The organism is Chloroflexota bacterium (assembly GCA_009840355.1).
GTDB lineage: Bacteria > Chloroflexota > Dehalococcoidia > Lucifugimonadales > JADFKI01 > Bin90.
The window spans coordinates 115,344-214,481 of record VXNZ01000025.1; the positions used below are offsets into that span (position 1 = coordinate 115,344).

Consider the following 99,138-nt stretch of genomic DNA (forward strand, 5'->3'; position numbering starts at 1 on the left):
TTCCCACTCGAAGCCGACGTTATTCGGCGCGGAATCGTGCACCTGCGCCGCGCCGTCCTTCGTGGCGAGCTCGGCGTTGACGGCTGCCGGCAGCACATCGTAGCCGACTTCGACCAGTTCGGCGGCATCGGCTGCTGCGGACGCGCTATCTGCTATGACGGCGACAACGGCATCGCCAACGCAGCGCACCTTGCCGATTGCCAGCGGCGGATGTGGCACTTCGATGGTATCCGGCACGACCCAGCCGCACGGCAACCCGATTTCCTCGCCGATGTCTTCGCCGGTGAGGACCGCGACCACGCCGTCAGCGGCGCTTGCTGCTGTCGTGTCTATGCCGGTAATGTTGGCGTGGGCATACGGACTGCGAACGAGCGCCATGTGCAGCATTCCCACGAGCTTGATGTCATCTACATAAGTGCCTCTGCCAGTAATCAGGCGTGGGTCCTCGCGTCGCTTGATGCTGGCGCCAAAGGCGGCGGATGGAGTAGCGGTAGTCATACACAATTCTCCTTGCGGTAGTTAATGTCCTCCCAAAAGAACAACTTTCGCTCTTCCTCAATAGTAGCGCGACACCCAGTCGCCTACTTGAGGCGTACTCTACATTAACAAGCGCCTTAAGGCAATACCGCGTGGTGGGGATATGGACTACGGAATGGTCACTTATACAAATCTACAGGCAATAGCGAGACATGGCGTCCATCATCCTCTCGTAACTCCGGATATAGGGACACGGCAAAATCCCTGTCATTTCGCTGCGCTGCGGTTCGGAATAACAGAGCGCGAGGATATTCGAATGGGTGCTACAACGATGCAGGATCAGCGCTATTCCTCTTTCCCATCCCGCCTAGATCTTGGATGCGCCGCCATGTACACCTGCTTCGCCTGGGCATTGGTTACATGGGTATAGATTTGCGTGGTGGCGGGGGTAGCGTGACCCATTAGCTCTTGGACTACGCGCAGGTCTGCGCCGCCTTCCAGGAGGTGCGTGGCGTAGGAATGGCGCAGCGTGTGCGTATGCACGCCTTCCGGCAGCGCCGCCTTCATGCTGTATCGCCGCACCTTTTCTTGGATGCTGCGCTGGCTTAGTCTGCCACCGAATCGGTTTAGGAACAGAGTGAAGTCGCTGCCTTTGCCTGCTAGTTTGGGACGGCCGTCTCGCAGATATAGCGACAGCGCGTTCTTCGCGGTCTGCCCTATAAGCACCACGCGCTCTTTGGAACCCTTGCCGCGCACGCGAATCTCGCGCGTGGACAGGTTGAGGTCGGTTACGCGCAGGTTGCTCGCCTCGCTGACGCGCAACCCCGCACCGTAGATTACTTCGAGCAGCGCTTGGTCGCGCAGACCGGTCGGCTTGGCGGTGTCCGGCGTGTCCATCAGCCTGTCTGCCTGTTCCTGGGACAGGAAGCGGGGCAGCCGCTTTGGCACACGCATCATGCCGCGCTTGGGCAGCGGGTCGCCTTCAATGATGCCTTTGCGCGACAGCCACTTCAAGAATGTGCGCAGCGTGCTGAGCTTGCGCGATACGCTATGCCGGACATAGCCTAATTCGGTAAGCCACGCAAGATAGCCGCGCAGTGTGATTCGGTCGAGCTCGTGCATTTCGTCGATGCCCCTCGCGCACATGAACTCGTGCAGCGGCTGCAAGTCCGCCTTATAGTTGCGGATAGTCAAGCCCGCCAAGTCTTTTTCTGCTCGCAGGTGCGTCTCGAAGTCCGCGATGAGTGTTTGCCATCTATTGTCGTCCATATCCATAACCTCATCTTAAATGCCGCTCGAATTGTCCATTCCTTCTTGTGGGAGAAGGTAGAATGAGGGAGTGTTATGATGGGAGCAAATCCATTCACATCTGTCGCCATCTGATGAACATACAAAGGCTATCGGGCGCTATCCCTCACTTTCAAGCGGCGTTGTAGTCTATGATGGGGCTTTTTGGCATGCGGCGGCATACTGCGACGCGCTCTGCTAACATTGATAGGTCATGCTGGCAAAGCGCTGGGCGCGTCTTGCCAGTGAAGTGCCGCTAGTTTATTGGGCTATTGGGCGCATTCGGGAGATTCATATATGGTCAATCGGGCACAGTTGGGCGGCGGACGCTTGCGGCGAAGGTTGCTGATTATTCTTGCTTGCGTCGCCATCGTCGCGGTCGTGGGCTACGGCGCGCTGAGCCGGTTCACGGGATTGCCACCGTTCGGCGCCGCAGACGGCGAGGCGGGGTTGGCGGAGAACGAACGGCTGATACCTGCGCGCGATGGAACCTTGCAGACGCAAATCTCCATCAACGGAAGCATCACATTCACCAACACGGAAGATTTGGTCTTTGGCGCTATCGGCTTCGTGGACGAAATCCTAGTCAACGAAGGCGAAGTGGTAACCGCTGGACAGCCGCTCGCACGCCTAGACACCGAGAGCACGGCAGACCTGGGACTCGCAATCGCCCAAGCGCGTATGGAGCACGCTGACGCGCTGCTGGCGCTTGAAGACGCGAAGCAGCCCAAGACGCAAATTGCCGATGCGGAGAAGGCTATAGTTGACGCCGCGCTCGCGCTGCACGACGAGCAAGAAGCCCTACACGAGCTCCTCAACCCCAAGCGGGAACTCATAGCGCAGGCGGAATCGGAAATCGCGGACGCCGAACTGCAAGCGCAGACTGCGCAAGAGACGCTAGATGAACTGCTGACGCCCAAGCCCGAAGTCATCGCCGCGGCAGAAGATGCCGTTGCGCAGGCTAGGGTCGTACTGCGAGACGCGGAACTCGCGCTTGACGGCGACCTCGCCGATGCGATGAACGCGCTTGAGATTGCCGAGCGCGACCTTGCCGTAGCGGAGCAGAACGCGATGGCGCTCAGCGACAACGCCCTGACCACCGCGCAGAACACATACGACGAACGGCTGCACGACTACGCCAATGTAATATACAAGTGGACGGGTATAACCGCCACCGATGAGGACTTGGACATGACGCCGCAGGACTTCTTCGCGTCCGTAGCGTTCGACCCGGAGCAGGTGTTCACGCGCGACTACGACTACTTGTTTCCCAACGCGCGGCTCGAAGACAACCCGGACACGCGCTGGAACGAGTTGAAGATATTCGGCTGGATGGCGCTCTACCCCACCAGCAACCAGATTCAGACGCGCTGCGACCATTACACATACGGACCCATCCGTCAGTCCGACACTGCCAGCACGAATGGCGATTTCTGCGTTGAGCGCGATATGCGCAACGCACACGACAGCCTCGCCGCCGCGCGCAACGACCTCGAAGAGCGACAGGCGCAGCACAACGCAAGCGTGTCGTCGGCGCAGTCCGCACTGACACAGGCAGAACAGGCGCGAGACGAAGCACAAGAGGCGCTGGACAGGCTGACTGACGGCAATATTGAAGCGACTCAATTGCAGACGCACTACGACAAGGCGCTGGCAGACTACAACGCGGCGCAAGAGCATTTGGACGAATTGAACAACCCCGACTCTGTCGAAGTGGAGCGCGCGCGCAAGCAGGTCGAACTTGAGCAAGCGAACCGCGACGCTGCCGAAGACGCGCTCGACACGCTGTACAGTCCGGACGCACAAGAGGTCGCGGCGCTGCGCGGCAATGTGGAACACGCGCAAGTCAAGCTCGATGACGCCAATACCGCATTGCAGGAACTGATGGACCGGCGCGAGTTGGACGTCGAACTGCGCGTGGGCGAAGTGGCAGCGGCGCAAGCGCGCATCAGCGCGGCGACGCGGCGCTTCGAAGACACCACGTTAAAAGCACCATGGGACGGTTACATCGCGTCCATCCCCGTCGAGGCAGGACAGGACATTGAACGGTACGAAGTGATAATGACCGTCATCAACTCAGGCATCGTGAACATAGAAGGCGCGGTGGACGAGATTGATGTGCTGTCGTTGCAGCGCGAGGCGTCGGCAATCGTTACCATAGACGCCTTGCCCGACCAAGAATTCGAGGGCGTCATCGCGGACATAAGCTCAACCGCGACGAACGAACAGGGCGTCGTAACCTTCGATGTCATCATACGCGTGGATGTGCCGGAAGGCGTGGTGCTGCAAGAAGGGCTGAGCGCGGTTGCACAAGTCGGCACATCGGAAGTCAGCGGCATCGTGATACCGCTGCAAGCGGTGCAGTACGGTGAAGACGGCGCTTACGTGCGCGTGGAAGACTCGGACGGCGCAATCGTTGAGCGCACGGTGAGGTTGGGCGAGAGCGACGGCTTCTACACCATAGTGAACAACGGTCTGTCCGCAGGCGAGCGCATTGTGATGCAGGCGCTTGACGAAAGAGATCTCGAAGATGGCGAATTCAGGCCACGAAGATTTGGCGGCGGAGGCGGAGGTCCACGCCCTCGTAGGCCATAAGTTACTTGCCGGAGGCTTGAGCTTCGCTTCCATCCTGCTTTTCCCTTCGAATGGACGGCTGGGCGATGGCAATAGGATTTACGATGATAGAAGTTGTCGACGTGCAGAAGATATACACGATGGGCACTGTGGAAGTGCCTGCGCTGGCGGGCGTCAGCCTGTCCATTGCACGCGGCGAGATGGTCGCCATTATGGGCGCGAGCGGCTCCGGCAAGTCCACACTGATGAACATTCTAGGCTGCCTTGATGTGCCTACCGCCGGCGAGTACATCCTTGACGGCGAGTACATCGGCGCGACATCGGACGGACGCCTCGCCGAGATTCGAAACAGTAAAATCGGCTTCGTGTTCCAGACATACAACCTATTGCCAAGACTAAGCGCACTCAGCAATGTGGAATTGGCGCTAATGTACGGCAGGCGACCGCATAGACGCACGTCCGCAATCGACGCGTTGGAGCGCGTTGGCCTGGGCGACCGCATCCGGCACAAGCCTACTGAACTTTCTGGCGGTCAGCAGCAGCGCGTTGGCATAGCGCGGGCTATCGTGAAATCACCGGCGCTCCTGCTTGCCGACGAGCCGACCGGCAACCTCGACTCGCGCTCCGGCGACGAGATTATGGACATACTTGGCGGGCTGCACGCGGAGGGGATTACTGTGATAATCGTTACGCATGAGCCGGAAATAGCCGAGCGCGCCAACCGCGTCATCACGATGCGCGACGGAATAATAATGTCCGATACGAGCGTGAATGGGCAGCATAGCAGTTCGTCAAGCGGACAGGCGATGCGATGAACGCACTAGACATCATCAGAACGGCGCTCGTATCGCTCGGCGGCAGCAAGCTACGGTCGGGTTTGACGCTGCTGGGCATCATCATCGGCATCACGGCGGTAACGGTGCTGATGTCCATCGGACGCGGCGTGCAGGACAACATCACTTCGCAAATTCAGGCGCAGGGGACAAACCTGCTGTTCGTCAGCTCGAACAGCAATTCTCTGACGCTAGAAGACGCCGAGGCGCTGACAGACCCGGTGCTCGCGCCATCAGTGAAGGCGGTCGCGCCGCAAATTAGCTTCAATGGGCAGATAGTCGCCGGTCGTGAGAACACGAACGCGCAGCTCATTGGCGTAACGCCGGAATACGCCGGCGTGCGGAATGTGAGCGTGGGCGAAGGACAGTTCGTCAACCCCGCGCATATCAACAACATCCTCGATGTCGCCGTGCTGAGCGCGTCCGTCAGCGAGACGCTATTCGGCGCCGGTGCTGAGGCGGACGCCGTCGGCGAGCGCATTCGCATCAACGGGCGGCAGTTCACAGTCATCGGCGTGCTTGAGGACACGGGCGCGACATTCTTCGGCTTCGGCGATCAGGCGTACATCCCGATTTCGACCGCGCACTACCGCATGTCGCGAGAGCGCACCACGAGCGGCGAAATCGTGGTCAGCACCATAGACGCGCAGGCGACAACGCAAGAGTCGATTGCCGACGCCGAGCTGGAGATTGCGTCCATCCTGCGTCTGCGCCACCGCATAACCGGCGACAACGATTTCGATGTAGATACGCTGCAAGACCTCATCGACACGGTTACGCAGATTACGACCATCCTGGTGCTGTTCCTAGGCACGGTCGCGGGAATATCGCTGCTGGTGGGCGGCATAGGCGTGATGAACATCATGCTGGTATCCGTAACGGAACGCACGCGTGAGATTGGCATTCGCAAGGCGATGGGCGCGAAACGGCGCGACATTCTGTTGCAGTTCGTAACAGAGGCGATATTCCTAACCACGAGCGGCGGCATCATAGGCTTGCTATTGAGTTTCACGATGTCTCCCCTCACCAACTTGATAGTAAACGCAGTAGGCAGAGGCGAAGGCAGCCCACTGGGCACGATTGTGTTCCACGCAGATGTGGCGCTGCTCGCGCTCGCCGTGTCCGCAATTGTCGGGCTGGTGTCCGGCATATATCCGGCGCTACGGGCGGCGCGCATGCACCCGATTGACGCGCTGCGGTATGAATAGCGTTGTCTGCCTAGCGTTATTCGCCGGCGTCCGCTCCGGCTAGGCGGCGCAGCGATAGGTTGCCTGCCCATAGGAATACTTGACCTAGCAGTATCATCGGCAGCAGCAGGGCGAAGTGGCTTATGGCGGCGAAGGCGGCGGCGGACGCCCTGTCCACCATTGCCAGCGGCAGCAGGACTAGCGTCTCGCGGGCTATCAGCTCGAATAGGCCGATGCCACCGGGCGATGACGGTATCGAGCTGCCTATGTTTGCGAGCGCAGTTACGAGCACCATCGCGGCGGCGAGATGCCACAGATTGTCGTAGATGTGGTGAAAGCCGAATGAGTAGCCGATAAGGTAGAACAACCCCGTCTCGAACGCCCACACCGGCACGGACAGGGCGAACAGCCACAGTATCTTGCGCAGGCTTGTCAGCGGCGCGAATCCGGCTAGAAAATAGTCCACGATATGCATCGCGCGGTCGCGTGGGAAGCGGCGCGGCAGTGGCTTCATAAGCGCGATGGCTAGATTGCGCGTGCGTTTCGGCCAGCGCGACAGCATCAGCATCACGCCGAACGCCGCCACGAACGGCAGCACAAGCGCAGCGGCAAGCAGCGGTGGCGCAATACCCGACAATTCGCCGAAGCCTGCCGTCAGTCCGCCAAGCGGCACGAATATCGCCACCGCCGCGACGAACAACAGCAGTGTAAGCGCGTCGAACACACGCTCAATGAATATCGTGGCGAGCGCGGAACTCTTGCTGACCTGCTCTCGTTCGCCGAGATAGTAGCTACGCACGACTTCGCCTAGCCGCATCGGGAGCAGGTTGTTTGCCATATAGCCAATGACGACGACCGGGAACAGGCGGCGATTGCTGATGGGCTTGATATGCAGTAGCAGCGCCTGCCAGCGCATCGTGCGAAAGACCACACCCACCAAGTACAGTGCGACCGCCGGCGCGACATATAGATAGTTCGCGTCGGCGAGCGCGTCCACCATGTGGGCGAAGTCCACCGTGACGAAGAACAGGGCAATTAGCATTACGCTGAGCGCCAGTCCAATCCAGAACTTGCCGGCTGTGAACAACATTCTTTCCTTTAGGCGGGGAAATAGGCGGGAAGAGCCGCGCAATCAAGGATATTCCCTGTAGCGCGGCTGCGGCAAGACAATTGTCGTAACTATAAGCCTGAATAGTCTCAAACAGGAGTACGCCGCCTATTGCAATGTCCCCGGCGGGTAATGTTCCAACCACCACTTGGCAATCTCGTCGCGGCGAGCGAACCAGACGCCGGGATGGCTGCGCGCGTACTGAATAAATCGGTCAAGCGCACGGGAACGAGCCGGTCTTCCGGCTATGCGGCAGTGCAAGCCAATAGACATCATCTTGGGATGCGTGCGCCCTTCTTCGTACAGCACGTCGAATGTGTCCTTCAGGTACTCATAGAAGTCGCCCACGCTGTTGAGTCCGCCTCGCCAGAAACGCGCGTCGTTTGTCTCGAAGCTATATGGCAGCACGAGCCACGGCTTGCCGAGCACGGGTGTGTAGTACGGTAGGTCGTCGTTCAGCACGCCGCTGTCGTAGATGAACCCGCCCTCGCCGGCGACCAGTTCGCGCGTGTTGACGCTTGGTCCGTATCGCGTGAACCAACCGACCGGACGCTCGCCCGTCGTCTGCTGCAACGATTCGACGGTCTTCTTGATGGCAGCAGCCTCTTCGTCGCGCGGCATGCTGTGGTACTCTTCCCATCGGTAGCCGTGTCCGCAGACTTCGTGTCCGCGCTCGACCACCGCTAGGGCGACCTCAGGGTTGCGCTCGAACGCCAGCGCGCAGCAGAAGAACGTGCTCTTTATGCCGTACTTGTCGAACATGTTCATAAGGCGCCAAACACCTACGCGGCTGCCATACTCGAAGAACGATTCGTTGTACAGGTCGCGCTGGTCGAGCGGCACCGGCGACGGCACTTCGTTGTTAGTTTCGTGCGCAGGGTCGCCGTCCAGCAGCGATTTCTCGCTGCCCTCTTCGTAGTTCACGACGACCGAGATGGCAATGCGCGCGTTTCCGGGCCACTCGATAACGGGCGGGTTCGCGCCGTAGCCGATGAAGTCTCGTTGTGGGTTGGGCATGGTTGAGTCCTCCCTAGTGTTGGCGCTGTTTATGGACGCTTGTTTATGGGTGCCAATGTTGAAGGTTGATTGCCGAGAGCCAGAGTATGATTGGCGATTTCGTTATAGCGGGATATTGACGATTCTATATCCTTCGCTGCGTTAAGGGACACAAAGGGCGGCGACCGTGTGCAGCGCCGACAGTGCAATATGGATTGCAAGGAAGCCCTGAAAACTGCGATAATACCACAATAAGCGCTCGGTTCCTGGGCTGCGCAGTGTTGCGCGCTCGATTTCCAGCGCGGTTCTCTAGCATACCTGACGATATGAGAGTAAGCGAATGACGACTAGTACATCGACTATGGACCTTGTTGACCGCAAGATTCTGAATGTCATACAGACACGCTTTCCGCTCGTGGAAAAGCCGTTCGAGGCGGTGGGCGGCGAGATTGGCATTCCGGAGAGCGAAGTAATCGAGCGCGTCGCCGAAATGAAGAGCAAGAATGTGGTGCGGCAAATCAGCGCCATCTTCGACACGCGGCGGCTGGGCTACAAGACCACGCTGGTGGCGATGCGCCTGCCCGCAGACGAACTCGACGCGGCGGCGCAGGTCATCAACGAACACCCGGGCGTTAGCCACAACTACGCGCGCAACGGGCACTTCAACCTGTGGTTCACACTCGCCGTACCGCCCTATGAAGACCTCGCCGAAAGCGTCGAAGCAATGGCGCAGCGGACGAACGCCGAGTCGTACCGTCTGATGCCGACCATCAAGTTCTTCAAGATTGGCGTGAACTTCGACATGGTGAAGGAAGAAGGCGCGGCGAAGAAATACTACAGCCCGGACGGCTACGACCGCTCCGGAGCCGTTGCCGAGGACTGGAACAGGGCGATGCCCGTGTCCGACTTCGAGATAGAAGTCATCCGCGAGCTGCAAGAGGATGTACCGCTAGTATCTCGACCGTTCAGCCCAATGTCTGAACGGCTGGGCATTTCGCTGCAAGAGATGTTCGACATCGCCGATTCGTTCCAAGAGCGCGGGCTGATGCGCAGATTCTCCGCGGTGCTGCACCATCGCAGGGCAGGCTTCCGCTCGAACGCGATGGCGGTGTGGAAGGTGCCGTCCGAGCGCGCCATAGAAGTGGGCAACATCATGGCGCAGTCTCGCTGGGTTACGCACTGCTACGAACGGCCGACATTCCCCGACTGGCCCTACACGCATTTCACGATGATTCACGCCACTTCGCAAGACACTTGCGAAGATGTGGCGGCAGAACTGTCCGAAGCGACCGGCATCGACGATTATATGCTGCTGTACAGCACGCGCGAGTATAAGAAGACGCGGGTGCGTTATTTCGTGGAGTCGTAACGCGCCAGCCGCTTCGTAGGGAAGGGCACTTCGTATGGGCGCTTCGCTTGGGGATGGCGCGATTTTCCTCCATCCTATCCCTCCTACATCGGGAGATGGGACTTGAGAACAGAATGAGTAGGAAAGGACCTTAATGCCTGCGTACTATCCGGTATTCATAGATGTCAAGAACAGGTGCTGCGTCGTCATTGGCGGCGGCAACATCGGCGAAGAAAAGGTCGTCAAGCTGCTGGACTGCTACGCGGATGTGGTCGTCATCAGCCCGGAAGTCAACGAAGGCGTGCAAAGCCTCGCGGATGGCGGCGAAATCGTCTGGCACCAGCGCGAGTACGAAGTTGGTGATCTGAAGGGCGCATTCATCGCCATCGCAGCGACCGACGACAACGCAGTGAACCGTGCCATCGCCAAGGAAGCCAACGAGCACAACGTGCTGCTGAATGTAGTTGATGTAACGCACCTTTGCACATTCATCGCGCCGTCGGTGGCGACTCGCGGCAATGTTACCGTTGCGGCATCGACGGGCGGCGCGAGTCCGGCTCTCGCGCGCAAGTTCCGCGAGTTGCTCAACGGCAGCCCCATGGATTCGAGCTACCCGCTCATGGACTATGCTGAACTTGCTCCTCTGCTTGCCGATGTGCGCGCTGAGATTCGCCGCAAGGGCATCACTATCGCCAGTGATCACTGGCAGGCGTGCATCACCGACGGATTGCTCAACGCCGTGCTAGACGGCAGATACGACGAAGCGCGCGCAATGCTGATGTCAGACATCATGAGGGGCGTCGGCTGCGACTGCGAGCCGGGCGTCTGCAAGATTTACGAAGAGAAGAAAGCCCTAGCCTACGACAAGGCAAGGGCAAGTTCGTAGCGGACAAGTGGCTGTCGAAAGACGGGTCGTCATCGGCTCGCGGTCGAGTTCCCTCTCCTTGGCGCAGACCAACGAAGTCGTGCGCCTGCTGCTACAAGCCCACCCATCGCTGCAAATCGATCTCGTGCCGCAGTCCACACGCGGCGACAGGAACAAAACCGCGCCGCTGCTTAGCATGGAGCGCGGAATGTTCGTCAAAGAAATCGAGTTCGCGCTGCTCAACGGCGAAATTGACATTGCCGTGCATAGCGCAAAAGACATGCCCGCGACCACGCCATCCGGACTCGCGATTGCCGCGTTCACCGAGCGCGAAGACGCCCGCGATGTGCTGGTGAACCGCTGGAACGCGCCACTTGACGAATTACCGGCAGGCGCGAGACTTGGAACGAGCAGCCCACGACGAACCGCGCAGATTAAGGCGGCGCGGCCGGACTTGGAAGTGCTGCCAATCAGGGGCAATGTGGACACGCGCCTCAGCAAGGCGAACAGCGCGGACTACGACGGCGCGATTCTCGCCGCGGCGGGCATCGCGAGGCTAGGTCGGCAGTCTGAAATCAGCGCATACCTGCTTCCTGGTGTGTGCGTGCCGGATGTGGGGCAGGGCGCGCTCGCGGTGCAAGTGCGCGAGTCTGACGGCGAGCTGTTAGACTGCGTGCAAGCGATAGACCATGCGCCGACGAGCGCGGCGGTTCGCGCGGAGCGTGCGTTCCTCAAGACGATGGGCGGCGGCTGCACACTGCCCACAGCCGCATACGCTAGAATCGACGACGATGGCAGTTTACATATCTTGGCGATGGTCGCCAAGCCCGACGGCAGCGAAATCGTGCGAATATCGGAATCACACTCGATTAACGACCCTATCGCAGCAGGACAATCGGTCGCAGAGACACTGCTCGAAGGCGGCGCGGCGCGGATTTTGGAGACGCTATGAAAGATGCTATGACTGACGGCACGGTTTCGCTTGTTGGCGCGGGACCCGGCGATCCGGAGCTTATCAGCGTCAAGGGCTTGCGGCTCATAGAATCCGCCGATGCTGTTGTCTATGACCGGCTGGTGGACAAGCGCCTGTTGGATCACGCCCGTGCGAATGCCGAGATGTACGATGTGGGCAAGATACCCGGCAAGCGCATAAATCGGCAGGAAGACATCAACAAGCTGCTCGTGGAACTGGGAAGCGCAGGCAAGCGTGTTGTGCGCTTGAAGGGCGGAGACCCGTTTGTCTTTGGGCGCGGCGGCGAAGAGGCGGAGGCGCTCGCCAACGCAGGTTTGCCATTTGAAATAGTGCCCGGCATCACATCGGCAATCGCGGCGCCGGCGTATGCGGGCATTCCGATAACGCAACGCAGGGTCGCTTCGTCGTTCACGGTCGTAACCGGCAGCGAAGACCCGACCAAATCGGACACATCCGTTGATTGGGAAACACTTGCGAAGAGCAGCGATACTATCGCGGTGCTGATGGGACAGAGCAACCTGCGCATAATCGCGGCTGCGCTGGTTGACTACGGACGGTCGCCCGAGACGCCCGTCGCGCTGGTGCAATGGGGAACGGAGCCGTATCAGCGCACGCTTGTCGGCACACTGGCGAACATCGCAGACGAAGCGGCAGCCGCAGGAATCGGCGCGCCCGCCGTAACGGTCATCGGCGATGTCGTGAAACTGCGCGAGGCGATACGCTGGTTCGACAATCGCCCACTGTTCGGCAAGCGCGTGCTGATTACGCGCACACGAACGCAATCGAGCGCTCTGTCCGCATTGCTCACGCAGCGGGGCGCAATACCCGTCGAACTGCCAACCATCGAGATTCAACCCATGGAAGACTACGCTGAACTCGACGACGTGCTGGCGAGCGCGCAGCAATACGACTGGGTGGTTTTCAGCAGCGCGAACGCTGTGGATACTGTCTTCGACAGACTGCCTGCGCTCGGAATCGACGCGAGAGCGCTGCATGGCATCAGCATCGCCGCAATAGGTCCTGCGACTCGAAGACGCCTACGCGAACGGGGAATCGTCGCCGACTTTATGCCGTCGTCGTTTGTCGCGGACGTCGCCGTGGACGAACTTGGCGCTCTGGGAGTTGAGGGCAAACGCGTGCTGCTGCCGCAAGCGCAAATCGCGCGAGACACGCTGCGGGTCGGTCTCGCAGAACACGGCGCGGATGTTCAATCCATCGCGGTGTATCGCACCGTTACGCCACAGAACACAGCCGAGCGGCTGCAAGACATACTCGCAGACGGCATCGACATCGCCACATTCACAAGCTCGTCCACCGCGACCAATCTCGTGGAGCTGATGGACGGCAACACAGACGCGCTGAAAAATGCTACGATTGCGTGTATAGGCCCGATAACGGCGGAGCGAGCCGCAGAGTTGGGCTTTGCGATTGACATTGTGTCTGCGGAGCACACCATCGCGGGGCTGGTTTCTGCGGTGGAGTCGCACTTTACGGAGGAGGCAGGGCAAAATGAGTAGATTCCCACAGGTCAGGATGCGGCGGATGAGGGATACGCCGATGCTGCGAAATCTTGCGCAGGAGTCGCGGATTGCCATCGACGACTTCATATACCCGATATTCGTAACGCACGGACGCGGCGTTCGCAATCCCATCGACCCGATGCCCGGCATGTACCAACTCTCGCTCGACAATCTGATTGCAGAGATCGAAGAGGTCGTATCGCTCGGCATCGGCGCTGTGCTGCTTTTCGGGCTGCCCGCGAACAAAGACCCGGAAGGCACGGAAGCCTACGAGCCGAACGGGATTATTCAGGAAGCCATCCGCGTCATCAAGCAGACCGCGCCGAACGTCTTGGTATTCACCGATGTCTGCGTGTGCGAGTTCACCGATCACGGGCATTGCGGAATCATCCGAAACGGCAGAGTGGACAACGACGCCACGCTGGAACTGCTGGCGAAAATGGCGATAGTGCAGGCTGAGGCGGGCGCGGATGTTGTCGCGCCGTCCGCGATGATGGACGGGCAGGTCGCGGCGATACGCAGCGGCTTGGACAGCAAGGGCTTCGAGCATCTGCCCATAATGGCATACTCCGCGAAGTATGCGTCGTCGTTCTATGGGCCATTCCGCGTGGCGGCGGACTCCGCGCCGCAGTTCGGCGACAGGCATAGCTACCAGATGGATGTGGCGAATTCGCGCGAGGCGATGCGCGAGATACAGCTGGACATCGAAGAAGGCGCAGACATGATAATGGTCAAGCCAGCGCTGTCATATCTCGATGTCATAGCACGCGCGCGGCAAGAGTTCGGCTACCCGATGGCGGCGTACAATGTCAGCGGCGAATACGCGATGGTCAAAGCCGCGACCGAGAACGAGTGGATAGACGGGCAGCGCATCACCCTAGAAATCCTGACATCCATAAAACGCGCCGGTGCCGACATGATAATCAGCTACCACGCCAAGGAAGCGGCGCGGTGGCTATTGTAGCGCGATACGGCTATCAGACATAAGACGATTTCACAAATGTAATTCATACCTGGCATTTCGAGCGACGCGAGAAATCTAAAGTCGGAAACAGGTTTACATTCAACGCTTTCAGATTCCTCACTGCGTTCGGAATGACCACATTAAGGATTTGTGAAATCGTCTCTAGGCAAGTCAGAGTCTCGCGCAAATCTGCCTGTGCTTCTATAGCCTGCCCCACCTAGATGGCGGGAATACGCGGCATACGGCTCTAGCCTCTATCTGCTGGGCGCGCACCGGTCCGTAAGCGCGGCTGTCGGAGCTGTGCACGCGGTTGTCGCCCATCACGAAATACTCGTCAGCACCGAGCTGCCATGACGATTCGTCCAAGCCGAGATACGGCGTCAGACCGTGCAGGTACGCTTCTGCAAGCCGCGTGCCATTGATGAGCAGCGTGCCGTCGGTCAAGGCAATATGCTCGCGTGGCATCCCGATGATTCGCTTCGCCTGACTGCGCTCCGGTGTGCCCGCGCTTACGACAACGATCTCGCCCCTTAGCGGCGGGCTAGTGTTGGCGTATAAGCGACGCGTCAACAGGTAGTCACCACCTTGCAGCATCGGGGTCATACTTGCGCCCTGCACGCGGTATATTAGCAATCCGGCGGGGAGTGGCATATCGTGCTAAATCGCTTTCATATTGGTGGATATGTGGGTTCGGCTCAATGCAAACCTTCTCCCTGAACAGGAAGGGAATTTGTCGGATATCGTTCGTCCTATTGGGACATATTTCTTGGCGGAATTAGTTTGCGGGGTTAGATTCGTCAGGCGCGCCGGAAGTGCCAAACACTTGCGCAGGAAGGACGATTATTGTATCTTCTAAATAAGTTTCAGACTACCGAAAGGAAGGTTCTAATGAGCGTTAAGTCAACTATCGAGCGGCTACTGTCGGTGCGAACCGCGAGTGCGCACTGCGACATTCCCTGCGGCATTTACGACCCCATCTCCGCGAAGATTGCGGCGCAGACCGTGCAGAAGATGGTTCTCCGCATCGAGGCGCTGGAGGAAGGTTCCGATCACGTATCGTATGCAAACACGATGGCACGCTACATCACTGTGAAGGAAGAGCACGCCGAGACTTGCAAGCACGAACTGCGCATCCTCTGGGCAGACTACACATGGCCCGGCACGGACGCCAACGAGATTGCGGCGAAGTTCAACGCCGCGCTGAAGCTCGCCGGTCAGTGCAAGCAGACCGTGAGCATGGAGAACGCCGAGGCGCTGGTCGCCGCCGTGGACGACATTGCCGCAGTCTTCTGGGGAACCAAGGGCGTCGAGTACAGCGACCCGAACGCTGCCGCTCGCTACGGCACCTAAACCGCCAACACATTACCAGCGACGGCAATCAACAGCCGCAGGAGAGCAGACTAGCGCTCCTGCGGCTGTGCATTTGGATAACGCTGGTAAGTGATGGATGCTGCCGTTTCAGGTTTGCATTCAGATTACAGTCAGCTTTTGTAGTCTTCGCGGGGCGGGCTGAAGATGTCAAGTGCCATCGACCAGCCGTCCGAGCCTACTACACCGTGTTCCACGCCGCCGGGGATGACATAGGCGTCGCCCTGCCGGAGCGTCTTCACTTCGCCGCCAATCGTGAACTCGAACTCGCCTTGCAGCACAATGCCCGCCTGTTCGTGCGGGTGCGAGTGCATCGGCACGATGGCGTTCGGCGCAATCTCGACCATGCTCATCATGATTTTGTCGCCCCACATTGTCCGCAGCGTTACGCCCGGCGCCAGTTCCCTGCGCTGCACTTGCGAGGGGTCAATGAAGTAGTCCATCTATCTTCCACGCTCCATGTGTTCGTCCCAGACCTTCGCGCCTTGCCAGTCCGGTTTGTGTTCGTTGGGATGGGGTAAAGCGAATTGCTTGCTATCCTAACCTTCCCCCAGAGTGAGAAGGGATTTCCCCTATGCGCGCGCCCTGTTGTTGGCGATGGTTAGGCAGTCGGATATGAAGCCGTTGGCGGGTGTTGGCACGCCTGCCGATTCGCCGATGCGCGCTACTGCGCCGTTGAGTAGCGAGACTTCGAGCGGATTGCCTGCCATCAGGTCAGTCTGCATGGAGGATACGAACCCGCCTGCTTTTTCCGCTTGAAAGCCAGCCATTACCGCATCGACCAAGCCATCTTCGAGCGGAACGCCGCTCGCCCGTCCCACATCGAACGCTTCGGTCATCACTTGCATTGTCATTTCGTAGGTTTCGGGCGTATCCAGGACTTCGGCGAATGGCGCGCGCGTGATGCAACTCATTCCGCTTAGCGCGCAGATATAGACGAGCTTAGTCCACAGCGCGGTCAGAACATTAGGCGAAACTTCAGTCTCGATGTTCGCCATTCGCAGCACGTCCGCGATTGCCTGCGCCCTGACCGTCAACTCGCCGCTCTCCTCGCCCAGCACGATTCTGGGCGGGTTGCCGGTTTGCACGAACACGCCCGGCTCTGTGCGTTCCGCGTCGATGTACGCCGCGCCGAGCAGCGCCTTGTCAGCGCCGAAACGCCGTGCCAGCTGCTCGCCGCTGCCGATGCCGTTCTGCAATGTCAGGATGGTCGTGTTTTCGCCGACTGCGGGCTCCACATCGGACATTGCTTGTTCATTGTGATAGCCCTTCACACAGAACAGGATGAGGTCTGCCGTCCAGCTGCCGTCGAAGTTGTCCGTCGCATCCGGATGCACGGTGAAATCGCCGAATGTCACGGATTCAACACGCAAGCCGTTGTCGCGGATTGCGCGCAGGTTGTCGCTGCGCGCCGCGAATACCACATCTTCGCCGCTGCGCGCCAGCAAGCCGCCGTAGCAGCCGCCGATGGCGCCCGTTCCCATTATCAGAATCTTCATGACTTCAACTCGATTAGTACATTCTTGTAGCGCACATCCCTATTATTCACCACGCGATGAATCTTGTGCTCGCCGTGGAATCGCCAAGTGCCGACTTCGGACGGGCTGTCCTGCTCGGTGCCGTCTTCGTACTGCACCATCAAACCCTCGCCTTCGACGACGACCGTAACATAGTCGTTGCCGTGCATGTGCCAGTCGCTCGCCTGGCCCGGCTCCACGACCAGATTCCAGACTCTCACCTTGTCGTTCTCGAACAGCACTTCGCTCGCGATTTCGCCCAGCGGTTCGTTGGATCTCGTCATTCGTTGCCTCCTTTGCCATCAATTGCTATCAGTGATAGTTCTACCGAGAATGTTCTTGATTCTGTCAACCCGCATCCTTACCTTCTACCGTCAAGGAGCAAGGCGAGCTGCAAGTGTCAGTCCTTCATCTCAATGATGGCGTTGCTGTAAAGGGCGTCGCCGATGTTAGTTACGCGATGCACGGCGTTCTTGATGCCCTTGACAACCTGCCCTAGCTGCAAGTCGGATGTGGTCACGCTACCGTCCGCGTGCTCAGTTTGGAGTGTGCCGGCGCGCGTTACGACGAACATGTAGCGGTTCGTGTGATGATGCCAATCGCTGGACTGGCCAGGCTCTAGCACCAGATCCCACACCTTCACATGCTCGTCTTCGTACTTAAACTCTGTGCCCACATCTCCGAGTTGTTCCATATCTGGCATAGCGCCCTCCTATTGTCTTTCCGCTTATCTTTCCGCGACCATTCCAACTTCGGGGATGGCATCCGTCGAACCGCCGCCGAATCCTAGCCCTCTCTCTTTCAGGCTGACGAACCGTTGATTGCCAATGACCACATGGTCGAGCAGTTCGATGTCCATCATCTCGGCGCAGGTGCGAATTTGCCGCGTAACCAGGATGTCTTCCGGGCTTGGCGTAGGGTCGCCGGACGGGTGGTTGTGCGCGATGATTATGTTCGGACAGTTTTCTCTGATGGCGGGACGCAGCACCTCGGCAACGCGAATCACAGCGGAGTTCACACTGCCCTTGTATATCTCGTGCGTTGCCAGCACTTCGTTCTTAGTGTTCAGCAACAAGACCTTCAGATGTTCCTGCACCAGAAACGCCATCTCCGCGCTGAGCAGGTTGAACACATCCAGCGGCGAGCGTATCACTACCCGGTCGTCGGGCTGCAACGATGACAGGCGCCTGCCCAGCTCAAGCGCGGCGAGTAGTTGGCACGCCTTCGCGTCGCTGATGCCGCGCATATCGCACAGTTCGCCGTAAGACACTCGCGCGACTCCGCCTAGTCCGCCATAGGTGGCAAGCACGCGCGTGGACAAGTTCAGCACGCTTTCGCCGGTGGAACCCACGCGCAGCAGAATCGCGATGAGCTCGGCGTTGCTCAGGTTATTCGCGCCGTACCGCTGCAGGCGCTCACGCGGACGCTCGTCCTGCGGCAGATCGCGTATCATCGTGCTGTAGAGTTGCTGGCTTGGCTCGTTCGCACCGTCAGCGTTCATTTGCATATCCCTTCGCGTTTGTGTCGCGTGTAGTGTACCCTCTGGCGGCGATAAGTTCCAATATTGAGCCGCCCTTGACGCCGCGCAGGCGCAGATTCCGCTTTCATTTCGCCCTCGCAGTGATGTGGTGAGTTAATGACAAGGGCGAACGAATCTCGTAACCTGTACTTGAACGCGCTGGGCGCAGCAAATACAATACGCCTCACAATTGCAGTATAATGGGCGGTTAGTCTGGCAGGCGTCAGGCTGACCTATTGCCCGCAGGCGACGAACATTAATCAGCAGGAGAACCGTATAAACAATGATTAATCAAGACCGACTCGTAAAGACTTTCACCGAAATTATTCAGATTGACAGCCCGTCGGGTGAAGAGGAAATGATGGCGCAGGATTTGATGCGCCGCCTCAAAGCGCTCGGGCTGAACGTAATGCGCGACGAATACGGCAATCTCGTGGCGAACGACGGCAGGCCCGACCCGATTCTGCTGTCGGCGCATATGGACACGGTCGAACCGGGACGCGGCATTAAGCCGAGCATCGACGGCAACCGCATCGTTTCGGACGGCACGACGATTCTCGGCGGCGATTGTAAGTGCGGCGTGGCGGCAATCCTTGAGGCGCTGGAATCGGTGTATGAAGACGGCGTGCCGCATTCGGCGGTGGAGGTGGCATTCACGCGCGAAGAGGAAATCGGTCTCGTCGGCGCGCGCAATCTCGACTTTTCGATGTTGTCGGCGAAGGAAGCGATAATTTTCGACAGCGAAGGCACGGCAGCGGAGATTATTTCAGCAAGCCCCACATACGTCGGCTTCGAGATCGAAGTTACCGGGCGTGCCGCTCACGCCGGCATTGAGCCAGAGAAAGGCTTGTCAGCCATTCGTATTGCGGCGGAGGTGATAACGCGCCTCCCGCAAGGCAGACTGGACGACGAAACGACCTTCAATGTGGGCATAATCGAAGGCGGGTCCGTGCGAAATGCGGTCGCGGAGAAGACCCTCATCCAAGGCGAGTTCAGAGGTCGCAATAACGAGACGCTGGACAACATCCGAATGCAGATTGACGAGGCGCTGGACGAAGTACGCGGTCTCTTCCCGGAAGCGGATTTGGACGCCCAACTGCACACCGAGTTCGAGACATACACGCTGACAGAGGACGACCCCGCGACACAACGAGTCATGAGGGCGCAGAGAAGCATCGGACTCGACACCGTATTCAAGACTTCGGGCGGAGGCACGGACGGAAATGTGTTCCGGCAAAAGGGAATGAGCGCGGTCGTGGTGGGAATGGCAGTGTACGGGATGCATACCGTGCGCGAGTATGCGGTGATACCCGAGCTGGTGGACACGGCGCACCTAATCGAGAAGCTGCTGCGCGGGGAGGCATAGCCGATGCGCGTCAGACTAGCATACGGGCGGGACGGCTTGGATGTCGAGCTGCCCGACAAGCGCACAACCGTCATCGAGCCGACATTCGTGCCGGGCTTGCCGGACGCCGAAGGCGCCATCCGCACAGCATTACGAAATCCCCTCGGCACGCCGCCGCTGAGACAGGTCGTCAAGGCACATCAGAGCGTGGCAATCTCGGTGTGCGACATCACCCGCGCGATGCCGAGCAAGACGCTGCTGCCGATAATGCTCGGCGAACTACGCCATGTGCCGCCGGAGAACATCACCATCCTGATTGCGACCGGCACACATCGCGCAAATACGAACGAAGAGCTGAAGCAGATGCTCGGCGCGGACATACTCAAGGGCTATACGATAGTCAACCACGACAGCTTTGACAACGGCTCGCTCGAGACGATTGGCAGCACGCAGTCGGGCATTGAAGTTCGTCTGAACCGGCGCTGGGTGGAAAGCGACATCCGTATAACGACCGGGTTCGTAGAGCCGCATCTTTTCGCCGGGTTTAGCGGCGGACCCAAGATGGTCGCGCCTGGCCTTGCGGGTTTCCCGACGATTATGCGCCTGCACGATGCGAAGATGATTGGCAGTCCTAACGCGCGCTTTGCCATCACCGAGGGCAACCCGATTCACGATGCGATACGCGAGATTGCGCGTATGTCCGGTGTGGACTTTTCGGTTGATGTAACAACCAACCGCGACCAGCGCATCACGAGCGTGTATGCGGGCGAGCTGTTCGCGGTGCACCGGGCGGCGTGCGCGGTCGCCGAGCGGCTCGCCATGCAGCCAGTGGACGCGGCGTTCGATGTGGTGCTGACGACCAACAGCGGCTATCCGCTCGACCAGAATCTGTATCAGGCTGTCAAAGGGATGTCCGCGGCGGCGCAAGTCGTGCGCGACGGCGGTCGTATAATCTGCGCGGCGGAATGTTTGGAGGGCATCCCGGAGCACGGGCAGTATCGCCACATACTCGCGGAGTGCGACAGTCCGGCAGATGTGCTGCGTATGGTGCAGCAGCCCGGATACGCGCGGCACGACCAGTGGCAGGCGCAAGTCCAAGCGCAAATCCAGCAGAAGGCGGCGGTATATCTGAAGTCCCGCTACCTCACTCCGCAGCAAGTCAAGCAGGCGCATATCACCGCCATCGACGACATTGAAGGCACAATCGCAGACTTTGGCAGGGACGCGAGCATCTGCGTACTGCCTGAGGGACCGCAGACGATACCGTTTGTTGCGGGTGGCGGATAGGCGCAACATGAAACAGAGCGTCTTCCTATAATCCCGTCTCCCGCACTACTTTGCCCCTATCTTCACCTTCCCCGTCAAAAGGGAAAGTATGAGTGGGGTAAACTGCGTAATCCATTGCCAAAACACAATCTGCCCCACACTCTCTCAGTTTATTCCGAGAATTGCGTGGGGCAGTGTTTTGCCGATATTGTCAGCGAGACGCAAAGGCAATTAGGCGACCGTTACGACGGCTCCTGCGCCTTCGAGCTTTTCCTTGATCTCATCGGCTTCGTCCTTGGCGATGGATTCCTTCACCTTGACCGGCGCGCTCTCGACGAGCTCCTTCGCCTCTTTCAGCCCGAGCGTGGTCAGCTCGCGCACAGCCTTGATGACCTGAATCTTCTGTGGGCCGATTTCGGTGATGGACACATCGAACTCTGTCTTCTCTTCCTCGGCGGCGGCTTCGGCAGTGGCGGCGACGCCGGCGACCGTTGCCATCTGAAGCGGCGCGGCGGCGCTCACGCCGAATTCGTCCTCGAGCGACTTCACCAGATCAGCAAGCTCCAGCACGGACAGTCCCTTGATTGCATCCAGTATCTCTTCCTTGGTCGTCATGGAATTACCTCCTCCATTAGTTGGCACGATGATTGGCACGATGCCCGCGGTTGTTGATGTATGACGGTTTTCCGTTGTTCGCTATGTGTGTCGGCATGTGTATTGACGATGTAGGCGATGCGCCCTACTCTGCCGGCTGCTCTTCCATTTGGTCGATGCGGCCCTGTAGCACGCGCGCCAGCCCAGCTATCGGTCCGTTTAGCACATTGACCAGACCGGCAATCGGCGACTGCATGCGCGACAGCAGCTGAGAGACCAATTCGTCCTTGCCCGGAAGGCTGGCGAGCTGCTCGACCTGCGCCGAGTCCAGCACTCTGCCGTCCAGCACCGCGCCGCGAATCTCAATCGGCAAGCGAGTCTCGCGGATGAACTGCGACAGCGCCTTCGCCGGGTCGGTCGGCTCACCATAGCCCAACGCGATGGCACTGGGACCCTGGATGATTTCCTTCAATTCGGGTTTGCCGGCGTTCTCCGCGGCGATGTACGCCAGATTGTTCTTCACAACCTTGAGGCTGACTTCCTGCTCGCGCAGTGCACGCCTGAGCGCGGTCATATCGGTTACCGGCAGTCCGGAGTAATCGGCCGATATAACAATCGTCGCTTCGTTCAGCCACTCGGTCATGTCCGCAACGGCTTGTATCTTCTTTTCAGTCGGCATTGTTTCCTCAATCTTCAAATTGCGTTAAGTTGCACTAGCGCTGCCGTGAAAAGCGGCAACAAGAATGCCCTGAGACACGGCAGACTCAGGGCAAAGATTCCTTGCGAATCAGACATGACAGACGCAACTACGGCTGTCAAGAATGCCTCGGCGGGCTGGTGTATTATCTCCGGTGGAGACCCGCAATCTGCAGCATCTACGCTGTTATTCTACTCTAAGAGCGGTCGTTGTGGCAACATCCATCTTGACGCTGGGGCCCATAGTCGTCGTCAGGTAAGCGGTCTTGATGTACTGACCCTTCACGCCACTGGGACGCGCTCTGACGATGTTGTCCATCAAGGAAGTCAGGTTTTCCATCAGCTGATCAACCTCGAAACTCGCCTTGCCTATCGGCACATGAATCAGCGAGGTGCGATCAACGCGATACTCAACCCTGCCAAGCTTGGCTTCGCGGATTGCTCGCGGCAGCTCTTCCGGCGCGATGACGGTGCCGGTGCGCGGGTTCGGCATCAGCCCTCGCCGCCCTAGGTAGCGGCCCAGCCTGCCAATCCTGCCCATCATATCTGGCGTGGCGATGGACACATCGAAGTCCACCCAGCCATCTTCGACCCACTTGATTATCTCGTCCGAACCGACAAAATCGGCGCCTGCTTCTTCCGCGATGGCGACCGCTTCGCCTTGCGTAAATACGGTAACACGCACGACCTTGCCAACGCCGTGCGGCAGCAGCGCAACGCCGCGAACCATCTGGTCAGCGTGGCGCGGGTCTGCGCCGGTGCGTAGGTGCAATTCAACCGTCTCGTCGAACTTGGCTGTAGCGCCCTTCTTGGCGAGCGCGACTGCTTCTTCCGGCAGGTACTCGAAATCCTTTTCGATTGTGGCTGCGGCGCTAGAGTGCCGCTTTCCGCGTTTAGGCATAGCAGTGTGTCCTATCTGGGAGTCGTCTGAATGAATGTCAGCAATCGCATTAGTCGTGCTGGGCTATACACCCCGCCGGGCTAATTTCGTACTTCGATTCCCATACTTCGCGCCGTGCCTTCGATGATGCGCATCGCGCCCTCGATGTCGGCGGCGTTTAGGTCGTCCATCTTCACTTCGGCGATCTCCCGAATCCTGTCTCTAGGAATGCGCGCGACCTTTTCAGCGAGCGGATTGCCGCTGCCCTTCTCGATGTTAGCGGCTTTCCGCAGCAGATCGGAAGCTGGCGGGCTCTTCGTTATGAATGTGAATGAGCGATCCTCGAAGACCGTAATCTCCACAGGAACGATGTTGCCGGCTTGCGACGAAGTGCGCTCATTGTAGTCCTTCACGAAGCCCATGATATTGACGCCGTGCTGACCGAGCGCAGGTCCAACAGGCGGCGCAGGCGTGGCTTTGCCCGCCTCTATCTGGAGCTTGATGACCGTCATTACTTTCTTAGCCAACTAATTTGTCCTTTTCCCCATAGCCGCCATGCCAATAGAAGTTAGGCGCGTTCAACCTGAAGGAAGTCCAACTCCACAGGCGTTTCGCGCCCGAAGAACGAGACTAGCACCTTCAACTTGGTTCTGTCTGCGTGCACATCATCGACCACGCCCATAAAGTCCAGGAATGGGCCGTCAGTGATTCGCACCGCCTGTCCCTTCGTGAAGCCAACGCGGACACGCGGCTGATCGGTGTCCTTAAAGCCGAGAATGGTCTGCTCTTCGTGCGAGTCCAGCGGTACGGGCCGCTGCCGCGCCTCGCTGTCATCTTCCGCAGATACGAAGCCGGTAACGCCGGGAGTGTCACGGACTATATGCCAACTTTCGTCATCCATTCGCATATGTACGAAGATGTATCCGGGGAAGACACGCTGCGGAATCGTCTTGCGTTGGCCGCCTTGAATCTCGATCTCTTCTTCCTGCGGGACGAACACTTCTAGAATCTTGTGCCCCATGTCAAAGTTAGACACACGCTGTTCGAGGTTCTGCTTTACGCGGCCCTCGTGCCCGGAATACGCGTGCAACACGTACCAGCGAGGCTGTTCGGTTCCTTCGGTCATGTTCATACTATCTAGGACCCCAGAATTATGTCGAACAGACTGGAAAAGCCCAAGTCAACCGCGCCGAGAAATGCACCGACAGCGATTGAGACCGCAATGACCATCACGGACAGCCGGAATGTCTCTTCGTAGGAGGGCCATGTTACACGGCGGAGCTCCGAGACGATTTCGGTGATGCCGGACAGCCCGAACGTCCTGCGAGCCGAGCGATTCCCAAGCCTTCGTGGCGTGCTTGGATTGGTAGCCATCGTTGCCTACCTGACCTCTCTGTGCAACTTGTGAGTCCTGCACCGTGGGTGTGGGCAGAACTTTTTCAGCTCGATACGCTGCGGGTCGTTGCGCCGATTCTTAGTGGAATGGTATGTCCTTTCACGGCAATCGACGCAGCTCAGATTGATGATGATGCGATTCCCCACCCTACGCGCCATATCTGTTTCGCCTCTCTCACGCCAAAAACGCAGGGCTGTGATGAGCACCACAGCCCTGCGTAAATTGATCGTGCGCTATTGGTTGATTTTGGTGATGACACCAGAGCCGACGGTGCGGCCGCCCTCGCGCACTGCGAAGCGAAGCTGCTCGTCTGCCGCGACAGGGGTGATAAGCTTGACATTCATCTCGATGTTGTCTCCGGGCATAACCATTTCTGTGCCGTCGGGCAAGTTAATCTCGCCGGTCACGTCGGTGGTTCGGATGAAGAACTGCGGCTTGTAGCCGTTGAAGAACGGGGTGTGCCGTCCGCCTTCTTCCTTGCTCAGCACATACACCTGCGCTTCGTAGTCGGTGTGCGGCTGAATGCTGCCGGGCGCTGCGAGCACCTGCCCGCGCTCAACCTCGTCGCGGTCAACTCCGCGCAACAGCACGCCGACCGCATCGCCGGGCTCTGCCTCGTCCATCAGCTTGTGGAACATCTCGACGCCCGTAACGGTGGTTGTGGTCGTGTCCTTGATGCCCACGATCTCAACCTGGTCGCCGACCTTGACGATGCCTTTTTCGACTCGACCCGTAACAACGGTGCCACGACCCTTGATGCTGAACACGTCCTCGATCGGCATCAGGAACGGCTGGTCGCTCGGGCGCTCGGGCATGGGGATGTTCTCATCAACGGCGTCCATCAGCTCCCAGATACCCTTGCCCCATTCGGAGTCGCGGTCGGTCTCTTCGGCTTCCAAGGCGTTAAGCGCACTGACGCGGACGATGGGTACATTCTCGAAACCGTACTCGGAGAGGAGCTCATCGAGTTCCAGCTCCACGAGTTCCAGCAGCTCTTCGTCGTCCATCATATCAACTTTGTTGAGTGCGACGACCATAGCGGGAACTTCCACCTGACGGGCGAGCAGGATGTGCTCGCGGGTCTGCGGCATTGCGCCGTCCGGTGCGCTGACGACGAGGATAGCGCCGTCCATCTGCGCCGCGCCGGTGATCATGTTCTTGATGTAGTCGGCGTGGCCCGGGCAGTCAACGTGGGCGTAGTGCCGACTATCGGTCTCGTACTCCACATGCTGAATGGCGATCGTAACGCCGCGCTCACGCTCTTCGGGAGCATTGTCGATGCTCTCGAAAGCCCTGAAGTCGGCAAGCCCGGCCTGGCTCAGCACTCTGGTTATAGCGGCCGTAAGGGTGGTTTTACCGTGGTCAACGTGTCCGATCGTGCCGACATTGATATGCGGCTTCGTCCTCTCAAACCTTTGCTTAGCCATTCTCGCTATCTTCCTCCAATTGTGGAGCCCACAAGCAGACTTGAACTGCTGACCTCGTTCTTACCAAGAACGCGCTCTACCGACTGAGCTATGTGGGCCCGAGATTTGATTTATAATATCTAGGATACCGATAATTGATTGAAATGAGTGGTGGAGGGAGCAGGATTCGAACCTGCGTAGCCCGTCGGGCGCCAGATTTACAGTCTGGTGGATTTAGCCACTCTCCCATCCCTCCGAGTGGTCGCCGGGTAACTGGAATTAGTCTATCACAGGCAATTGCCTAATCCAACAAAAAACGCCGTCTTGAGCAGGCGCAGTCGCACCTTTCGATGCGCTATCGGACAGAGAAAAGCCCCAGAGGGGACTCGAACCCACTAACCTGCCGATTACAAGTCGGCTGCGCTTCCGGTTGCGCCACTGGGGCACCGCGACAGGCGCTCTCAGCCCTGACAACAAATCAGGCTAGCGGTCTGACGCCAGGCGCTAACCCAAATGCATACTACATTGTACCCAACAATGCGCGACGCGGTCAACAATATCGCGCTAGTCCATTCCGGCTCTGGGGTAAGGTTAGGAAAGATTGAACGGATACCACTCTTCTTCATAAGTCCATTGGCAATTGATACTCAGCGAGATCCACCCAGTCGCTACTTTCGTCTGGCCAGTCGCTACTTTCACCCTTGTATTGATTACATTCCCAGCAAGTCGCTTGAAGGTTTTCAATGGAATTACCTCCACCGTCAGCAACGGAAATTATGTGGTCAATGTTCGCTTCTACTATCCGCAAATCTGCATCACAATAAACGCAGCGATAGTTGTCGCGCTCCAAGACTTGCAGCTTCTTGGCAAGTGAAACCCGTCGCCTTCTATTCGTATCTGTCCGCCTACACGACCGGCACATACCGCTACTGCCGTCAGCAGGGATACTCATACACACTGTACAAAAGTCAGGTTTTGCCACAGGGCGATTGCAGGCATAACAATACTCTCTTGATGGCAGCGCCGAAACGCCACAATGCCAGCATTTGTCCGTGTTCCACGTGGATATATGCAAGAGGTTCGCACTCATATCCCCAACTGGCTTTCCGCCTCGCGCTGTATCCGGCTAAACACTTCTTGCAAAGGCAAGTCAAGTTGCAACGCGCAGACTCGCGCATCTTCATACTCCGGAGCGACACTGACGATGGCGCCATTCAAACGCTTGATTTTCACCGCGACGTTCCCGAGCGAAGTGTCAATGCTTACGACTTCGCGCTCCGCCTCAATGCGTTCGAGCGGTCGCACTCGCACGCCCAGCGTCGAGGTCTGCCGCATAAGCACTTCGACCGCCTCGGCCTCCTTGTCGGCAGACACTATGACGCTCAACATCGTCGCCGGGCGGTTCTTCTTCATCTGAATCGGCGTGAACCAGACATCGCGCGCGCCCATTTCAAAGAGCCGCTCTTGCACATATCCCAGCATCTCGCCGCTCATGTCGTCGATGTTAGTTTCGATAATCTTAACGCCGGTGCTATATTTCGCAGTCTGTTCGCTTCCAAGCCAGAGCGCAAGTGCGTTCGGGTACTGCTGCGAGTCGCGTGTGCCTAGTCCATACCCAATACGACTGACATTCAATCGCGGATGTTCGAATGTAGCGATGGTCGTGAGTATTGCCGCACCTGTTGGAGTTACCATTTCGCCGGTGTTGTGCGCATTGTTCGGCGGCGCGGCAACAGGCGCATTCGCAATCTGGAATATCGCAGCAGTCGCAGGCGCGGGAACCGGCAGCAAGCCGTGCGCAGACCTGACGACACCGGAGCCGCTAGGAAATGCGGAGCAATATACCTTATCGACGCCCAGCATTTCCAAGCCGGCGACACTGCCGACCACATCGACCAACGTATCAAGCGTGCCTAGTTCATGCAGATGCGCCTCGCCCGGCTGTGAGCCGTGAACACGCGCTTCGGCTTCACCAATCCGCAGGAATATATCACGCGATTGCCTCACAACGCTGTCGGATAGCCCTGACGTTTCCACGATGTTCACGAAATCGCCGATAGTGTGCGACTTGCGCCCGAGTTCTTCTAGTTCAACTACCAGATGCGTGCCTTCCAAGCCGCCGCGTTGCGCTCGCTGGGATTTGAGCGCGTAGCCCGAAGTGTTAAGTTTCGCCAGTGCGCCGCGCAGGTCATCTATCGACAGTCCCGCATCCAGCAGCGCGCCCAGAATCATGTCACCGCTCGCGCCTCCGATACACTGGAAATATGCGCTGCTCAATATGTACCTCCCCAAGCGGCAATTATGCTGCCGCGCCCGAGATGTGCCGTGTTGTCGGCAAGCACATATTAATCGCTTGTGCGAGAGTGTCAACTCTCTGGTAGTACAGGGCCTCTTCACCGCAAGCTTTGTCGTCCGTGTTTCCGGGCACGAGGCACTTGCGGAATCCCAGTCGCGCCGCCTCTTTCACACGCCGCTCGGTCTGCGGCGCGCGGCGAATCTCGCCGCTCAGCCCGACTTCGCCAACGGACGCCACATCGCCCGGCATGGGCACGCCTCTAAAGCTCGACGCGATTGCCAACGCGACGCCCAAGTCTGCCGCAGGCTCAGCTATCTTAAGCCCGCCGGTTACATTCACTATTATGTCGTAGTCGGACAGCGGTATGCCACAGGTGCGCATTGCAACCGAGCACACCAGCAGCAGGCGGTGCGAATCATATCCGGTCGCGACACGTCGCGGCGTGGGAATCGTGGACGGTGCGGTGAGCGCTTGTATTTCCACAAGCAGCGCTCGGTTGCCTTCCAGAATCGGCACTACGACCGAACCCATCGCGCCCTTTGGTCTGTCGAGCAAGAAACTCTCGGATGGGTCTTCAACATCTCGCAGCCCCATGCCGGTCATTTCTAGCACGCCGACTTCGTTGGTCGAGCCGAAGCGGTTCTTCACGGCGCGCAGCAGACGCCACGAACTTACGGCGTCGCCCTCCATATACAGCGCGGCGTCAACCATGTGCTCTAGCACGCGCGGTCCGGCGATGTCGCCGCCCTTGGTTACATGCCCAGTCAGGATAATCGGCACATTGTTCGCTTTACCCCATTCCAACAGCCGTCGGGCACACTCGCGTATCTGCGACACATTGCCCGGATGCGAGGACAGCGCGGGGTCGTACATCGTCTGGATCGAGTCGATTACGGCGAGCGCCGGCAGGCGTTCGTCCAGTCTGGCAAGCACTTCTTCAACATTCGTCTGCGTCAAGATGTACAGGCTTTGCCCATCGATGCCTAGCCGGTCGGCGCGCATCTTCACCTGCGACACGGACTCTTCGCCCGTTACGTAGAACACCGATGAGTAGCGCCGTGCAACTTCCTCCGCGACCTGAAGCAGCATTGTCGATTTGCCGATGCCGGGATCGCCGGCGAGCAGCACCAGCGAACCGGGCACAATGCCTCCGCCCAGCACACGGTTGACCTCGCTAGATGACAGGCTCATTCGCGGCAAATCTTCCACCGATGCGTCCGCCAGATGCACCGCGTCCTGTGCGTCGCTACGCAGCCAAGTGAATCGCCCAGCGTCTCGGCGCTCAATGATGGTGTTCCAGGCACTGCAACTGCGACACTGCCCTTCCCACTTGACAGTTACATTCTCGCAAGCCGTACACACGAACTCGGTCCTGGTCTTTGTCTTGGGCATCGATAATCTCCCCTCGTCTTGCGCCCTGCATGTCTTTGTGCGTTAGGCATGTTGCCGCGCATGGCTACAAATGTTCGATATGTGAGGAAGAATATAGCGATTTAGAACATTTGTCAAGTGCTATTGGTACGGAATTGAACATTGTTCAAGATTGGAGGGAACTGCGGTAGGCAGCCTCGACTGCCCGCGAAGTCATTCGGGGCAGCGCGAAGCAAATGAAATCTTCGCTGCAAGCCGCTTGGGGACTTTAGAATTCTCTCTCTTTGCTGGCTGCGTCCGAGACTTGGTAAAACAAGAAAGACCCGCCTGCAAACCACAGGCGGGTCAATCTATTTGGGATTAGTTGATACTCGCGCTATGCCACTGGCACAGGCTCTTTGGCATGCACAACTAGGCCGTCTTCGTCTTCGTTAATGTCAACGATAGCGGTGTCGCCGGGGCTGAGTTCGCCGGCGATGATGGCGTCTGAGAGTTTATCTTCGAGATGGTCTTGGATTAGGCGACGCATCGGCCGGGCGCCGAATGTCGGGTCGTAGCCGTTCTCGGAGAGCCAGTCGCGGGCGGCGTCTGACACTTCCATAGTGATGCCCTGTTCGATGAGCTCGCCGTTGACATCCTGCAATTGCAGCTTGACGATTTCGCGCATGTGCTCGCGGCTTAGCGGGTGGAACACCACCTGCCCGTCGATCCTGTTCAGGAACTCTGGGCGGAAGAAGCGCTTCACTTCGTCTAGCACGTTGTTCTTCATACGCAGGTACGCCTGCTCGTCGGTTCCGCCGGATTCGCCGCGCGCGAAGAAGCCCATTGAGCGGTCTTGGCGGATGAGATCGGAGCCGATGTTGCTGGTCATTACAATGACCGTGTTGCGGAAATCGACGCGCCGGCCCTTGGCGTCGGTCAGGTGTCCGTCGTCGAATATCTGGAGCAGGATGTTGAACACTTCCGGATGCGCCTTCTCGATTTCGTCGAGTAGAATGACGCTGTACGAGCGCCGCCGCACCGCCTCGGTGAGCTGCCCGCCCTCGTCGTAGCCGACATAGCCCGGAGGTGCGCCAACGAGCCTCGCGACCGTGTGCCTGTCCATGAATTCGGACATATCAATGCGGATCATCGATTCTTCGCTGCCGAACATGAACTCGGCGAGCTTTTGCACCAGGTATGTCTTGCCAACGCCGGTCGGCCCGAGGAACAGGAACACGCCGGTCGGGCGCTTCGGGTTCTTCAAGCCCGCCCTTGCGCGGCGCACGGCTTTGGAGATGATGGTGATCGCCTCGTCCTGGCCGGACACTTGGTTGCGCAGCGAGTCTTCCATGTTGACCAGGCGCTCAGATTCCGTTGACGCCAGACGCGCCACCGGGATGCCCGTCCACATATTCACCACTTCGGCTATGTCGTCTTCGGTAACGACGGGCGCGTTGCTACTGCGCTCGGTCTCCCAATCGGATTGCAGCGATTCCATCTTTAGCTGCAGGCTCATCTCGCGCTCGCGGAGCTCTGCCGCCTGCTCGTACTGGCGCGTGGAAATCGCCTCGTCCTTTTCGCGGCGCACGCGGTCGAGCATATTGGAAACTTCGGTGAGGGAAAGCGGCTGCTCGGAATTATTGATGCGCACTCGCGATGCCGCTTCGTCGATGAGGTCAATCGCCTTATCGGGCAGCGCTCTATCGGAGATGAAGCGCGCCGCCATGCTTGCCGCCGCCTTCAGCGCGTCGAAAGAAATCTGCAGGTCGTGATGCTTCTCGTACTCGCCCTTGATGCCCTTCAGGATTTCAACGGATTCGTCAACGGAAGGTTCTTCAACGCGGACAGGCTGGAAGCGGCGCTCTAGGGCGCTGTCACGCTCGAGGTATTTGCGGTATTCGTCAGGTGTGGTGGCGCCGATTGTTTGCAGTTCGCCCCGTGCGAGCGATGGCTTGAGGATGTTCGCGGCATCGACTGCGCCTTCTGCCGCACCTGCGCCAACCATGGTATGCACTTCGTCAATGAACAGGATGCACTTGCCGGACTCGGTGATTTCCTTGACAACCTTCTTGAGGCGCTCTTCAAATTCGCCGCGGTACTTCGTACCTGCCACAAGCGAACCCATGTCGAGCGTAACGAGACGCTTGCCTTGCAAGGTCGTCGGGACCTTGTTCTCAGCGATGAGGTGCGCGAGCCCTTCGACGATTGCAGTCTTGCCCACGCCAGGCTCGCCGACTAGCACGGGGTTATTCTTTGTGCGGCGGCTGAGTATCTGCGTTACGCGCTGGATTTCGTTGCTTCTGCCAACCGTCGGATCGAGCTTGCCTTCGCGGGCTTGCTTCGTGAGGTCAACGCCCAGCTCGTCGAGCATCGGTGTCTGGCTCTTGTTCCGGCTGCGCCTGCCACTGCCCTGTGGGCTCTGCGACGACTGGGACAGTAGTCGGCTGGTTTCGCCGCGAATCTTGTCCAAGTTGATGCCAAGGCTTTCGAGTACGCCGGCTGCGACACCTTCTCCTTCGCGCATCAGCCCGATGAGCAAGTGCTCCGTGCCGATATAGTGGTGGTTGAGTCGCCGGGCTTCGTCCACGGCAAGCTCTATGACCTTCTTCGCGCGCGGGGTCAAACCGATTTCGCCCGGTGTGGAGCGCTCGCCGCGCCCGATGATGAACTCGACGGCGGAGCGCACCTTATGCAACTCCACATCGAGGTTTGAGAGCACTCGCGCCGCTACACCGTCCGTCTCGCGGACAAGACCGAGCAGAATATGCTCCGTGCCGATGTAGTTGTGATTGAAACGCTGAGCCTCTTCCTGCGCCAGCGATAAGACTCTGCGCGCCCTCTCCGTAAACTTCTCGAATCTGCTTGCCATTGCATCTCTCCCGAGAGGAGTTCAGTGTAGCTCGATATTCTAATTATAGTTCAAAAACGGGTTGTCCATGGTCTGCTTCAGGCTCAAGCCCAGCCTGCGCCGTTCCGGCTCAATTCGCAGCACCTTCAACTTCACGTCTTCGCCTTCCTGCACGACCTCGCGCGGATGCCCGATAACGCGGTCGGAAAGCTCGGAAATGTGAATCAGCCCTTCGATGTTGCCCTCGACGCGAGCAAATGCGCCAAAGTTCGTAAGCTTGGTTATCTGCGCGTCCACGATGTCGTCCACATGCAGGCGCTCGTGAATCGTCTCCCAAGGTTCCGGCTCAAGCCTTCGCAGGCTGAGCGCGATTTTCTTGTTTTCAATATCAACTCTGAGGACAAACACATCCAGTTCGTCGCCAATGGACACGACATCCTCCGGCTTGGCGACAGGCCCCCAGGACATCTCGGATATGTGCACGAGACCGTCCGCGCCACCCAGATCAACGAACGCGCCAAAGCTGCTGATGCCGGTAACGACGCCCTTGCGCGTCTCGCCGACTTGCAACTCTTCCACAAGGCGCGCCTTCTGCGCGTCTCGCCATTCCTGCACGGCTTGGCGCTCGGAGAAGATTGCGCGGTTGCGGCTGCGGTTAATCTCCAAAATCTTCAACTGAAGCGTCTTGCCGGTTTCTTCCGCCTGACGTTCCATGCGCCGATTTTCCGCTTCAGCGTCTTCTTCGGTCTCCGACCTATCGCGGAAGATGTCACGCGGTACACTAACCAGCTGCGACATCGGGACGAATCCCTGCACCTTGCGAACATCGACGATTGCGCCGCCCTTGTTGAAGCCAAGGATGCTGCCTTCGACAGTCTCGTTGTCTTCAAGGCACTTCTCAAGCTCGCGCCAGCCTGTCTCGCCCAGCGCGCGGTCTATAGACAGAATGGCGGCGTTGTCCGCAGACTCCGGTCGCAGCACGTAGGTGATGATTTTGTCGCCTATGCCTAGGTTGTTGTACTCTTCCTCGCTGAGGCTACGCATTTCGCGCTGCTGCACCACGCCTTCGGACTTGTGCCCGATGTTCACGAGGATGCCGCCGTCTTCGGAAAAGCCCATAACCTCGCCATCGACGACTTCACCGCGGCGAAGGGGCTTGATAGGCTCCATGGAGTCTAATAACTGCCCCATGTCCTGGACATCTGATTCCTCATCCTCCTCGAAGTCGAAAGCGTCGTCGTCATCGACGTCCGCGTACGCGAGCGCCGAAACCTCCGCTTCGGTTACTGGTGGTGGTGGTGTCTCTTCCGGGGCTTGGGGCGCGGCTGCGGTAGCCTCTGCGACTGGTGCCTCAGCAGGCTCTGCCTGTGAAGCCACCGCTTCCTGTTCCTCGGCGGGATTTTGCATGATGGCGGAGTCGTCTGACGAAGATTCTGATGTCACTGAACTATGGGCCTTTCGTAGAGTTTAACTATCTGACCATTATATTCTTATGGCGCAGATGTGTAAAGGCGGGCTTTGGGCGCGAAATCGGCGCATCTGCCTGTGCAAAGCCAGGCAAATCGGACGCAAATCAGCATTTCCTAGAGTATCTGAGACAGGAATAGCCTGGTTCGCTCGCTCTTGGGGTTGTCGAAGAAGTCGTTCGCGGTGTTTTCTTCCACGATGCGCCCTTCGTCCATCATGATGATTCTGTCCGCGACTTCCCGCGCGAAGCCGATCTCGTGTGTGACGATAATCATCGTCATGCCAGAGTACGCCAGTTCGCGCATCGCATCCAGCACTTCGTTAATCATCTCCGGGTCGAGCGCGGATGTCGGCTCGTCAAAAAGCATTACCTTCGGCTGCATCGCCAGCGCGCGGGCAATGGCAACGCGCTGCTGCTGACCACCGGACAGCTCGCTCGGGAATTTACGTGCCTGATCCGGTATGCCGACTCGCGTCAGCAGCTCCATCCCGACTTCTTCCGCTTCGTCGCGCGACCGGTGGCGAACCTTCATCGGAGCCAAGGTAATGTTGTCCATGACGGTCAGATGCGGGAACAGGTTGAACTGCTGGAACACCATGCCAACTTCGCTGCGAATGGCATCGATGTTACGCACATCCTTCGACAGCTCAATGCCGTCAACGATGATGTCGCCGCTCTGATGTTCTTCGAGCCGGTTGATTGTGCGAATAAATGTCGATTTGCCAGACCCGGACGGGCCCACCACCACGACCTTCTCGCCGCGCTTGACAGTCGTGGTCACTTCCTTCAGCGCCTGAAAGTTACCGAACCACTTGTTCACATTGCGGCAGACGATTATGTCTTCAACTTCGTCCGAACCGCCGTCTGCCATACTGCCGTTAGTTGCGCCATTCGTTGCCATGGAATACCTCCGTTGCTGCCGACACTCCACAGACTGTTTTCGATGATTGTTCGCCAAAATCGCTTAGCAAGTGTCGTGAAATTGCAAGCCGCCGCGGACAACCATCATCACTGACATGCCATCACTGATAATTATCGCCTGCCCACGCCTAGGCGATCTTCTATTCGCCCGCTCACATACGACATGCTGTAGGTGAAAATCCAGAATACTATCGACAGGAAGATGAACAGCTCACGCGCGTTGCCCAAGTATTCAGGGTTGCCCTGAATGAACGCCCTGCCGATTTCTACTACATCGAGCATGCCGATGATATAGACGAGGCTGGTGTCCTTGAACAGCGCGATGAACTGTCCGACGATTGCGGGTATCACATTTCGCACTGCTTGCGGCAATTCGATGAGCAGCGTCGTCTGCCAGCCGGCGAGACCCAGAGCGCGCGCCGCTTCTACCTGACCGCGAGACAGCGCCTGCAAGCCGCCGCGTATGTTCTCCGCCATGTACGCCGAGCTGAACAGCGTGATGATTATCGCCGCGCGGAACACCGAATTCTGCGGAAAGTCCTCAGGAAACGCAAGCGGCACAAGCACCTGCGACATGAACAGCAGCGTTATCAGCGGCACGCCGCGGAATATCTCGATGAACACAACGCAGAGCAGCTTCACGATGGGAAGGTTACTGCGCCGCCCTAGCGCAAGTGCGATGCCGATCGGCAGGCTTAGCACGATACCCGCGACCGCAAGCAGCAGGTTGAGCATGAGGCCGCCCCAGTTCACCACGGACACGGGCTGCAAACCGGGTACTCCGGGGATGCCGCGCAGCAGGACGAGAATCAGCAGGAATACGATGACGCCGAATATCACGACGCGTTGCACGGTGATCAGAGATGTGTACCGCACCAGCGCCCAACCGACGAACACCGCGGGCAGGTTGGCGAGCAGCAAGATCCGCACGTCCATACCCATACGCTCGAAGCTATACGGCAGGAATGCGAGCGCCGCCGACACTATCGCGACCGACAGCGCAATCTTCTTGCCTACCGCGCCGGACAATCCCCATGCCATGCCTAGCAGCACGGTCACGAGTATCAGCCCGGCCTGTGGTCGCCAGAAGCAGTTCTGCCCCGGGCATGCGAGTTCGGTGTTGTATTGTCCGATGAAGAAACCGCCGCCTACGGTCGCTATCACAGTCCAGTCCGCGCCGCCAAGCAGCGCCCAGCTGAGGGAGAACCATGCGGCGATGAGTATCAGTATGCCCGAGACGACTGTGAGGACGCCGCTAGAGAACGACGAGAATAGATTCTCGCGAATCCAAGCGGATGCGCCTCCATCGTATCGAGGAGGTGGGAGTTGGTCCGGAGGAGGCGCGCTGCTAACTACCATCGACTACCCTCAGGCGAACCTAGTGTATCGGTTATACAGGTTGCCGATTAGCGAATACGAAAGGCTCAAAAATAGGTACGCGAGCATTATCAGGATGAATATGGAAACTGCTGGTGCCGTCTGTGTCATCGTTTTTGCCACATTCGTCAAGTCTGAATATCCTATTGCGCCGGCGAGGCTGCTGTTCTTCGTCAGGTTCAGGTATTGGCTGATGAGCGGCGGGATGATGACGCGGAGCGCCTGCGGGAATGTTACATTGCGCAGTGTCACCATCGGCGACAAGCCCAGAGCGCGCGCCGCTTCGGTCTGCCCTCTGTTGACGGACTGAATGCCCGCGCGCACAATCTCCGCGATGAACGACGATGTGTATATGACCAGACCGATCAACAGCGCAAGCAGCCCGGCCGATGCCGTGAATCCGCCTGCGATGCGTCCGAATGCACCTTGCGGTTCGGGGACGGAGATTACGAACGGCATCGCGCCCATCGCCGCCATCACGACAACCCAGCCAACTGCGGCGCCGAGTATCGCAGTAACAAAGCCGAATACGACCGGATACGACGACGCGCCCGTTAGCTCTTCATGGCGCGTTCTGAAGCGATGCACCACGAAGCCAGCGAAGATAGAGGCAGCGAACAGTGCCAGCCATATCAGCGTCGCATCGCCTCTTACCGGCACGGGGAACGGCGTGGAGACTCCCGCGTTGTTGATGTACAGGTTGCCGAGCACCACATAGCCTTCGCGCACGGGAGGCAAGGCGAGCATGATGTAGAACCAAAAGAATAGCTGAACCAGCAACGGCACATTGCGGAAGAATTCTACGTACGCCGTGGCAATCTTGGCGACAAGCCAGTTGCTGGACAGCCGCATCACGCCCACGACAATGCCCAGCGCAGTGGCAAGTATCACGCCGACTATCGACACAAACACAGTGTTGGTGAACGCAACGAAGAAGGCATACAAGAATGTGTCGGACGACTCGTACGAAAGGAAGTGCTGCCCGATGGGTGTCTGGTATGCGCGGTCAAGGAAGCTGAAGCCGTATGGGATTTCCCTATCGTCTATCGCGTTGCCGATGTTGATAAAGAACCACGACACCAACACTACAACCAGAATGCCCGACACTATCTGAGACGCCCACTGAATCACTTGGGCGTGTCTCCATACGGGGATTCCTTGATATGTCAGATTTCGCATCATCTAAGCAGATTCTCCGCGCCTATATTGCTTGCGCCGTAATCCTACCACATGTTTCAACGATTTTTATAATCCCACACGGGGTAATTGGCATTTCGTTATAGGGCGAATGCAAGATTTCTCACCCCGCTGCGCTGCGTTCGAAATGGCAGTCCGATTCCTTGCCATCCAATTCTGCCTATCCTGTGCATCGACGTTAATTTCACGCACACAAAGAAAGAGCGGCTGGTTGGTCACCAGCCGCTCTTATTTTCACTTAATCAGCCGTAGCCGATATTTGCGCGTATCGCCAGCGCGGGGTTAGCGCGGGGGCGCGGCGTATATCTGTCCACCCTTCGGGCAGTCAGCGCATGGAGCGTCAGCCCATAGAGCGTTGCGGCCGCCCTCGCGCGGCAGGTTGATGCCGTCCGGACCTAGGTTACGGTCATAAATCTCACCGTAGTTGCCCACAGCGCCAAGTACATCACGCGCTACTGTCTGGCTTAGTCCCAAACTTTCCTGTCCGAAACTACCTTCGTCTCCTAGCAGACGCTTGGCGGCAGTGTTGTCGCCAGGATTCATGTCGCCTGAAGTCAGACCGTATGCCTCGCCGTAGATAAGAATCGCCATTACGGTCTTCACAACGTCAAACCACTGGTCGTCGCCATGCGGCACTACCGGGCCCAGAGGCTCTTCAGATATAGTCTCCGGCAGGATTACATGGTCGTCCTTGTTGGCGAAAGCGGAACTGATAGCCGCAAGCTGAGAGCGGTCGTTAGTGAAGGCGTCGCACTGCTCGCTTTGATAAGCGGCGACTACGGCGTCCGTGTCTTCAAACGTAAGCGGGGTGATGTTCAGATTGTTCTGGTTGGAGAAGTCTTGCAGGTTCAACTCGGTCGTCGTGCCCTGCGTCACGCACACGGTAGCGTCCTTAAGTTCGAGCGCGCTGGATACTCCGAGCCCCTTGTTGACCAGGAAGCCCTGCCCGTCGTAAAACATCGTCTGCGCATAGTTGCCCCACTGCGCGTCGCGGCTAGTAGTCCAGGTAACCGTGCGAACCAGCATATCGACTTCGCCGGACTGAATCGTGGGACCGCGCTCTGCCGCGCTGATTAGCCGAATCTCAATGGCGTTCGGGTCGCCCAGCACCGCTGCCGCAAGGGCGCGGCACAGGTCAATGTCAAAGCCGACATTGTTGTTGTTGTTGTCCAAGGATCCGTAGCCGGGGACGTCGTTGCGGCTGGCGCAGATGACTCTGCCGCGCTCTTTGACTGCGGCGAGCCTGTCGCCGGATTCCATCATCATCATTGCGTCGCCGCCGGATGCTTGCGCGTCGGCGAGCTCTTGCTCAAGTCCTGTAATCCTAGTCTCTGCTGCCACTAACGCGGCTTGTGCGTCCGCGAGTTCGGCGCTGCTATCTGCTTGCTGCTGGCACGCGACAAGCGCCAGAACGCCAGCGACTATCAGCATTACCAATAGACTATTGCGAATGGTCATACAATTTCCTTTCTTGTTTATTCTTATTCCCATTCCATTGCCGATACATTATACAATACCGCAATTCGCGTGGAATCTCTACGGATTAGTTGTTCGAGATAGACTCACTGGGGGTCTGCAAAACCCGCCATTTCGTCGGTAAAGAAGGTAAGCCCTCTGGCAGTGACCTATTTTCCCACATCCTTGCGGGTGCAGTATCGTCGGCGCTGAGACGTTTCACTTCCGTGTTCGGGATGGGAACGGGTGGGGCCATCTAGCTAGAACCACCAAAGGACTTAATCGCAGTCAATGTTACAAGAGATTCTAATCGGTGTCAACGAATTTCCAGCGATTCCGATGCGGGTTATATGCGACATTCCTATTACCCCATTCCTAGCATTCAGCCGTTAATGCCGCCGCTAAAGGGAAAGGGACATGCCAAGAATGCTATCATTGCATGAGGAACAGAATGCTTGCGCGAGATAGCGGCCAATCCACAATTATGAGGATGCCCAAGACATGTACATCCTGCTAAAGCACAGACGCGACATGGCACGCGGTTCGGGTTCGCGAACGCCCGTCTTTCTAACGACCGAATGGCGGCATCTGGCGATGCTGAACTACGAAATCGTGCCAGAAGCGCTTGAGCCGTACTTGCCCGCCGGCACGGTGCTCGATACTTGGCGCGGCAAGCACTACATCAGCGTCGTCGGGCTGTTGTTTCGCGATACACGACTGTACGGCGTGCCAGTGCCGTTTCATCGCGACTTCGAGGAAATCAACCTGCGCTTCTATGTGCGCCGTGAGGTCGCGGGTGAAGTGCGACGCGGCGTGGTCTTCATCAAGGAAATCGTGCCCAAGCGCGCCGTTACTTTCGTCGCGCGTGCGCTGTACAACGAGAACTACACGACCTTGCCCACAAGCCACAGCGTAGAGCGGCAAGGCGCGGGCTTGGCGGTTTCATACGAATGGCGGCAGACGGATTTCACCCACAGCCTTCGCGTTCAAGCGGCGGACGCGCCGCACCTAATCCGCGACGGCAGCGAGGAAGAGTTCATCGCGGAGCATTACTGGGGATACGCCGCGCAGCGAGACGGCGGCACGCTTGAGTACGAAGTCGAGCACCCACGCTGGCACATCCGGCGCATCGACAACGCCACGCTGCACTGCGATGTCGAGCGGCTGTACGGCGGCGAGTTCGCGGACCACATCGGTAATACACCGGACTCTGCTCTGCTTGCGGACGGTTCGCCGGTCATCGTGCGCAAGGGCGTTCGGATATAGGGAAGATTACGAATAGTCTTGAGTAGCTGAGTTTCTATCGTCCCATCCTGACCTTCTCGCAGATTGGGAAGGGACTCACGTTAAGGCGCCTGCAGAAATCGGATTTAGACACCCTTACCTTACGCCGCTTCGACTATCGCGTTCACCTCTGCCACTTCGTCGGCGGTAAGCTGCCACGACGCCGCTCTTGCGTTGGCGATGATTTGCTCTACGCGGGTCGCGCCGGCGATTACGGAGCTTACGGCGTCGTTGGCGAGCAGCCAGGCGAACGCCAGCTCCAGCACCGTATGCCCGCGCGCCTCGCAGAACGCCTCTAGCTTGTCCAGCAGGTCGAAGTTGGCGTCGGTGAACATGCCGCGGTCGTTCTCCGCTAGGCGCGTTCCCGTCGGCACTGCTTCTCCACGACGGTACTTGCCCGTCAGGAAGCCGTTCGCCAGCGGATAGTACGGCAGTATTCCCACGCCGTACGCATCGCAGAACGGCACAAGCTCGGTCTCGATTTCCCTGTCCATCAGGCTGTAGCGCGGCTGCACGCTCGCGAACGATGCGACGCCCAGAGACCGCGATGTCCACGCCGCCTCGCAAACTTGCCAAGCCGTGAAGTTGGAGCAGCCGATATAGCGAACCTTGCCCTGCCGCACGAGGTCGTCCAGCGCGCGCAGTGTCTCTTCGATTGGCACATTGGGGTCGTGCCAGTGTATCTGGTACAGGTCGATGTAGTCGGTCTGCAGGCGACACAGGCTGTCTTCCACCGCCGCCATGATGTGCTGCCGAGAGTTGCCGCCGTCATTGGGGCCGTCGCCCACTGTGCTCGACACTTTAGTAGCGATGACTGCCTTGTCGCGCTTGCCCTTCAGCGCGCGTCCGATGTAGTCCTCGGAGTAACCATCGCCGTAGCTATTGGATGTGTCGATCATAGTAACGCCCATATCCAAGGCGTGGTTAATGACGAGCGCCGTAGCGTCCGCGTCTAGTCTGCGACCGAAGTTGTTCGTGCCCAAACCAATAGCCGAGACCTTCAAACCCGACTTGCCCAGATAACGATATTCCAATTTCCCTATTCCTTTCAGTTCAGTTCCCCAAAATTCCTACTCCCAAAAGGGGAAAGGTTAGGATGGAGCATAGCAAGTCTAAAGGCAATCTTGCTTTTGTCGTTCAGCCTAAATCGTTCAGTCCAAGTCCCACCGTCGCGCAACTAGCAGCCCATCCTCTCGTTCCACTTTGATAGCAAAGTCCACGCTGTCGATTTGCAGCGCGATGTCGCGGTCTTCCGGGTGATACTGCGGCTGCGACGGGTCGTCGAACTTCTGCGATTCTTCACCGGCGAGCACCAGCGCGCGAACGGCGTCGCGGTCAGGCTGCCGTCCCTGCAATAGATTGCGCATATAGAACGCGCACTGCTCGTCTTCGTCCGCACTGATACGTGCTTCCCAACCCATCGCCACGATGGTTACGAGGTCGGGGTCGTCTCGTAGTATGGCATTCGCGGTCGCCTTGGCGATGACCAGTGAGCCGGCATATATCTGCGAGGCGTTCGCTGCTGCGCTCATGCCGACCGTTCCGGCGCGCGTGGACTGTATTAGCGTCTTGCCACCCACATTGGAGTCTAGCATTTCGTAGGGCGAGTTGCCCATATCGAACCCATCCGGGCGGATGCCATTCACCTCGCCGATGCACATCTCGCCAACGCCGTTCTCTCGCAGCTGCAGCGCCTCGTCCACTTCCGCAACCAGCACAATTTTCTCCGCGCCGTTCCTGAAAGCGACCGCCGCCGTGGTAAACGCGCGAAACACATCAACTATCACCACCGTACCGCGCGCTTCCTGCGCTCCCCTGAGCAAGCTACCTATTCGTATCTCCAACCTATTACCTCTGTCGTTTTAACTTATTATGTATGGGCGTATCGCACATGGATTAGCTGCTATTGCTTTGACCACAATTGCCTTGTTGATTCGCGCATGGCTCGCACGCCAACTTGCCAATCCGGCGCGCGCAGACTAATCGCGCATTTCCGGGGGCAGCACAAAGGATATATCTTCCATGCCCATGCCCACTTCGATTATTTCTTCAGGCTGCAGACGATTGATGATGTTCTGCACCAAGTATTCCGGAGTCGATGCACCTGATGTTATTCCGACATGTTCCACGCCTTCGAGCCATTCGTCGCGCAGACCGCCTGCGTCGTCTATAAGATATGCGGGCACGCCGGCAGATTCCGCGACTTCGCGCAGGCGATTGCAGTTCGAGCTATTGTCCGCGCCAATGACAAGCACCAAGTCAACCTGTGCAGTCATATCCTTGACCGCCGACTGGCGGTTCGTCGTCGCATAGCACAGGTCGTTGCGGACAATAGTATCCGGAAACTTGCTTTGGATATTGTCGATGGAACGCTGCGTGTCGTCCACTGATAGTGTAGTCTGCGTTAGCACGGCGATGGGCGTGGTGTCGTCCCAGTCCGGCAGGTCAAGCTCTTCGCGGTCGTCGATGAGGTGCATGTCCGTCTGCCCCATCGTGCCCTTGACTTCCTGATGCCCGCGATGCCCGACGAGGATGATGCGCCGGTCTTCATTGTCGTATCGAATCGCCTCGTTGTGCACCTTCGTGACAAGCGGGCATGTCGCATCGACCACTCGCAGACTGCGCGCCTTTGCTTTGGCAAAGTCTTCAGGCGGCGAGCCGTGCGCAGAGAACACCACGCGGGCGCCTTCAGGTATGTCGTCAACATCTTCCACCGTAACCGCGCCCTTCGCCTCAAGCGCACCGACGACATACTGGTTGTGCACAATCTGGTGCTTTACATATATGGGCGCGCCGTACCGCTCAAGCGCAATCTCCACGATGTCAATCGCTCGGACAACACCGGCGCAAAATCCCCTTGGCGCGCCTATGTAAACCTTCATTCGTCCCTCCCTTTTTGATCATCGGGTCTGGGCTGTAAAGTAGTTCAATGTTATCACACGACATAACACCCTTCCCAACTTTAGCCCTTGACGGAGACGGCAAAAGCCGATGCGAGTTCATTCACCGCACCGTTTAACAGTTTCATATACGATATAACCTGTCTATAATATGTCAGAGCGTTGTCGATTGTAGCATCTGAATGCGCCGGGCTGGGGGAACGCAAATGAAGCTTGCCGAGCGAATGAGCCGACTGGGAACCGAAACCGCCTTCGAGGTCTTGGCGAAGGCGCGTCGTCTGGAAGCCGAAGGAATGGATGTTATACATCTGGAAATCGGCGAGCCGGACTTCGACACGCCGGAGAACATCGTCGAAGCGGGCGTTACTGCACTCCGGCGCGGCGAAACGCACTACGGTCCATCGCCCGGATTCCCTGATGTTCGCGCATCTATCGCGCAGGAAATAGCCGACACGCGCGGCATCTCCGTAACCGGCGACAATGTGGTCATCACGCCCGGCGGCAAGCCGATTATGTTCTTCATAATGCTCGCCCTCGTGGACTACGGCGACGAAGTCCTGTACCCCAACCCGGGCTTCCCGATCTACGAATCTATGATTAGCTTCGCCGGCGGCGTACCGGTGCCGATGCGCCTGCACGAATCGCTGGACTTCAACATCGATATGGACGAGGTCGCCGGGCAAATTACGGACAAAACGAAGCTGATGATTGTCAACTCGCCGAACAATCCTTGCGGCAGTGTGATCGAGCGAAAGCAGCTCGAGGCGCTGGCTAATCTGGCGAAAGAGCACGACATTATCGTGCTGTCAGACGAAATATACATTCGCTTCCTATTTGAAGGCACGCACCACAGCATCTCAGCATTCCCCGATATGCGCGACCGCACGATTATTCTCGATGGCTTTTCCAAGACATACGCGATGACTGGCTGGCGCGCGGGCTACGGCGTGATGCCGACGGAACTGGTCGAGCCGATTTCTCGACTGGTTACGAACAGCGTTTCTTGCACGGCGAGCTTTACGCAATATGCCGCGCTCGAAGCGATTGTCGGTCCACAGGACGCGCCGAACAGCATGGTCGAAGAGTTCGCGCGGCGGCGGCACATCATCGTTGACGGGCTGAACGCGATAGATGGCATTCGCTGCGCCACGCCAAAGGGCGCATTCTACGCCTTCCCCAATATCGAAGGCACCGGGCTGAGCAGCAGAGACTTCGCCGACCGCGCGCTGCAAGAAGCGGGCGTCGCGTGTCTGGCAGGCGAGTCGTTCGGGCAATACGGCAACGGCTTCGTGCGTTTCTCGTTCGCCAACTCGGTGGAAAACATCGAAGAGGCGCTCCGCCGGCTCGACCGCTTCGTTCAATCCCTTTAACGACGCCCTTCACCACACCGTCGGGCAATCGCAATGCGCACATTCAGACTGGCACTGGCACAGATGAACGCCACCGTCGGAGACTTCGACGGCAACACCGAACGCATAGTCGAGGGCATCCACGAAGCCCGCGACCTCGGAGCGGATCTTGTTGCGTTCCCCGAGCTTGCGCTGCCCGGCTATCCGCCTGAAGACCTGCTGCTCAAGCCGCAGTTCATCCGCGAAAACCATGACCGCCTCGCCGCGATTGCCGCCGAGTGTCGTGGCATCGCCGCCATCGTGGGCTACATCGACTCCGATTTGGACATCTACAACGCCGCCGCTTTCATCCACGACGGGCGGATTGTCGGCACATACCGCAAGATGTACCTGCCGAACTACGGCGTGTTCGACGAAGACCGCTACTTCGCCGCGGGCAGCGAATGTCCCGTTTACACGCTCAACGGCACGCCCGTCGGCGTCAACATCTGCGAAGACATCTGGTATGCGACAGGACCGGCCGTCGTGCAACGCGCAGCCGGCGCGGAAATAATCGTGAACATCAACGGCTCTCCTTTCCATGCAGGCAAGCGCGCCTTCCGCGAGAAGATGCTCGCCACGCGCGCCGCTGACAATGGGCTGTTCGTGGCATATGTGAATCTTGTCGGCGGGCAGGACGAGCTTGTCTTCGATGGTGGAAGCCTCATCTTCGCGCCGGACGGCAACATTATCGCAGAGGCGGCACAGTTCGAGGAGCGTTTGCTAGTCGCGGACCTCGATGTGGAAGCAGTATTCCGTTCGCGCCTGAGAGACCCGCGCACCCGCAAGGAACGCGGCGCAGACCTTGCGCACATCGGCACACCTGTCAAAGTCGCGGTGTCGGACTACGCGGATGGGGAAGGCAAGCCTACACTGCCCACGGCGAACAAGTGCCTGCCTGCCGATAGGAAGACATACGACGATGTTGCGGAAGTCTATGCCGCGCTGACGACCGGCACGCGCGACTATGTGCGCAAGTGCGGCTTCGGCAAGGTGCTCGTCGCCCTTTCCGGCGGCATAGATTCCACGCTGGTCGCAGCGATCGCCGCAGACGCGCTCGGCAGCGAGAATGTCGTCGGCATCGCAATGCCGTCTCGGTATTCGTCAGAGGGCAGCGTTATGGACGCAATGGCGCTGTGCGACAATCTCGGCGTCGAATTATGGACGCTGCCGATAGAGGACGCGTTCAGCGCATATCTGGACACGCTCGCGCCGAAGTTCGCAGGCACTGAGATCGGCGTTGCGGAGGAAAACATGCAGTCGCGCATTCGCGGCAACCTGATTATGGCGGCGTCAAACAAGTTCAACTGGCTGGTGCTGACCACCGGCAATAAATCTGAGATGGCGACCGGCTACGCGACCATCTACGGCGACATGGCGGGCGGCTACGCCGTAATCAAAGATGTGCCAAAGCAACTCGTGTATGCGCTTTGCCGCTACCGAAACACCGTGGGAGACGCGCCCGTCATCCCGCAAAGCGTCATAGACAAGCCGCCAAGCGCCGAACTGCGCCCCGACCAGAAGGACGAAGACTCGCTGCCGCCGTACAGCGTGCTAGATCCGATACTCAAGGCGTATGTGGAAGACGATTACGCCTTCGACGACATTGTAGCGATGGGCTACGACGCTGACATCGTGAAGCAAATCGTAACGCTCGTTGACCGCAACGAATACAAGCGCCGTCAAGCGCCGCCCGGCATCAAAATCACACCGCGCAACTTCGGCCGCGACCGCCGCATGCCGATAGCAAATCGGTATAGGCCGTTCTAACCGGCAGTTTTAGCCCGCGTACAACTTCGTCCCAGCTATATCGACGATTTGGTAAGGCAAGCCGCTTGCTTTGGCGGAGCGCTGGCCGGCTCGCGTTACTAGCAGGTTCCCGCCGGTGCCGACGACTTGGCCGTCCACCATTATCGGCTTGCCCGCGACGAAGCTCATCGTCGGCTCGTTCGTCTGCGGGTCAATTACGGTGACATCCGCATCCGCGCCTTCGCTGAAGTGCCCCTTGTTTGGCAAGCCAAGCATCAGCGCGGGTGTGAGCGATAGTTTGGTCGCCATTTCAAGCGGCGATAACGCCCCGAACTTTACGAGCGCCATGCTGGTCTGTATCGCCACATTGCGCGGGTGGCAGCCGCCGTCCGTTGCAACCGCGTCCACGATGAACTCGCCGGAGTCATTCTTCGCCGTGGTCAGCTTGAACGCGCTAGACGGCAGATTGACAGGGAAGCTCACGCCGACATGCGTGTTCTCGCGCTCGTACATCGCCAGCGCTTCTTTAGATTTCAGATATACCACATGCCCGCCGCGCTGCGCGATGACAGAGGCGTATCCGTCCGCGATCGCCTGATTCATGCCTTCACGCGTAGGTGAGTATCCGCGCTGCGCGAGGCAGTTGCGCGACACATTCGCCATCACGAATCCCTCGCCGTCGCAGCTGCCGCTTGTACCGTTTTGCACCGCGTGATACGCCTCCGTATTTAGCTGACCGCGCATATTCTCCAGTATGTCCAGCGTCTCCTCGCACTCCGCGTCCGCGTCTTCAATGACGCCGCGGCAGTACGAATTGACATGCGCCACATGCAGCCGTCCCTTGCCCACGATTTCGGGAATCTCACGCATGCCGCCCAGGTGACTGCCTGATTCGCGAGTGCCAATGTGAAATGCAACATACGCGAGTTGGTCGTTGCTCGCGCGCACCACATCGCCGGTCGTATTTGGGCTGAACGGATAGTAGCCGCCCAGAATTTTGACGCCAAAACAGCCCTGTTTTAGCGCGCCGGAGACGATGTCCCTCGCCACTGAGGACGACGGCTCGCCCACCGGCATTGTAACCCCTGGTATAAGTGCGTACAGGCATGCGACATTCAACCCCGCGCCTTTGCGCTTGATGCCGTCAATGAGCGTGGGCCCCGTCCCCGCCATGTCAAGCACCGTCGTAGTGCCCGCGCGCGCCAGCATCGCGTATCCCAGCGCCGGGTCCCAGTTGCGCGAGAGTCCGGCGACATGTGCGTGGGTGTCAATCTGCCCGGGCATCACCCAACGCCCGGTCATATCCACAATCTCTTCGCCGTCAAACGGGTCGAGGTCTGGCGCGACCCGCGAAATCAGTCCATCCTTGACGCCCACATCCGCAATGCCCTCGAAATCATTCGCAGGGTCGAGCACCGTGCCGCCGCTCAATATCAGATCGTACTTTGCCATATCCCCATCCATCCTATTCTTCCCTGTTCATCCTATCCACTGCCGTTATGTTACACTGACACTCGCCAAGTGCAAACCGACATACCCTGCGGAGGCTGCAATGACCAAGATAGGCGCGATTTTCCCACAGACGGAGATAGGCAACGACACCGGCGCAATACGCGAATACGCTCAGACGACCGAATCGCTCGGATTCGATTTCCTGCTGGCGTTCGACCATGTGCTGGGCGCGAACTCCGCCTCGCATCCTGAATTGACCGGACCATATCGGCACACGGACGCATTCCATGAGCCGTTCGTGTTGTTCGGCTATCTGGCGGCAGTCACCGACAGCATCGAACTCGCCACCGGCATCATCATACTGCCGCAGCGCCAGACCGCGCTCGTCGCCAAGCAGGCGGCGGCGGTGGATGTGCTCAGCAACGGCAGGCTGCGGCTGGGCATCGGCGTTGGCTGGAACTATGTGGAATACGAGGCGCTCAACGAAAACTGGCGCAACCGCGGCGCGCGCTCCGAAGAGCAGATCGATGTGATGCGTCAACTGTGGACGAACGAACTCATCACCTACGAAGGCAAGTGGCACAAGATAACGGACGCCGGCATATTGCCGTTGCCGGTGCAGCGTCCCATACCCGTGTGGCTAGGCGGCGCGTCCGACCGCACAATCCGCCGCATCGTCAACATCGGCGACGGATGGATACTCACAGGACGACCGGACGACCGCGCGAAGGGGCTTATCGAAACGCTGCACACCTACGCCAACGAAGCGGGGCGCGACATCGCAAGCATAGGTCTCGAAGGCTGGGTATCGGCAAGCATCGGTGGCCCCGACGACTGGGCGAAGGAAGCCGAAGACTGGAAGGCGCTTGGCGCGACGCATGTGTCCCTGAACACGATGCGCGCCGGTTTCGACACACCCGCAGCGCACATTGACGCCATAACCCGCTTCAAGGAAGCGACATCGGGCCTGTAAGACTAATACAAAAATCCCTTCCCCCTTGACGGGGGAAGGTTAGGATGGGGGTGAACGATAGCGGACAGTCATCGACTTGACCGCCCGCTATTCCACTTACTCATCCAGCACCAACCGTTTCTCCAGTGGAATTACCTCTCGAATTTCTTGCGGCAAGTCGTCGTATGTGTCAAGCAGTCTTTCTACCAACTGACTCCCGTCCCAGAGCCTTATCTCAAAGAACGATCGCCTATTCTCGTCAAGAACCGGCTTTGTGAATCCGCTCAAGCTAACCAATAATCCGTAATCAGCTCCGAACCCATGCACATTACCTTGAAGCCTGTTGTAGTCAGGTATTCGTACGGGGGATGCTCCCGATTTCACCTGAACGCACAACTTAGGGCTATCGAAACCTAACGCCCCACTGCCTGCAAGTATATCCGCGCCACCATCCGGTCCTCGCTTTGTTTCCAATACCGTGTATCCTCGCTTCCAGAATACGCGCTACCAGATATTCCAAGTGATGTTCCCTGAACCTATCTCGGACGCGGTCTAGGATGCGGTCGTTATTGGCCTCTACTAGGTTCACTCTAACCTCGTCGTCGTCCAAGTCATCAGAACTTGAAGACGGCGTAGGCGGCTCCACTACATGCTCGGCGCCAAGATAGACATTAGCGACCTGCTGAATTCGCGCTTCGGCGTTGTCTTTCCTAACCTGCGACACGGTGAGTTGAGAAGTGAATGAATTCTTCAAGTCTTGGTCAAATATCGCTCGCGGCACATCCTCAACAAGCCACTCTACCTCACGAGTGTGCGGCAAAGGCGCTTGCGATTTGTCAGGGTTATACACATAGTCCCCTGCTATCTTTCCACACATAGTCCCCTGCTATCTTTCCAATGGCAACTACCTTCAGACGCTTGCGCGGCAAGACTATCATTTCGCCTATCTGCATGTCGTTAGCGAAATGCCAAAGTTGAGACGCTTGAGACGCTACCTGCTGCAAACTCAAGCCCTCACTTTGCCTATGAAGGTAATCGCGAAAAGCTTCGTAATCTGGGAAGTCTGCTACGCTATGCTTATGAACGAAACCAATCCCATACACGCCCTCATTAAGAGCGAACTCTTCATTCTCGCCCATCCTGCCAGCCCTGATTATCCAAACTGCCATTTTCAACTCACTTATCGTTTACAAATTTCACACCATCGCCCCTGAATTATACGCTATAATATCCACGGTAAAAATCACATCAATCTTGCATATCCTGAGTAGCCATGACAGACAACAACGAACTCCGGCAGACTTCCCTATACGATACGCATGTATCGCTTGGCGCGCGCATCGTGCCGTTTGGTGGATGGGCTATGCCCATTCAGTACGACAGCATCTTGCGGGAAGCACGAGCGGTGCGTTCCAATGTCGGCTTGTTCGATGTGTCGCACATGGGCAGACTGAAGATTCAGGGCAGCGGCGCGGCGCGGCTGCTCAGTCGCGTGCTCAGCGTCGGCGCGATTTCGATGCGGCCAACGCGCGCGCGGTACTGCCTTATCTGCAACGAAGAGGGCGGTATCATTGACGACTGCATCGTGTATCGCAACGGTGAGGAGGACTTTCTGCTCGTGCCTAATGCGGCGAATACCGCCACGGTCATAGACTGGCTGAATCGATGGAATACGCAGCCGGATACGGTCAGCATCACGAACATCACCACAGAGACGGCGATGATTGCGGTGCAAGGTCCGCAGGCGATCCCGATGCTGAACGGCATCACTGCGGACGACATCTCAGACGTGCTGCCGTTCCGCACGGCGACGACGCAGATAGACGGCGTGGAAACAATGCTGGCGCACACCGGCTACACGGGCGAAGACGGCTTCGAGCTCATCGTTCCCGCCGAAGACGCGCCGCGTATATGGTTGCGCCTAGTCGAGAGCGGCGCGGCGTCTTGCGGGCTTGGCGCGCGCGATGTGCTGCGGCTCGAAGCGGGCTTGCTGCTGCACGGCAACGACATGAGCGTGGATGTCAACCCATACGAGGCAGGTCTGGCGCGCTTCGTCAACCCGGACAGGCGCGGCTATGTCGCACGCGAAGCGTTGCTGCGGGCGCGCGACGAAGGCGTAGATAAGTCCCTTGTCGGCTTCTTCATGACAGGTCGCGGTATCGCGCGGCACGGGCACAGCATATACCACGAAGGCGAGTGCATAGGCGAGGTTACGAGCGGCAGCCCTTCGCCGCTGCTTGACAGAAACATAGGCTTGGGATATGTTGCTGCTGACTTCTCGGAGGTTGGCACGCGCCTGCAAATTGACATCCGCGGCCGCCTAGTTGACGCTGAAGTTACCAGCCTTCCATTCTACATACGGAGCATATAGCGATGACGCCTGAAAATCTCAAGTACTCGCAAGAGCACGAATGGGTTCGCATGGAGTCTGACGGCGTTGCAGTCGTCGGCATTACGGAGTTCGCAGCCGAAAGCCTGGGCGATGTTGTGTTCGTTGAGCTGCCCGCGCTTGGCGACGCGCTCGAGCAGTTCGAAAAAATGGGAGAGATCGAATCGGTCAAAGCGGTGTCGGACTTGTATTCGCCCGTATCGGGCACGGTATCGCAGCGTAACGACGAATTGCTGGATGCGCCCGAGTTGGTCAACGACAGCCCATACGACTCGGGCTGGATGCTGCATGTCGAACTCTCCGACAACGGCGAGCTAGACATGCTAATGAGCCACGCCGAGTACCAGGCAATGCTTGAAGCGCAGAACTAGACCCTGCACCTTCCCAAATCGCCGAACCCAATTTATCCTGACCCTGCACATTCATTGACTTTGGCGGCTTGCGCCCATGACAGATTCCACTCGCTACACATCACCATATTCGCCGAACACCGATGCCGACCGGCGGGCAATGCTCGACGCCATCGGAGTGGATTCGGTTGACGAACTCTTCGCGGATATACCGGAGCAACATCGGAACCCCGCACTCGACCTTCCGCCGCCGATGTCCGAGTTCGAACTCAAGCGATATTTCGGCGAACTCGCGGCAATGAACAAGACTCCGGGCGAGTACGCCTGCTTCCTCGGCGCCGGATCGTACCGGCATCACATACCGGCAATCGTGCGCCAACTCACAAGCCGCAGCGAGTTCATGACCGCGTACACGCCGTACCAGCCTGAGATTTCGCAGGGCACGCTGCAGACCGAGTTCGAATTTCAGACATTGTGCGCTCAGCTCACCGGCATGGATGTCGCTAATGCGGGCATGTACGATGGCTCCACATCACTCGCCGAAGCGGTGCTGATGGCATCGCGCGTAACGCGGCGCACCCGTGTCGCCGTTCTCGATTCTGTCTCGCCCGCGTACATCAGCGTGCTGCGCACATACGCAGAGCCACCCGGTATCACCATCGATGTCGTCAGCGCGGATAATCCGGACCTCAATGAAGATACTGCATGCCTCGTTGCGCAGCAGCCCAACTTCTTGGGCTACATCCAGGATATGCAGGCAATCGCAGACCGGGCGCACGACGCCGGCGCGCTGTTCGTCGTCTATGCGGACGCGCTGTCCATGGCGATGTTCACGCCGCCGGGCGACTATGGCGCGGACATCGTTGCATCCGAGGGACAGGCGCTCGGCGTGCCGCCCACATTCGGCGGTCCGTATGTCGGCGTTTTCGCCTGCAAGCAGAGCTACATCCGGCAGATGCCCGGCCGCATCGTCGGCAGGACGGTCGATTCGCAAGGGCGCACCGCGTATGTGCTCACACTGCAGACGCGAGAGCAGCACATACGCCGCGAACGCGCCACATCCAACATCTGCACATCGGTAGCGCTCATCGCCCTTATGAGTACGGTATATATGGCGGCAAACGGCAGACACGGCATGCGCCACGCCGCCGAGCTGACATACCAGAAGGCACACTACCTAGCGTCTCTGATAGACGGTATTCCGGGATATTCGGTCGTGGATGGCGGCGCATTCTTCCAAGAGTTCGCGGTGCGATGCCCCCTACCGCCGTCAACCCTCAACGAGCGGCTGCTCGACTACAAGATTATCGGTGGCTTGGACATCAGCGAACAGTTGCCGAACGGCATGCTCGTCTGCGCGACTGAGGTCAACACGCGCGAGGAGATTGACGCCTTCGCAGCCGCGCTTGCGGAGATAGGCACGATAGTATGACGACACTAATAGAAAGGCTGTCCCAAGACCGTCGCCAATTGCTAATGGATCGCAGTGTGTCCGGCAGAGTCGGCGCGACACTGCCGCAGAGCGATGTGCCGCACCAACCCCTGCCCGACAAGGGCTTGCTGCGCGACACACTGGACTTCCCAGAGGTCAGCGAAAACGAACTCGTCCGCTATCTGTCGCAGCTCAGCCAGCTGAATTTCTCCATCGACCACAACTTCTACCCGCTTGGCAGCTGCACGATGAAGTACAACCCTAAAGTCGATGACGAGATCGCGTCTATTCCCGGCTTCGCGGAGATTCACCCGCTGCAGCCGGACGCCACCGTGCAAGGCGCGCTCCGCCTGATGTGGGAACTGCAGCAGCGGCTCATCGAAATCACAGGAATGCAGGGCTGCTCGCTCGCGCCGATGGCAGGCGCGGACGGTGAGTTCGCGGGCATTCTGATGGCGCGCGCGTATCACCAAGACAGGGGCGACACGCAGCGCAACAAGGTGCTCATCCCCGACAGCGCGCACGGTACGAACCCTGCGACGGCGAACATGTGCGGTTTTGAAGTCGTAACTCTGCCATCGGACGCCAACGGCAACACTGACCTTGAAGCGCTGCGATTCTCAGTCGGCGACGGCCTCGCCGGTCTGATGATAACGCTGCCAAGCACACTGGGCTTGTTCGACTCCAACATCCTCGAAGTCGTGCGCATGGTGCGCGAGGCTGGCGGTATCGTGTACGGCGACGGCGCAAACCTGAACGCCCTGCTCGGTCGCGTGAAACTCGGCGATCTCGGCTTCGATGTGATGCATTCCAACTTGCACAAGACATTCACGCAGCCGCACGGCGGTGGCGGACCCGGCGCCGGACCCGTAATCGTGGGCGAGCGCCTGCTGCCGTACATGCCCACGCCCGTCGTGAACCGCAGCAACGACAACGACGGCAACGCAGTCTATACGCTTGAAGCGCCGCCGCAGACTGTCGGCAGAATGGGAGCGTTCCACGGCAACTTCGGCGCGCTGGTGCGGGCATACGCTTACATGAGCACGCTGGGCGACCAAGGAATCGGCAACATCAGCCATGATGCGGTGATTAACGCGAACTACATCCTCAGCCAGCTCAAGGACTACTACGACCTGCCATACGACCGTTCCTGCATGCACGAGGTCGTATTCTCGGCGCGCAACCTCAAGCGCGAGCACGGCATAAGCGCGCTCGATGTCGCCAAGCGGCTCATCGACTACGGCATTCACCCACCCACGATGTACTTCCCGCTGATTGTCGATGAGGCGCTGATGGTAGAGCCGACCGAGACCGAGAGCAAAGAGACGCTCGACGGTTTCATCGAGGTAATGCGCGCAATAGCGCAGGAAGCGCAGGACGACCCTGACCTGTTGCACAACGCGCCACACGACACGCCCAACACCCGCTTGGACGAAGCCCGCGCCGCCCGCCGCCCATACCTGCGCTGGCAGCCTGAAGGTTGACATAGCCCTTCGCGCAGCATTCCGAAAGTCCCATCCCCTTTGATAGGGGACATCAAGATAGGGGTGGGGGGACTTGGCGCGGGTTGAATTATCCCGGCCTATCCGGTCAGTTTCGCAGCGCGTGAACCCAGCGATGCGCGTGGTACAATAGAATCGCTCATCCCAAGGCGTTATCTAGCATCGAACCAGAAAGACAGCGAGTGTATGGCTTAGCAAACGGCGACAATATCAGCTTTGACATCGGTTTTGCATTGATCAAACTCATGGGTGAGATGGTAGCTTCCACAATCGCGTTCGGCGATGAAAATTCGGAACCGTTGCTTGGCATAACAGCGCTGCAATCAGCAAGTATAGAAGTCAATCCGCACGATGAGGAACTTGCCAAGCTCCCTTTGCACGACTCGAATGACTTTTAGGAAAATAAGACGCGAAGATTGATATAGAGGTGAAAACATGGTTGATGTAGGACAGCAGGCGCCGGAATTTACGCTGCCGGACCAGGAAATGAAAAGCGTATCCCTGAGCGATTTCAGGGGCGAGAAGGCGGTGGTGCTCTCGTTCCACATATTCTCGTTCACAGGCGGCTGAACGGACCAAGTTACCTCGTTCCGCAGCTACAATGCGGACTTCGAGGCGAAGAATGCCCAGGTTCTGGGCATCAGTTGCGACGCTCGTCCATCCCAGACCGCCTATTCCACCTCGCTGGGCAACATACCCTACCCGCTGCTGTCGGACTTCTACCCTCACGGCGCGATGACGCAATCGTATGGCATATTCAACGAAGAGCGTGGCGCTCCTAACCGAGCCATCTTCATTGTCGATGCCGAAGGCGTGATACGCTTCAAGCGTGTGTATGAAAGCGCGCGCGACCTCGACCCACAGGACATCCTCGCGGAAATCGACAAGCTGTAGGCGTCAAGCGATATGAACGAAAACGCCCCTGCGCGGCACGTCTTCCACGAGGGCGACCATGCCCTTGTCATTGACCGGCGGGGGCGGCGCTACCTTGCGCAACTGCGACCCGGCGCAAAGTTCGAGTCGCATCTCGGCGCGTTCTCACACGACGATTTAATCGGCACGGACTCCGGCTCGTGGATGACCACAAACCGCGGGCATGTGCTGCTCGTAGTCAAGCCCACGATGGCGGATTTCGCGGTGGACATGCCTCGCATCGCCACTGTCGGCTACCCGAAGGACCTCGGCACAATTCTCGTTTACGGCGACATATTCCCCGGCGCGCGGGTCCTCGAAGCGGGCTGCGGCAGCGGTGCGGTAACGATGGCGCTACTGCGCGCAATTGGTGAAAGCGGCTCGCTATTCTCGTACGATGTGCGGCAGGACATGATCGACCGCACCCGCGAGAATGTCAACGCGATGCTGCCGGACACATCCAACCTCACGCTGAAAATCGGCGATGTCTATAATGGCTTTGACGAACGCGACCTAGATCGCATCGTGCTCGACCTCCCCGAGCCTTGGCAAGTCGTGCCGCACGCATCGGAAGGTTTGCTGCCGGGCGGTATATTCGTCAGCTTCTCGCCTACCGTGCTGCAAGTCCACGAACTTACGGCAGCGCTGCGCGGCATCCACACATTCGAGATGATCGAAACAATGGAAGTGCTGCAGCGCCCATGGGTAGTAGGCAGCCGCAGCGTCCGCCCAGAGCACCGCATGGTCGGGCACACCGGCTTCATCACCATAGCCCGAAGGTGCTCACCGCGCCCGGCGTCCAGCGTGTCAACGGGACGGGATTGACATATATGCAAATTGGCGCACTTGCGAAAGGTGCCGATCACAGCAACTGATAAGCCTGAGATTCGTCCCATAGCGACGGCATTTCCCAGCTCGTTTGCGGATAACGCCCTTCCATCAACGGCATGTGTCGGAACGACAGCAGCGGCGCAAGCAGTCCCCTGCGTGCCGACTCATCGGGCAAGATTTGCTCTATTGACGATACGCCGGATTGCTTTTCCTGCACCAGCACGCGGAATCTGCCCAGTCCGTCGGGTTGAACCAATTGGCGCATTGCCATTAGGTTTGCGCTGCGCTCGTGGTGGCTTAACGGCGCGGATCGCAGTTGCCGCATCATCTCTCGAATGCCTAGCGCGTGCAGAAATTCGGATTGCGTGGTGTAGGCGAGTGTGTTTAGGCCAGCGGCGTGTCCCTCGCATTGCAGCAGCGTGAAATCCACCTGTGCGCTGAGGTCTTGCCTGCCGATGCGACGGTACGGGCTGCTGCCGTCCGTGTGCCGGTAGTATGTTTGCAATGTGCCGTACTTGCGCTCCGGCGCGTACAACTCAACCGCTTCATAGCCGTAGTCTATGGTGATAACGAAACCTGTGCCCAGTGCGGCGGCGATTTCGCCGATCCACGACTTGATGTGCGGGTTGACTTCGCCGCGCTGTCCATTCTCAAGCGGGAAGCCTAGCGCATCAAGACGTTGCGCGATGATTGGCGTAGATGGTGTGTCCAGCAGTTCCACGAAGTCGCCGGAGTCGTCTAGCGCGACGAAGATTTCACGCGGCTCTCCGTCCACAATCTCAAAGCGATGCACCGGGAAGGCGTCCACCAGTTCGTTTGATATGAAACAGCCCACCACGCCTTCTAGTGGCAGTTTGTCCGCAGTCACCCGCTCAATGTGAATCGCGCCTTCGCCGGTTGATTGCCAAGTGTCCGCCGCCGCATATCGGTCAATGCAGATGTAGCGCAGACTGTCCGCGAAGTCTGCGCTCAAATCGCCCGCATAGGCGCAGATGTCGTTGGCGAGCATGCCATTGCCAGCGCCCATCTCCACGACAGTGAAGTCTGTTGGCATTCCCATACCACGCCACATGCCGAAGAGTTGCACAGCAAGCAGTGCGCCGAACGCCGGATGCGCCGCCGGGCTGGTGTAATAGTCGCCGTCCGCGCCGAAGGGTCGATCGCTCGTGTAGTATCCGTCGATCGGGTGGTATAGGGCAATCTGCATGAATTCGGCGAAGGTGATTTTGCCGTGCCGGTAGATGCGCTGCCTTATGGTCTGTTCGGCTATTGTTTGTTCGGCTGATGTAAGTTCGCTCATGGTTTTGCCGGTCATTAATAGGCTGGTTTCTTTGCCCCAATCCTAAGCTCCCCCCAGAAGGGTCGATAGGGGTAGGTATTTGATTAACGGAGCTTTGACAGTTTTTCCTTGTCATTCCGAACGGAGTGAGGAATCTAACATCCTTAACTACGAACGGGGTTGTCTTATGGCAGATATTTTAGATTCTTCACTCCGCTGCGCTGCGTTCAGAATGACAGAAAGAGTAAGTTTTTGCATTGAATTCACCATTTTACCTACCCTTGTCAGCCACCGATGGGGAGAGGACTTTTGCAAAAGAAGAGGGACATCGGCTAATGCTGATGTCCCTTCGCTGTGTGATGATATTGGCGGAAGAAAGGAGTCGCGCTAGGAGCTGGACTTTGCCTGCCGCAGGCGTCTGTTATGCGAGCCTTGCCTGTCCCAGCCGGAGCCTTGAATGGAGTTGTTGAACTCTCGGATCTCGCCGCAGCGCTTGCACCTGCCGATGCTCACGGGGCCGTTTGGACTTTCTATCTGCCAGTGGTGCGTACACTGGATAGTTTCAACTGCCTCTTGCGTCATCGTTCTTCCTTTCGTCCTTTACGCCCCGCAGCAAGTTTCCAATATGCGCGCTTACCTCTGGTCTATCGGCACATATTCCACATCCATATCGCCGACATATAGCAGGCGCGGACGCAGCAGGATGTTGTTGTCGAACTGCTCCATCACTTGCACCGTCCAGCCGGGGATGCGTCCCATCGCGAAAATGGAGATGAACAGGTCTTCGGGAATGTCCAGCAGGTAGTATATCGCGCCGGAGAAGAAGTCCACATTCTGGCAGATTCCGCGCCGTGCATACGGCTCCATCACCTTGGCGACCGCTTCCAATATGGAGTACCAGCCCGGCTGCCCCTTGCGAACGCCCAGATCTCGGGCGTCGTCCATCAGGTGGATCGAGCGCGGGTCAACCGCCTTATAGACACGGTGGCCGAAGCCCATGACCCTGCCGCCTTGCTTGCGCAGGTTCGCCACATATTCGGCGGCATTGGATTCGTCGCCGATTTCGAGCGCCATCTTCATCACTTCTTCTGCCGCGCCGCCGTGCGACGGTCCCTTGAGCACTCCCACGCCGGTGGTGACGGCGCAGTGCAGATCCGCCTGCGTCGAAGCCGTAACGCGCGCGCCGAACGACGAGGCATTGATGCCATGCTCGGCGTGCAGTATGAAGTCTTTGTCCATCAGCTTAGCGTCGCGTGGGTCCGGCTCTTCGCCGAACAGCATATACAGGAAGTTGCCCGCGTGGTCGAGTGTGGTGCTCGGCGCGATGGGCTGCTTGCCATCGCGTATTCGCGCATGCGCCGCGACTATCGTGGACGCCTGCGATGTCAGGCGGATGCCCTTTCGCAGCGTTGCTTCCATTGAGTTGTCTTCGGTCTCGGGGTCGAACGCCGCCAGCGCGGAAATCGCCGTTCGCAGCACATCCATCGGGTGCGCCTTCTGCGTTAGGCTGATGACATCTAGCACCTCTTCGGGCAGCGCGCGATTGGCTCTTAGCTGGGCGCCGAAGTCGTCCAACTGCGCCTGTGTGGGCAATCCGCCGTACAGCAGGAGAAAGATAGTCTCTTCGAAGGTGGACTTGTTGGCGAGATCGTCGATGTTGTAGCCCCTATACAATAGCTTGCCAACATCGCCGTCGATGAAACTGGACCTGGTCCGATCAATAAGCACATCCCGAAGGCCTCGATGGATTTGGACCTTCTGCTCACTCGTCATGCGACAATCCTCCCAGGTCTGATTTGCGGCGAATAGAACCCGCAATTTTGCTGTTCAATAGGCTTAGCAAAGCCACCATTCCGGCTCGCCAAGATGTGCCAATTTTAGCATTCAACAAATTATAGTGTCAAATGGACATTATCAATTAAAGGCAGGCATGAGTGCTGTTTCGCCCGTGCGCGCCACCTTTGGGCGATGGTTATAACGAGGATAATCGCTCATTATACAACATACAGCCTTTTCTGTAATTCAGAATTTGTTGCGGGTACACGCCGCTAATCTAATCACGGCCATTCGCGTTCCGCCGCGCCCTTTAACACCTTCATGACACACGGAGCGCCTTATCCACAGCGATTGCAGATTTTTGCGAACGGGGAACATCGATTACATCCGCAAATCGCCAGATTATCAAAGCAATTTTCGTACCGTAAAGTTGTCGTCTGCGATGGTCTGCGCTATGCTATACGGGCTTTGAAGTCGCAAGCTTCAGCGGCATTTCCAACTCTACCGACCAATGGCAGACAGTCGGACATTTCCACGGTCAGCCAATCACATGGAAAGTAACAGACGGCGAAATCATTCAATGCAATTATTCGGCAAAAGCATTCAAGCGAAAGAGCGGGGCGAATCACAATGAGCAATGAGCAAGTGCAGGAATACAAGGGCGTAATGGTACTGCCGGGCGAGCAGGACGAGCGAGGCGTAACGCTGTCGTTGGACGCGGCGGCGCCGTCGGTGAGCATCAGCTTCGACGAGCCAATCGAAGGCGAGACAGAGTGGCAGGCGGTCAACCTGACCCTCGCCAACCGCCTGAAGTACAACGAGGCGGTATTCACCACGATAGGCTTGCCGAAGGCGGAAATCGGCGTAACTTGGAAGTTCAACAGCAGCCTAATCGACGACTCGCTCGCCGGCGTGGTAATCGCGCAGCCCAACGACCAGCGCATCACCGGCGAAAAGGGTTTTGTGCTGACTCGGACGGACTAGATTTCATCCGTTCCAGATTTTCTTAGACCATCGGACAGGGCGAAGCGGCATCAGCCTGTCATCCCTCTTGTGGAAACAGCAGCGTCGCTATCGTCTCGTACGCTTGGTCGTTGGCTAGGCCCATTACAACACCGGCGCGCGCGTCTCGGAAGTAGCGCTCGAAGGGCAGCTGCCGCGCGAATGCCGTGCCGCCAAACATCGTCATCAGATCTTGCGTAACTTGCACGGCGAGTTCTGAACACACGACCTTCGCCTGAATGAACGGAAGCAACGAGTTCGCCCTGCCCTCGTCCATCATCGAGGCGGCGACATGTAGAAACGAACGCGCCGATTCGAGCCGTGCGCTCATCTCCGCGATGCGCCGCTGATTGATCGGATTGTCCAGCCGCCTGCCGCCGCTCGCGTAGCGCCTATCGCCTTCGATGCACGCCAGCTCGAACGCGCCTGAAGCAATGCCCAGATACGCCGCGCCGTAGGTGAGTATCAGCACCGGCATCATGTACTTCTGCATCACCGGCTCTTTCTCGCCTTCGAGTTCGATACCGAGCAGGTTCTCGTACGGCACTTCGCCGTTGAACAGCATCGGCGCGCTGCAGTTGCCGCGCATCCCCAGCCCGTCCCACTCGCCGAGTGTCTCCCATTGCACCTTGTCGGCTTCAAACATCAGCAGGTCCGGCGGTCCCTCCATCCGTCCTCCCTCCACACGGCAGAACATGATGTAATGCGAAGCATGCCCCGCCGATGTAACATAAGACTTGCGAATGTTATCCAGCCGCAAGTTCCCATCCACAAGAGGCAGCGGCACATCCGGCGCGGACACCGGCCTCCAGTCCTTGCCCGTCTGCCCGCGCGATTCGCCGCCTGCCGCCGCCGCGAACACTTCGCCACGCGCGAGCGGCAGGACGAATCGCTCTCGCTGCAGCGCGGTCGGTATGCGGCTGACCGCCTCCACCGATTCGAGGTGCATTTTGTAGCACATTGCGGTGGACGGGCATTTCTTGGCGATTTCCTCGACAATGACGCAGGTCGTTACCATATCGCCGCCGAGACCGCCGTCTTCCTTGTCCACGCGCAGTGCCCACAGCCCAAGTTCGCCCAGCGCGGCGAGTGATTCCCTTGGGAACTGCGCCTTCGTGTCATACTCCGCGGCGCGCGGCGCAATGACCCGCTCCGCAACATCGACGACCCGTTCCTTCCACTCAAATTGCTCGTCGGTCAATGGGAAATAATTCATTTGCATCCTCTGAAATCACTCTCATCCAAGTGCCATTAGCAGACTAAATCCAAGCGCTGCGCATGTCAATCGCGCGCGGCCCTTTATCCTACCCATCTATCCTACTTAAATGATGTAGTATGAAGATAGAAGTTCGCTAAACAGTTTGTGCATTACCCTACTCGAGAAAGGTCTAAATGGGGCAAGCCGCTTCTTGAACATCCGTAACGGTTCACAAGAATTCTTGACGCATTGACAGGACACCGCATTGAAGACACTCGGATTAATCGTCAATCCAATCGCCGGCATGGGCGGCAGTGTCGGTCTAAAAGGCACTGACGGCGAAGACACGCCACAACGCGCGCTGTCGCTCGGCGCCGAACCGCAGGCGAGCAAGCGGACACACGAAGCGCTGTCTATCATCGGCAAGGCAATGCCTGAACTGTCACTCGTAACCTGCGCCGGCAAGATGGGCGAAGACACCGCACGATCCAGCGGACTGACCGCGCACACAATTGAGGGCGTCCCGCAGGACGGCGCATCCACATCGTCCGCCGACACGCGCCGCGCCGCGCTTGAATTGCAGCGACTCGGCGTTGACTTGCTGCTGTTCGCGGGCGGTGACGGCACGGCGCGGGATATTTGCGATGCGCTGCGAACAGGCGGCTTTGCCTCAGCCGATTTACCTGTGCTGGGCATACCCGCCGGCGTCAAGATGCACTCCGGCGTGTTCGCGCTGACGCCGCGCAAGGCAGGCGAAACGGCGCTGCACTTTCTCAACGACCACGCAGCCGAACTCGCTGATGTGGAAGTGATGGACATTGACGAAGACGCGTTCCGCGAAGGCAGGGTCTCCGCGACCTTGCACGGCTACTTGAAGACGCCAATGGGCGGGGACGGCGTGCAGGCGACGAAATCCGGCACTGCGCCGTCGGACAGCCAAGCCGCAGAAGACATCGCGCGGCAGGTCGCAGCAGACATGACTGACGACACGCTGTACATCATCGGACCCGGCACGACCACGGACGCAATCGCGCGCGAGCTGGGCGTGGCGAATACGCTGCTAGGCGTGGATGTCGTGGAGAATGGCAAACTGCTGGCAACAGACGCCACTGAACGCGATCTGCTGCGATTGACGGACGGGCGCAGCGCGAAAATCATCGTAACCGTAATCGGCGGGCAGGGCTACATTTTCGGGCGCGGCAACCAGCAGATTAGCCCGCGCGTCATCCGGCGTATCGGCAGGGAGAACATCGTCGTGGTGGCGACGGCCGGCAAGCTACGCGCGCTAGACGGCCGCCCCTTGCTTGTCGATACCGGCGACGCCGCGCTGGACGACGAGTTGAGCGGATACATCCGCGTCGTCACCGGCTACCGCGAGTCTCACATCTACCGAGTCTCGTGCTGACATTCGAGGCTGAATAACTGAATTGCAGTACATCAATCATCAACCACGCATCAACCGCGCATCAACCGCGCCGTATGCTGACACCCAAGCCATAGCCTTGAATGCGCTCTTTGTACAACTCCGCCTGCTCCAGCACACACACAACCACCACGGCGCTGCCCGTGTTGTGCGCCTCGAACATGATGCCGATCGCCTCTTCGACGATAAGGTCCGGCACGCTCTTCACCAGCGCCTCCACGACATAATCCATCGAATGGTAGTCGTCGTTATGCAGTATCACCGCATAGCGCGGCAGCCGCGCATTCAACGTTCGCCGCAACGATTCGACATCGACATCCGGCAGGGTCATCGCCATTGGATTGTGCATCGTTTTCGACTCTCGCAAGCAGCGCAGCTCATCGCGCATATTATCAATGACATTCCGGACGGCACTCCGGACACAGCACTCACCGCAACGCAATTCCGAATGCAGTGAAACACTTATTCCCTGATTTAAGTGGCAGCTTCATGGGGCAGGCAACGGCATTTGACATACTCATCCCGATGATTATATTTGTTGGCAGATAAAGGCACAAACGGCAAAGGCTTGCTCCAAAGCAACATACTCAGCCGCCCGAAGATTCTTTGCCCCAATCCTAATCATCCCCGAAAGGACGGAAAATGCAAATAGGAGTGTCGCTGACTTCGAGCTATTCTATCGACCGCGATCCGAAAGCCGTGATGGACGGCTTGACGGAGCAGGTGAAGGCGATGGCGGATTTGGGGTTCGCGTCGCTGTCGCTTGGCGACCACCATGTAACGCGCAACAATTACTTTCAGGTAATGCCCACGATGTCGCACCTGTCCGCGTTCACGGGCGATATGCGGCTGATTCCACTGTTCTTGCTGCCGTTCTACAATCCGATACTGCTCGCGGAACAACTGTCGATGCTGGATGTCATCAGCGGCGGCAAGACGGCGGTCATCAGCGCGCTTGGACACCAGCCCGAAGCGCACGATGCGTTCGAGACACCGCAGCGATTGCGCGTGTCCCGCTTCGAGGAGACCTTCGATATTATGCGTCGGCTATGGGCAGACGACGATGTGTCATTCAGCGGCAAGCACTACAACTTCAGCGGCGTGTCGGTCAATCCCAAGCCGCTGCAACGGTCTATGCCGATGTGGATTGGCGCAAACGCCGACCCCGCCGTGCGCCGCGCCGCGCGAATCGCGGACGCATGGGTTATCAGCCCCGGCTGGACGCCCGACTACATCGACGAACGTCTGCAATTCTACCGCGCCGCGCTCGACGAATTCGGCCGCAGCGGACAAGTACAGGAATTGGTTGTGCGCCGCGACTTGCACCTCGCGCCGACACGAGACGCGGCGCTGCGAGATGCGGAAGTCCTGTTTGAACGCGGCTATCGCGGCTTCGGAGACCGTGAAATGCAAGAATCGCTAATCGTGGGGGATGCGGATACCTGCATCACCGCGCTGGAACGCCTGCAAAGCATGGGCGCGACGCACATCCTATTCCGCTGCGCGTTGGACGAAACGGAGCAGGCGATGCAGACTATCAGAATCCTTGGGGAGCAGGTGATTCCGCACTTTTCAGGCTAACCGTCCTGCCTATGCCTATCCTGTGTATGTATCCCGTTAGTCTATTCAAGCGTGCCGCGCAGCCTGGGGTCCAGCGCGTCGCGCAAGCCGTCTCCAAACAGATTGAAGGCGAGCACGGTTATCGTGATGAACACTCCGGGGAAGAAAACGTGCCACCACAACGGGTACAGCAGCGCCGATGCCTCGCCGAGCATACCGCCCCATGTGGGTGTGGGCGGGCTTACTCCAAGTCCGAGGAAGCTCAGGGAAGCTTCGATGACAATGACCGTTCCCAGGTGAACGGTGAAGAGGATGAGGAATGGTGCAACACACTGCGGCGCAACGTGTCTCGCCATTATTCTCATCTGAGAAGCGCCGATTCCTCGCGCAGCCTCCACATACGCCGTTTCCTTAACTGTCAACGCCACAGAGCGAATAATCCTGGCGCCGAACGGAACGCGAGTTACGGCAATGGCGAGGATAATCGTCCACATTCCGGCGCCCAGAACAAGCACAAGAGCGAATGCGAGTATCAGGCCCGGGAGCGCCATGATAATTTCCACGAAGCGCTGGCTTATCATGTCAGTCAAGCCGCCGAGATAGCCGCTGACAAGCCCCCACACGCCGCCAATAGTCGTGCCGATGAGCACTGACGCCAAAGCGACGAACAGAGATATTCTCGCGCCATAGAGAATCCTGCTTAGGAGGTCTCTGCCAATCTGGTCGGTGCCAAAATAACTTTCGCTGTCGGGAGGCGCGCTAATTTTCGTGAAGTTGGCTTTCAGGGGGTCTTGGGGCGATATTAGGGGAGCGCCTAAAGCCATCAGAATCAGTATCAGCCCTATCAGGCCCCATACGGCCGCAAATGGACTGCGTCGAACGAAGCCGCGCAGGTTTACTCCATACCTGCGAACATTGGAACTGACGCTTCTGCGCGCAGCTACTGAATCCATTGCCATTGCGTCACCTTCTAAAAATGAGTATGGCGCTAATTGAGCCTTATTCTTGGGTCTAGCCACCCATACAACATGTCAATCAGGAGATTGACCAGTACGAAGATGACTGCATAAAAGAGAACGATATTCTGGACTACATTGAAGTCTCGGTCAATGGCGGCGACTACCAGCGCCTTGCCCAAGCCCGGCACGGTGAACGCCTGCTCAACCGCGACCGAGCCGCCCATCACGAAGCCGAGCAGCACCCCGCTCAATGTCAGCACCGGCAACAGGGCATTCGGCATGGCGTGTCGCGCTATGACCAGCCGCTCAATCAAGCCTTTGGCGCGTGAAGTCCTGACATAATCCTCGCGCAGCACCTCGAACAGCGACGAGCGAGCCATTCGCGCGATAAACGCAGCCTGACCTAAGCCCAGCACAATCGCAGGTCCCACTATTATCTGAAAGTTAGTCCAGGGGTCTTCCCAGAATTGAACGGAGACGATAGGCGCTTTGTACTGAAACCATGAAATGCTGGCGACCACTACGAGCAGTCCAAGCCAGAATCCGGGTATCGCAAGAAAGAGCACCGTGAAGAAACTGGTGGACATGTCCCAGACGGAGTTGGGACGCACGGCGCTGATTATGCCAACCGGCAGTCCGATAATCCAGGAAATGACGACTGAAATAATCCCAATCTGGGCGCTAATGGGGCCCCTCTGAGCCATAATCTCGATGATAGGGTCGCCCCGAAAGAAAGACTCGCCAAGCTTGCCGGATGCGATGTCCTTCACCCACACCGCGTATTGCACGGCTATCGGCTTGTCCAGTCCGAGGTCTCTGAGTATCGCCGCCTTCTGCTCGGGCGTCCATTGGATGATGGTTTCTATCCCGTAATAGGCGCCCAGAGGGTCGCCCGGCAATATCCGCATGATGCCGAATATCAAGACCGTGATACCGAAAATGGTGGGGATTGCATAGAGAATGCGCTTTATGATGTAGGTTCGCAATCATCCCCTCCGTCAAGAAGAGAGGCAGCGGCAAGACACCCTGCCTCTCCATCGATTTACCAAATGTAAGACTAAACGCCAAGTATGCCTGCGCCGATGCGTGACATTCGGCGCAGGTTTGACTCGCGGCTATCTATCCAGCCACACATAGTCCCACTTGTGCAGTTCGTAGTTCGAGTAGAAGTCGCTGTTCGCAGGCATCAAGCCCTTGACATGGTCCCAGTAGCCCCAGTAGGTAATCTCGGTTGTGTCGAGGGGCACCCAAGGCATTTCCTGGTCGAGGAAGGCTGCCAAGTCCTTGGACATTTCAATCTTCTTCGCCTGGTCCAGCTCTATTTCCAATGCCCTGAGCATCTTGTCGAGCTCGGGGTTGTCGTAGAACGCGGTGTTGCCATCGCAAAGCCTGTCGCCGCAGCGTCCGAACAGGTCCTTGATGTAGAAGGACGGGTCCGGGATGAACGCCCAAGTGCCACCCTCGACGGACATGTCGTAGTTTCCTGCCTTAATTTCTTCGCCATGCGCCGACACATCAACCACGCGGATCTCGGTGTCAATGTTCAGCCCTTCCTTCAGCATTGCCTGTATTGCCGGCGCTCGCTGGCGCTGGTTGATTGTTTCGCGTGTTACGAGATCAAGCTTCGGAATGCCCTGTCCATCGGGGTAGCCCGCCTCGGCAAGCAACTGACGCGCCTCGGCGATATCTTCCTCGGTCGGATTGCGGAAATACTTTCTTTGCTTCAGCTCTTCCAAGGGCAATCCGTAAGGCGTGCCGTCCGTGAACCAGCCGCCGCCGAACAGCGTAGCCTTTATATCGGCTGTAATATCCAGAAGCACTTGCTGATCGAGAACCAAGGCGACTGCCTGTCGCACGCGCTTGTCGTCGAAAGGCTTTCGCAAGTTATTCATCGGGATGCCATGCCAGATAAGCAGGTGCTGGCGTATGCCGTTCAGCCCGGGCCTGTTGCCGATGTCTCTGCCGTCTTTAGGCGCCATCCACATCGTCCAATCCGTTTGGCCTCCCAGAAGAGCAGCGGTGTTCTCAGGCGTCCACGCCTTCAGCCAAATATGCTCTATCCTGTCAACGTATGGCGCATCGGGGCTCCAGTAGTCAACATTCTTTTCCATAATCCACTGGTCATCGTTCCTGGACACATACTTGAAGGGTCCTGTGCCGGGGTGGTTGTCAACGCCTCGGAGATTTCCGTTGTGCTCTTCGAGGGTTTCCTTCTTGCTTACGAGGTTCCACTCTGTGGAGAAGGCGACCATCATGTTGGCGAGCGCGCGCGGTTCGCTAAGCTCGAACTCAACAGTGTAGTCGTCGGGCGTGTTGACGGCGGATACGTTGGGGAACAATGGCCTACGCAAGCTGACAAGTTCCTCGCTTGGGAAGATTATCCTGTCGTAAGTAGCCTTGATGTCCTCAGCAGTCAAGTCGCTGCCATCGTGGAACTTGACGCCCTCTCTGATGCTGAATGTGTATGTCAGCTGGTCGTCGGAAATGTCCCACCTGTACGCCAAGTCCGGCACTACAGGCACATCCGATGTGCGCGGGTCGCGGCGCAGCAGGGCATCGTACATCGGCGACTGCACGCCGTGGTTGGCGATTGTGCCGGATGCGTACCAGTCGAAGTGCGCGGGTGGTCCGTGCGCGCCGGCGCGGAATGTGCCTCCGGACTTCGGGAACGGGTCCAGCGGGCGCACATAGAAGACCTCATCGGTCGGGCTTGGTGTGGCTATCACCACGCGCTCTATGGGGACTTCCTTGATTACCTCTTTGGTAATTTCCTTTACGACCTCAACCTCAACCTCTTTCACCACCTCAACTTCTTTGGGCACTTCCCTGACGACCTCAATCTCGACCTCTTTCACCACCTCAACTTCTTTCGCCACTTCGACTTCCTTCACCACCTCTTCCGTCACGACCACAGTCTCAACGACCGTAACCACTTGCGGCTCGGCGGCGCCGCAAGCCGTCACTGCCAGCATAGCCGCCATAGCGCCGAATAGAAGCCATATTGCCGATTTCGTTTTCCGCAAACCTCGCATTACATTGCCTCCCAATTAGGCATTTCGCCCGCTTAATTCGCTTATGACAGCCAATACCGATATAGGGTTGTGATGTATAGGGTTGTGATGATTGCTTGGATACCGACAATTGTTTAAATGATAGTTTTTTGACATAATCCCCTAAGTTCGCCGCCATTTAATCATCACTTGCGATGATAGTCAAGATTGGATGTGATAATGCAGATGCGATGGCGAGACATCCCATCGCCCATCGAGACGGGCGGGGGCACAATTGCACATCCATAGATATGCTCTTATACTGACGCAATCCGAATGTAGGGGAATGTAGGGAACGCACCGGACGGAGGCGCGATATGGGTGAATTAGACGAACGCTATGAACAAGGGCAGGAAACGCGGCGGATGTTCGGCGGCGGGCAAATCACCGGCGGGTCATCGCCCGGAGCATGGGAGATTGCCCCTGACCTGGAGAGGATACTCGGCGAATTTCTCTTCGGCACCATCTGGAAACGCCCGGCGCTCACTCCGGTACAACGCGAGATGATAACCTTGTCCTGTCTCATAGTCATGAACCGAGAAGTTCAGCTGAAGCGGCATCTGGGCAACGCGCTGAATGTTGGATTGACCCCGGAACAGATAGTCGAGTTAATCATCCACGACACTTGGTACGGTGGAGCGCCGGCAGGCATACAGGCGCTCACGCTGTGTAAGGAAGTCTTTGAGGAGCGAGGGATAGATTTCACGCCGTCCCGCGTCCATGACAGCGGCGAAGACCCCGACAGCCTTTTCCGGCGGGGCATGCAGTTCCGGCGCGGCTACATGGGGGACATCCCAAGAACGCCTACGCCCGAACACACCGAGGCGGAAAGGGAATTTAACAGAATCACAGGAGAATACTATTGGGGCGCGACATGGACACGCCCGGGACTCGACACCACTAGCCGCAGTATCTGCTCCATGACTTGCCTTGCGGTAGCGGGTGGCGATGAGCGACTACGGAGCCATATAATTGGTGCGCTGAACATAGGACTGACGCAGGACCAGATTATTGAAGTGTTCGGTCACATGACGCTATACGCCGGAATACAACTCGCGCGGGATGCGATGGAAGTTGCCAACGACATATTCACCGGTGCGTGACGCCGTCCTGCCGCGAAATCAGAACGCAGCCGTGTCGTTCAACAATGTTGCAGGCACACAGTATCACCATGTCTATATCCGCTAGCGCCCATATTCGCGCCGTGCTTGGGATTGATGCCGGCACAACCTCCGTGAAGGCGATGCTTGTCGGCGGCGATGGCGCTGTCATCGATGAGTCTGAAGTCGGGCATCCTATCAGTGTGCCGCGTCCCGGCTGGGCAGAGCAGCATCCTGATATATGGTGGCGCAGCACAACGATCGCCGTTCGCAAGGCGATGCAATTGGCGGACAAGAACAACAGCAGAATTGAGGTCGCCGCAGTCGGGCTTGGCGGGCAGATGCATAGCTCCGTCTTCCTCGACGGCGATGGCGAAGTCATTCGCCCTGCCCTGCTATGGAACGATGTTCGCACAACGCCGCAGTGCCGGCAGATAATGGACACGGCAGGAATGGATGGGCTTCGCAGCACGGTTGGCAACCTCCCGCTCGAAGGATTCACCGCGCCAAAGCTGCTCTGGCTGCGGCAGCACGAGCCTCAGAATTATGCCCGATTGCAAACGCTGCTGCTGCCGAAGGACTACATCCGCTATCGGATGAGCGGCGATTTTTCGACAGAGCCGTCGGACGCTGCCGGCACACTGCTGTTCGATGTGCGGCGGCGTATCTGGTCCGAGCAGATACTGCATGCACTGGAAATCGACGAGGGGATTCTGCCGCCTGTGCTGAAATCGCACGAGATTGCGGGCGTCGTCAGCTGTGCGGCGGCAGGCGAACTCGGTATTCCTGTCGGCACGCCTATAGTCGGCGGCGGCGCGGACAATGCGGCGAGCGCAGTGGGCTGCGGCATAACGACCGGCGGCGTGATGCAGGTCAGCATTGGCACATCAGGCACTGTGTTGCTGCCGTCCTCAGAGCCGCGCATCGCAGAGGACATGAACCTGCATACCTTCTGCCACGCCGCGCCGGACATGTGGTATCTGATGGGCGTAGCGCTTTCGGCGGGCAGTGCGCTGCGATGGCTGCGAGACACAGTCGCTGTGGGCCAATCCTATGACTCACTGACGGCGGGCGCGGCGAAGACGCCCATCGGCGGTAATGGTTTGCTATTCCTGCCATACCTGACCGGCGAGCGCACGCCGCACAACGACGCCGACGCGCGCGGGGTGTTCTTCGGACTGAGCTTTTCGCACAGCCTAGCTCACCTGACCCGAGCGGTAATCGAAGGCGTGTGCTTCGCACTGCGAGATTCGCTGGAACTTATGCGGCAACAAGGCGTATCTCCAAGCGAGATGCGGGCTATCGGTGGCGGTTCTCGCAGCCGGATGTGGCTGCAGACGATTGCCGATGTGTTCGGGCTTCCTATCGCAACTGTGCAGATTTCGGGCGGCGCTGCATACGGTGCGGCGCTGCTCGCGGCTATCGGCTGCGGCATGTTCGCAAGCATCGAAGAGGCGGTGCAGGCATGCGTCGCCACAGACAAAGTGGTCGAACCGGATGCGAAGGCGATTGCACAATACGACGACCTTTACGGCGCATACAGACGCCTATACCCGGCGCTGAAAGGCGAATTCGCCGCGCTCGCCAACTTGACGGCAGGGCAGCAATGATTGGCGTCTGCGGCGAGGCGCTCATCGACTTCACGCCCATCGCTGTAGATGGCGCAATCGCGTATGCACCGCGTCCGGGCGGCTCGCCATGCAATGTTGCCATAGGTCTGGCGCGCTTGGGGAAGAGGACGGCGTTCATCAACAAGATTTCCGGCGATGCATTCGGCGATTTACTGCGTGCGCATCTCACCGAGAACGACGTTGACCTGCGTTGGCTGGCGCGTGGCAGTGAGCCTAGCGCGCTTGCCTTCGTTATACCGTCGGCGAACGGCGGGCACGACTTCGCATTCTACGGCGTTGACACGGCAGAGCAGCGACTGATGCTTACCGATGTGCCTGATTCGTTCCCTGACGAATTGACCGCGCTGCATTTCGGCTCATATTCGCTGATGCTGGGCGACAGCGCACGCACATACGAAGCCCTTATGCGCCGCGAACATGGCAATCGAGTTATATCGCTCGACCCGAACGTGCGCCCGTCGCTGTTCCCGGACCGCGACAAGTACCGAGCGCGAATCGAAGGCTTGCTGCCATTCGCCACAATCGTCAAGGCGAGCGAAGACGACCTAGCGTGGCTGTACCCGGACGACCGCCCTGCCGATGTCGCGGCGCGTTGGTTGAGCGCTGGACCTGCGCTCGTCGTCGTTACGCTCGGAGCGAAAGGCGCATTCGCCAAGAGCGCGACCGATGTGATGCAATCAGCCGCGCCAAAAGTCAATGTCGCGGATACGGTCGGCGCGGGCGATGCATTCATGTCCGCGCTGCTCGCCCATCTGGACGACCGCGACCTGCTGCACCGCGGTGCGCTCGCCATGCTGTCCGACGATGCGATCATAGACGTCCTAGAGTACGCCAATCGTGCGGCAGCAATCGCTTGCACGCGAATCGGCGCCGACCCGCCGAAAGCAGATGTCGTGTCAGGTTTGACAGGCTAGCCTGCGGAGCGTCAATCTATCACCACAGCATATACAGACTCTTCTTGGGTTCCCGGTAGATACTCAATAGCCCCTCGTCAGCCTGATGACGGCTCCACTACCCAACGCCGCGTCTGTACACTAAACCCTTCCGTTCGCTGTGCTTTCGGTGCGCCCTCACTATCTCAAACTCCCAACCCTGCACATCTTTAGCCACTCCACAAGTCCGCGAAACGCATAGTGTAAGACGACTTCACAAATGCAATTTATATCTGTCATTTCGAGCGAAGCGAAAAATCTAAAGTCGGAAACAGGTTCACATGCAAAGATTTCGGATTCCTCACTTCGTTCGGAATGACAACATTAAGGACTCATGAAATCGTCTCATAGTGCGGCAATAACTTTCGTACAAGTGTGCCTTCTGATATAATTGCGAATGCTGTGCGCCTTCGGGAACATCATCGTCCGGTTTCGGGCTGGTGCGCGGTCGGTCTGAGGGAGATCGGCCGGGCATGTTTCTGACGCTCGGTTCACGCGTGCGGCACATCCCGACTTGATATACAGGAGATAGGGCATGCCTGCCTATGCCGTTTTGGGCGCTCAATGGGGCGACGAAGGAAAAGGAAAGATTATCGATGTGCTGGCGCGCGACGCTGACATCGTGGCGAGGTTCTCCGGCGGCAATAACGCCGGCCATACCGTCGTCAACGAAGACGGCGAGTTCAGCTTCCACATCATCCCTTGCGGCGTGTTCTGGCCCCAAACGATGAATGTCATCGGAAATGGCGTGGTCGTCGATCCCGATGTGCTGCTGGACGAAATAGACAGCCTCGCCAATCGGGGCATAGACATCAAGGACAGGCTGGTCGTTAGCGACCGCGCGCACATCATAATGCCCTACCATGTCGCGCTGGACATTCTCGCCGAGAATGCGCGCGGCAACAGCGCCATCGGCACAACCGGCAAAGGCATCGGTCCCACTTATGCGGACAAGGCAGCCCGCACCGGCATCCGCGCCGCCGACTTGCTGGATGTTGAATCGCTGCTGCCGCGTTTGGAGCAGATTCTGAAGCACACGAACGCCGTTATCACCAATGTATATGGCGGCGAGCCTGTGTCCACGCAGGAAGTGTTCGACAAGTGCCGGCAGTGGTCGGAGCGCCTGGCTCCGTTCATCGCGCCGGTGGAGAGGATTGTCCACAACGCGCTCAAGGCGAAGAAGAACATCCTGCTAGAAGGCGCTCAGGGCGCGCTGCTCGACCTTGACCACGGCACATACCCGTTCGTAACTTCGTCCAACCCGACTGTGGGTGGCGCGTGCATCGGGCTTGGCATGTCGCCGATACACATCGCGGGCATAACGGGCGTGTTCAAGGCGTATTCTACGCGCGTTGGCGGAGGCCCCCTGCCGACGGAGCTGCGAGACGACACAGGCGAGACGATACGCAATCTGGCGCAAGAGTTTGGCGTTACGACGGGCAGGCCGCGCCGCGTTGGCTGGTTCGACGGCGTGGCGGCGCGATACAGCGTTGAGGTGAACGGCTATACATCGGCAATACTGACGCGCCTGGATGTGCTGGATCGCTTCGATTCGGTGCAGCTTTGCACTCACTACGAGCTCGACGGCAATGTGATCGACGAGTTCCCCGGCGGCGTGGCGGCGCTGGAACGCTGCAAACCCATCTACGAAGAGATTCCCGGCTGGGACAGCCCCACCGCCAGCATCACGGAGTTCGAGCAGCTGCCGCAAGAGGCGCGCAATTATGTCGAGCGCCTGCAAGAGGTGATAGGCTGCCGGATAGACCTGATTTCCACGGGCCCCCATCGCGACGAAGCGGTGGAAGTGCGGCAAATTATTGAGGTGGCGTCGGCGTAGATGACTGGCAGCAGGCGGTTGGCTTAAGGTAAATTTGCTCCCCAATAACCTCCCCTTAAGAGGGAAGGGACATTTCCTGTTCACCCTGTCCATACACGAAATCCTCGCAAAGCGTCAGGTACGACTACTAAACAACGCCCGCCCATCTTGTATGGAGTATCGCCATGCAAGATGGGCGGGTTGTAGTTGCGATAGGCTCGCCGTCTATTGTGGCGCGCTTTAGTCGTCGCCTCCAACGGGGACGGGGAGTTGCAGGTCGATGGTGTAACGCGACACTACCGCGTCTATCGCTGCTGCGGAGTCCTCATCCGGCGGGATTAAGGGAAGGCGCGGCTGCCCGACATTGAAGCCTGCTTTGCCCACGCAGTATTTCACCGGGATGGGGTTGGTGACGACGAACAGTATCTTGAACAGCTCGAACAGGCGCAGATGCTCGGCGGCGGCGCTTTCGATGTCGCCTTCGAGAATCATGCCCATCATCGCCTTGATCTGGTTGCCGACGATGTGTGACGCCACGCTGACTATGCCGTAGCCGCCCGCGCACATAATCGGGAACGTCTCGTCGTCGTTGCCGCTCCACACCTTGAAATCGTCGTCGGTGTCGCGGATTATCTTCGTAATCTGCACGGGGTCGCTGCTCGCCTCTTTCGTGCCGACGATGTTGTCGATCTGGCTGAGACGCACGGTGGTCGCATCGGTCATGTTCAGGGCGGTGCGGCTCGGCACATTGTAGAGAACGCACGGCAGGCTGACGCTTTCGGCAATCGTCTTGAAGTGCTGGTACAACCCTTCTTGCGGCGGCTTGTTGTACGACGGCACGGTCATAAGGATACCGTCAACGCCGAGCGCCTCGGCTTCCTTGCTCAGAGCGACGCCCTCTGCCGTGTTATAGCCGGTCGTGCCGGCGATAATCGCCGCGCGGTCACCAACGGCGCGCTTGGTAGCTTCATACATGCCAATCTTCTCGTCGAAGGAAAGCGTGGGCGTCTCGCCGGTCGTGCCAGTTACGACAAGGCCGTCGCTGCCGGACTCCACCAGCGCCGACGCAAGGCGTCCCGCCTCGTCATAATCGACCGCGCCGTTCTCGTCGAAGGGCGTAATCATCGCGGTTATGAGTCTGCCTAGTTCTGCCATAATGGGACCTCCTACAATAGTGAATACACGGCGCTTGTGTTGCTCTTGTATCGCTTTCCAGACGCGCCTAACGGCTTGCGGCCGCTTGCCGAGTCAGCAGATTGCGCTCTAGCACTTCTTCGGCGATCTGCAGCGCGTTGGTCGCGGCGCCCTTGCGCAGGTTGTCGGTTACAACCCACATCGCGATGCCGTTGGGATGCGACACATCCTGCCGCACACGCCCGACGAATACCTCATCGCGCCCCGCCGCCTCGATGGGCATAGGATACACATTCGCGCGCGGGTCGTCCACCACTTTCATTCCGGGGAAATCCGCGAGGATTTCGCGCACTTCGCCGGGACTCATCGGGTTCTCGAACTCGATGTGCAGCGCCTCGCTGTGGCTGAGCATCACCGGCACGCGCACGCAAGTCGCGGACACGGCGATGTCCGGCGCGTGCAGAATCTTGCGCGTCTCGTTCACCATCTTCATCTCTTCGTTGGTGTAGCCGTTATCGAGGAACGGCTCGATGTGCGGCAGCGCGTTGAACGCGATAGGGTGCGGATAGGCATCGGGCGTGAGGTCATTGTGCGTCAGGGCGTCACCGTTGGTCAGCTGCTTGGACTGCACGCGAAGCTCTTCGACGGCGGCGGCGCCTGTGCCGGATACGGACTGATATGTGTCCGCGATAACGCGCTTGACCGGGTTGACCGCCATCAGCGGCTTGAGCACCATCACGAGCGGCGTAGTCGAGCAATTAGGGATGGAAATGATGCCCTTGTGGTCGGCAACATCCGCGCCGTTGACCTCCGGCACGACGAGCGGCACATCGGCATTCATACGGAATGCTGAACTGTCGTCGATGACAACTGCGCCTTGTTCTGCCGCAACCGGCGCTAGCGCGCGGCTGACATCGCCGCTCGCCGAGATAAACGCGAAATCGACCTCGCCAAACAACTGTGGCGACGCGAGTTCGACGGCGATTTCCTGTCCCATGCACTTGAGCTTCCTGCCGACCGAGCGCTCCGAGGCGCACAGCCGAATATCCGAAACAGAAAAATCGCGCTCCTCAAGCACATCCAAAAAGACGCGCCCAACAGCGCCCGTAGCGCCAACCACCGCAATGCTGCAAGAGTCCACTTTGACTTCTACCTCCGATTAGTGAGTCAGTATTTCAGTCTGTCTGTCATCGTTTCGCAATGCTAACAGAACTGATTTATGCAAGAACCTAATGATAATGGTTTTTGGGGTGCAGGGCTAGATTTATCGACTGACTCGGGAAATTGCATTAGTCCACCTATTTCTCCGCATCCTCCCCAAGACAACTCCATACCTTCGGGTTTCAGGAGATTTCCAACAACGCCTGCTGGTTACCTCGTGCTTTCCTAAACCCAAAGGTAGGATAGAGTGGTTGGTAGGCGTATTCTTCCAAGGCTTGCCTCATCTTCTTGTTCGCCCTATAGCTCCAGTAATGTTCTTGCTTCTTCCATCTGGATGACTCAAACCAATTAAGCGAATACTGCTGAGCAAGTTCAAGCAGACGATTATGTCGGACAAGGTACCATCTATCGGTTCGGTCGAGTGGGAAGCACATAAAAAAGGTCGTTAAAAGGGATATAGATATACCTCTTAGCAATGATCAGTGAACTCTTCAGCTGAACCGTCAACGTCTTACCCGTCCCTCTGTAATGAGCTAGACAGTCCGCTCCATTCCAGTGGTCTGCCAATCTGATGCACTCGAAGCCATACTCAACCAGCACTGCCGCGGCTTTGTGAAAATTATAGGTCTCAATCGGCTTTGAGTTCTTCCCTGTCCCTTCCTCCTAACCAATGTGCACAAAGCGCATGGCTGCCACCAGTTTCATACTTCTTTCTGAAACACACGCCCACTCAAAGAGATTTTATGATAGACCGATCACAACCCCATAATCTTGTCCAACCCCACCGTCAACCCCTTCCTCTTCACCACCTCGTTTATCGCGAGCGTAACGCCCGGCATGAAGCTCTCGCGGTTAACCGAATCATGCCGTATCGTCAGTGTCTGCCCCAGCGCGCCGAAGACTAGCTCGTGGTGCGCCACTCTGCCCGGCATTCGCGCGCTGTGGACGCTTACGCCCTGGTGTGTCGCTCCGCGCGCGCCTACTAACAGCTCCTTTTCGGACACAGGCGCGATGAAGCCCTCAGGCTTGCCTTCCAAGGCGGCGTTCGCTATGGCGAGCGCAGTGCCGGATGGCGAGTCTATCTTCGCCTCGTGGTGCATCTCGGTCAGGTCAGCGTAGTCGAAGAAGCGCGAAGCCTGCTTCGCAAGGTGTATCATCAGCACCGCGCCCATCGCAAAGTTTGGCGCGATAATGATGCCGACATCGTGCTCGCCGGCGAGACTTTCGGCTTCTTGATATGTTGCGTCCGTGATGCCGGTCGAGCCGATGACGATGTTCACGCCGGCCGGCGCCGCAGTTCGCAGCACCGATGCCGCGCCGTCCGCATTCGTGAAGTCCACGACCACATCCGCTCCGTCCAGCACATCCGCCAGCGAGTCGGAAATCGGCACTTCGCCCAATCCGTCAGGCAGGGCAATCGTCCCCTGACTCGCCGAGATGTCCGCCGCGCCGACGGGCTGCATCCCTAGAGTGTGAGTTACGGTGTCGAGCACCTGCTGCCCCATCTTGCCCATAACGCCGTGTACGACAACATTGATAGCCATTGCGCGAACTCCAATTCTTAAGGTTGCTTTGGTAAGATTGCTCTAATGCAATTGCCTCAATCTATCATATCCCGCCGAACATCATCAATCGTCCTCATCAATCCCCTAGGGTCTTTCGATTATTCATAACACGATTTCACAAATGCAATTTTTTACCTGTCATTTCGAGCGAAGCGAGAAATCTAAACACGTTGACCGCGGACGAGCTTGTTTCCACACAGCGACTTTAGACCCTTCACTTCGTTCAGGGTGACAACCGAAAGGCAGTGATCAAAGCGCCATCTGCCTTTGACCCGAATGTCCTGTCCATCCCGTACATCCATGTAATCACCAATGTATGACGCAATATATGACGCAATAGTAGTAGGTTCAGGCCCCAACGGACTTGCGGCGGCGATAACGATCGCGCGGACAGGATTCCGCGTGCTTGTGCTGGAAGCGGCGGACACGCCGGGCGGCGGCGCGCGCACTATGGAACTGACGCTCCCCGGCTTTCGGCACGATGTATGCTCCGCGCTGCATCCGCTTGCGGTCGGCTCACCGTTCCTCAGCACGCTGCCGCTCGACGAACACGGATTAGAGTGGATACACCCGCGCTATCCGGTGGCGCACCCGCTTGACGGCGGCGGCGCTGCCCTGCTCTACCGAGACGTCGATGCGACCGCGAATGCGCTCGACAATGACGCGCGGGCATATCGCAGGTTAATGTCGCCGTTGGTGCGAGACTGGGACAAGATTGCGCGTGGTGCGCTAGGACCGGCTCGCCTGCCGCGCAATCCTGTCGCGATGGTGAGGTTCGGCTTGAAGGCGATACAGTCGGCGCGTGGATTGGCGGATGCGTGGCTGCGGACCGATAAGGCACGCGCGCTGTTCGCGGGCATTGCGGCGCATTCGGTTACGCCGTTGGAGTTCAGGGGGTCGGCGGCTGCCGGGCTTGTGCTGCAAATCGCCGGACACGCGGTCGGCTGGCCGATGCCACGCGGCGGCGCGCAGACCATCACGAACGCGATGGTGTCATACCTGCAAGCGCTCGGCGGCGAGGTGGTTACGGGTGAGAGAGTGCGGTCATTGGACGAACTGCCGCGATCGAGAGTCGTGCTATTGGACATTGGCGCGCGCCAACTAGCGCAGATTGGCAGCGATAGACTGCCGCAGCGTTACAGGCGCAGACTTGACGCATTTCAATATGGGCCGGGCGTGTTCAAGATGGACTGGGCACTAGACGCACCGATACCGTGGACGGCAGCCGAGTGTGCCGGCGCGGGAACGGTGCATTTGGGTGGTACGCTTGAGGAAATCGCGGACGCCGAATCTGCGATATGGCGCGGCGAGCATCCGGAGCGGCCATTCGTGCTTCTCGCGCAGCCCACGATGTTCGACAACGGGCGCGCGCCGGACGGCAAGCATATCGCCTGGGCGTACTGCCATGTGCCGAACGGCTCAGACTTCGATATGTCCGAGCGCATCGAGGCGCAAATTGAACGCTTTGCGCCCGGCTTTAAGCGGCGGATTCTCGCCCGCAGCGTTATGTCGCCATCGGACGTCCAAGCGTACAACGCCAACTATGTCGGCGGAGACATCGGCGGCGGCGCAAACACGCTGCGGCAACTCTTCGCGCGTCCGGCGTCGGCGTTCGCACCGTACCGAACGCCTATCGACGGCGTATATCTATGCTCCGCATCGACGCCACCGGGCGCAGGTGTGCACGGGATGTGCGGGTATTGGGCAGCGCGCGAGGCATTGAAGAGAATGGGGCGCTGAGAACCCTTCATTGGTGGTACAATTGTGCATGGTGCCCCTGTAGCTCAATGGATAGAGCAGCGCCCTCGCAAGGTGTGGGTTCAAGTCCCACCAGGGGTGCCACGCTCGCTTTACAAAAATCACATATCCTGTTATGGTATCGGTGTAAGGGCGCTGTTCAAGTTCCGTGTGAGCTGAACGCTTCAAGGGGACTGTCCAAATGGACAGTCCCTTTCTCTTTGGTCACTAGCTTTTTAGAATTGTCCCCTACGGCAATTCCAAGCCGTGCTCTTCTAGCAGAACTTCGTCTGCGAGGATTTCCTGCGTGGGAGCGTCTGCTACGACTTTGCCGCCGTCCATAACCACGGCGCGCGGGAATATGTCCTTTACCATGTGCATGTCGTGCGTGGTGACGAGGATTGTCTGCTCCAATCGGTCTAGCAGGCGGATTAGGCCGCGCCGCGCTCGCGGGTCTAGCCCGGCGGACGGCTCGTCGAGCGCAAGTATCGCAGGCCGCATCGACAGCACGGATGCTATCGCCGCGCGCTTTTTCTCGCCGCCGCTCAGGTGGAACGGCATACGGCCTTCGTAGCCGCCCATGCCGACTTGCGACAACGCCTCACCGACGCGCGCATCAACCTCATTGGCGGGCAAGCCCATGTAAATCGGGCCGAATGCAACATCGTCGCGCACACTCGGCGAGAAGAGCTGGTCGTCCGGATCTTGGAATACAACGCCAACTAGCGCGCGAATCTCCTGCAACCCGCGCTTGTCGCCTTCATGTACGTCGCGGCCAAGGATAGATACAGCACCCTGTCGCCCGTGCAGCAGCCCGTTGAGATGCAGCAGCAAGGTCGATTTCCCCGCGCCGTTGGGACCGAGGATCGCCACCTTCTCGCCGGGCTGAATGTGCAGATCAACGCCCCTCAACGCCGGTCGCCCGTCCGGATACGAGAACTCTAGGCTATCTACGGCTATGGCGGGTTTCCGCCCGTTATTGCTATTCACTTACAACACCGTCCTTGCGGCTATCGCGACTGCTGCAAATACACACAGCACAACGCCGAGCGCACCTATCGCGCCGCGCTTTAGCGGAACATCGCTCGCTTGGCGGAGCGCGCCGTCGTAGCCTCTGGCTACCATCGCCATGTAGATGCGCTCGCTACGGTCTAGCGTGCGTATGAATAGCGAGCCTGCCATTCCGCCTGCGGACTTGGCGCGCCATACCAGCGAACCGCCGGACTTGCTGCCAATCGCGGCGCTGCGGGCGGCGCGTGCGCGCATCAATCTCTGCGCCTCTTCGACCAGCACGAACAGGTAGCGGTACATCAGCATCACTATCGCCACTAGCACCGCGGGCACGCGAAGCGAACGCAAGGCGTCGAGCAGGCGCAATGGCGGTGTCGTGCCGGTCAGCACTACGGCTGCTGTCACTGACGACCACGATTTCAGCAGCACGCTGAAGAAGAAGTCCAGCCCTTCCTGTGTGCCTGTCAGCGCGAATAGGGCGAGGTCAAGCTCGAATATGGGCGCGCCGGGCTTGGTGAACACGGTGGGCAGCGCAATCAGGATGAACGGTATCGCCACCAGCGAGCGCAGGAACACACGCACCAGCCCTATGCGAGACACGCCTGCCGCACACCACACCAGCGCGAACATTGCCGCGAATGCGTACCACTTGCCCGGCGGTATCGAGGTGGTGGCGAAGATAAAGCCCAGCGCCATCACCAACTTGACGCGCGCGTCCGCCCTGTGAAACCAGCTTCCGCCTTCGAGATAGCGGTCGAGAAATCCGGTGGCAGTCGTCATGGGCGCGGCTATTCGTGCGCCAGCCTGCCCGTGCGCCGGCGGTAGAGCGCGTACAGCCCGTAAACTCCGCCCGCGACGAGTGCGTATATTATCGTTACGCCGATGATGCCGGCGAGAATCGTAGCGACGCCTTCGTTCTGGATGCCCGGCACAACATAGTCGGCGATGATAGCGTATGGCGCATCCTGCGCGCGCTCGATAAAGCCTGCGTCCTCTGCCACGCGCTCAAGTCCGTCCGGCGAACCGGACGCGAACGGCGCGAGCAACGTAACCGCCACCGCAATAATGTAGCCGACGACCCACCAGCGCACGCCCATGCCGCCGGTAGCCTGTGCGGCCTGCGGGACCGGCGAATCAGGCGCCGGCGTCTTGGCGGGCGCTTCCAGCAGAGCTGGACGCGCAGCGCGGATGAACGACAGCGCGAACACAGTTATCAGCGCCTCGCCGATGCCGATAATCATGTGGACGCCAATCATCGCGATGAGCGCAAAGGTCAAGGGCGTCGTACCGCTCACCCCAAGCATTGCCGCGGTGGACGCGGCGGAAACGACCACAGAAATCCACGCTGCGACGAACCCACCGACCATCATGAACTTGAACGACCTGCCAACTTTGCGAGACACCCAGTACGCGCCGTAGCCTGCTAGTACGCTTACGATGGACATGTTCAGCAGGTTGACGCCAAGCACCACCAGTCCGCCGTCTTGGAACAGCAGCGCCTGCAAGCCCACGACCGCAGTCATCACCAGAATCGCAGCCCATGGTCCGAGGATGATCGCCGCGAGCGCGCCACCGACTAGATGCCCGGATGTGCCGCCAGCCACAGGAAAGTTAATCATCTGCGCGGCGAAAATGAACGCCGCCATCACACCCATCATCGGCACGATGCGCTCGTTGAGGTTCTTGTTCGTCTGCCTGATTGCGATGCCGATGAACAGCGCGGCAAGCAGGTAGCCCGCAATCGCGACCGGCAGGCTGAAGAATCCGTCCGGCGCGTGCAGCGGCAGCGGCAGCGAAATACTGCCATCTAGTAGTGGAAGACTTATGCTCGATACCATTGTAAATCACTCCCCTTGTGAGCAATATTTGTGAATTTCAAGACAGATGATTTTACAGTCAAACAGTTGCAATTGTCAATTAGTTGCAATAACAAAAATAGCACATCTGCGGCATGAGGCATGCGCCATGAAGCATGTGCTTAGTGCCCTTGCGTTAATATACCTGCCGCGCCTAATCGCACTAATTCCTGCGACATCAAGCCGCGATAGTGATACACTTCGCGTCATTACTTGATCGGAGGCTATCCGGCATTTTCCCTACTCATAATCGTGATAATAACTGCTATTACAGTTACCCCGTGCAGGGCATAGCGTCGTGAGCAAACCTGACGACGCATCCGGCGGCGCGCCTAATCGCAGGCGTGGCATATTCTACGGCTGGTGGATCGTTGTTGCCGGCGGGCTGGGGATGTCCATTACGGCGGGCATCAACTTTCACGGGTTCGGCAACTTCATTATTCCGCTGACCAATGAATTCGGCTGGAATCGAACGACCATATCCGGCGTATTCTCGCTTGCGCGGTTGGAGTCGGGCTTGCTTGGCCCGTTGGAGGGCTGGCTCGTTGACCGCGTAGGTCCTCGACGACTGATGCTTGTCGGCGTGCCTTTGATGGGCGTCGGCTACATCCTGATGAGCCGCATCGACTCGCTGGCAGCGTTCTTCGTCGTGTACATTTTCGCCATCACACTGGGCAACAGCCTGGGCATGAGCACGCCAATGGCTGCGGCGGTGGCGAACTGGTTCAACCGAAAGCGTGGGCTGGCGTTCGGCATAATGTGGTCAGGCGTTGGGCTGGGCGGCTTCTTCGTACCTGCGATCGGCTGGCTTATCGCCGCATACGACTGGCGCATCGCGTCCATCATAATCGGCGTGTTCACTATTGTGATGGGCGTGCCAATAGCCGCGCTGATGCGGCACAGACCGGAGCCATACGGCTATATGCCGGACGGCGCGTCGCCCGAGCCTAGCGATGAATCGGGCGCAGCATCGAGGCGGCGGCAGCCCGACCTGTCGCAGGACTTCACCGCCAGAGAAGCCTTGATGACTTCTAGCTTCTGGTATCTGACACTCTCTATTGCGGCACGCTCGCTGGTCAGTGGCGGCGTAGGCTTGCACCTCGTACCGTATTTCGTGGACTTGGGCGCGTCCGATGTGTTCGCGGCGACTCTCGCCGGATCTGTGGGCGTGATGAGCATACCGGGCAGATTCGGGCTGAGCTGGGCGAGCGACTACCTCAACCGGCGCATCGTGATGGCGGTGTCGCTCTTCCTGATGACCATTGCCATCGTGTTCATGGCGCGAGCTGAAAGCGTGTCGCAGGCGATACCGTTCATCGTGCTGTACTCGGCGGCGCAGGGTGGCATATCAGTAATACCACAGTCGCTTATCGCGGAATACTTCGGGCGCAGAGCATACGCAACGATACAAGGATTCCGTGGCACGATACAGATGATAGGCATAATAATCGGCCCGCTCGTCTCCGGTTATGTATTCGATACGACCGGCAGCTACGAATGGGCGTTCCTAGGCTTCGGCGGCGCGACACTGGTATCCCTTGCGCTAGTGCTGATGATGCGCCCGCCCGTGCGCCCGCAGCGTATAAGACGCCGCGATTAGCCTTCACTCTAACGGGCGTCCCACCAGTTCAATGCGGTCTGTATAGCGGCGAAAGTCCGATGTGTTGAATGTCAGCAGGCGGCGCTCCCCATGCGCAAGCATTGTCGCCACGATATTGGCGTCGTGAATCTGTTTGCCTCCGCCCTCGAACTCTCGGCACAATGTTATCAGCGTATCAGTCACGACGGGACCGTCTTCCAGAATTTCAAAGTCGCGGAGGAGTCTATTGGCGTCTTCGATCACATCATCGCGCGAGATTTGAACTTCCCAAGGCTGTGGACGTGTCATAACCGCAAGGTATTCGCGCACAATCTGGCGGCTGATTCTCAAAGGTTCAGCATCCTGATATGCGCGTTCGAGAATCTCCTTGGCGGCATAATGGTTCGGGGCTTCGAGATTCCGGGAATACACCGATGCGTTCGTATCTATGAACATTCGGTGGTCTATATCCTAACCCTATAGTCGTACATGTCCTCGCGTCTGAGGCTCAGGTCTTTAGGCCACTCGTCGACGGAGCGGGCGGGCCATATATCCTCGAAAGACCGCTTGGGGGTGTCTTCGGTGCGTTTACGCCTCAACAGCAGTGTCTCGGCATCCATATCGACCTGCGCCGTCTCCCATCCGGCAGCGCCCCAAGCAATAGCCTGGCTGTGGCCCCCGCTTCCATTCTAATTTGCCCACCATGGCCTGTAAAGACGCGCGGACAAGGGCAGTTCAAAACCAATGATGGTTTCGATTTCACGGAAGGATGTCCTCCACTCCTGTGTCGAAAGACCGCATAGATATTCATACAATCTCTGATATTTGCCGCGAACGGCAATCTGCCGATACCTACGATTTTTATCTATAACCATTCCATTCCTCCGTTCCCTGCAAAACGGCAATGATGGTGACTGGACACTATTTTAGTTAGTGTCTTCTATGCAAGTGAGCGGCTGAGTACTCTCAACTTGCATAGGAATCAAGTCCTAATTTCTCTTTACGCGGTCGTTGACTTGTCCCGCGAATAGCGAACACCGGAAAACGCAAACTCGCGGACTTCCACCCCATCCAACGCCTGCTCTACCAGTTCATCTACAGGCAGCGCATCTTCCAGCCGCTCCACGACTTTCGCGCTACCCTTGGTAACGGGATGGCGCGGCACGAACAGGGAACAGCAATCCTGGTCGGGGATGATGGATATGGGAAATGTGCCGATTTGTCGGGCGGTGTCAACTATGTCGTTCTTGTTGGAGCCGATTAGCGGGCGTAGGATGGGCATTTGCGCGGCGGCGTCCACTATGGCGATGTTCTCCAGCGTTTGGGATGCTACTTGCGCTAGGCTTTCACCGGTTACCAGTGCGGCGATGCCCTGCTGACGGGCAAGCGCCTCCGCAATTCGCACCATGAAGCGGCGGTACAGCAGCACCCTATACGGCGGCGGCACATCCACGATGATGCGTTGCTGCACGCCGGCGAACGGCACGAGGAACAGCTCCGCATCATACTGATAGCGTGTCAGAATTTCCGCGAGTTCGGCGGCTTTCTCCATCGACGACGAATCCACGAGCGGGTGGCTGTGGAAGTGCACCATTTTGACGCGGCTGCCGCGTCGCATCATCTGCCACGCGGCGACCGGGGAGTCTATGCCGCCGGACATAAGCGCCATCGTCTCGCCGCTGGAGTCAACTGGCATGCCGCCATAGCCCTGTATAGGGTCGAAATAGACCAGCATGCCGTCGTTCACCACATCGATGAATATCTCCAAGTCCGCGTCATTCAGCCGAACGGTCGCGCCGGTGATTTTCTCCACGAACGCGCCCATCTCGCGGTTAATCGCGTCTGATTTCACGGGGAATCGCTTGTTGGTGCGGTGCGCCGTTATGCGAAATGTGTCGAACCGATGCTTGGGCAGTTCGTCCCGTAGCAGCGCCCTTACGGCTTCCAGATTTGGCGCGACTCGCATGGCTAGGTAAAACTTGGCGACGCCCATGCAGTCGCCCACGCGCCGCCGAATGGCATCCCAGTCGGCATCTTCGTGCAGCGACATGCATATCATCATATGCGCCTGCCACACGCTCTGCACGCGGGTGCCCTTAATCGCGCGGCGCAGGTTGCTGGCGAGCCGCCGGATGAACATCGGGCGGTTTTTGCCCTTCAGTGCGGGCTCGTGGAACTTTACAATTACAAGCCTTTTCATAATCCACATTCTATCGCAAAGAGGCTGCCCTGTCAGTGGACAGATGTATCGCAAGAGATACATTAGCCCATTCCCTTTGATAGTCTGACGATGGGCAAATGACAAAGCAGTTGTAAATGCACGCCACAAGTCCCCTCCCCGAAAGGGAGAAGGTTTGGAGAGGGTGAGAATGATGATCAGCCCTACTATCACAGAACGAAAAAGCAGGGCAAGGAACGAAAATCCCCTACCCTGCCGGTCTTGCTCATTCGTGGCGGTCAGCAAGCCGCCAACGCCTCTATTCTTCGATGCCTTCGTACCAGCCCGCGCCGAACAGCAAGTTGCCGCGGCGCACTACCCAACTGTGCTTGGGCGCGTCTTCCCGAGTCTCTGGGTGCGTGAAAAGGTAGCTAATCCACTCGCCTCCACCCTCTTCGGTTACGGCAGCTGTTGCCTCGCCATAGTTGAAGCCGTTGGCGTCGATGCGCTCACGCGTAGTTCCAACAATTTCCGGGCGGTTGGAATTCGCCACCGAGTACAGTTCACCTTCCCTGTCCTCCAAGACAAAGACATACCAGGGACCGTCGGCGCTCTCAGGCATGTTGTAGTAATCGAGCGTACCCTCACGTCCCAGGTCGTCGTACAGGTTTAGCGCGCGCTGCACGAGAGACTGAGCGTAATCCGCAGGTTCGGACTTCGCCGGACCATCCTCATACCAGCCCGAACCGAATATCATCCCTTCGTGGCGTATCACCCACGAATGCTTGGTTTGAACATTCCCGGTGATGGGATTGAAATAAGTGTACGATGTCCACGCGCCATCTTCGGTAGCGGCAGCTGCGACCTGCGCGCCTGCCGGGTATCCGTCCAGGCTTACGATTTCGTCATAGCGCTTACCCACATTCGCGGGAATGGTCGCGTGCGCCTGCATCATGTCGTTCTTATCACCGATGAACACATACCACTGTCCGTCCACGCTATCGGGCGAGTTGTAGTAGGCGATTGTATCCTCGTGCCCTTCGGACTCGTACATGCTGATCGCTTCGTTCACGAGATACTGCGTGTACACCGCAGGCTCCGCATACCAGCCTGAGCCGAACAGCAATCCGTCGTACTCCATAATCCAGGTATGTTTAGATTCCAACTCGTCGGTAGCCGGGTTGGTGAAGACGTAAGATACCCAATGCCCCTCGTCGGTTGTGGCGGCGAATGCCTCGCCGTAAGCATAGCCGGTTGCGTCTATTCTTGCTGGCGGGTCTATGTCCACGAGTTCCGGGCGCGCTCCGTTGGCAAAGGTGCGGAGGTCATGCGCCCGCAGAATGAACACATAGAATTGACCATCCACACTTTCGGGCGTGTTGTAGTAGTCAATCGTGCCATCGCGCCCCAGGTCGTCGTATAGATTAACGGCACGCTGCACGAGCGATTGCGCGTATCCGGCCGCTTCCGACTTGGGCGGCCCCTCTTCATACCAGCCGGAGCCGAAAATCATCCCGTTGTGGCGCGTTACCCAAGAGTGCTTGGTTTCGACATTGCCGGTTGCGGCGTTCAGGTAGGTATATGTCGTCCACGCACCGCCTTCAACGGCGGCAGCTGCGACCTGCGCACCGGCAGGGTAACCGTCGGTGGGACTGATGATGTCATCGAAGTTCATGCCGACATTGTCCGGCACAGCAGCGTGGGCGATCATCACATCGTTCTTGTCGCCGATGAAGACGTAATACTGTCCGTCAACGCTTTCAGGCGAGTTGTAGTATGCAATCGTGCCATCGCGCCCCAGGTCGTCGTATAAATTAATGGCGCGCTCGACGAAGGCTTTCGTGTACGCTGCCGCCTCCGACTTCGGAGGACCTTCCTCATACCAGCCGGAGCCGAAAATCATCCCGTTGTGGCGCGTTACCCAAGAGTGCTTGGTCTCGACATTGCCGGTTGCGGCGTTCAGGTAGGTGTATGTCGTCCACGCGCCGCCTTCAACAGCGGCAGCTGCGACCTGCGCGCCTGCGGGATAACCGTCGGGACTGATGACATCATTGAAGTGCTTGCCGACATTTGCAGGAACGGTGGCATGCGCCAGCATTATGTCGTTCTCGTCGCCGATGAAGACGTAATACTGTCCATCCACACTTTCAGGCGTGTTGTAATAGTCGATAGTCGCGTCCCTGCCATTGGCGTCATAGCGCGCGATCGCTTGCTCCACGAATGAACGGATGTATGACGCGGCGGACGCGCCGTCCAAGATTATGTCGCGCTCATACCAGCCGGAGGCGAATATCAGGTGATCGTGCTTGATGACCCAAGCGTGCTTGCGCTCGTATGCGAAATCGTTGGCAGGGTTCAGATATACATAATCAACCCACTTGCCATTCTCGTCTGCGGTCGCAATCTCAAAGCCGAAGTTCTTGCCGGTGATGTCGGTGCCTATTTCGCCTCGGATGTCTTCGCCGATATTGCCGGGTATGGTTGGTTGTACGACGATTAACTTGGAATTGGCGTCTATGACGAACAGGTACAGGTCGCCGTCCACGCTATCCATCGTATTGTAGTAGTCAAGTGTTTCCGCCCTACCTTCTCTGTCGTAGCGGCGGATCGCCTCTTCGACATACGCCTTGGTGTACGCCGGCGCAGTAGCCATTTCCAGCCAGTCCAGCCGTGCGATCGCTGCTTCGACTTCCTCGTCAAGCGTGGAAGCCTGCAGTTCTTCGAGCGCCATGCGAATGCTCTCAATCTCGGCGGTTACGGCAGCGAACTCGGCGGCGACTACGCCGGCACCGGCTGCGAGCTGCTCTTGCAGCGCGGCTATCGTGCCGTTGAGCGCAGACAGTTCGTCGCCAAGCTCGTCTATGCGCTCATCTATGGCGTCGGTGTCCATGCTCATCGCGGGCTTGTCCACTTCGTCCAGCCGCTGCTCCAAGTCGGCAAGCGCGGCGCTGACGTCTGCCAGTTCGTCGCTCACATCGTGCAGCTCATCGTCTAGGAGGTCGATGCGGCTCGTGTCCATCGACATTTCCATGCCGGCGATAGCGTCCATCCGCTGCTGAAGCTCAGTTACACTCGCACTCAGGTCCGGCTGCGCCGCAAGCTGCCCTTGCAAGCCTTCAATTCGCCCTTCAAGCAAGTCGATCTCAGCGTTCTGCGCCGCGAGGCTCGCCTCCACACCGCTCAGGTTGGCAGGCTGCACTTCGCCGCCGGACGAGACCATCGCAACGATAATCGCTATCAGCGCAATCACAATCGCGACGACTCCCAAACCCAAGCCGTACATCGCATTTCTGTCCATATTGTCCTCTCAATTCTAAATCAATCTTAATATAATATGCAGTTTATCCAATCGCAGACAGTATTACTGCGCGCCCGAATAGAATATCGCATCAACTGGCAGTATGACAACCAATTGATGCGACATATTCGATTCGAGATTTCGAGAGCGCTGTTCGTCTATATTAAACGGACAACGCGTGCCTCGGGTTAGGATGATCGAGCACGGGAGTGTTTACCAGATTGTCCGGCATTTGCCCTTGCAGCACGGCAGCGACTTCACCCGCCGCGCGTTCTTCGAGTTCCAGCACCGCTTCCTGCGAGAAGAACGCTACATGCGGTGTAACCAGCAAATTGAGCAGCTTGAGCAGGCGATAGTCGGGAGACGGATGCGCGTCCACCAACACGTCAAGCCCAGCGCCGCCGATGCTGCCCGATTGCAGCGCATCGTATAGCGCGTCTTCGTCAATCAGTGGACCGCGCGCGCAGTTAATCAGAAAAGCGTCTTCCTTCATCATCTCAAGCTCAGCCGCGCCGATGAGGTTCTCGGTTTCCGGCGTCAGCGGCGAGTGAAGCGTGACGAAATCCGATTCGCGCAGCAGCGTCTCCATGTCAACGGAGCGCGCGCCCGCTTCCGCCGCCTGTTCTGCCGTGACGAACGGGTCGTACGCGAGCACCTCGAAGCCGAATGCGAGCGCTTTCTCGCAGACCGCCCTGCCTATCCTGCCAAAGCCGACGACGCCCAGCCGCTTGCCGCGCAACCGCATGATGCGCATTGTGAGCGGCACGCTGCCCCAGCCTGCGCCTTTCACCGAGTTGTCGAACAGCGATATGCGCCGGTTCCAGTCCAGCAGCAAGCCCATTACATGGTCGGACACTTCGTCCACGCAGTAGTCCGGCACATAAGTAACGGCGATGCCGAGTTCGGTCGCGGTGTCCACGGCGATGTTGTCCACGCCAACGCCGTATCGTCCGATGACGATGCACTTCTCGGCGGCGCGCACGACCTTGTCCGTAACCTGCGCGAAGCAAGTCAGTATGCCATCGACATCCTTGGCGAGCGCGGCGAGTGTGTCTTCTTCGCCATCCGGCGCAACGACAAGTTCGGCGCCGATTTTGGCGAGAACCGCGCGCTCCGGTTCCACCGAGGGCCAGACATAATCGGTAACCAGAACCTTGAACGACATGATGTTCTCCTATTCCCCTATTTCCATTGGATTGAACATACAGCCTTCGACGAATATGTCGAAGAAGTCGGGCGTGGTTTCAAGTTCGATGTGCTGTATGGTCTGCACCAGTTGCTCGATACGGCTGCGCAGTGTGCGCGACAGCAGCATTATCGTCGCGCCTTCGAGCGATGCGTTGCCCACCTTCGTGATGCGCTCTTCCGGCAGGTTGGCGACGAAGCCTATGTCCACGGCGTTCCCGACATTGATGTAGTTGGCGAACCCGCCGGCGAGATACAGCCGCGCGACACCGGCGGGCGACACGCCGTAGTTTCGCAGCACGATGTATTGCCCTGAATAGTTCGCGGATTTCGCCTGCGCCAACGCGCTTATATCGGCGCGCGACAGCGCCATGCCCGTATCCGGCACGAACGCGAACTCGCGCGCGCCATCCTCGAATGCGCCGAGTTCGTTCATCTTGCCGGTGCGCCGCAGCTCAGCCAGCAGGTCAACCAGCCCTGAGCCGCATATCCCCTGCGGCGGCGCATCGCCAATCGTGCGATAGTCCACGCCATCGCCGTCCAGCGCCACGCTCTCCACCGCGCCGTCGTAACCCGGCATGCCATAGCGCACCTGCCCGCCCTCGAACGCCGGTCCCGCCGGACAAGACGCGGACATAAGGCGATGCCGGTTGCCCAGCACGACCTCCGTGTTCGTGCCGACATCGACGAGCATCACCACCTCATCTTCTTCGTCCATGCTCACGGCGAGCATATCGGCTGCGACATCCGCGCCCACATGCGAGCCTATCAAGGGTCCGCCGTACACATTCGCGTTGGGGAAGACGCGCAGCCCGATTTCGGACGCCTTTACATTCAGCGCGGTCGTTTGCCGCTTGCCTTCCAGCATTTCGAGTTCGGTGATGGACTTGTACGGGCGCTCGCCGATTGGCTGCACATCAAAGCCGAAAAAAATGTCGCGCATCGTGGAATTGCCCACTATTACCACTTCGTATATGCGCCTGCGGTGGAATCCATGCCGCCGGCTCAACTCCCCTATCTCGAAGTTCAGCGCGGACAGCATCACCTGCCGCAGTTCGCCGGGGAAGTCGCCGCCGTCGTATGAGATGCGGTGCATAATGTCGCTGCCGCCAAAACGCTGCGGATTCTCGAAAGATGCCGTGTCCAATATCTCGCCCGATTCCAAGTCTGCGAGGTTCAGCACGACGGTCGTTGTGCCGACATCGATTGCGACGCCGTACATCTGCCCGCGATAGTCGTCAATGCGCACGCCATCGAAGGTCACGCCATCGCCGTCGCGCGCGGTGTGAGGTTCGACAGCAATGACACGGCGCACGGAGCGCGTCAGAATGCGCGGCTGACGGCGCAGCACGGCGAACTCCACATCGGCGTCCGCATCGACAATCTTCGCTTGGCATGCGAGCCGGTAGTCTTCGCGCAGGAACGCCTCTGCATCCGTGTGCGACGATAGCGCGTCCATGCCCTGCTTTATCTCGACGATGCATTCGTGGCACTCGCCGGTTCTACCGCACGAAGTCGGCACGCGCACGCTGAGAGCATCCGCATAGTCGAAGATGCTATTACCGACCAGCGAGGTCAGAGCCTGTCCGTCATAATTCAGGGGCGACATAGCGGTATTTTATCACGAACGGCATATGCCGCGACGGAATTGAGACGATTTCACAAATCCCCAATGTTGTCATTCCGCTCTGTCTGTCGTCATTCCGCTCTGTCTGTCGTCATTTCGAATACTCCTCCCTTGTCATTCCGAACGCAGTGAGGAATCTGAAATCGTCGCATGCAAACCTGTTTCCGACTTTAGATTTCTCGCTTCGCTCGAAATGACAGGTATAAATTGCAAATGACGAGTATGAATTGCATCTGTGAAATCGTCTTAACCGTCCCGGCAGAGGTTGTCTATGAAGGCAACATAATGCTATACTGCTAGTTGATAGACTTGTCGAGCCTGTTGGCATCGACTTGCGCGGAAATTGTCCTTTGGGGTAAGTGGGCTAGTCCCACTTTCTTTGTTACAGGGGGCTTAAAAGGACCAGTACACAGGAGGTGGCATGTGATGAAGAGCGATTTCATTGTCGCTTTAACACAACTCGCCGCAGAGCGCGGCCTCCCTAAGGAGACTGTGCTTTCCGCGATCGAAGATGCCTTGGTGTCCGCATATCGCAAGGACACCATCGCGGACGGACAGAATATCACCGTGAAACTCGACCCCGGTTCGGGCGATGTTACGGTGCATATACTGAAGACCGTCGTGGATGATGTTACCAACGACAAGGCAGAGATTACGCTGCCCGACGCGCTGAAGATTGACAGCAGCGCGCAGATTGGCGAGGTCATCACGACCGAAAGCATGCCGCACATGCCGGGCCGCATCGCAGCGCAAACTGCGAAGCAAGTCGTCATGCAACGCCTGCGAGACGCCGAGCGCGAGGTGGTCTTTAAGCAGTTCGAGGACAAGGAAGGCGAAGTCTTCCTCGTTACGCTGCAGAAGATAGAGCCGCGCCACATCACCGTCGATCTCGGGCGCTCCGAAGCCATTATGCCGCTGCAAGAACAGGTGCCGACCGAGCGATACCGCAGCAACACGAAGATGCGCGTTCTGCTGAAGACGGTCGAGCGCACAATTCGCGGGCCGGAGCTTATCGTATCGCGCGCGGACAATCAGCTGCTCCGCCGACTGTTCGAGATGGAAGTCCCCGAGATTTTCAGCGGCGCGGTCGAAATAGAAGCCATCGCCAGAGAACCGGGCTCACGCAGCAAAGTCGCTGTGCGTGCGCGGCAGGACGGCGTGGACCCCGTGGGCTCGTGCGTTGGCTTGCGCGGCGTTCGCATACAGAACATCGTCAACGAACTGAACGCCGAAAAGATTGACGTCGTTGAGTGGAATCAGGAAATGCCGATATTCATCGCCAACGCGCTCGGACCGGCGCAGGTGATGAAGGTCGAACTCAACCACGACGACAGCACCGCGATGGCGGTCGTTCCGGAACGCCAGCTCTCGCTCGCCATCGGACGCGAAGGGCAGAACGCCCGGCTTGCCGCGCGGCTGACCGGATGGAAGGTTGACATCAAGAGCGATGTCGAATATCAAGCCGAACTCCAAGAGCGCAACAGGATTGCTGAAGAGCGGCGTGTCGAAGAGGCAGCGATCGCAGCAGCGGAAGCTGAGGCGGCAGCGGCACAGGCAGCGGCAGACGCACTCGCCGCAGCTGAGGCTGGCATAGACGCCATCGCCGACGAAGAGATACCCGTCGAGACCGAAGTGGTCGTCGAAGACGCGCAGGTCGAATCCGAACCCGTTCCCATCGCTGCCGAAGTCGGCGAAGCGGACGAAGCGGTCGTCGCTGAGCCTGTCGTAGTCGAATCCGGCGTGGCAGAGCCAATAGCGGCAGAAGTCGAAATAGTGGATGCGGTTGCCGCAGAGCCTGTCGCTGAAACCCCGGAAATCAAAACACCGGAAGTCGAAACGTCGGAAGTCGTCGAACAGGTTGAAACTATCGAAGTGCCCGAACCTGTGATTGAACCCGCAGCGGCAGAACTTGAACCTGTGGATGCCCCGGTCGCTCCGGTTGCCCCGGTCGTCGATGAACCTGTTGTGGAAGAAATCGAGACTGTCACGCAGCCGGAAATCGTCGCTGAACCGGAACCTACGGCAGAGGTCATCGAGCCGCTGTCGATACCGGAGCCGGTCGCAGAAGAGCCGGAGCCGGAGCCAACCACAGAGCAGTCCACATCACTGCGCGACCTGCCCGAAGATGTCTGGCAGGTGCGGCGGCCCCGCGTGCGCAGGCCCATACGCTCGGACGAAGACGCGCCGGGTCGCATCCGCTTCGCGGAGGACATCGCAGGACTTCGCGGCGGTGTTACCGCATCGCGGCGCAATCGCAGGCGTCCCGACCAGCAGGGTCCTGGCAATAGCGGCGGCGGCAGGCGGCGCAGGCCCACGAGAAGACGGCGCTAATATATGAACGCTAGGAGGCGGCATGTCCCACAGCGAAGCTGCATCGCCTGCAGAAGCAAGACGGCGAAGCGCGACCTACTGCGCATAGTCGCCAAGCCGGACGGCGGCATCGCCTTCGACTCCGGTGGCAAGTTATCAGGCAGGGGCGCATACCTATGCGCGGGGTGCGCTGCTAAGCCGCAGGACATCCGCAAGGGGAGACTAGAGCACACGCTGCGAACGAAGATTGCCAACGACGAATGGCAGGCAATAGCGGCAGAACTGATAGATTACACGACAGCGCTTTCGCAAGTGCATACGGTCTGACCGGGATACGGACGGCTTCATAAGTCCCTTCACATAAATGGGATAGGGAAATGCTTGAAATGGTGAAGGCGTCTCAACAGAGCGAAATCGACATACCGAATAGGCGCATTTTTGGGGGTGCCTATGACTAATAAAACCGACGCAATAGGCTATCAAGACCAGTACAACGGCACCGCCGACGAGTACGACGACTATTACGAATACGAGGAAGACTACGAGATTGAACCGCTCGAAGTTCCTCGCGCCATAGCCGTTCACGACCTTGCGGATCTCATGGAAACGACTCCGGTCGAAGTCATCAAGGAGTTCATGCGCAGCGGCTACATGTTCTCCATCAACGAAGTCGTCCAGCACGAATTGGTCGCTGAAATCGCCCCTGCATTCGGCTTTGAGGTGTTGCCGCTAGAGGAAGAGACCGACGGCGGCTCAATCGTGCCGTCCACCGAAAACGACGACCCTTCGATGCTCGCGGACCGCCCGCCTGTCGTCACCATTCTTGGGCATGTTGACCACGGCAAGACTACGCTGCTCGACACGATTCGCAAGACAAATGTCGTCGAAGGCGAAGCAGGCGGCATCACCCAGCACATCGGCGCGTATCAGGTCAACTACGACGAAGGTTTGATTACATTCCTTGATACGCCGGGGCACGAAGCGTTCACCGCGATGCGTGCGCGCGGAGCTCAGGTTACCGACATCGCGATTCTGGTAGTCGCGGCGGACGACGGCATAATGCCTCAGACCGAAGAGGCTATCAACCATGTGAAGGCGGCGGGCGTCCCCATCGTCGTCGCCATCAATAAGGTCGATCGCCCGGAGGCGGACCCGGAACGCGTCAAGCGCCAGCTCGCAGAACGCGATCTGCTCATTGAAGAATGGGGCGGTGATGTCATCGCCCTGCCCGTATCCGCGCTCACCGGCGACGGCGTTGACGACCTGCTCGACAACATCGCCGTCGTCGCGGAAGTCAGCGAACTCAAAGCAAATGTAAGCAAGAGCGCGAGAGGCGTCGTCGTTGAGGCGCGCATCGACCGCAGCCGCGGCACGGTTACCACCGTTCTGGTGCAGACAGGCAATCTGCGCATCGGCGACAATGTGGTGGTCGGATCGCTGCGCGGTCGCGTCCGAGCAATGCTCGACGACAGCGGCGTGCCGGTCGAAGTCGCCTCGCCATCGCAGCCGGTCGAAATACTCGGCATCAGCGGCGTGCCGGAAGCGGGCGACATCCTCGAAGTCGCCGCAGACGAGCGCTCCGCGCGCCAGCTTGCCGAACAACGCCTCCGCGAGTCCGAGATGGAACGCGCGGCCGGTCCCACACTGGAAGATGTGCACACGCGCATCGCGGCGGGCGAAGTCAAGGCGCTCAACCTCATCATCAAGACCGATGTGCAGGGCAGCATCGAGGCGGTCAAGGGCGCCCTGAACGCCCTGAACACCGACCAAACGCGCGTCAACATAGTGCACATCGCAAGCGGCGCAATTACCGAGAGCGACGTGATGCTGGGGCTGGCGTCGCAGGCGATTATCGTGGGCTTCAACTCCGATCCCGGTCAGGGCGCGATGGCGCTCGCCAATCAGGAAGGCGTGGAAATCCGCCGATACGACATCATCTACAACCTGCTGGAAGATGTGGAACGCGCGCTCACCGGCTTGCTCGAACCCGTATATCGTGACATCACCGAAGGGCACGCCACTATCCGGCAGATATTCGGCGTGGGCAGGCGGCAGAAGGTCGCGGGCTTCTATGTCAACGACGGGCAAATCCGGCGCAATTCGACCATCTACGTGCTGCGCGGCGGCAGGAATATGTTCACCGGTCCCGTATCGAGTCTCAAGCACTTCCGCGACGATGTGCGCGAGGTCAATGTCGGCTTTGAAGGCGGCTTGATGCTCGACGGCTTCAACGACTTTGAGGAAGGCGACGTACTCGAGGCGCACCGCTCCGAGCGCGTCCGCTAAGCCGCGTGCCGCGAACATAGAGGTCTGCGATGAACCGCCGAATGGACCGCGTGAATGTCCTGCTGCGCGAAGAAATCAGCCGCATCCTCGCGGTCGATATTAACGACCCGCGCCTGTCTTCGCTAATCAGCATCACAGAGGTCAGGACCTCGCGCGACCTGCGCAGCGCAAGGGTATATGTCAGCGTATTCGGCGACGAGAACACGAAGCAGACGGCGCTATTCGCCATGGAAAACGCCGGCGGCTACATCCATCGCACGATGAAGCGCAACCTCAAGCTCAAGTTCGCGCCGGTGCTGTCATTCCAGCTCGATGAATCCATCGAACAGGCGACGGGCATGCTCGACTTAATCAGCCGCAACGCGCCGCGCGACATCCACGACACCGAAACGCCGCGATAGCGCCGGCATTTCACCACACTAGGTTCTGCTGACATTTCAAATTTGCGTCCCGTCATTCCTGCGAAGCATGTCCCTGCTAAGACAGGGAGCAGGAATCCAGTGCCTGCAAGCGGCGTTAATATGACAAAGATTGCTACATTTGAGATTCTGGATTCGCGTTCTTACCGGAATGACCCAATTGTCCACACAACCTAGAGTTGGACATCTCAACAGGTTCAGCCCCCAGCCGCAGCGACACGAGATTTGCACATGGCGAATAGCCAAAAGCCGCAGATTGACGGCATCCTGAACATCCACAAGCCTTACGGCATGACATCTATGGATGTCGTGCGCCGTGTGAAGCGCGCCGTGCGCCAGCGCCGCGTCGGGCATGGCGGCACGCTCGACCCCATCGCAACCGGAGTACTGCCCGTGTTTCTAGGGCAAGCGACACGCCTTATGGAGCATGTGGTCGGCGGCGGCAAGACATACCTCACATCCATCGAACTCGGCATCACCACAGACACATACGACGCGCTCGGCGAAATAACCGCGCGCACGGACGCATCGACGGTATCAGCCATATCGCACGAATACATAGAGCGAGTGCTGCCCGATTTCAGCGGCGAAATCCTGCAAGTGCCACCTATGTACAGCGCGCTAAAACGCGACGGCAAGCGGTTGTACGAGCTCGCGCGCGCCGGCGTCGAAGTCGAACGCGAGGCGCGCCCGGTCGTCGTGCACAACGTCGCCTTGACGGAGTGGACGCCGCCGGTAGCCACGCTCGAAATCCACTGCGGCAAGGGTTTCTATGTGCGCTCATTGGCACACGACATCGGTCAGGCGCTCGGCTGCGGCGGTAATATGAAGTCGCTCGTACGCCTCAAGTCCGGCGCATTCGCAATTGAGAATGCCGTGAGCATAGAAGAAATGGAAGATCGCTTCGCAGATGGCAGCTGGCACAACATCGTGCACTCGCCGGACGCCGCGCTGCGCGACATGCGCGCGCTGGTTGTAGGCAAGCAGCTGGAAGACATGATACGCAACGGACGCGCATTCAACGCTGGTGCCGCAAACACACTTGCGCGCCCAGAGGAACGCTGCCGCGTTTACACAACGGACGGCCGTTTCCTTGCAATCGTTGCATACGACGCGCCCACGCAGCAGTGGCGACCGGAGAAAGTGTTCGCGTTGAATTATGCTGAGCAGGAGTCGGCTGTCGTGGTGTAGGAATTGGAGACCCAATTTTGCGCGCTTATAGCGCCGGCGCCGCCGAGATTGCGTTTCCTTCTAGGTGGTCAGGACGAACGGGTTTTGTTATTCCAACCATCCGAATGGAAACCCCATCATCCACATCCTATCTCAGGGTCTTCCGGTTGTCATTCTGAACGAAGCGCAGCGCAGTGAAGAATCTAAAATCGTTGCACATAAGCCTGTTTCCGACTTTAGATTTCTCGCCTCGCTCGAAATGACAGGTATAAACCGCAAATGACAGGCATAAACTGCATTTATGAAATCGTCTCCTAAATCCGCAGGACAATTTCAAAAGTCCCTTCCCCCTCGATGGGGGAAGGTTAGGATGGGGGTGAAATATGTGTCCACCACCACCTTTTGCAAATGTCTCCCTCACTGGGTTCGGAACGACAAAACAGCGTGGAATGACAACATTAAGCATTTGTGACATCGTCTCTTGACATAGCCAAACATGCGTGCTAATAATAGAACATACAAACTAACACTGCCCTGTCAGCCCCCGGTAAGGAATGTAGGGAACTGATAACTGAAAACTGATAACTGATAACTCACTCCCATGTGCATCCAAAACACACTACAACAGAAAATAGCCAATCTCACCAACGACGGTGAGACCATAGCCATGTTCTTGGCAGACACCATGCAAAGCGACAGCTATGCCATCAAGACCTGCCACAAGCTGGACGCCGCACGTAT

Annotated in this window: 89 protein-coding genes, 4 tRNA genes and 1 rRNA gene (1 of these 94 cut by a window edge); 38 read left to right on the forward strand and 56 right to left on the reverse strand. The window is 58.3% G+C overall.

The features are described 5' to 3' along the window. Both F4X57_07495 and F4X57_07500 read right to left on the reverse strand, forming a co-directional pair. Positions 1-498 carry the 5' portion of a molybdopterin-dependent oxidoreductase gene (locus tag F4X57_07495; protein ID MYC07001.1) on the reverse strand. It extends 1,848 nt beyond the left edge of the window, so only the first 498 of its 2,346 coding nucleotides appear in the window; its start codon is at positions 496-498; the stop codon falls past the left edge of the window. 324 nt (positions 499-822) lie between these two features. Beyond that, the gene (locus F4X57_07500; GenBank protein ID MYC07002.1) at positions 823-1,752 is read right to left on the reverse strand and encodes a tyrosine recombinase XerC; all 930 of its coding nucleotides are present in this window, start codon (positions 1,750-1,752) and stop codon (positions 823-825) included. Between the two features lie 309 nt (positions 1,753-2,061). Between F4X57_07500 and F4X57_07505 the strand changes: the two genes are divergently transcribed. The 3 genes from F4X57_07505 (at position 2,062) to F4X57_07515 (ending at position 6,379) form a co-directional block, all read left to right on the forward strand. Then, positions 2,062-4,359 carry an efflux RND transporter periplasmic adaptor subunit gene (locus tag F4X57_07505; GenBank protein MYC07003.1) on the forward strand — a complete coding sequence of 766 codons (2,298 nt, stop codon included), beginning with the start codon at positions 2,062-2,064 and terminating at the stop codon, positions 4,357-4,359. Positions 4,360-4,442: 83 nt separating this feature from the next. Continuing rightward, complete coding sequence (locus F4X57_07510) at positions 4,443-5,153, forward strand: ABC transporter ATP-binding protein (GenBank protein ID MYC07004.1); 711 nt, start codon at positions 4,443-4,445, stop codon at positions 5,151-5,153. Next, positions 5,150-6,379, forward strand: coding sequence for an FtsX-like permease family protein (locus tag F4X57_07515; GenBank protein ID MYC07005.1), 1,230 nt, complete (start codon positions 5,150-5,152; stop codon positions 6,377-6,379). The genes F4X57_07510 and F4X57_07515 overlap by 4 nt, the downstream gene beginning before the upstream one ends. A gap of 16 nt (positions 6,380-6,395) precedes the next feature. On the opposite strand, the gene F4X57_07520 is transcribed toward F4X57_07515, so the two are convergent. After that, positions 6,396-7,448, reverse strand: coding sequence for a flippase-like domain-containing protein (locus F4X57_07520; protein MYC07006.1), 1,053 nt, complete (start codon positions 7,446-7,448; stop codon positions 6,396-6,398). Positions 7,449-7,574: 126 nt separating this feature from the next. Further along, positions 7,575-8,483, reverse strand: coding sequence for an allantoinase PuuE (locus F4X57_07525; GenBank protein ID MYC07007.1), 909 nt, complete (start codon positions 8,481-8,483; stop codon positions 7,575-7,577). A gap of 319 nt (positions 8,484-8,802) precedes the next feature. Here F4X57_07525 and F4X57_07530 point away from each other — a divergent pair, with 319 nt between their 5' ends. The 5 genes from F4X57_07530 (at position 8,803) to hemB (ending at position 14,132) form a co-directional block, all read left to right on the forward strand. After that, the gene (locus tag F4X57_07530) at positions 8,803-9,831 is read left to right on the forward strand and encodes an Lrp/AsnC family transcriptional regulator (GenBank protein ID MYC07008.1); all 1,029 of its coding nucleotides are present in this window, start codon (positions 8,803-8,805) and stop codon (positions 9,829-9,831) included. A 133-nt stretch (positions 9,832-9,964) separates the two neighbouring features. Continuing rightward, positions 9,965-10,696 (forward strand): bifunctional precorrin-2 dehydrogenase/sirohydrochlorin ferrochelatase, encoded by a 732-nt coding sequence (locus F4X57_07535; protein MYC07009.1) that lies wholly within the window; start codon positions 9,965-9,967, stop codon positions 10,694-10,696. Between the two features lie 7 nt (positions 10,697-10,703). Then, positions 10,704-11,627: a hydroxymethylbilane synthase gene (hemC, locus tag F4X57_07540; GenBank protein MYC07010.1), complete on the forward strand. Its 924-nt coding sequence runs from the start codon at positions 10,704-10,706 to the stop codon at positions 11,625-11,627. Between the two features lie 8 nt (positions 11,628-11,635). Further along, entirely contained in the window at positions 11,636-13,165 is a 1,530-nt protein-coding gene (gene cobA, locus F4X57_07545) for a uroporphyrinogen-III C-methyltransferase (protein ID MYC07011.1), read from the forward strand. Then, the gene (gene hemB, locus F4X57_07550) at positions 13,158-14,132 is read left to right on the forward strand and encodes a porphobilinogen synthase (protein MYC07012.1); all 975 of its coding nucleotides are present in this window, start codon (positions 13,158-13,160) and stop codon (positions 14,130-14,132) included. The genes cobA and hemB overlap by 8 nt, the downstream gene beginning before the upstream one ends. Positions 14,133-14,333: 201 nt before the next feature. On the opposite strand, the gene lepB is transcribed toward hemB, so the two are convergent. Beyond that, entirely contained in the window at positions 14,334-14,783 is a 450-nt protein-coding gene (lepB, locus tag F4X57_07555) for a signal peptidase I (protein ID MYC07013.1), read from the reverse strand. 237 nt (positions 14,784-15,020) lie between these two features. Between lepB and sodN the strand changes: the two genes are divergently transcribed. Beyond that, complete coding sequence (gene sodN / locus F4X57_07560; GenBank protein MYC07014.1) at positions 15,021-15,482, forward strand: superoxide dismutase, Ni; 462 nt, start codon at positions 15,021-15,023, stop codon at positions 15,480-15,482. A gap of 131 nt (positions 15,483-15,613) precedes the next feature. Here sodN and F4X57_07565 read toward each other — a convergent pair whose 3' ends face one another. The 5 genes from F4X57_07565 to F4X57_07585 form a co-directional block, all read right to left on the reverse strand. Further along, positions 15,614-15,943, reverse strand: coding sequence for a cupin domain-containing protein (locus tag F4X57_07565; protein MYC07015.1), 330 nt, complete (start codon positions 15,941-15,943; stop codon positions 15,614-15,616). A 129-nt stretch (positions 15,944-16,072) separates the two neighbouring features. Beyond that, the gene (locus F4X57_07570) at positions 16,073-16,999 is read right to left on the reverse strand and encodes a 2-dehydropantoate 2-reductase (GenBank protein ID MYC07016.1); all 927 of its coding nucleotides are present in this window, start codon (positions 16,997-16,999) and stop codon (positions 16,073-16,075) included. After that, positions 16,996-17,301, reverse strand: coding sequence for a hypothetical protein (locus tag F4X57_07575; protein ID MYC07017.1), 306 nt, complete (start codon positions 17,299-17,301; stop codon positions 16,996-16,998). The genes F4X57_07570 and F4X57_07575 overlap by 4 nt, the downstream gene beginning before the upstream one ends. Before the next feature lie 116 nt (positions 17,302-17,417). Then, complete coding sequence (locus F4X57_07580; protein MYC07018.1) at positions 17,418-17,720, reverse strand: hypothetical protein; 303 nt, start codon at positions 17,718-17,720, stop codon at positions 17,418-17,420. Between the two features lie 24 nt (positions 17,721-17,744). Beyond that, positions 17,745-18,470: a JAB domain-containing protein gene (locus tag F4X57_07585; GenBank protein MYC07019.1), complete on the reverse strand. Its 726-nt coding sequence runs from the start codon at positions 18,468-18,470 to the stop codon at positions 17,745-17,747. A gap of 349 nt (positions 18,471-18,819) precedes the next feature. Here F4X57_07585 and F4X57_07590 point away from each other — a divergent pair, with 349 nt between their 5' ends. Together F4X57_07590 and larA are read left to right on the forward strand one after the other, a co-directional pair. Then, positions 18,820-19,902: a M20/M25/M40 family metallo-hydrolase gene (locus F4X57_07590; GenBank protein MYC07020.1), complete on the forward strand. Its 1,083-nt coding sequence runs from the start codon at positions 18,820-18,822 to the stop codon at positions 19,900-19,902. Between the two features lie 3 nt (positions 19,903-19,905). Next, positions 19,906-21,168, forward strand: coding sequence for a nickel-dependent lactate racemase (gene larA / locus F4X57_07595; protein MYC07021.1), 1,263 nt, complete (start codon positions 19,906-19,908; stop codon positions 21,166-21,168). 210 nt (positions 21,169-21,378) lie between these two features. Here the strand turns inward: larA and F4X57_07600 are convergent, their stop codons facing one another. From F4X57_07600 to rrf, 21 genes are all read right to left on the reverse strand, one after another. Further along, entirely contained in the window at positions 21,379-21,762 is a 384-nt protein-coding gene (locus F4X57_07600) for a 50S ribosomal protein L7/L12 (protein ID MYC07022.1), read from the reverse strand. 124 nt (positions 21,763-21,886) lie between these two features. After that, positions 21,887-22,420 carry a 50S ribosomal protein L10 gene (locus F4X57_07605; protein ID MYC07023.1) on the reverse strand — a complete coding sequence of 178 codons (534 nt, stop codon included), beginning with the start codon at positions 22,418-22,420 and terminating at the stop codon, positions 21,887-21,889. A 204-nt stretch (positions 22,421-22,624) separates the two neighbouring features. Then, positions 22,625-23,338 (reverse strand): 50S ribosomal protein L1, encoded by a 714-nt coding sequence (locus tag F4X57_07610; protein MYC07024.1) that lies wholly within the window; start codon positions 23,336-23,338, stop codon positions 22,625-22,627. 80 nt (positions 23,339-23,418) lie between these two features. Further along, the gene (gene rplK / locus F4X57_07615; protein ID MYC07025.1) at positions 23,419-23,844 is read right to left on the reverse strand and encodes a 50S ribosomal protein L11; all 426 of its coding nucleotides are present in this window, start codon (positions 23,842-23,844) and stop codon (positions 23,419-23,421) included. 41 nt (positions 23,845-23,885) lie between these two features. Next, positions 23,886-24,443, reverse strand: a complete 558-nt coding sequence (gene nusG, locus F4X57_07620; protein MYC07026.1) for a transcription termination/antitermination factor NusG — start codon at positions 24,441-24,443, stop codon at positions 23,886-23,888. An 11-nt stretch (positions 24,444-24,454) separates the two neighbouring features. Next, complete coding sequence (gene secE / locus F4X57_07625; protein ID MYC07027.1) at positions 24,455-24,691, reverse strand: preprotein translocase subunit SecE; 237 nt, start codon at positions 24,689-24,691, stop codon at positions 24,455-24,457. 6 nt (positions 24,692-24,697) lie between these two features. Further along, complete coding sequence (gene rpmG / locus F4X57_07630; protein MYC07028.1) at positions 24,698-24,871, reverse strand: 50S ribosomal protein L33; 174 nt, start codon at positions 24,869-24,871, stop codon at positions 24,698-24,700. A gap of 75 nt (positions 24,872-24,946) precedes the next feature. After that, on the reverse strand, positions 24,947-26,140 hold the full coding sequence (gene tuf / locus F4X57_07635) for an elongation factor Tu (protein ID MYC07029.1): 1,194 nt from the start codon (positions 26,138-26,140) through the stop codon (positions 24,947-24,949). A gap of 22 nt (positions 26,141-26,162) precedes the next feature. Beyond that, positions 26,163-26,238: transfer RNA gene (locus F4X57_07640), tRNA-Thr, on the reverse strand. Positions 26,239-26,288: 50 nt separating this feature from the next. Beyond that, positions 26,289-26,375, reverse strand: a tRNA-Tyr gene (locus F4X57_07645). Between the two features lie 115 nt (positions 26,376-26,490). Next, a tRNA-Thr gene (locus F4X57_07650) sits at positions 26,491-26,564 on the reverse strand. Between the two features lie 177 nt (positions 26,565-26,741). Next, complete coding sequence (locus F4X57_07655; protein MYC07030.1) at positions 26,742-27,041, reverse strand: HNH endonuclease; 300 nt, start codon at positions 27,039-27,041, stop codon at positions 26,742-26,744. A gap of 164 nt (positions 27,042-27,205) precedes the next feature. Further along, entirely contained in the window at positions 27,206-28,396 is a 1,191-nt protein-coding gene (larC, locus tag F4X57_07660) for a nickel pincer cofactor biosynthesis protein LarC (GenBank protein ID MYC07031.1), read from the reverse strand. 22 nt (positions 28,397-28,418) lie between these two features. Next, positions 28,419-29,807, reverse strand: a complete 1,389-nt coding sequence (radA, locus tag F4X57_07665) for a DNA repair protein RadA (protein MYC07032.1) — start codon at positions 29,805-29,807, stop codon at positions 28,419-28,421. 355 nt (positions 29,808-30,162) lie between these two features. After that, positions 30,163-32,637 carry an ATP-dependent Clp protease ATP-binding subunit gene (locus F4X57_07670; protein ID MYC07033.1) on the reverse strand — a complete coding sequence of 825 codons (2,475 nt, stop codon included), beginning with the start codon at positions 32,635-32,637 and terminating at the stop codon, positions 30,163-30,165. 39 nt (positions 32,638-32,676) lie between these two features. Continuing rightward, the gene (locus F4X57_07675) at positions 32,677-34,059 is read right to left on the reverse strand and encodes a S1 RNA-binding domain-containing protein (GenBank protein ID MYC07034.1); all 1,383 of its coding nucleotides are present in this window, start codon (positions 34,057-34,059) and stop codon (positions 32,677-32,679) included. 140 nt (positions 34,060-34,199) lie between these two features. Then, positions 34,200-34,955 (reverse strand): amino acid ABC transporter ATP-binding protein, encoded by a 756-nt coding sequence (locus F4X57_07680; protein MYC07035.1) that lies wholly within the window; start codon positions 34,953-34,955, stop codon positions 34,200-34,202. A 161-nt stretch (positions 34,956-35,116) separates the two neighbouring features. Then, the gene (locus tag F4X57_07685; protein MYC07036.1) at positions 35,117-36,364 is read right to left on the reverse strand and encodes an amino acid ABC transporter permease; all 1,248 of its coding nucleotides are present in this window, start codon (positions 36,362-36,364) and stop codon (positions 35,117-35,119) included. 9 nt (positions 36,365-36,373) lie between these two features. Next, positions 36,374-37,564 (reverse strand): ABC transporter permease subunit, encoded by a 1,191-nt coding sequence (locus F4X57_07690; GenBank protein MYC07037.1) that lies wholly within the window; start codon positions 37,562-37,564, stop codon positions 36,374-36,376. Positions 37,565-37,861: 297 nt separating this feature from the next. Then, positions 37,862-39,070, reverse strand: a complete 1,209-nt coding sequence (locus tag F4X57_07695) for an amino acid ABC transporter substrate-binding protein (GenBank protein MYC07038.1) — start codon at positions 39,068-39,070, stop codon at positions 37,862-37,864. A gap of 121 nt (positions 39,071-39,191) precedes the next feature. Then, positions 39,192-39,308 (reverse strand): 5S ribosomal RNA (gene rrf / locus F4X57_07700). Positions 39,309-39,565: 257 nt separating this feature from the next. Here rrf and F4X57_07705 point away from each other — a divergent pair. Continuing rightward, complete coding sequence (locus tag F4X57_07705) at positions 39,566-40,300, forward strand: DUF2071 domain-containing protein (protein MYC07039.1); 735 nt, start codon at positions 39,566-39,568, stop codon at positions 40,298-40,300. A gap of 119 nt (positions 40,301-40,419) precedes the next feature. Here F4X57_07705 and F4X57_07710 read toward each other — a convergent pair whose 3' ends face one another. The 3 genes from F4X57_07710 to ispH all read right to left on the reverse strand — a co-directional run bounded on the left by F4X57_07710 (position 40,420) and on the right by ispH (position 43,200). Beyond that, positions 40,420-41,352 (reverse strand): aldo/keto reductase, encoded by a 933-nt coding sequence (locus tag F4X57_07710; GenBank protein MYC07040.1) that lies wholly within the window; start codon positions 41,350-41,352, stop codon positions 40,420-40,422. Positions 41,353-41,469: 117 nt separating this feature from the next. Further along, positions 41,470-42,162 (reverse strand): 2-phosphosulfolactate phosphatase, encoded by a 693-nt coding sequence (locus tag F4X57_07715; protein ID MYC07041.1) that lies wholly within the window; start codon positions 42,160-42,162, stop codon positions 41,470-41,472. A 135-nt stretch (positions 42,163-42,297) separates the two neighbouring features. Then, the gene (ispH, locus tag F4X57_07720) at positions 42,298-43,200 is read right to left on the reverse strand and encodes a 4-hydroxy-3-methylbut-2-enyl diphosphate reductase (protein ID MYC07042.1); all 903 of its coding nucleotides are present in this window, start codon (positions 43,198-43,200) and stop codon (positions 42,298-42,300) included. 224 nt (positions 43,201-43,424) lie between these two features. Here ispH and F4X57_07725 point away from each other — a divergent pair, with 224 nt between their 5' ends. Then, entirely contained in the window at positions 43,425-44,588 is a 1,164-nt protein-coding gene (locus tag F4X57_07725; GenBank protein ID MYC07043.1) for a pyridoxal phosphate-dependent aminotransferase, read from the forward strand. A 33-nt stretch (positions 44,589-44,621) separates the two neighbouring features. Then, the gene (locus tag F4X57_07730; GenBank protein ID MYC07044.1) at positions 44,622-46,376 is read left to right on the forward strand and encodes an NAD+ synthase; all 1,755 of its coding nucleotides are present in this window, start codon (positions 44,622-44,624) and stop codon (positions 46,374-46,376) included. A gap of 9 nt (positions 46,377-46,385) precedes the next feature. Here the strand turns inward: F4X57_07730 and F4X57_07735 are convergent, their stop codons facing one another. Continuing rightward, positions 46,386-47,819, reverse strand: a complete 1,434-nt coding sequence (locus F4X57_07735) for an amidohydrolase family protein (protein ID MYC07045.1) — start codon at positions 47,817-47,819, stop codon at positions 46,386-46,388. 88 nt (positions 47,820-47,907) lie between these two features. On the opposite strand from F4X57_07735, the gene F4X57_07740 reads away from it, so the two are divergent. Further along, entirely contained in the window at positions 47,908-48,780 is an 873-nt protein-coding gene (locus F4X57_07740; protein ID MYC07046.1) for an LLM class F420-dependent oxidoreductase, read from the forward strand. Positions 48,781-48,876: 96 nt separating this feature from the next. On the opposite strand, the gene F4X57_07745 is transcribed toward F4X57_07740, so the two are convergent. Both F4X57_07745 and F4X57_07750 read right to left on the reverse strand, forming a co-directional pair. Next, positions 48,877-49,233 carry a hypothetical protein gene (locus F4X57_07745; GenBank protein ID MYC07047.1) on the reverse strand — a complete coding sequence of 119 codons (357 nt, stop codon included), beginning with the start codon at positions 49,231-49,233 and terminating at the stop codon, positions 48,877-48,879. Next, the gene (locus F4X57_07750) at positions 49,163-49,636 is read right to left on the reverse strand and encodes a hypothetical protein (protein MYC07048.1); all 474 of its coding nucleotides are present in this window, start codon (positions 49,634-49,636) and stop codon (positions 49,163-49,165) included. Before F4X57_07750 ends, F4X57_07745 begins: the two co-directional genes overlap by 71 nt. A gap of 396 nt (positions 49,637-50,032) precedes the next feature. Here F4X57_07750 and gcvT point away from each other — a divergent pair, with 396 nt between their 5' ends. From gcvT to F4X57_07790, 8 genes are all read left to right on the forward strand, one after another. Next, positions 50,033-51,130 (forward strand): glycine cleavage system aminomethyltransferase GcvT, encoded by a 1,098-nt coding sequence (gene gcvT / locus F4X57_07755; protein MYC07049.1) that lies wholly within the window; start codon positions 50,033-50,035, stop codon positions 51,128-51,130. A 2-nt stretch (positions 51,131-51,132) separates the two neighbouring features. Next, on the forward strand, positions 51,133-51,519 hold the full coding sequence (gene gcvH, locus F4X57_07760; protein ID MYC07050.1) for a glycine cleavage system protein GcvH: 387 nt from the start codon (positions 51,133-51,135) through the stop codon (positions 51,517-51,519). Between the two features lie 76 nt (positions 51,520-51,595). Beyond that, entirely contained in the window at positions 51,596-52,930 is a 1,335-nt protein-coding gene (locus F4X57_07765) for an aminomethyl-transferring glycine dehydrogenase subunit GcvPA (GenBank protein MYC07051.1), read from the forward strand. Beyond that, complete coding sequence (locus F4X57_07770) at positions 52,927-54,414, forward strand: glycine dehydrogenase subunit 2 (protein MYC07052.1); 1,488 nt, start codon at positions 52,927-52,929, stop codon at positions 54,412-54,414. Before F4X57_07765 ends, F4X57_07770 begins: the two co-directional genes overlap by 4 nt. A gap of 200 nt (positions 54,415-54,614) precedes the next feature. Beyond that, a complete protein-coding gene (locus F4X57_07775; GenBank protein ID MYC07053.1) occupies positions 54,615-54,830 on the forward strand; it encodes a hypothetical protein in 216 nt (71 codons plus the stop codon). A 37-nt stretch (positions 54,831-54,867) separates the two neighbouring features. After that, a complete protein-coding gene (locus F4X57_07780) occupies positions 54,868-55,002 on the forward strand; it encodes a redoxin domain-containing protein (GenBank protein MYC07054.1) in 135 nt (44 codons plus the stop codon). A gap of 165 nt (positions 55,003-55,167) precedes the next feature. Further along, positions 55,168-55,326 carry a hypothetical protein gene (locus F4X57_07785; protein ID MYC07055.1) on the forward strand — a complete coding sequence of 53 codons (159 nt, stop codon included), beginning with the start codon at positions 55,168-55,170 and terminating at the stop codon, positions 55,324-55,326. 12 nt (positions 55,327-55,338) lie between these two features. Next, entirely contained in the window at positions 55,339-56,169 is an 831-nt protein-coding gene (locus tag F4X57_07790) for a tRNA (adenine-N1)-methyltransferase (protein ID MYC07056.1), read from the forward strand. Positions 56,170-56,206: 37 nt separating this feature from the next. Here the strand turns inward: F4X57_07790 and F4X57_07795 are convergent, their stop codons facing one another. From F4X57_07795 to F4X57_07805, 3 genes are all read right to left on the reverse strand, one after another. Next, positions 56,207-57,490: a class I SAM-dependent methyltransferase gene (locus F4X57_07795; GenBank protein ID MYC07057.1), complete on the reverse strand. Its 1,284-nt coding sequence runs from the start codon at positions 57,488-57,490 to the stop codon at positions 56,207-56,209. Positions 57,491-57,841: 351 nt separating this feature from the next. Further along, a complete protein-coding gene (locus tag F4X57_07800) occupies positions 57,842-58,036 on the reverse strand; it encodes a hypothetical protein (GenBank protein MYC07058.1) in 195 nt (64 codons plus the stop codon). Between the two features lie 51 nt (positions 58,037-58,087). Next, positions 58,088-59,227, reverse strand: coding sequence for a citrate (Si)-synthase (locus F4X57_07805; protein ID MYC07059.1), 1,140 nt, complete (start codon positions 59,225-59,227; stop codon positions 58,088-58,090). Positions 59,228-59,860: 633 nt separating this feature from the next. Between F4X57_07805 and F4X57_07810 the strand changes: the two genes are divergently transcribed. Then, on the forward strand, positions 59,861-60,214 hold the full coding sequence (locus F4X57_07810) for a hypothetical protein (protein ID MYC07060.1): 354 nt from the start codon (positions 59,861-59,863) through the stop codon (positions 60,212-60,214). A gap of 58 nt (positions 60,215-60,272) precedes the next feature. Here F4X57_07810 and F4X57_07815 read toward each other — a convergent pair whose 3' ends face one another. After that, positions 60,273-61,454, reverse strand: a complete 1,182-nt coding sequence (locus F4X57_07815) for an acyl-CoA dehydrogenase (protein MYC07061.1) — start codon at positions 61,452-61,454, stop codon at positions 60,273-60,275. Between the two features lie 241 nt (positions 61,455-61,695). Between F4X57_07815 and F4X57_07820 the strand changes: the two genes are divergently transcribed. Further along, positions 61,696-62,835 carry an ATP-NAD kinase gene (locus tag F4X57_07820; protein MYC07062.1) on the forward strand — a complete coding sequence of 380 codons (1,140 nt, stop codon included), beginning with the start codon at positions 61,696-61,698 and terminating at the stop codon, positions 62,833-62,835. A gap of 61 nt (positions 62,836-62,896) precedes the next feature. Here the strand turns inward: F4X57_07820 and F4X57_07825 are convergent, their stop codons facing one another. After that, positions 62,897-63,184 carry an ATP-dependent Clp protease adaptor ClpS gene (locus tag F4X57_07825; protein ID MYC07063.1) on the reverse strand — a complete coding sequence of 96 codons (288 nt, stop codon included), beginning with the start codon at positions 63,182-63,184 and terminating at the stop codon, positions 62,897-62,899. Positions 63,185-63,495: 311 nt separating this feature from the next. Here F4X57_07825 and F4X57_07830 point away from each other — a divergent pair, with 311 nt between their 5' ends. Further along, positions 63,496-64,434 carry an LLM class flavin-dependent oxidoreductase gene (locus tag F4X57_07830; protein MYC07064.1) on the forward strand — a complete coding sequence of 313 codons (939 nt, stop codon included), beginning with the start codon at positions 63,496-63,498 and terminating at the stop codon, positions 64,432-64,434. A gap of 41 nt (positions 64,435-64,475) precedes the next feature. Here F4X57_07830 and F4X57_07835 read toward each other — a convergent pair whose 3' ends face one another. The 3 genes from F4X57_07835 to F4X57_07845 all read right to left on the reverse strand — a co-directional run bounded on the left by F4X57_07835 (position 64,476) and on the right by F4X57_07845 (position 68,404). Beyond that, positions 64,476-65,372, reverse strand: a complete 897-nt coding sequence (locus tag F4X57_07835; GenBank protein MYC07065.1) for an ABC transporter permease — start codon at positions 65,370-65,372, stop codon at positions 64,476-64,478. Between the two features lie 29 nt (positions 65,373-65,401). Next, positions 65,402-66,358 (reverse strand): ABC transporter permease, encoded by a 957-nt coding sequence (locus F4X57_07840; protein ID MYC07066.1) that lies wholly within the window; start codon positions 66,356-66,358, stop codon positions 65,402-65,404. Positions 66,359-66,487: 129 nt separating this feature from the next. Next, the gene (locus F4X57_07845; GenBank protein ID MYC07067.1) at positions 66,488-68,404 is read right to left on the reverse strand and encodes an ABC transporter substrate-binding protein; all 1,917 of its coding nucleotides are present in this window, start codon (positions 68,402-68,404) and stop codon (positions 66,488-66,490) included. Positions 68,405-68,739: 335 nt separating this feature from the next. On the opposite strand from F4X57_07845, the gene F4X57_07850 reads away from it, so the two are divergent. The 4 genes from F4X57_07850 (at position 68,740) to F4X57_07865 (ending at position 73,922) form a co-directional block, all read left to right on the forward strand. Then, positions 68,740-69,525, forward strand: coding sequence for a hypothetical protein (locus tag F4X57_07850; GenBank protein ID MYC07068.1), 786 nt, complete (start codon positions 68,740-68,742; stop codon positions 69,523-69,525). Positions 69,526-69,569: 44 nt separating this feature from the next. Next, positions 69,570-71,132, forward strand: a complete 1,563-nt coding sequence (xylB, locus tag F4X57_07855; GenBank protein ID MYC07069.1) for a xylulokinase — start codon at positions 69,570-69,572, stop codon at positions 71,130-71,132. Continuing rightward, positions 71,129-72,067 carry a carbohydrate kinase gene (locus F4X57_07860; GenBank protein ID MYC07070.1) on the forward strand — a complete coding sequence of 313 codons (939 nt, stop codon included), beginning with the start codon at positions 71,129-71,131 and terminating at the stop codon, positions 72,065-72,067. The genes xylB and F4X57_07860 overlap by 4 nt, the downstream gene beginning before the upstream one ends. A gap of 553 nt (positions 72,068-72,620) precedes the next feature. Then, positions 72,621-73,922 (forward strand): adenylosuccinate synthase, encoded by a 1,302-nt coding sequence (locus F4X57_07865; protein ID MYC07071.1) that lies wholly within the window; start codon positions 72,621-72,623, stop codon positions 73,920-73,922. A 219-nt stretch (positions 73,923-74,141) separates the two neighbouring features. Here the strand turns inward: F4X57_07865 and dapA are convergent, their stop codons facing one another. From dapA to F4X57_07880, 3 genes are all read right to left on the reverse strand, one after another. Continuing rightward, positions 74,142-75,056: a 4-hydroxy-tetrahydrodipicolinate synthase gene (dapA, locus tag F4X57_07870; protein ID MYC07072.1), complete on the reverse strand. Its 915-nt coding sequence runs from the start codon at positions 75,054-75,056 to the stop codon at positions 74,142-74,144. A gap of 67 nt (positions 75,057-75,123) precedes the next feature. Beyond that, positions 75,124-76,176 (reverse strand): aspartate-semialdehyde dehydrogenase, encoded by a 1,053-nt coding sequence (locus tag F4X57_07875; protein MYC07073.1) that lies wholly within the window; start codon positions 76,174-76,176, stop codon positions 75,124-75,126. Between the two features lie 775 nt (positions 76,177-76,951). Then, positions 76,952-77,740, reverse strand: coding sequence for a 4-hydroxy-tetrahydrodipicolinate reductase (locus tag F4X57_07880; protein MYC07074.1), 789 nt, complete (start codon positions 77,738-77,740; stop codon positions 76,952-76,954). A 333-nt stretch (positions 77,741-78,073) separates the two neighbouring features. On the opposite strand from F4X57_07880, the gene F4X57_07885 reads away from it, so the two are divergent. Both F4X57_07885 and F4X57_07890 read left to right on the forward strand, forming a co-directional pair. Next, positions 78,074-79,501 carry an NAD(P)/FAD-dependent oxidoreductase gene (locus tag F4X57_07885; protein ID MYC07075.1) on the forward strand — a complete coding sequence of 476 codons (1,428 nt, stop codon included), beginning with the start codon at positions 78,074-78,076 and terminating at the stop codon, positions 79,499-79,501. 33 nt (positions 79,502-79,534) lie between these two features. Further along, positions 79,535-79,603 (forward strand) — tRNA-OTHER (locus tag F4X57_07890). 144 nt (positions 79,604-79,747) lie between these two features. On the opposite strand, the gene F4X57_07895 is transcribed toward F4X57_07890, so the two are convergent. The 3 genes from F4X57_07895 to F4X57_07905 are packed head-to-tail and all read right to left on the reverse strand — an operon-like array spanning position 79,748 to position 82,347. Next, positions 79,748-80,488 (reverse strand): ABC transporter ATP-binding protein, encoded by a 741-nt coding sequence (locus tag F4X57_07895; GenBank protein ID MYC07076.1) that lies wholly within the window; start codon positions 80,486-80,488, stop codon positions 79,748-79,750. Beyond that, positions 80,489-81,289, reverse strand: coding sequence for a cobalt ECF transporter T component CbiQ (gene cbiQ / locus F4X57_07900; GenBank protein ID MYC07077.1), 801 nt, complete (start codon positions 81,287-81,289; stop codon positions 80,489-80,491). It abuts the gene before it with no gap. A gap of 8 nt (positions 81,290-81,297) precedes the next feature. Beyond that, entirely contained in the window at positions 81,298-82,347 is a 1,050-nt protein-coding gene (locus F4X57_07905; protein ID MYC07078.1) for a cobalamin biosynthesis protein CbiM, read from the reverse strand. Positions 82,348-82,663: 316 nt separating this feature from the next. Between F4X57_07905 and F4X57_07910 the strand changes: the two genes are divergently transcribed. Continuing rightward, a complete protein-coding gene (locus tag F4X57_07910; GenBank protein MYC07079.1) occupies positions 82,664-83,965 on the forward strand; it encodes an MFS transporter in 1,302 nt (433 codons plus the stop codon). A gap of 3 nt (positions 83,966-83,968) precedes the next feature. Here the strand turns inward: F4X57_07910 and F4X57_07915 are convergent, their stop codons facing one another. From F4X57_07915 to F4X57_07935, 5 genes are all read right to left on the reverse strand, one after another. Beyond that, positions 83,969-84,400: a PIN domain-containing protein gene (locus F4X57_07915; GenBank protein ID MYC07080.1), complete on the reverse strand. Its 432-nt coding sequence runs from the start codon at positions 84,398-84,400 to the stop codon at positions 83,969-83,971. A gap of 544 nt (positions 84,401-84,944) precedes the next feature. Continuing rightward, entirely contained in the window at positions 84,945-86,207 is a 1,263-nt protein-coding gene (thiI, locus tag F4X57_07920) for a tRNA 4-thiouridine(8) synthase ThiI (GenBank protein MYC07081.1), read from the reverse strand. A 214-nt stretch (positions 86,208-86,421) separates the two neighbouring features. Next, positions 86,422-89,400: a hypothetical protein gene (locus F4X57_07925; GenBank protein MYC07082.1), complete on the reverse strand. Its 2,979-nt coding sequence runs from the start codon at positions 89,398-89,400 to the stop codon at positions 86,422-86,424. Between the two features lie 163 nt (positions 89,401-89,563). Then, positions 89,564-90,565 carry a C-terminal binding protein gene (locus F4X57_07930; GenBank protein ID MYC07083.1) on the reverse strand — a complete coding sequence of 334 codons (1,002 nt, stop codon included), beginning with the start codon at positions 90,563-90,565 and terminating at the stop codon, positions 89,564-89,566. A gap of 9 nt (positions 90,566-90,574) precedes the next feature. Beyond that, positions 90,575-92,194 carry a DUF4445 domain-containing protein gene (locus F4X57_07935; protein MYC07084.1) on the reverse strand — a complete coding sequence of 540 codons (1,620 nt, stop codon included), beginning with the start codon at positions 92,192-92,194 and terminating at the stop codon, positions 90,575-90,577. A gap of 444 nt (positions 92,195-92,638) precedes the next feature. On the opposite strand from F4X57_07935, the gene nusA reads away from it, so the two are divergent. The 5 genes from nusA (at position 92,639) to truB (ending at position 98,418) form a co-directional block, all read left to right on the forward strand. Continuing rightward, on the forward strand, positions 92,639-94,543 hold the full coding sequence (nusA, locus tag F4X57_07940) for a transcription termination/antitermination protein NusA (GenBank protein MYC07085.1): 1,905 nt from the start codon (positions 92,639-92,641) through the stop codon (positions 94,541-94,543). A 3-nt stretch (positions 94,544-94,546) separates the two neighbouring features. Then, positions 94,547-94,849, forward strand: a complete 303-nt coding sequence (locus tag F4X57_07945; protein ID MYC07086.1) for a YlxR family protein — start codon at positions 94,547-94,549, stop codon at positions 94,847-94,849. A gap of 123 nt (positions 94,850-94,972) precedes the next feature. Beyond that, a complete protein-coding gene (gene infB, locus F4X57_07950; GenBank protein MYC07087.1) occupies positions 94,973-96,808 on the forward strand; it encodes a translation initiation factor IF-2 in 1,836 nt (611 codons plus the stop codon). Positions 96,809-96,837: 29 nt separating this feature from the next. After that, on the forward strand, positions 96,838-97,209 hold the full coding sequence (gene rbfA, locus F4X57_07955; GenBank protein MYC07088.1) for a 30S ribosome-binding factor RbfA: 372 nt from the start codon (positions 96,838-96,840) through the stop codon (positions 97,207-97,209). A 249-nt stretch (positions 97,210-97,458) separates the two neighbouring features. After that, positions 97,459-98,418, forward strand: a complete 960-nt coding sequence (gene truB / locus F4X57_07960; GenBank protein ID MYC07089.1) for a tRNA pseudouridine(55) synthase TruB — start codon at positions 97,459-97,461, stop codon at positions 98,416-98,418. The last annotated feature ends 720 nt before the right edge of the window (positions 98,419-99,138 follow it).

What these genes read in the sequence shown, in the direction of transcription:
- F4X57_07500 (MYC07002.1), bottom strand. Translation starts at nt 1,752, where the DNA reads ATGGATATGGACGACAATAGATGGCAAACACTCATCGCGGACTTCGAG.
- F4X57_07505 (MYC07003.1), top strand. Translation starts at nt 2,062, where the DNA reads ATGGTCAATCGGGCACAGTTGGGCGGCGGACGCTTGCGGCGAAGGTTG.
- F4X57_07510 (MYC07004.1), top strand. Translation starts at nt 4,443, where the DNA reads ATGATAGAAGTTGTCGACGTGCAGAAGATATACACGATGGGCACTGTG.
- F4X57_07515 (MYC07005.1), top strand. Translation starts at nt 5,150, where the DNA reads ATGAACGCACTAGACATCATCAGAACGGCGCTCGTATCGCTCGGCGGC.
- F4X57_07520 (MYC07006.1), bottom strand. Translation starts at nt 7,448, where the DNA reads ATGTTGTTCACAGCCGGCAAGTTCTGGATTGGACTGGCGCTCAGCGTA.
- F4X57_07525 (MYC07007.1), bottom strand. Translation starts at nt 8,483, where the DNA reads ATGCCCAACCCACAACGAGACTTCATCGGCTACGGCGCGAACCCGCCC.
- F4X57_07530 (MYC07008.1), top strand. Translation starts at nt 8,803, where the DNA reads ATGACGACTAGTACATCGACTATGGACCTTGTTGACCGCAAGATTCTG.
- F4X57_07535 (MYC07009.1), top strand. Translation starts at nt 9,965, where the DNA reads ATGCCTGCGTACTATCCGGTATTCATAGATGTCAAGAACAGGTGCTGC.
- cobA (MYC07011.1), top strand. Translation starts at nt 11,636, where the DNA reads ATGACTGACGGCACGGTTTCGCTTGTTGGCGCGGGACCCGGCGATCCG.
- hemB (MYC07012.1), top strand. Translation starts at nt 13,158, where the DNA reads ATGAGTAGATTCCCACAGGTCAGGATGCGGCGGATGAGGGATACGCCG.
- lepB (MYC07013.1), bottom strand. Translation starts at nt 14,783, where the DNA reads ATGCCACTCCCCGCCGGATTGCTAATATACCGCGTGCAGGGCGCAAGT.
- sodN (MYC07014.1), top strand. Translation starts at nt 15,021, where the DNA reads ATGAGCGTTAAGTCAACTATCGAGCGGCTACTGTCGGTGCGAACCGCG.
- F4X57_07565 (MYC07015.1), bottom strand. Translation starts at nt 15,943, where the DNA reads ATGGACTACTTCATTGACCCCTCGCAAGTGCAGCGCAGGGAACTGGCG.
- F4X57_07570 (MYC07016.1), bottom strand. Translation starts at nt 16,999, where the DNA reads ATGAAGATTCTGATAATGGGAACGGGCGCCATCGGCGGCTGCTACGGC.
- F4X57_07575 (MYC07017.1), bottom strand. Translation starts at nt 17,301, where the DNA reads ATGACGAGATCCAACGAACCGCTGGGCGAAATCGCGAGCGAAGTGCTG.
- F4X57_07580 (MYC07018.1), bottom strand. Translation starts at nt 17,720, where the DNA reads ATGCCAGATATGGAACAACTCGGAGATGTGGGCACAGAGTTTAAGTAC.
- F4X57_07585 (MYC07019.1), bottom strand. Translation starts at nt 18,470, where the DNA reads ATGATACGCGATCTGCCGCAGGACGAGCGTCCGCGTGAGCGCCTGCAG.
- F4X57_07590 (MYC07020.1), top strand. Translation starts at nt 18,820, where the DNA reads ATGATTAATCAAGACCGACTCGTAAAGACTTTCACCGAAATTATTCAG.
- larA (MYC07021.1), top strand. Translation starts at nt 19,906, where the DNA reads ATGCGCGTCAGACTAGCATACGGGCGGGACGGCTTGGATGTCGAGCTG.
- F4X57_07600 (MYC07022.1), bottom strand. Translation starts at nt 21,762, where the DNA reads ATGACGACCAAGGAAGAGATACTGGATGCAATCAAGGGACTGTCCGTG.
- F4X57_07605 (MYC07023.1), bottom strand. Translation starts at nt 22,420, where the DNA reads ATGCCGACTGAAAAGAAGATACAAGCCGTTGCGGACATGACCGAGTGG.
- F4X57_07610 (MYC07024.1), bottom strand. Translation starts at nt 23,338, where the DNA reads ATGCCTAAACGCGGAAAGCGGCACTCTAGCGCCGCAGCCACAATCGAA.
- nusG (MYC07026.1), bottom strand. Translation starts at nt 24,443, where the DNA reads ATGACCGAAGGAACCGAACAGCCTCGCTGGTACGTGTTGCACGCGTAT.
- secE (MYC07027.1), bottom strand. Translation starts at nt 24,691, where the DNA reads ATGGCTACCAATCCAAGCACGCCACGAAGGCTTGGGAATCGCTCGGCT.
- rpmG (MYC07028.1), bottom strand. Translation starts at nt 24,871, where the DNA reads ATGGCGCGTAGGGTGGGGAATCGCATCATCATCAATCTGAGCTGCGTC.
- tuf (MYC07029.1), bottom strand. Translation starts at nt 26,140, where the DNA reads ATGGCTAAGCAAAGGTTTGAGAGGACGAAGCCGCATATCAATGTCGGC.
- F4X57_07655 (MYC07030.1), bottom strand. Translation starts at nt 27,041, where the DNA reads ATGTGCCGGTCGTGTAGGCGGACAGATACGAATAGAAGGCGACGGGTT.
- radA (MYC07032.1), bottom strand. Translation starts at nt 29,807, where the DNA reads ATGCCCAAGACAAAGACCAGGACCGAGTTCGTGTGTACGGCTTGCGAG.
- F4X57_07670 (MYC07033.1), bottom strand. Translation starts at nt 32,637, where the DNA reads ATGGCAAGCAGATTCGAGAAGTTTACGGAGAGGGCGCGCAGAGTCTTA.
- F4X57_07680 (MYC07035.1), bottom strand. Translation starts at nt 34,955, where the DNA reads ATGGCAGACGGCGGTTCGGACGAAGTTGAAGACATAATCGTCTGCCGC.
- F4X57_07685 (MYC07036.1), bottom strand. Translation starts at nt 36,364, where the DNA reads ATGGTAGTTAGCAGCGCGCCTCCTCCGGACCAACTCCCACCTCCTCGA.
- F4X57_07690 (MYC07037.1), bottom strand. Translation starts at nt 37,564, where the DNA reads ATGATGCGAAATCTGACATATCAAGGAATCCCCGTATGGAGACACGCC.
- F4X57_07695 (MYC07038.1), bottom strand. Translation starts at nt 39,070, where the DNA reads ATGGGAATAAGAATAAACAAGAAAGGAAATTGTATGACCATTCGCAAT.
- F4X57_07705 (MYC07039.1), top strand. Translation starts at nt 39,566, where the DNA reads ATGGCACGCGGTTCGGGTTCGCGAACGCCCGTCTTTCTAACGACCGAA.
- ispH (MYC07042.1), bottom strand. Translation starts at nt 43,200, where the DNA reads ATGAAGGTTTACATAGGCGCGCCAAGGGGATTTTGCGCCGGTGTTGTC.
- F4X57_07725 (MYC07043.1), top strand. Translation starts at nt 43,425, where the DNA reads ATGAAGCTTGCCGAGCGAATGAGCCGACTGGGAACCGAAACCGCCTTC.
- F4X57_07730 (MYC07044.1), top strand. Translation starts at nt 44,622, where the DNA reads ATGCGCACATTCAGACTGGCACTGGCACAGATGAACGCCACCGTCGGA.
- F4X57_07735 (MYC07045.1), bottom strand. Translation starts at nt 47,819, where the DNA reads ATGGATGGGGATATGGCAAAGTACGATCTGATATTGAGCGGCGGCACG.
- F4X57_07740 (MYC07046.1), top strand. Translation starts at nt 47,908, where the DNA reads ATGACCAAGATAGGCGCGATTTTCCCACAGACGGAGATAGGCAACGAC.
- F4X57_07750 (MYC07048.1), bottom strand. Translation starts at nt 49,636, where the DNA reads ATGTGTGGAAAGATAGCAGGGGACTATGTGTATAACCCTGACAAATCG.
- gcvT (MYC07049.1), top strand. Translation starts at nt 50,033, where the DNA reads ATGACAGACAACAACGAACTCCGGCAGACTTCCCTATACGATACGCAT.
- gcvH (MYC07050.1), top strand. Translation starts at nt 51,133, where the DNA reads ATGACGCCTGAAAATCTCAAGTACTCGCAAGAGCACGAATGGGTTCGC.
- F4X57_07765 (MYC07051.1), top strand. Translation starts at nt 51,596, where the DNA reads ATGACAGATTCCACTCGCTACACATCACCATATTCGCCGAACACCGAT.
- F4X57_07770 (MYC07052.1), top strand. Translation starts at nt 52,927, where the DNA reads ATGACGACACTAATAGAAAGGCTGTCCCAAGACCGTCGCCAATTGCTA.
- F4X57_07780 (MYC07054.1), top strand. Translation starts at nt 54,868, where the DNA reads ATGGTTGATGTAGGACAGCAGGCGCCGGAATTTACGCTGCCGGACCAG.
- F4X57_07785 (MYC07055.1), top strand. Translation starts at nt 55,168, where the DNA reads ATGACGCAATCGTATGGCATATTCAACGAAGAGCGTGGCGCTCCTAAC.
- F4X57_07790 (MYC07056.1), top strand. Translation starts at nt 55,339, where the DNA reads ATGAACGAAAACGCCCCTGCGCGGCACGTCTTCCACGAGGGCGACCAT.
- F4X57_07795 (MYC07057.1), bottom strand. Translation starts at nt 57,490, where the DNA reads ATGACCGGCAAAACCATGAGCGAACTTACATCAGCCGAACAAACAATA.
- F4X57_07800 (MYC07058.1), bottom strand. Translation starts at nt 58,036, where the DNA reads ATGACGCAAGAGGCAGTTGAAACTATCCAGTGTACGCACCACTGGCAG.
- F4X57_07805 (MYC07059.1), bottom strand. Translation starts at nt 59,227, where the DNA reads ATGACGAGTGAGCAGAAGGTCCAAATCCATCGAGGCCTTCGGGATGTG.
- F4X57_07810 (MYC07060.1), top strand. Translation starts at nt 59,861, where the DNA reads ATGAGCAATGAGCAAGTGCAGGAATACAAGGGCGTAATGGTACTGCCG.
- F4X57_07815 (MYC07061.1), bottom strand. Translation starts at nt 61,454, where the DNA reads ATGCAAATGAATTATTTCCCATTGACCGACGAGCAATTTGAGTGGAAG.
- F4X57_07825 (MYC07063.1), bottom strand. Translation starts at nt 63,184, where the DNA reads ATGACCCTGCCGGATGTCGATGTCGAATCGTTGCGGCGAACGTTGAAT.
- F4X57_07830 (MYC07064.1), top strand. Translation starts at nt 63,496, where the DNA reads ATGCAAATAGGAGTGTCGCTGACTTCGAGCTATTCTATCGACCGCGAT.
- F4X57_07835 (MYC07065.1), bottom strand. Translation starts at nt 65,372, where the DNA reads ATGGCAATGGATTCAGTAGCTGCGCGCAGAAGCGTCAGTTCCAATGTT.
- F4X57_07845 (MYC07067.1), bottom strand. Translation starts at nt 68,404, where the DNA reads ATGCGAGGTTTGCGGAAAACGAAATCGGCAATATGGCTTCTATTCGGC.
- F4X57_07850 (MYC07068.1), top strand. Translation starts at nt 68,740, where the DNA reads ATGGGTGAATTAGACGAACGCTATGAACAAGGGCAGGAAACGCGGCGG.
- xylB (MYC07069.1), top strand. Translation starts at nt 69,570, where the DNA reads ATGTTGCAGGCACACAGTATCACCATGTCTATATCCGCTAGCGCCCAT.
- F4X57_07860 (MYC07070.1), top strand. Translation starts at nt 71,129, where the DNA reads ATGATTGGCGTCTGCGGCGAGGCGCTCATCGACTTCACGCCCATCGCT.
- F4X57_07865 (MYC07071.1), top strand. Translation starts at nt 72,621, where the DNA reads ATGCCTGCCTATGCCGTTTTGGGCGCTCAATGGGGCGACGAAGGAAAA.
- dapA (MYC07072.1), bottom strand. Translation starts at nt 75,056, where the DNA reads ATGGCAGAACTAGGCAGACTCATAACCGCGATGATTACGCCCTTCGAC.
- F4X57_07880 (MYC07074.1), bottom strand. Translation starts at nt 77,740, where the DNA reads ATGGCTATCAATGTTGTCGTACACGGCGTTATGGGCAAGATGGGGCAG.
- F4X57_07885 (MYC07075.1), top strand. Translation starts at nt 78,074, where the DNA reads ATGTATGACGCAATATATGACGCAATAGTAGTAGGTTCAGGCCCCAAC.
- cbiQ (MYC07077.1), bottom strand. Translation starts at nt 81,289, where the DNA reads ATGACGACTGCCACCGGATTTCTCGACCGCTATCTCGAAGGCGGAAGC.
- F4X57_07905 (MYC07078.1), bottom strand. Translation starts at nt 82,347, where the DNA reads ATGGTATCGAGCATAAGTCTTCCACTACTAGATGGCAGTATTTCGCTG.
- F4X57_07915 (MYC07080.1), bottom strand. Translation starts at nt 84,400, where the DNA reads ATGTTCATAGATACGAACGCATCGGTGTATTCCCGGAATCTCGAAGCC.
- thiI (MYC07081.1), bottom strand. Translation starts at nt 86,207, where the DNA reads ATGTATCTCTTGCGATACATCTGTCCACTGACAGGGCAGCCTCTTTGC.
- F4X57_07925 (MYC07082.1), bottom strand. Translation starts at nt 89,400, where the DNA reads ATGGACAGAAATGCGATGTACGGCTTGGGTTTGGGAGTCGTCGCGATT.
- F4X57_07930 (MYC07083.1), bottom strand. Translation starts at nt 90,565, where the DNA reads ATGTCGTTCAAGGTTCTGGTTACCGATTATGTCTGGCCCTCGGTGGAA.
- F4X57_07935 (MYC07084.1), bottom strand. Translation starts at nt 92,194, where the DNA reads ATGTCGCCCCTGAATTATGACGGACAGGCTCTGACCTCGCTGGTCGGT.
- nusA (MYC07085.1), top strand. Translation starts at nt 92,639, where the DNA reads ATGAAGAGCGATTTCATTGTCGCTTTAACACAACTCGCCGCAGAGCGC.
- F4X57_07945 (MYC07086.1), top strand. Translation starts at nt 94,547, where the DNA reads ATGAACGCTAGGAGGCGGCATGTCCCACAGCGAAGCTGCATCGCCTGC.
- infB (MYC07087.1), top strand. Translation starts at nt 94,973, where the DNA reads ATGACTAATAAAACCGACGCAATAGGCTATCAAGACCAGTACAACGGC.
- rbfA (MYC07088.1), top strand. Translation starts at nt 96,838, where the DNA reads ATGAACCGCCGAATGGACCGCGTGAATGTCCTGCTGCGCGAAGAAATC.
- truB (MYC07089.1), top strand. Translation starts at nt 97,459, where the DNA reads ATGGCGAATAGCCAAAAGCCGCAGATTGACGGCATCCTGAACATCCAC.